The sequence below is a fragment of the Rhodococcus sp. 077-4 genome (genome assembly GCF_047782425.1).
Taxonomy (GTDB): domain Bacteria; phylum Actinomycetota; class Actinomycetes; order Mycobacteriales; family Mycobacteriaceae; genus Rhodococcoides.
On the sequence record NZ_JAJPWC010000001.1, the window covers coordinates 619,306 to 734,648 of the forward strand.

Here is a 115,343-nt window from a genome sequence, read left to right on the forward strand (position 1 = left end):
CCCGGAGTCTTCGACGTGGCGGCCTCGAAACGAGCCTGGACGTCGGCCCAGTTGACGACGTTCCAGAAGGCCTTCACGTAGTCGGCCTTGACGTTCTTGTACTGCAGGTAGAAGGCGTGCTCCCACATGTCGACCTGCAGCAGCGGGATGATGCCGAGCGGCACGTTGGCCTGCTGATCGTAGAGCTGGAAGGTGAGGAGCTTCTTGCCCAGCGAGTCGTAGCCGAGTACTGCCCAGCCGGAGCCCTGCAGACCGTTGGCCGCAGCGGTGAACTGTGCGCGGAACTTGTCGAACGAACCGAACTGGTCGTCGATCGCGGCACCGAGCTCACCCTCGGGCTTGTCGCCACCGTTGGGCGAGAGGTTCTTCCACCAGATGGAGTGGTTGACGTGGCCACCGAGGTGGAACGCAAGGTTCTTCTCGAGCAGGAAGATGCTGCCGTGATCCTCGGCGTCGCGTGCTGCAGCCAACTTCTCGAGCGCGGTGTTGGCACCGGCGACGTAGGTGGCGTGATGCTTGGAGTGGTGGAGCTCGTTGATCTCGCCCGAGATATGCGGCTCGAGGGCGGAGTAATCGAAATCAAGGTCGGGCAAGGTGTACTCGGACACGTGGTTCCCTTCTCTAACGACGCCGTACCCATCGCGTGATGCGGGCACGTTCGTCCTACTGCGGATCTTTCGTAGGGTTCAACCCAATCTCATTCCTACCCCTTGTGCAACCGTTGTAACCGAGATGCTTTTCTCGGAATAAATTTGCGTGAACGTCGCAGTCGAATTCTTGCGCTGTGAATTCACTACGAAACTGACTAAACAGCTGCGGGGCGGCTCCGGATTGGTCCGGAAGATGAACGGAACCTAAACTCGCGGTGTGGAAGGGGACCGATCGAGCCGAAATTCGGTCGACGAGTCCGTCATCGCGAAGCCGGTCGCCGCGCCCCGAGTCCAGATGAACGGTGCCGACCTCGTCAGAGCCATCGCAGTTCTCGCAGTCCTGTACTCACACATCTCGTTCTACCTGCTCGACGACATCGGCGGCGGTTGGTGGCTCATCGACGTCGTCAACATCGTTCTCATCGACGACGCAGGCCTCAATCTGCACCTGTCCTTCGTCGGCGTCAGCATCTTCATGCTGCTCACCGGCCTGCTCATCACCCGATCCGCCATGCGGCAATCGCGTCGGGACTTCATGGTCGCGCGCCTCGCCCGCCTGGTCCCTGCCCTCTGGTTCGCCATCGCACTGGCCGTCGTCCTCGTCAAACTGGGCATCAACGGCATGTTCAGCGGCCAGCCCGGCATCACCAACGGCGAAGCGTTGCTGAGCTTCTTCCTCGGCGGCTTCTTCCTGCGCCCCGAGGTCGCCGTCCTCGGTGTCACCTGGACCCTGGTGGTGCAGATCGTCTTCTACCTCTACTGCAGCTCCATGCGCCCGGCGCTGCGCACCAGGCCGATCGTCGTGCCGCTCCTCGGAGCCGGACTGTGCGCGCTGGTGATCTTCTACAACCTGTACCTGCCGCAGCCCTACACCGTCCCATTCCTGACCAAGGTCGCCGGCGTGCTCCCGACCCTGTTCATCGGGCAGATCGCCTACCTCGGATGGGCAAAACTGGTCAACTGGCGATGGGTCGTGGTCGGCGTCCTCGCACAGATCGAAGTGATCCGACTGGCCATCGACGTCCACACCTTCTGGATGGGCGACACCTACCTCTGGACACTGCTCGTCGTCACCGGAACCGTCCTGATACTCGCCCGACACAACGGCCCCATCACCCGCTGGCCCCTCATCCGATGGATCGGCACCCGCAGCTACGCGATCTACCTGATCCACACCCTCGTGCTCTACCGCATCTACGCAGCAGTCGAACCCCACTTCGGGCCCAGCGCCGCCGTGCTGACATTCCTGGCCTGCACCGCCGCACTCGCCGAAATCATGTACCGATGGATCGAACTGCCCGCGACCCGACGCATCAACGCGACCTACAGACGCCTGCGCGCCCGATCCGCCGCCTGACCCGAGTCCCTGGGTACTCAATGTGACATTCGGTGGCCTTTTCGGGGGTGGATGTCACGTTGAGTGGACTCCGGGTGGGGTGATCGGGTGGGGGTTACAGCTGCGGGAGAACCTCGGATGCGACGAGTTCGAGGTGATCGAGATCGGTGAGGTCCATGGTCTGCAGGTACACGCGGGTCGCGCCGACGGCTCCGAAGTTGCCGATTTTGTCGACGAGTTCGGCTGGGCTTCCTGCGGCACCGTTCTCGCGTAGTTCCGATACCTCGCGGCCGATGGCGGCGGCGCGTCGAGCGATGTCTTCTTCGGTGCGCCCGCAGCACAGGACGAGGGCGTTGGAGTAGACGAGGGAGTCGGGATCGCGGTCGGCGGCAGTGCAGGCTGCGCGGACGCGACCGAACTGCGTTTCGGTGTCGGCCAGCGAGGCGAAGGGAATGTTGAATTCGTCGGCGTATTTCGCGGCGAGAGCAGGGGTGCGCTTCTTGCCGCCACCGCCGATGACGATGGGCGGGTGGGGTGTCTGCACCGGCTTGGGGAGCGCGGGGGAGTTGCTGACGGGGTAGTGCGTGCCTGCGTGCGAGAAGGTCTCGCCTGCGGGTGTGTCCCAGAGTCCGGTGATGACGGCGAGTTGCTCTTCGAGTCGGTCGAAGCGCTCACCGAGCGGTGGGAACGGGATGCCGTAGGCCTTGTGCTCGTCCTCGAACCAGCCGGCTCCGAGGCCGAGGTCCACGCGACCACCGCTCATGGCGTCCACTTGCGCGACGCTGATGGCAAGCGGGCCGGGGTATCGGAAGGTGGCAGAGGTGACCAACGTGCCCAGCCGAATGGTCGAGGTGTCGCGGGCCAGCCCGGCCAGGGTGATCCATGCGTCGGTGGGTCCGGGGCCGCCGTCGCCGCTCATCGCGAGGTAGTGGTCGGATCGGAAGAATGCGCCGTAGCCGAACTCCTCGGCCGCTTTCGCGACGCGGAGAAGGTCGTCGTAGGTGGCACCCTGTTGCGGCTCGGTGAAGATGCGTAGCTCGATCGAAGTCATGGTTTTCAGCGTAAACAGGGGATGGACGGGACTGCAGACGGCGGCTGTGTCAAATCACCATCGATCCACAACCGAGGTTGGGATTCGGTACACCGCAAGACCGACTCGGAGCTTTGACCTGTGGATAGAAACCGGCACGAGGCCCGATTCTGTGGATCGACCTGTGGATAGTGTGGATAACTTCTGTGACTGAAGTGACGTAGGTCATAGGCGGGTGGCGCTTCGGCCGTCGGGACACGGGTGGCAGCCCCGCGCGAAGCCGTGACAAGATCGAGGTGTGTCTCACCCCGAGCAGTCGCCCGCTGTCACCGTCGACCGCCTTCCGGTGCCGTTCCCGGAATCGGCTGTGCTGCTCGACGTGCGCGAAGACGACGAGTGGCAGGCCGGACACGCACCCGACGCCGTCCACATCCCGATGGGCGACATCCCGTCCCGCGCCGGTGAGATCGACAACCAATCCGAGGTGTACGTCGTCTGCAAGGCCGGTGGTCGTTCGGCTCGCGTAGTCGAGTACCTGAACCGCGTGGGCTACGACGCTGTCAACGTCGACGGCGGAATGCTGGCCTGGCAGGCGGCGGGTCGACAGATTCAGCGTGACGACGACTCCCACGAAGCGAGAATCATCTAGATGTCGGCACCGCAGGGACGCACGCAGGCGTTCCAGGTCTGCGCCCGCTGCAGCACCCGCTGGGCAGTCGGCGCACGGCCGGGCACCTGGTGCCCGCGCTGCCACGGCGTCCTGCTCTCGCCGGTGTCCTCCCGGGCGCCCGCGCAGGGCCGCCGAAACTTCCGCTGGGTCGCACGCCCGGCAACCCCGTCGACGAAGGTGCCGCGCCGCGGTCGATCCGCAACCCCGACGCCGCACTACGACTCGACGCCGACGTGGGGGTTGCGCGACATCCCACGCGATCCCCGAGCGAGTCGCCCCGTCGGCCGCGTCGAGCAGTACGCTGCACACGCTCAGACGCTGGTCATCGCCACCGCACTGCTGCTGGGGCTCGCCGCGTTCGCCGAAGTGTTCCGCTACGGCATCCTGCTGTACAACCGCACCCGACTGGTCTCGCCGATCACCCTGGCCGTGTCCGACGCGTTGGTGTATTTCGCCCAGGTCGGCGCGCTCATCGTCGGCCTGTCGGCGCTGATCACCACGTCCTGCTGGCTGATCAGGCAACGCAGACTGGTCTTCACCGCGGCCGGCTCCACCGATCCGCGTTCGGTGCGCGCGATGCTGCTGCTGTCGATGTTGCCCGTGGTGCGCATCGTCATGCCCGGGGTGTACCTCACCGAGGTGGTCCGCCTACGCGGCGGTGACGATGCCGACGTGCACCGCGAGCTGAGGCTGGTCCGTATCTGGTGGGGCGTGTGGGCGGCGAGCAACGCGCTGGTCGTCGTGCAACTGCTGTGGAGTTTTCGAAATACCCTCCAGGCCCGCGCCGACGGAGTTCTGCTGGCAGCAGTCGTGGCACTGGTGGCCGCGGGCTCGGCGGTGCTGACCCTGGCCGTGATGCGCCGACTCGAAGGCCGCACGTTGCGCGGCTCCGCCGTGTCGCGTCCGACCCGCTGGGTGATCGCCGCCGGCACCGAACAGAAATCCGCGCCGACACAGCCCGAACAGACACAGCCCGAACAGTCCCAGCCCGAACGCGAATCCGAGGCGGTGACGGTCTCATGAGTCCCGATCGCCGTGGCCCGCTGGTCGTTGCGCATCGAGGTGCGTCGGCGGCCAAGAAGGAACACACCCTCGCGGCCTACGACCTCGCGTTGCGCGAGGGTGCGGACGGCGTCGAATGCGATGTGAGGTTGACCAAGGACGGTCACATCGTGTGCGTGCACGATCGTCGCGTCGACCGAACCTCCGACGGCACCGGCATCGTCAGCGAGATGAACTTCGCCGAACTCGCCGAGCTGAACTACGGAGATGCCGACGAAGCTGCCGAACTCCTGACGCTGCACGACCTCATCTCCCTGGTCCTGGACTGGAGCAGCAAGCCGGTCAAGCTCTTCATCGAAACCAAGCATCCCGTGCGGTACGGCTCGCTGATCGAGTCCACAGTGCTCGCCGAACTGCACAAGTTCGGCATCGGCGCTCCCGCCTCGGCCGACCACTCGCGCGCGGTCATCATGTCGTTCGCGCCGTCGGCCGTCTGGCGCATCCGGCGGTCGGCTCCGATGCTTCCGACCGTGCTCCTGGGGGACAGCTCGCACTACCTGGGCGGCGGAGCGGCGACGACCGTCGGTGCCACCGCCGTCGGCCCGTCCATTCGGGCGCTGCGTGAGCACCCGGCCATCATCGATCGCGCCGCCGCGTCGGGCCGGGCGAGTTACGTGTGGACCGTCGACGAGAAAGAGGACGTGGACCTGTGCCGCGAGCTCGGCGTCGGGTGGATTGCCACCAATCACCCCGGCCGAACGCGCGCCTGGCTCGAATCGAAGAACGTGTAGGTTTTCGGGCGTGGGTAAGAGCAAAAGAAACAGTGGACCGAAGCAGGACAGCAACCGAGCAGCGAAGCTGGCGCAGCGTGAGGCAGAGCGCGCGAGTATCGAATCGGCACCGACTCGACCGTTCGAGGGCCTGGCCGCCGAATGCGATCTGGTAGCGCTGCGCGAGTTCGTCCCGTCGGCAACGGCAACCGCGCCGATCACCGTGGATGGTCGCACCATCACGTTGGCAACGGTGCTGCCCGGAGCCGTCGCGGCTCTGGTGCGCGAGGATGCGGGTACCATCGAGGGATTCGTCGGCCTGCAGGTGCAGACGCAGTCGAAAGATGTTGCAGCAGATATCAGTAGCGCGCTCGGCTGGGTGTCCACAGCCCCCGCGGGCGAGTCGCTCGAGGCCGCGAAAATCACCGACGGCATCCCCGCGTTGACCGATGTGCTCGACGCCTCCGCGCTGCTCGAGATCACCGTCCATCAGGACTTCAACTGGTGGATTCCCGAAAGTGCTACTCCCGCAGCGGATGTGACTGCCACCGTGGAGCGTGCCAACCAGGCGATCATGCCCTCGGCGCGGATCGAGGCCGACGGCGTCGTCGCGGCGTGGTGGGTCGATGCCGGCGACAAAGCGCACATCCGGTGGGTTCGCCCGGAGAGCGAAGACGACGTGATGCTCGCACTCGCGCGCCTGCACGCCGCGGGTGATCTGCACCTGGGTGAGGGATCTCGCTACGCGGGCTCGTTCCGCACGCACGGTCTGCTGGTGCCGGTGTTCGATCTCGATCCCGAGATGCATCCTACCGAATGGGCAGCGCCCACAAAGGAATTCGGAGCGAAGCTGAACGAGGCACTGGCGGTCGACGCTCCCCTGACCGCGGCGCAGCTGCGCTCGCGCGACGGCCTTCGCGGACGCCAGGTCACGCTGCGCTAGAACGCGAGCCGGGTGGCCGTCGGGCAAGGGCTGCTTGTCCGACGACCACCCGTATGAGCGCGAGGTTTCGCGCGTTACTCGTGGAGTGTTGCGATGCGGATCAGAGCGATCCGCCGGCAACGGTGGGTGCGCCCGCGTCTGCGGTCACGCTGGTGTTCATCTCGCGGGCGACGAACTGCTCGAGATCGAACAGGTTGTGGCCTGCGCGGTCTGCGATGTTGAGCAGCGTCTTCATGCTGGCAACTTCCTCGACCTGCTCCTTGAGGAACCACTGCATGAACTGCTCGCCGAGGTAGTCGCCCTCTTCACGTGCGGTGCTCGCGAGAGCGATGATCTGCTCGGTGACGGTCTCCTCCTGTGCCAGGGCCAGGGCAATGGCTTCACGAGGATCGGTGAAGACGGACTTCGACGCGTCGACGCCGGTCAGCTCGACCGTGATGTCGCGATCGAGGAAGTACTGCACGATCATCATCGCGTGGTTGCGCTCTTCGACGGACTGCGCGTAGAAGTGCTTCGCCAGCTGCGGCAGGTCGACATTCGCGAAGTAGACGGCGGTGGCGATGTACTGCTGCGAGGCGGTGAACTCGTTGCGGATCTGGTCACGAAGAAGTGCGTGGAACTTGGTGTGGCTGGTTTCCTTGATGTCTGCGCTCATGCAGTGGACGATATGCCTGGTCAGAGGGCATTGTCATCCAAGTCGAGCCTTATTGAGGCGAACGTAGCCTAATACAGTGGATCCTAAATGTCCGCTCTGAGCTGGGCGCAAACTACGCGCTCCCGGCTTCTTTCGGGGCATTGGTGGCGCGGATCACCGTGGAGCCGATCTCGCGGGCGACGTACTGCTCGATGTCGAACAGATCGGTGCCGGCCCGGCGAACGATGTTGAGCAGAGTCTGCATTGCCGCTACCTCCTCGACCTGCTCGGTGAGGAACCAGTGGGTGAACTGCTCGCCGATGTAGTCGCCCTCGGCCCGGGCGGCACGTGCAAGCGCAGTGATCTGTTCGGTCACCGTCGATTCCTGTGCGAGCGCCAATTCCACCGGTTCGACAACCGACCGGAACGTCGTCACCACGTCGTCGATGCCCGACGCGTCGACCTCGAGGCGGTTGTCGATGAGGAAGCGAATCATCATCATGGCGCGGCGACGCTCTTCGGCGGACTGAGCGTAGAAGCGCCTGGCCAACTGCGGCAGATCGTTGCGGTCGAACCACACCGCGATCGCGACGTACTGCTGCGAGGCAGTGAACTCGTGGCGCACCTGGGCGCGCAGAAGATCGTGGAACGTCGTACCGGGTGTTGCGGCGGGCTGGGCAGACGTCGATGTCATGGTCCACAACGTACAACCCTGGGTCGTTCCGCAGGCTCCTCTCCCGCCTACCGGTGTTGCTTGCTGCTCAGGGGCCGCCGGTCAGCAGGTCCGGTGGGATCTCGCGATCCTGCGCGATGGCGTCGAAGAACGCCGGAGCACGAGTGTCGTCCCACAGCAGAACGTTGCCGACGTCGGAATCCTGGAAACCGCCGACCGGCACCGTCGTGGTGACCGGACCTCCGCGCATCGCCCAGGCCAGTGCGGCGAGGTTCCAGATGTGATCTCCCTCGTCGACGCTCAACGAGGACGCGGTATCGGACACCAACGGCCACAACCGCAGCGGGTTGAGGAACGTCGAAGCGCTGGTTGCCTTTTCGAGCAGAGCGGACATGAATGCGCGCTGATTGTTCATCCGGTCGAGGTCGGCCAACGCCGTCGCGCGGGACCGCACGAAACCGAGCGCCTCGGATCCGGTGAGATCCTGACACCCGGCGGGAATGTTGATGCCCGCCAACGGATCGTCGATCGCATTCTGCACGCACACGTTGACCCCGCCGACCGCGTCGACGATCCCGGCGAACCCGCCGAAACCGATCTCCGCGTAGTGATCGATGTGCACCCCGGTTGCGCCCTCGACCGTCTGCACCAACAATGGCGGCCCGCCGAGAGCGAAGGCCGCGTTGAGTTTGTCCTCGCCCTCGCCCGGAATCGATACGTACGAATCGCGCGGCAGGCTGACCATCGTCGTCGCGCCATCGCCCTCGGGGATGTGGATCAGAATGACCGTGTCGGTGCGGCTCGGGCCCACCTCGCCGCCCGTAGCCAACGCGGCTTCCTGCTCCGGCGTCAGGCCGGCCCGCGAATCCGACCCGACCAGTAGCCAATTGGTGCCAGGAGTGTCGCCGACGCGACCCGGGTAGGAGGTGAGAGCGTCGACTCGCGTCAACGAGCTGTCGACGTAGTAGACGATGCCGCCGATCCCCAGGACGAGGACGAGCAGCACGATCAGGAAGCGTCGCCCCCAACGCCTGCGCTTGCGTGGCTTCGCGGCCTTCGGTGGACGCGAATCACGTTGTGGCCGTGAGGGTTCCGGTCGACGTGAAGCGCGTTGCGCAGGTTGCCTGCTCTCCTCCGAGAACGGTTCCGGCTGTTGACGCGGCGCATACCCGGTGCGGCCCTGAGGATCACCGGGCGGGGTGTCCTCGGCGCGCGAGTACTGACGCGTCGAGTTCGGGGGAGGTGATTGCGCCGATTGCGGTTCGGGTGCCTGCGACCATGCCTGCTGAGGGCTGTGGCGCGGGGGTGGAGCCTGGCGAGCCGACCCCTCCTGACCCGAGGTCGGGCGGCCGTCGCGTCGGATGTACTCGGTGCCCTCCGGTGGTGGCCCCGGACGCCGCGGCGGCTGGCCCGGGCGATACCCACGTGGGGGCGGCTGTTGGCCGGGCGGTTGCCGGCGGGGTCGTGGTGAACCCGGTGGCTGCTGCGGAGGTGGGCCTCCGGCGCGACCGGGTTGGGGTGCTGGACCGGGCCTGCTGGGCATGGATCGGCCCGGTGGCATTTGGTTCGGTGGTGTGCGGTTCGGCGGTGTGCGATTCGGTGGGGTGCCGTCTGCTGGTGTGCGGCCCGGGGGCGGCGTTCGACCGGGAGGCGGCGTTCGCCGGTCTGGCGCGCCGTGCCGTCCGTAGCGATCGTCGTCGTTCACGGGTCGACTGTAACTGTCGCCGCGCGCGGAACCCGGTCGATGGACGTCGGATTCACGGGAGCCACGACAGATGTTCGCGCAGGAGGGCGTACCCGACGAAGGCGACGATGTCGATCAGAGCGTGCGCAACGAGCAGCGGCCACAGTCTGCCGGTGCGCTGCCAGTAGCGGCCGAAGACCAGGCCCATGAGGAAGTTTCCGACCCCGCCGCCCACGCCCTGATAGAAGTGATAGCTGCCGCGCAACAGCGACGAGCACAGCAGGGACGTGTTCTCGCTCAGTCCGAGTCTCCGCAGGCGGGAGATCAGGTACGCCACGACGATGATCTCCTCGGCACCGGAATTGGCCAGCGCGTACAGAATCAGCGCGGGGACGCGCCACCAGTGGTCGTCGAGGGCGCTGGGAACGACGTTCAGATTGAACCCGAGGGCATTGCCCACGAGATACAGCCCCAGTCCGGGCACACCGATCAGCGCGGCCAGTCCGACGCCGTGACCGAGGTCGATCTTCAGTCGCGGCCGGGCCAGCCCGATCGCCCGAGGTGCCAGATCGGCTCGCCACAGTAGATACAACCCCAGCGCTCCCCAGGCGCACAGACGCAGAATGCTCAACAGCTGGAACAGCAGATCGATGAGGCTGAAACTCGACCGCGACGAGTTCAGCGCCACGGTCTGATCGGACAGCGCTGCGGTCTGCAATGCGTCCTCGATGAGCGAGAGGATGCTGCTCATACCGCTCAGGCCGAACGTCACCAGCAGGACGATCGCGATCTCGACCTTGATGGTGCTGCGTTCGCGGGCATCGGGCGGGGGAGCCGTGCTCGCGGGCGGCGGTGGCGTCAACCAGCTCTTGAAGTCGATCACCGCACGAGTCTGCCCTGTTTCGTGCGTAAGGGTCAGCCGCGGGCGCGCAGACCGTTGAGAAACGGGCAGCCGGCCAGAACTCGCAGCGCGCGACTGAGCGAGATGACGTCCTCGACGGGAGCGGCGAATCCGAGCCGGACGTCGTTGTCGCCGCATTCGCCCTCGATACGCAGCCGGATTCCGTAGCGATCGATGCCGAGCGGACGGATCCGGCCCTGACGCAGCGACGGCGGGAGGCGTCGGGCCAATTGGGCGAGCAGGTCGGGGTGGTCGGAGTCGAGGTGCTCGAGCCAGCTGGTCTCCATCTCCCAGAAGGGATCTGGTTCGGCTGCGAGCAGCGTGTCGACGTCGACCGGTTCCGCGCCGGTGCTGTCCGCGACCACGGCTGAGGTGACGATCAGCCGCATCAGCGAGGTGGTGTGCCCGACGTCGAGGAGTGCCGGATGCGGATGTTCGGCGGCCACTGCTCCGGCCATGGGACGCATCAGCGAATCCGGAACCGGGCGCAGATCTCCGCGAAGCCATACCAGCGACCGCACCGGCTCACGCAAGGCCAGCGGCGCGTGATCGGTGAGTTCGAGGACTGCGGGAGTTCCGCCGCGAGAGGACTGCCAGGCGACCGCATCCACGGAGTCGGTGGGGACGGCGAGGATCATCTCGCCGTTGGGTCGCAGATGGTGCAGCGAGGTGACCACCGGTTCGCTGCCGTCGATCGCCAAGGCTGCGCCCTCGGCGCGCATGCATGCACTGCGCACGCGTTCGGCAGTGGACGGTCCGGTGGTGGTGGTTGCGCCGAGCATGGGCTCCTCCGATGCGATCGGGTCGTGCGAGTAGGTGAGGCAAACCTAAGTTAGCGTGGTGTGGCGGGGATCGCAAGAGCGTGCCCGAGAGTGGAGCCCGCGGAACCACCCGGACCCGGGAGTGGAGCCCGCGGAACGACCCAGGCACGGGAGTGGAGCCCGCGGAACGACCCAGGCACGGGTCTACCGTGAGGGCGTGCCGATTCCGCTGACCCTCGGTGTGCCACACCGACCCGACCCGAACGCGCTCGTCCACGGACTGCTGCAGCCGATCTGCGCCGACGCAGATGCAGTGGCCTCGGCCCCTCGTGGAGCCGAATACGGACCGCCTGTCGTCCGAGCATCGACCCTGCTCGCCCTGTCCGATGCGGAGAATCTCGGACGCGTCGTGGTGCACCTCGACCTCGATCCCGATGAACTCCGTGCAGGCCGTACCGGCGGTTACGAGGCCGTCAGGTTCGACGTGGACGCTCCCGCCGAACATCTCGCCGACGCGCTCGCGCTGCGGTTGCCCTCGCCGCTCGTCGTCTTCCCCGTGTTCGATGCGATCGACGTGGCAGAGACTGCGGAGGCCGTCGTCCTCGCCCACCGGACCCCCGGCATCCGCGTCGGCGACACCCCGCGGCGCATCGCGGACGTGCTCGCCGTGGTCTCGCACGCCGATGTGGGCCTGGTCGCTCGCGCCGAGTCGGGAGACGAGGTTCTCGCGATCCTCGCTGCGACGGTGGCGTCGCTGCGCGGAGACGACATCGGTGCCGCGCTCGCGTCCCCGAACGTCGCCGCGCTGCGAGCACTCATCCCGGAGGCGGCGGAGGCGGTCCGCGAGGTGTTGCTCGGCATCGAGATCGTCGATGCCGCCGGCGCTCGTGCACGACTGGTCGACGTCGGTTTGATCGCTTCGTGGACGTCGACAACGTAACCTCGAGACGTGCCTCGCATCGCTTACTTCGGTCCATCGGGAACGTTCACGGAGATGGCGCTGGCGCAGTTCGAAAGGCTCGGAACATTCGCTGCGGTCGGTCTGGACGGGGACGTCGAGCGAGTGTCTGCGTCGAACCCGCCTGCGGCACTCGAAGCCGTGCGCTCGGGTGCCGCCGACGCCGCCGTGGTTCCCATCGAAAGCTCCATCGAGGGAGCGGTCCCACCCACGCTCGACGCGTTGTCGGAGGGACGCCGGCTGCAGATCGTCGCCGAGACGGAGATCGAAGTCGCCTTCACCATCCTCGGTGGCGCCGGCGTCACCCTCGACTCGGCCCGCTCGATCAGCGCATACCCCATCGCCCTCAATCAGGTGCGGCAGTGGCTCGAGGTCTCGATGCCGAACGCCGCTGTGCAGTCGGCCTCGTCCAATGCCGGTGCGGCAGAAGATGTTGCGGCCGGCATGGTCGACGCTGCCGTGTCGACGCGGCTGGCCGGTGAGCGTCTGAAATTGCCGCAGTTGGCCGATGGTGTCATCGACGTCGAGGGAGCACGAACTCGATTTCTGTTGGTGACCACGCCGCAACCGGTGCCTGCCCGTACCGGTGCCGACCGCACTTCGGTCGTCCTCGAGCCGCCGAACGACCCCGGTACCCTCCCCGCCGCGTTGGCCGAGTTCGGAATTCGGAACATCGACCTCACGTTCATCGAATCACGGCCCACCCGTTCACGATTCGGAACGTACAGGTTCTTCGTGGACTGCGCCGGGCACATCGACGATCCGCTCGTCGCAGAGATGTTGGCCGCATTCCATCGCAAGATGCCGCTGCGCTTTCTCGGATCCTGGCCCACCGCAACGGGAACGGGTGGATCGGTGCCGCCGCCGATCGACGAGCACGTGCAGTGGCTCGCCGACATTCGCGCCGGACGCGGTGATCTGTGATGGGCAAATTGATCCTCGTTCGTCACGGCCAGACGACATCGAACGTTGCCAAGATGTTGGACACCGCGCCGCCGGGAGCGGAGCTCACCGAGCTGGGGCACCGGCAGGCCGAGAGCTATGCGCAGACGTGGATCGGACACCCTCCGGTGGTGCTGGTGTCCTCGGTTGCGTTGCGCGCCAAGCAAACTGCCGGCTACATCGAGCGTGCGACCGGAGTTCCACTCGTGGTGAAGGAGGGGATCCAGGAGACTTTCGCAGGCGACCTGGAAGATCGTGACGACCCCGACGCGCATCGAGAGTTCACCGAGGTATTTCATCGCTGGCACGCAGGGGATCTCGCGGCGGCCGTACCGGGCGGGGACAGCGGGCACTCGGTGTTGGAGCGCTACGTGCCGGTACTCGACGGACTCCGCGCGCAGTATCTGAGCGACGACACAGCGGGCGATGTCGTCGTCGTCAGCCACGGTGCCGCAATCCGATTGGTCGCGGCGGTACTGGCAGGCGTCGACGGCACGTTCGCGGCCGACAACCACCTCGACAACACTCACACCGTCGAGCTGCTGCCCTTGCCGGGCGGAGGGTGGGAGTGCGCCAGGTGGGGCACGTTCCTGCCGCCGTTCGAGGGTAAGGGCAGCGAGAAGGACGACAATCCGATCAGCTAGCGAGATGCTCCTGAGCCGACGCGATCAGCTCGGTCAGGGCTGCAGTCACCCTGCGATCCGTCGCGCCGGTCACTGAACTCCAGGCCGTGCCGTCGGCGGCCAGGGTGGAGGTGGCGAGGATGCGTCCGGCTCGGGTGTCGAACAGGGCGACGGGCCGACCGGCCACGTGGCGGGTGCCGTGTCTGCGCGCGACGGCCGTGATCTCGGTTCTGCCGGCGCAAGTGGCCATCGCCGACGCCAGGGCCGCAGCTCGGTCGTCCGGTACGCCGATCCCGCGCAGGCGGGATGCGGTGGCTCCGACGTCGGTGGGTGCGGCGTCGAGTGCTTCGGCCAGCAGATCCGTGGGCGCGTTCACGCTGCCCGGGTCGTGTGGTGCGGCCGAGCCGATGGACGTCGTGAGGTCGTGGGCCGGGTCGCCGTGGACGACGCGGATGGTGACGACGTCGTCTCGCCGCAGTGCCGATACCGTTGTTCGGTCGTCGGAGGCGACGCAGATTCGAGTGGTCGGAACGGGCTCGTCGCTCTCGACGTCGAACAGGCGCGCCGAGACGTACCAGTGCGGTTGTTCGAGGACCCGCATCCACTGCTGGAGGTCCTCGTGCACGCGGCCGCCGGCCAGTAGTCCGGCCGAGTCCAGTGCGCTACGGCCACGTTCGAGTGCGGAATCCCGCGCGGCAGCGTGGTCGAAGCGCGGGAACACATCGAGGACGACGGGCAATTCGGCGATAGCCAGCTCGTCGACGAGAAAGTCCATCTCGTCGACACCGAGGGCGACGTTCGGCAATGTGTGGCCCACCGGCACGGTTCCCAAGTCGATCAACGGCCGTTCCCGCTGGTGTCGGGCAGGGTCGGTTCTGCGCCGATGACGGACGGAGCGACGGTGCGCCCGTCCGCGAAGTGCTCGAATTGCTTGAGGTAGTCCGGGGTCTCGTGCTCGTCGTCCTCGGCCTGCCCGCGCGTGCCTGCCGCCGGAGCGCCTGCCGCGCCGGTGCCGCGCTGAGCGAGGCCTCCGTCGCCCGCAGTGGGTGCGCCGAATGCGCTGGGCCCACCCGGGACTGCCCCTGCTGCCAGCGACCCACCACCTGCGGGACCCAAAGCCGAACCGGGCATTCCGATCCCGCCGCCGAGTCCGCCGGTTCCACCCGCACCGCTACCGAAGGACACCGGACGCGTGGACGCCGGGCCGACGGCCGGCGATGCCGAACCGCCGGGTGCGAACCCGTGAGCGCCGCCTGCGCCGGATCCACCCGACAGTGCACTCGACCCGATGTTCGATGCGGCGGTGGCCACGGTGGAGACACCGGTGCCGGCGATGGACGTGGCAGCGCTACCGAGCTGACCTGCCGCTGCGGCCACGCCGGGATTCTGGGTCGCGGCGATCAATCCACCGATTGCGGCTTGCACCGGCGACGTCATCAGCGCGCCGTTGGCGAACTTGCCGAGGCCGCTGCCCGAATCGGAGACGATGGCCGGCGGCTGATCGAAGGTGGTCTTGACGATGCGGTGCGAGGAGACCAGCTCGAATCCCTCCATCACCATGGCGGCGCGGATGTCGAGCAATCGGTCGGCCACCTCGGCTGCCTCGTAGCTGCCGTTCAGTGCGCCGCCCGTCGAGGCAGCGGTGACCTTGGCGGCCTGCACCGCTCCGATTTCGATCAGCGAGGGCATGGTCGCGAGCGCGACCCCGTAGGAGGTGCCTGCGGCAGGGGCCTCGACCGACAGCGCCGCGGCCTTGAGTGCAGTGGCACCGGTCCACGTGGCGAAGCGGGCGAGCGCAGCCTGCGCGAGCAGAGCCGATTCGCCCTCCCAGCCGGCGGTCAGTGCCGCGGTGACGGCGGCAATACTCGCCGATGCCTCGGTGAACGCCGCGGCCACCGAACCCCACGCGCCACCGGCGACGTGCAGCGGCACCGGTCCCGGCCCGAGCAGTCGCGTCGAATTTCCCGTCGCCGTGCGTGGCAGCCACACCACACCTGTCACTCCGAGCGTCATCCTCTAGCCCCCATGATGTTCGAGCCTGCGTTGTCGTCTTGTGGTGCGGTCGCGTCAGATGCCGGGCAGACCGGGCAGGCCCCCGGCAGTGTCGTCGTCGGTGGCCACGTAGTCCGCGGCTTGCTTCCTCAGTTCCTCGGCTGCCCGGTGTAGCTCCGAAATACCCTGCGCTGCAGCGGGTCCGAAGGTGTCGGCCGCGGTGCCGAAAAATCGTTCGGTCAGCAGCGAGACCTCGTCGGTGCCGGGCGGCAGTGGGCGTACCGGTATCGCTGTCGCAGTCACAGCGGCCTGCAGCCGGGCGGCGACCGCATCGAGTTCCGAGGCAGCGAGCTGAAGAGCCACCGGATCCACCTTGATGACGGTCATGAGCCACACTCCTCGATCGAAGATCTTCCCCTGTCGGTAGGTAGGACGCCGCCGTTCCGAGTTTGGTTCCATCGACGCGAGAAAAACTCAGATCGACTTCTCCGCCACCGAGCCGATAGTCCACACGCCGCGTCGACGGCTGACCGATGTGCGAGTCAGTGGGGATACATCGATCCGCCAGAACGCGGACTCGGGAGCCGCCAACACCAGCACCACGACGGCGCGTACGACAGCCGGGGACGTCACCGCCAGCGTCCGGCCGGGCGTCGACCCGTCACCGCTCAACCACACCTCGACGCGAGAGAACAGCGCATCGAGGGATTCACCGCCCGGTGGTACGAACGCCGGATCACTCAGCCAGGCCATCGCGTCGGCGTCGGGCAGATCGGTCATCTCGAGACCGGACCACCGGCCGTAGTCGAGGTCGGCCAACGCGGGTACGACCGAGATGTCCGATCCGAACGCGCGCGCGGTGGAGATCGACCGGTCTTCCGGGCCGGCCAGGATGCGGTCGACGCGCGGGAGGTCGGTCACCGCGCCGAGGTCGCGCAGACCCGCGTCGTCGAGAGGTTCGTTGCCCGGAAACCGGCCGGAGCGCATCGCGGCGGTTCTGCCGTGAGCGACCAGGATCAGTCGGGTCACGGGCGCAGTCATCCGGTCATTCTGGCATCGAGCGGTGGTGGGTCGGGACAGCGATTGACACAGAGCTTCGTGCGGTGCCACAGTTCGCTGGTAATACGCGATGTACGCAGGTAATCCGGTGAGAATCCGGAACGGTTGCGCCACTGTGATCGACGACGGCGACATGCCCGAAATCGAGAGTCAGAAAACTCGTTCATCGCATGGCCGTCCCCGTTTTCGAGCGGGGACTACGGGACGCACAATCCCAGGAGGACACCATGGCAATCATTCACGCACCCAGTAATACGACGGAGTCGGCTGCATTGGCCGTCATCGTCGCCGCAACGATTCTGCTCGCCTTCACCGTGCTCTACCTCGTCGGATTCGATCAGGGCGCAATCTCCCGCAGTGGCATGTACATGCACGAACTGATGCACGACGGCCGCCACCTGCTGGGCCTGCCATGCCACTGACCGACACACACGGCCCGACCCTGCAGGGCACATTCGTCCAATTACTGGTGCGAGGTCTGCTCGCCGGACTCGTTGCAGGATTGCTCGCCGGGGCCGTCGCCTTCGTCGTCGGTGAGCCGCACATCGACTCGGCCATCGCCATCGAAGAGGCAGCAGGCGAGCCACATCACGCCGACGCCGCCCCCGCCGCGCACTCGCACGGTGACGAGGAACCGCTCGTCAGCCGAGACGGGCAACGCGTCGGACTGTTCCTCGCCACCGGACTCGCCGGACTTGCACTCGGCGCGATCTTCGCCTCGGCACTGCATTACGGCCGACGCTTCAGCTCCCTCCCGGGTTCGGTGCTGGCCCTCGTCGGAGCCGGTGCCGGGTGGTTGGCCATCGAAGCCGTGCCGTTCTTCAAATACCCGGCAAACCCGCCTGCCGTCGGCGATCCGGAGACGATCACCCAGCGCACCTGGCTCTGGTTGGCATCGGTGATCCTGGGGCTGCTGGCCGTCGCGGTTGCGGTCTACGTGGCGAAGGCGGTGGCATCGACGTCGTCGGTTGCCGTTCGCGTCGGCGCGCCCCTGCTGGCGTTCCTGGTTCTCGTCGGCATCGGATACACACTGCTGCCCGAGGTGAACGAGGTGGGCTCGGACTTCCCGGCAACCCTACTGTGGGAATTCCGCCTGTCGTCACTGGCTACTCAGGCAACTCTGTGGCTCGGATTGGGATTGGTATTCGCGTTCCTCACCGATCGCGCAGTTCGACCTGCTCGCCGTGAGGCAGTTGCGGCGTAGCCCAACGTCCGCGTGAATGGACCATTGCACCGCCGAGACGTATGCAAAGTGCCATTGACGCGGTGCGGGTGGCCCGGTTCGGTCCGGGTGAATGGACCACTGCATGGCTCAGACGCATGCAATGGTCCATTCACGCGTTCCGGGGGTGTGCGAGCGGGGGTGTGCGATCGAGGTGAGCGCGGGCGGAGTGAGCGAGTGCGCTCAGCCGAATCCGAGTTGATGCAGGCGCTCGTCGTCGATGCCGAAGTGATGTCCGATTTCGTGGGCCACGGTGATCGCGATTTCTCGTCGGGCCTCGTTTTCGTCGTCGACCATCTCGAGGATCGGTTTGCGGTAGATCGTGATGACGTCCGGTAGATGTCCGCTGTATTCGTACCGGTCGGTCAGCGCGATGCCCTCGTACAACCCGAGGATGTCCTCGGTGGGGTGTTCTTCTTCGACGAGCACGACCACGTTGTCCATGAATTCGGTGAGCTCACGCGGCAGGGTGTCGAGGGCGTCGGATACGGCTTCCTCGAAGTCGACGCGGGTCATGTGGGTGGGAATGTCACCCTCCGGTGGTGATCGGGGCGGCGCCGGGCAGCGGTGTCGGCAGTGCGCGGCCGTCGGGAGCAGAGGGCGGCGGGACGGGCGCGGCACCGTTGATGAGGATGTCGCCCTTGGCGGTGCCGACGATGGTCGCGAAGCCGCCGGAATCGAGTTCCTTGCCCACCGAACAGGTCACCTGGCGACTTCCGGCGAGCCAACTCGGGACGTCGATGGTGTCCCAGAACAGGGTGAGTGTCTTGTCTCGCAACGCAGTGTCCGAGCCGAGGTAGCCGTTGACGGCGTCGGTGCACGTCTTCTCCAAGTACGCGTCCTGATCGCCCTCGGACGGGTGCCCGCCAGGGAATTGCTGCGTCAGGTTGATCACCGACGCCACCTCGTACGCATGGGGGGCCGAGCAGTCGACCGGATCGGCTGGAACGTTCTGGCTGATGCCGATACACGTGCCGGTCGGCCACACCTTCGACTGGTCCTGATCGAGAATCGAGCCTGTCATCTCCATCAACGCGCCGGTGTTCGACGGCATCTGCACACCGCAGCGCAGCGTCCGCTCACCCTTGGTCCACCCGGCCTGGCTGGGGAACATCAGCCCGACGCCGAAGCGGCCGCTCGGATCGAATTTCGCACCGACGTAGTTGTCGACGGCGGCCGTGCAGTGCTCGTCGCGCAATTCGCTGAATCGGATCGAGCCGGGATACGGCGAGCCGGGTCCGAATTCGACGCCGGGGTAGACGCTCATGTCGATGTCGCGAGCCACCTCGAAGCGATGGGGATCGGAGCAGGGCACTTCGGCCAAGTCCTGCCGATCGGTTTCCGGATCGTCGGTGGGCGTCCATTGCAGGCACGTGCCCGGATCGGCTGCACCGAATGATGATGCCGACACCGGGCCGTCGGTCGCAGGACCACTGGCCGTCGTGTGGGTCGTGATCTTCTCGGGCGTCGAGAACCCGTCGGCGAGAAAAACCGTCGCCCCCGCAGCCAGCACTGCACCGACCGCAACCATGGCAAGAGCGCGTCGAGCAGTGGTTGCAGACAGTGTTCGTCGAGACTTCTCGCTCGTCGGGGGCTCTGTTTCGATCTCGGACATCACCCCCCATCATGCCCGAGTATGTTCGGACTCCATGAGCGACCCGACAGGTGACGACGACCTCAGCGAGCTGGCCGGTCGACTGTTCGCGATGGCACGTACGGGTGACGCGGCGGCTCTGGCGAGTTACGTCGACGCGGGTGTTCCGGTGAATCTGCACAACGAGTCAGGTGACACGCTGATCATGCTGGCTGCCTATCACGGGCACGCCGACGCTGTCCGGGTGCTGGTCGAGCGCGGTGCCGATGTGAACAAGCCCAACGACAAGGGACAGACTCCGCTCGCAGGCGCAGTGTTCAAAGGTGAGGACGCCGTGGTGCGTCTACTCGTCGACGGCGGAGCCGATCCGCACGGCGGCCACCCGTCGGCGATCGATGCGGCCAGGATGTTCGGACGCGAGGACTACCTGGGGTTGCTCGGCAAGTAAGGTCTCCTCTCGTGATCGACCTGAAATTCCTTCGCGAAAACCCTGACGCAGTGCGCGCCTCGCAGCGCACCCGAGGCGAGGACCCCGCTCTCGTCGACGCTCTTCTCGACGCCGACGCATCCCGCCGGGCGGCTGTTCTGGCCGGCGATCAGCTGCGCGCCGAGCAGAAAGCGCTGGGAAAGCAGGTCGGTAAGGCCTCCGCCGAGGACCGTCCCGCGCTGCTGGCCGGGGCATCGGAGTTGGCCGCCAAGGTCAAGGCCGCCCAGGCCGCCGAAGCCGAGGCCGATGCCGCGCTCGACGCGGCCCACCGCGCGATCTCCAACATCGTGCAGGACGGCACGCCTGCAGGCGGCGAGGACGACTTCGTGCTGCTCGAGACCGTCGGAGAGCTCCCGGAGTTCGATTTCGAGCCGAAGGATCACCTCGAGCTCGGCGAGGCCCTGAACTTGATCGACATGGAACGTGGAGCCAAGGTGTCGGGCTCGCGGTTCTACTTCATGACCGGCTATGGCGCGCTGCTGCAGCAGGGACTGCTCCAGCTCGCCGCGCAGAAGGCCGTCAAGAACGGCTTCACCATGATGATCCCGCCGGTGCTGGTACGGCCGGAGATCATGTCGGGAACCGGATTCCTCGGCGCGCACGCAGACGAGATCTACCGCCTCGAAGCCGACGACCTCTACCTCGTCGGAACCTCGGAAGTTGCCCTCGCGGGCTACCACTCGGGCGAAATCATCGACCTCGCCGACGGCCCGAAGCGCTACGCCGGTTGGTCGTCGTGCTTCCGCCGCGAAGCAGGCAGCTACGGCAAGGACACCCGCGGCATCATTCGAGTCCACCAGTTCGACAAGATCGAAATGTTCTCGTACATCAAGCCCGAGGACGCGGCCGCCGAACACCAGAAGCTGCTGGAGTTCGAGAAGGAAATGCTCGCCGCCGTCGAGCTGCCCTACCGCGTCATCGATACCGCAGGAGGAGACCTCGGCTCCTCGGCCGCCCGCAAATTCGACTGCGAGGCATGGGTTCCCACCCAGAAGGCCTACCGAGAACTGACGTCGACCTCGAACTGCACGACCTTCCAGGCCCGACGCCTCGGCGTGCGATACCGCGACGAGAACGGCAAGCCTCAGACCGCGGCGACACTCAACGGCACCCTCGCGACCACCCGTTGGATCGTCGCGATCCTCGAGAACCACCAGCAGGCCGACGGCACCGTCCGCGTCCCCGAGGCCCTCGTCCCCTTCGTCGGAACGGACGTTCTGCGTTAAATGGGTCGTTCCGCAGGCTGCACTCCTGCGCTGACTGGGTCGTTCCGCAGGCTCCACTCCTGCGCTGATCGGGTCGTTCCGCAGGCTCCACTCCTGAAGTAACTGCTGGGCTGGCTACTTCAGGCGATATCGCCGATGCAGTAGCCCTCGCCGCCGACTGCCAACACGAACGTGCGGTTCCGATACGTCGAGGACGCGTCGACGATATCGGCATTGACCTGCGTGTATATCCCGTTCTGACCGGTGACGAAGACGCTGTCGGGGTCGAACGAAGCGATGCCGGGCAGGATCTCCGGATTTTCCACCAGCGGAGGGGCGGTAGGAGAGCCGGTGCCGAGGGGATCCCAGGTCTGTCGTCCGTCGCAGACGAGCGGGTAGTTCTCTTCCACGTCGTTGCGATTGACCGGAATCCCGGCGAGGCGTCCCAGATAGCGATCGACGGTGTAGGCCGCGTCCACCGCGTCGAACACAGGGGCGGTGCCGGTGGGGTAGACGGTGGGGCACGCATAGCCCGACGCGATCTCACTGCGCTCGACGCTGACCGTGGCACTGGGCCCGGTCCACGTGACGGCGTACTGTCCGTCGACGCCGGGGCCGGCGGCGGCAGCCAGAATGGCGTCGGTGTCGACGTACATTGCGGGAATTTCGGTGGGCGGAACGGTCCAGCACCGCGCCGTGACGACACCGATCCCGCCGCCGGTGAGATCGTTGACGAACGGTCGCAGAGCCATCGCTGCATCGGGATTTCCAGGGACCTCGCCGACGGGTGGGCCCGGCGGAATCGGTGGGGGCGTAGTGGTGGTTTCGGCGACCGCGGTCTGTGTTGTCGTGGGCGCAGTGGTGCTGCTCGGTGCCCCTGACTGCTCGGACGGGAGTCCGACGGCGGAATCGCAGGCTCCGACCAATGCGAGTGTCGCGATCAGCGGCAGCGCGGTTCGGACGACCCGGGTCGGCCGTGGTGGTGCCACACTGTTCTTCACTTGGTCTCTCCCCCGTTGCTTTCTACCGGACCTGTCATCTCCCGGACCTTTTCTCAGGCCTCGCCCACCGACTACGCTAACGGACTGTGGAACCCGTCTACCGATCAGTCATCGGCATCGCTCGTGCAGTGTTCGCGTTCGAGGGCCTGAAGTTCGAGGTCGAGGGCGAGGAACACATCCCTGCTACCGGCGGAGCCGTCATCGCCGTCAACCACACCGGATACATGGACTTCACCTACGCGGGACTGCCGCCGCGACGGGTGAAGCGCTACATCCGTTTCATGGCCAAGAAGGAAGTCTTCGACAACAAGATCTCCGGCCCGATCATGCGCGCGCTGCGACACATCCCCGTCGACCGTGGGGCAGGCGCGGAATCGTACAAGTCGGCCGTACAGAGCCTGCGTGACGGCGAGCTCGTGGGGGTCTACCCAGAAGCGACCATCAGCCGCAGCTTCGAGATCAAGGAATTCAAGTCCGGTGCAGCGCGCATGGCCATCGAGGCAGGCGTGCCGATCATCCCGACTGTCATCTGGGGCGCGCAGCGCGTGTGGACCAAGGGTTTCCCGAAGCGACTGGGCCGCACCAACACTCCCATCTCGATCGCCGTCGGTGAGCCGCTGCCCCCGGTCGGCCCTCCGAACGAATTGACCGACAAACTACGCACGGTGATGCAGAAAATGCTGCTCGAACTGCAGGAGAACTACCACCACGAGCCGGGGGCCTACTGGGTTCCGGCACGATTGGGCGGCAGCGCACCCACTCTCGAAGAGGCAGACAAGCTCGACGCCAAAGATCTCGCGGCGCGCGCTGCCAAGCGGGCCGAGTAGAGCATCGCGATGAACCTCCGCGGTGAACGGGTCGTGTTGCGGCCCGTCACCGCCGAGGACGTGCCGGAGCTACGACGAATACTGCACACCCCCGAGGTGTACGCGCGGTGGGGCGACGAGGACGCCGACCAGAACTGGCCGTTCGACAACCCCGAAGAGAACCGCTCGGTCGTCGAATTGGAGGGCGCAACAGTGGGATTGATTCAATACGGCGAAGAGACCGATCCGATGTACAGGCATGCGTCGATCGACATCTTCTTGGATCCGGCTGTGCACGGCCGCGGCGTCGGAAAGGACGCCGTGGGCACACTGGTGCGGTACCTGACAGTCGATCTGGGGCATCATCGGCTGGTGATCGATCCCGCTGCCGACAATGCGATGGCGATATCCTGTTACCGCGCAGTCGGTTTCGAGCCGGTCGGAATCATGCGCAAGTACGAGAAGGGCCCGGAGGGCTGGCACGACAATCTGTTGATGGATTTGATCGTCGAGTAGCTATGGGCGCTTCGCCGGAGTGGAGCCTGCGGAACGACCCGTAAGGCTGGGAAGTGTCAGTCGGAACCGCGCGCCTGTAGGCCCTGCGGCACAGATGAGTTCGCCGCCGTGTGCACGCGCCAGTGTGCGCGCGATCGACAATCCGAGGCCGACACCACCGGTAGAGCGGTCGCGCGCGGAGTTCAGTCGAACGAGCCGCTCGAAGATGCGCTCACGGTCCGCTTCTGCGACGCCAGGGCCATCGTCGTCGACGGTGACGAAGGCCTGTGAATCGGTGCCGACCGCCACGCGGACGCTCCCGCCGGGCGGCGTGAAGCGAGCCGCGTTGTCGAGGACGTTCGAGAGAATCTGCTCGACGCGGCCCACGTCCACCCTGACCGGCACCGGTTGCGATCCGTCGACCTCGAAACGGATCTGCGGGGACAGCAGGGCCGCGCGATCGACGGTGCGTCGGGCCACGTCTGCGAGGTCCGCGTCGGTCAGCTCCAGATCCGAAGTGTTCTCTGCGCGAACAGAATCGAGCATGTCGCCCACCAGGCGTGATGCTCTCGCCGATTCGCCGACGAGCAGCTCACTCCATCTGCCCACCCGATCGGGGCGATGCTCGGCGTCGCGCTGCAGCGACTGTGCCAGCGCTGAGATTCCGGCGACCGGTGTGCGCAATTCGTGCGCGGCGTCGGCCAGGAACCGGCGCATGTCCTCCTCGGCTCGACGCGCCGTCCGCGCGGCCGCAGCCTCCTTGCGCTCGGCGTGCTCGAGGGCGTCGAGCATTTCGTCGACGGCCGATGCCGTGCGTCCCAGATCGGTGTTCGGCTTGGATGGGAGCAGTCGTCGGCCCCTGTCGCCGTTGGTGATTCGACGCGCAACAGACGTCATGGAGTCCAGCGGTGACAGTGCTCGCCGCACCGCATAGGTCAGTGCAGCCGCGGCCAGTAGCAGAGTGACGGCACCGGCGAACACCATCAGAATGCGCAATTGTTGGCGAACATCGGCGATGGCGGTGGTGTCGCCGAGCAGTGACAGCGTCGACCCGTCGGGTAGCGGTTTCGTGATTTCCAACGAATCCGACGGCGGGGCAGGTGGATCGGGTGGGCCCGGGGGAGCGTTCGAGGGACCGGGAGGCGGTGCGGGAGTTGCCGGCCTGATATCCGGCCCCGGCGGTCCGTTGCCGGGAGCGCCGTAGACCGTGCCGTCCGCACCGGTGACGCGAACTCGGATGGCGTCGCCCTGCAACGCCTGCACGAGGTCCTCGGGACCGATGCCGCTGTTCACCAGCTCGACCGCGCGGTCGGCTCGGTCGGTCAACCGTGCATCGAGATCGCGCCGGAGCTGCTGGCCCAGAACGACATCCACCGATGCGCCTACGACCACCAGCAGTACTGCGAACAGGACGACCACAGTGGCGACCACCCGCGTACGCAACGAGGGGGTGGCTGTGCGGTTCACTGCGGCGCTCGCAAGGCGTAACCGAGTCCGCGAACGGTGTGGATCAACCGCGGACCGTGGGCTTCCATCTTGCGACGCAACGCGCTGATGTGTACTTCCACCAGGTTGCCGTCGTAAGCGCCGTAACCCCAAACCGATTCGAGGATGGCGGTTTTGGAGACGGTGCGTCCGCGCTGAGCTACCAGAAACGTGGTCAGTCTCAGTTCGGTTGCCGTCAGATCGAGGACGTGGCCGGCGCGGGTGACGATTCCGGCAGATTCGTCGACCAGAAGATCGCCCACCTGGATCGCGTCGGACGATCGTCCCCGCCTCCGCAGCACCGATTTCGCGCGCGCGACCACCTCGTCGAGCTGAAACGGTTTGACGACGTAATCGTCTGCGCCGCTGCTCAGTCCGCGCAGGCGATCCGGCAGTTGGTCTTTCGCGGTGACCATAATGATTCCTGCATCGCTGCTCTGGCGGACGACGTCGATCAGCGCGAATCCGTCGCGCGCGCCGGGCAGCATGACATCGAGTATTACGACGTCCGGACGGAATCCGGCCATGACCGATTCGAAGTCATCGCCATCGGGGGACGCGGTGGCGACGAAGCCTGCGTCCTCGAACGACGCCACCAGGGCTTCTCGGATGGGTAGCGAATCCTCCACCACCATCACCCGGGGAGCGGAACTGTATGTCATGCCTCGATTGTCACCCACCAGCTGAAGTGATCCTGAAGATACGCCCGGCTTCAGGATCACTTCAGCTGGCGGCGGCAGGGTTGATGACAGGACCAAACGAACAACACAGATCCGAACGAGGAGTGAATGTGAACGATCAGACCCAGCCGATCCCCGCCGCATCGAACCCGGCCGAGCCTGCTGCTCCCCAGCAGAACAAGCCGAAGCGGTGGAAGGGACGCGTGCCCTTGGTGGCAACGGCAGCAGCGGGACTTGCAGTAGGGGCGCTCGTCGCGTCGGCAGTATTCGCAGCCACCGGCCCCGACGTCTCTCCCGGAGTGTCGACGGTGGCGTCGTCTTCAGCTCTCGGACAGCGAACCGACGGTGGTGGCGGGTCGGATGTGCCTGCCGTACCGGCAGCTCCGGGTACCGACGACGGATCGACGGTTCCCGCGGTACCGACCCCACCGTCACCTGCGGACGGCGCAACGCCGCCGGCGCCGGGTGACGGGGCAACTCCGCCGGCGCCCCCGGCAGGTGGTCCGGGTAAGGGCGGTGGCCCCGGTGGTGCCGCATGTGCTCCAGGTGGCGGCGCGACGCCTCCGGCTCCGCCTACCCCGGGTGCAGAAGGTGACGGTGCGACTCCTCCGACGCCGCCGGCACCCGCCGATGGTGCCACGCCTCCGGCTCCTCCGGTTCCGGCCGATGGTGTCACGCCTCCGGCTCCGCCTGCAGCTCCGTCCGGTTCCTGAACCGACCACTTCCAGCCCCGCACCGTCGTTTCGGTGCGGGGCTGGTGTCGTCTGTGGATGGTGTGGTCGGGCTCAGGCGATGTGGGGGCCTGCTCGCGCGTGGGATTGTCGGGGTTGTCGATAGGGATCCACTGTTGCCGGGGGTACGAACCAGGGGTGGTTGTCGGTGCCGATGAACACTTCCCAGTCACTGTGGTGAAGGAGTCGGTGGTGGAATCGGCAGAGTAGGACGAGGTTGTTCATGTCGGTGGGGCCGCCGTCGGCCCAGTGCCGAATGTGGTGCGCCTCTGTCCAGGATGCGGGTTTGCCGCAGCCGGGGAATGCGCAGGTGTGATCTCTCGCGATGAGGGCTTTGCGTTGTTTGGCGGTGACGGTGCGGGCGGTGCGGGCGAGGTTGATCGGGGAGCCGTTCTCGTCCATGACGATGGCCGTGAGGACACAGTCGCACGCCAACTGCCGAGAGGTGTTGCGAGACAGTGGCCCCATCCAGGGAAGCCAGCCCACGGTGGTGCCGTCACCGAACAGATCCCTGTACGCGCCACGATCGGCTGCGGCACCGCCGTCACCGTCACCGTCACCGTCACCGTCACCGTCATTGTCGGCGCCCGGCTCCGAAGCATCCGATTCGGCAGGGGTTCTCGAGCTGTCGGAGACGGAATGTCCATCCGCCTCGTTGGCCTCGTCGGGGTGGATCGGGTCTCCGGTGTTGATGTCGACCGCGTCCGCGCTGGTGTCGGTTTCTGTTGCAGTGCGCGAGTTTTCGTCGTCCGCGATATCGTCGTCGTCGTCGTCGTCGGCACTGTCGGCGCTGTCGCGGAGGTCGGTGAGGTCACGCAGGGTGATGTGCAGGTTCACATGCGGTCTCTCGCCGCCTTCGATGGGTCGATCACTCGAGGCGAGGTAGTGATCGAGGATGTGTCCGAGGGCGTCGGCGCGGCGTTTGGCGGGGGATCGTTCGTCGTGGGTTCCGTCGGCCGCTGGTTGGGGTTCGGTCAGTGGTGAGAGGGCGGTGAGGAGTTTTTCTCCGGTGACGGCGTCGAAGTCACCTTTCATGACCAGTCGCCCGTTCAGGGTTTTCGAGGCGAAGAGTTCGTTGCGGTCGGTGTCTTCGGCGGGTGGTTTCTTGCTGCCGTAGGTGTCGTGCAGGCGGGTGATCGCCGCGCGGAGTCTGCTGGTACGTGCTTCGGGTCCGGTAGCGGCGTCGATCATGGCTTTACGGGCGATGTCTTGTCCTGCTTGCGGGAGGTTCTTCGGGGGTGTTTCGGCGAAGGTGAGGATGAGGGCGGCGTGGTCGACGGACATGACGCCGGTGTTGACGGCGTCGGCGATGTCGGGGAAGTCCTTCAATCCGCGGGCGAGGGCGACGATCTTGTTGGCTTTGCTGGGGCTGAGCAGGGTGGTGGAGGTCAGCCAGCCTGCAGGGCCGGGGAAGCCGAGCTTCTCTCGGGAGACGCGGGTGTCGATTTCGGCGACGAGAGCAATACGTCGGGCTTCGAGGAGTTGAATCTGGTGGGAGACCGCGGCGGCGTCGGCGAGGAGTTCACTATCGCTCAGTTGCCAGATCGCTGCGGTCATGGGACCTAGTGTATCGAACATGCGTTCGACTGACAACCATAGTTTAACCGAAAACTATTGCCTTGCATAAGGATTCGTGAATTCAATGCTGTCGGTGCCCTGTGGTATCAGCTCGTCGCGCAGTCGTACCCGTACGATCTATCGCCCTTGCGGCTTACCCACACGCCTTCCGGCGGTCGATCACCGAAGCCGGCGTCGTCGTACGGCCTGCTCCAGACCTCGGACTCTGTGGCATGACAGACCGCCCATCCGTGGTCGGGGAGGCGTCGGCAGAAGAAGTCCGCATCGACTCTTCGGTAGGGCGGGAATCCATGGGAGTCGGCATCTCGAACGAACTGGTATGTCAGGCCGTCAGTCCGTCGGACGAACTTCATCAGCCTCTCGCGCAACGGTTTCCAGCTCGGCTCGATACGTGGCCCACCACGCGGCGTCCCCGTCGGCCATGTTTTCGTTGCCCAAGCGCAGTCCGACGGAGTCGTCGATGAGCTCGCGCACAATGTCTGCATGTCCGGCATGTCGACTCGTCTCGATAGCCATGTGGACCAGCACGCGGTGCAGCGTGACTTCCTGCTTCTCGAAGGGCCAGTGCAGTACACGTCCGACGGATTCGAGGTCGTTCGACTCGATGGTCTTGTCGGAATGGATCCAGGCCGTGCGGTACAGGTCGACGATGAACTCGGATGATTCGTCGGCAGCGGCCCACATGTCCGAGTTCAGTCGCGCCTCGGCCGATTTCGTGATGTCGGGGAAGGGTGCCGGGAATTCACGGCCGAAGGTCAGCCCGAAGTAGCCGTATTCGACGATCGCCAGGTGCTTGATCAAGCCCAGCAGGTTCGTGCCCGTGGGCGTAAGGGGGCGACGCTTCTGGTATTCGGTGAGGCCGTCGAGTTTCCACAGCATGGTTCCGCGCGCGAGTCGAAGATACTGCCAGAGCTCGTCTTTCACTGTCGTCAGCTCACCGATGCGTGCCATACGAGAGCGGCAGCCAGTGCGCCGAGTCCATTCAACGACCAGTGCAGGGCGATGGGCGCGATCAGACTGCCGCTACGGCTGCGTAGCCACGTGAAGACGACACCTGCCGCTGCGGTCGCCAGCACGGCGAGCGCGATGCCGACGATCTGACCGAACAGTCCGCCGCCGAGAAATCCGCTGAGCCCCACGTTGCCCGCCGTCAATCCGAGCGAGGACGCGATGTGCCACAGACCGAACAGCAGGGACCCTGCGGCGAACACGCCCCGCGCACCGTAGATGCGGCCCAGTGTTCCGTGCAGTACCCCACGGAACGCGAGTTCTTCCGGGATGACGGTCTGGAGCGGAATGACGACCATCGACGCGACGACGGCGGCGGAGACGGTTGCGTATCGATCGGCCATGAAGAAGGGGCGGGTGAGGGGGAGCAGTGCACCGATCGCGACCACGGTGAGGACGATTCCGACGGCTCCCAGCGCGTAGAGCGAACCCGTCTTCCAATGCTTGGGTGAGAGTCCCAGTTCGGCCCACCCCAAACCGCGGCGGTTCGACAGGACGACCAGCAGAACGGCGGCGATCGGCACTGTCGCGATGCTGGCCCATGCCGTCGTGAAGTGGGCGATGAGGTTGGTCCCGACGAGCACGAGGACGACGATGGCGACGTCGAGGTAAGCGTGGAATGTACGTCTTATTGCCACGCTCCCGGCCGGATTCACAGCAAGCATTGGATCGAGTGTACCGGCGTCAGCTGTGAGCGACGGGTGAATCGAGGCCTCGATCGAGGCCCTTGCGGTCGTAGATGCTGGTGAAGACCACACCGAACACGAGCCCGATGAGCAACCCGAGGGACGTCATACCCACCGAGTGGAGCAGGCCCGCGTCGGGTGAGGCGTTGAAATAGAGGATCGAGCGAGTGCCGAGAAAGATCTGGTGCATCGGCTCGAACTGTGCGAGCCAGGTGAAGACCGGCGGGCTGGCTTCGAGGGGAATGGTGCCGCCCGAGGACGGCAACGCCAGGATGATGAACACGATCAGATTGATCAGCAAACCGGCCGTGCCGAACGCCGACATCACCGCCAGCGCCGTGACACCGACCGCGGTGATCGCGAACGCGCCGTACATCCACAGCGTCCAGGCGTGGGTGATGGGCATGTCGAGCAGATGACTGATCAGCAGGTAGAGGCCCGACACCAGCAGGGCCAGAACGAACATCACGAGCCATTTCACGAGCAGGGTCTGGAAGCGGCTGATCAGCGTGGGTCCGCGATGGATGTACTTGGGGCCGATTTCGGTCGGTGTGAATCCGAGTAGTCCGTCGACGAGTGCGCTGACGATGGTCGCGCCGGTGAATCCGGCCAGCACGAGCAACAGCGCGTAGTAGAACGCAGACAGGCCACCGCCGGTGCCGTCGGGCAATGGATCATGTTGAGCAACAATGACATCGATCGGCTGCGCGAGAGTGAGTGCGCTCGCACCGGCGATCGGGGTATCGCCGAGCTGCTGGCGCACCTGTTCGGTGATCTGTTGTCCGACAGTCTGGTTGACCGACTCGAATGCCGGTGTGGCCACTCCCGTTACCAGTGACATCCCGAAGCTGCCCGCCCGAGGGTTGGTGTAGACGGTGATGATCGGCCTCTCCACGTCACCGGGAATCACACTCGCCTGCGCCAGGATTCCCATTCTTTTGGTGAAATCGCTGGGGATGACGATGGAGCCGTATACCTCCGCCGTCGACAGCAGCGATTCGGCCTGCGCCGGGCCGACTTCCCGGAAATCGACCTTCTCGGAATCGACGTTCTGCAGCAGACCCGCCACGATGTCGTTGCCGATGTTGCGTTGCTCGCCGGCGAGGGTGTCGCCCTCGTCCTGGTTGACGATCGCGATGGGCAGGTCGTGCAAATTGCCCCGGGGGTCGAGAACGCCGCCGAGATACAGCGCCGCGAGAAACGACATCAACGCCGAGACCACCAGGATGGGCGCGAGCCAGAAACGCGGCGAACGAAGGACGTCGGCCATCGACCGGGGGGTTCTGTCGGAGGTCACCGGATCAGTGTCGCAAGTTCGGCTCCCATGTGCGCGGTAGTTCGACCCCTGCTACGAGACCGGAGTGGAGCCTGCGGAACGACCGCAGGCCCCGCCGCTCACATGCGAGACCGGCAGAACGCCCGCCCGACGGTGGCAGCGAGGGCGGCTTTCCTTCGGTCGTGGTCGATGTCTGGTTCATTGCGGTCGGCGGTATGAATGATCGCCGCCTGCGCCCACGTCCCGGCCAATGCGATGAGCATCGACCAGATGTCGGCGGCCTCCACATCGTCCACCAGCAGGCCGGTGCGTTGGGCGTCGGCGATCATCTCGAATTTCTCGTCGTCGTGCCCGGGTCTGCGGTCGAAGAGCGGCCCGGACGGGGTTCGCTCGAGTCGCGCCCATGTCAGCAGTCGTACCAACGTGGGGTCGCCGAGATACATGTCGTAGAGCTTGACGGCGTAGCCGGGAAGGTCCTCGGGGGTGAAGACGATGTTCTCGATATCGGTGTCGACTCGGGTGTCGAAAGCGATGTCGAACAGGGCGTCCTTGTTGCCGAAGTAGCTGTAGATCAGTGATTTGTTCGACTTCGCCTGGGCCGCGATGCGATCCACTCGGGCACCGGCGACGCCGTACGTCGCGAATTCCTCGGTGGCTGCCGCCAGCAGCCGGGCGCGCGTGGCGGTCGAATCTCCCATGCGCCGACCCTACATTTCCAACTGGTTGGTTGAAAAGCTCGGGGTCAGCGGTTAGCATTTCCAACCAGTTGGTTAATTTCTGAGGAGATGCGCATGCGAGCAACAATCGGTTACCGAGCCGTCGACGAGACGTCGCCCCTCGAGCCGTGGAACTTCGAGCGGAGGGAACTCCGGGACGACGACGTGGCGGTGCGGGTGACGTATTGCGGGGTGTGCCACACCGATCTGCATTCGACGCGGACTCCGGGCGACTTCCCGATCGTTCCCGGCCACGAGTTCGTGGGTGAAGTGACCGACATGGGATCTCGGGTCACCGACTTTGCCGTCGGCGACGCGGTGGCGGTGGGAAACATCGTCGATTCGTGCGGCAGCTGCGATATGTGCGCAGCCGGGCAGGAGAACTTCTGTCGCGAATTCCCGACGCTCACCTACGGCGGTCACGATCGACACGATGGATCCATTACTCGCGGAGCGTATTCCGACGAATACGTGGTCCGCGACAGGTTCGTCTACCACCGCCCGGAGAACCTGGATCCGGCCGGGGTCGCGCCGCTGATGTGCGCAGGGATCACCGTGTGGGAGCCCTTGCGGCGATGGAACGTCGGCCCTGGCGTCAGGCTGGGTGTCGCGGGAATCGGCGGACTCGGCCACCTGGCCGTCAAGCTGGGGCGCGCACTCGGAGCCGAGGTCACCGTATTCACCACCAGTGCAACGAAAGCCGCCGACGCGACAGAGTTGGGCGCTCATCACGTTGTCGTCTCGACCGATACCGAAGACTTGGAATCGCGGGCGGGAACGCTGGACCTGATCATCGACTGCATTCCCGTCGACCACGACCTCGCGCCGTATCTGCGCAGCCTCGCACTCGACGGAACACTGTGCACCGTCGGCTATCTCGGCTCGACGACGGTGGATTTCCTCGACTTGCTCGTCGGCCGAAAGAGCCTGGCATCGGCGGGCAGTGGTGGACGCCGGTACACCCAGGAGCTATTGGACTTCTGCGGCGAGAACGGCATCGTCGCCGACGTGGAGACGATGCCGTCCGCTCAGGTGAACGAGGCGTTGAATCGGTTGGCGATCAACGACGTTCGGTACAGATTCGTGCTCGATATGTCAGATCTGGACACCCGGACCATGTGAGCGGAAGTTCGTAGCAGGGGTCGAAGTTTCGTGCACCTGCGGCGCAGCCGCTCAGGCGTTGGCCCGACGCGGCAGCTTCCACTCCGGACGTACCCAGTGGCAGGTGTAGCCCTCGGGGTACTTCTGCAGGTAGTCCTGGTGCTCGGGCTCGGCCTCCCAGAAATCGCCGGCCGGGGTCACCTCGGTGACGACCTTGCCGGGCCACAGGCCGGACGCGTCGACGTCGGCAATCGTGTCCTCGGCAACGCGCTTCTGCTCGTCGTCGAGGTAGAAGATCGCCGAGCGGTAGCTGGCTCCGATGTCGTTGCCCTGGCGGTTCTTGGTGGTGGGGTCGTGGATCTGGAAGAAGAACTCGAGCAGATCCCGGTAGGTGGTCTTGGTGGGGTCGTAGACGACCTCGAGGCCCTCGGCGTGATTGCCGTGATTGCGATACGTCGCGTTGGGAACCTCGCCGCCGGTGTACCCGACGCGGGTGGAGACCACTCCAGGGAGCTTGCGGACGAGCTCCTCGGCTCCCCAGAAGCACCCTCCGGCGAGAATGGCGGTTTCGGTGGCTGCAGACATCGTTACTCCTAGTGCTCTATCGATCGATACACGAGTTCCAACGAACGAGGCGTCCTCATAATTCCGAATCGTGGGTGCGTTCGCCGACCTCGAGAACCAGCTTGCCTGTGTTGGCACCGTCGAACAGCAGGTTCAGTGTCGATCCGAAGGCGGTGACGCCGCCGATCTCGATCTGCTCACGAGCCGTCATCTTGCCGCTGGTGAGAAGTTCGGACAGTGCGTCGATGCCCTCCTGGTAACGGTCGAGGTAGTCGAAGATGATGAACCCGGTCATCGACGCGCGATTGATCAGTAGCGACAGGTAATGCGCCGGTCCGGGCTGTGGGTCCGTGGCGTTGTAGCCGGAGATGGCCCCGCACAACACCACGCGCGCTCCCTTGCGTAGGCGTGAGAGGGCTGCATCGAGAATTTCGCCGCCGACGTTGTCGAAATACACGTCGATGCCCTGCGGCGCAGCCGCCTTCAGGCCCTTGTACACCGACTCGTTCCTACCGGGTCGTTCCGCAGGCTCCACTCCTGCCTTGTAGTCGATCGCCGCGTCGAAGCCCAGTTCCTCGGTGAGCCACGCACACTTCTCGGGCCCGCCGGCAATGCCGATCACCGTGGCCCCCTTGGCTTTCGCGATCTGGCCGGCGATGCTGCCCACGGCTCCGGCGGCTCCCGAGATGACGACGGTATCGCCTTCGGTGAGCTTGCCGACGTCCATCAGGCCGAAGTACGCCGTCAGCCCGGGAAAACCGAGCGCTCCGAGCCAGGTGGGTGCGGGTGCGATGGATTCGTCGACCTTCTGCACTCCCGTGCCGTCCGAGAGCGCGTGTTCGCTGACCCCGAAAGAGCCCGAAACAATCTCTCCGACAGCATAATCGGGATGCTTCGACTCCAGCACCCGTCCCACCGCGTGCGCGCGCATCACTTCACCGATGCCGACGGGCGGCACGTACGAGCGCGCGTCGTTGAGCCAACCGCGCATCGCCGGGTCCAGTGAAACGTAGTCGACGGTGACGACGAACTCGCCGTCGCCAGGAGTGGGGATCGGTTCCTCGGTGAGGTTCCACGTCGATTGGTCGGGGCGTCCCACCGGGCGTCGAGCCAATCGGATCTGACGGTTCACTGATGTCATCTACCGTTCCTTCCACATCGAAGACGTGCATGTCGAAAACAGTTCACTTCGACACTAGGGCAGAATGACGTCACGATGACCAACGCGCCGAACACCACCCGCCTCGCCCCTCGCCTCGTCGCAAGCGATGTCGACGGCACCTTGCTCGACCAGCACGAACGCGTCACCGAGCGCACTCGGCGTGCCGTCTCCGCCGTCGTGGCCGACGGAACGCCGTTCGTGCTCTCGACCGGACGGCCGCCGCGGTGGATCCACCCCGTCGTCGATCAGCTCGGATACGCGCCGATGTCGGTGTGCGCCAACGGTGCGGTGATCTACGACGCCGCCAACGATCGCGTGCTCAGCGCCGAGACCCTGTCGGTCGAGACGCTGCAGTGGTTGGCCGACGTCGCCTACCGCGCGCTGCCTGGCTGTGGCCTGGCCGCCGAGAGAGTGGGCCGGACGGCACACGACTCGGCCACACCGCAGTTCGTCAGCTCCCCGGGTTACGAGCACGCCTGGCTCAACCCCGACAACGTGGAGATGACCGAGGACGACGTGGTCGACGTTCCAGCCGTCAAGCTGCTGATCCGGTTGTCCGGTGCGACCAGTGGACACATGGCCGACGTGCTGTCCCCACTGATCTCGGGCCGCGCCGATCTCACGTTCTCCACCGACAACGGACTCGTCGAGTTGTCTTCCCCTGGTGTCACCAAGGCATCGGGCCTGGCCAAGGTTGCCGAGACCCTGTCGGTGGACGTGCAGGACATCGTGGCCTTCGGCGACATGCCCAACGACGTCCCGATGCTCTCCATGGTCGGTCTCGGCGTCGCGATGGGCAATGCGCACCCTGCTGCCGTCGCCGCGGCGAACGAACAGACCGTCACCAATGCAGAAGACGGAGTGGCGCAGGTTCTCGAACGCTGGTGGTGACTTCTCGCCCGTGGTCCCCTTCGGAAACGACAAAGGCCGAGTCACGTATGTGACTCGGCCTTGTGCCTACGAACTTCAGCCAGCGGGTGCTGGTACCGGTTCAGCGGGTGCCGGAGCAGGTGCCGGTTCCACCGGAGCCGCAACAGGGTTCTGCATTTCTGCGTTGTAGGTGTCGTTGTACGTCTTGATCACCGTGGTGACGATTCCGGTGAGTTCGTTGAAGATCAACGAACCGTTCTCGAAATCGGTCCGGAAGCCCTCGGGCACCTGGAACTCGTCGGTGATCGGCAGGCCGAGGACGCCGTCGACGCCACCCTGCTGCAGGTACTGCTGGAAGATCTTGCCGATGACGGCGACAGCCTGACCGGCCATGTTGGTGATGATCTCGCCGTTCTGGAACTGCGCCTTCTCACGGCCGCCGGCCACCTGAACCAGACCGCTCACCGGTACCCCGAGCGAGCCGGTTTCGCCGCCCGTGGCCAACCACTTCTGTGCAACAGGACTGGTCGAGGCCAAGCGCTGCAGCTCGGCGACGAGCGCCGGGATGTTCTCGCCCAGAGTCGAACTGGCGTCTGTGCCCGGACTCGACGGGGTCGCGTCGGTCACCGCGGTGTCGGGAGCGGTGTCGGTGACGTCCGGCGTTGCCGGAGTGGCATCTCCGCCGCCGCCGAGATTCGCTGCCGCGATGTCGCGGATCTCCCCGAGCCGGGCGTAGCCGGCGTCACCGGGGCACTCGGTGTTACCGACGTCGCGGTGACCGAAGATCACCGGCAGGTCGACGCTCTTGCCCTTGCCGATGAACGTGAAATCCGTTCCCTCGGAGGTCATCGTCGTGGTTCCCTCGGGGTCGAGGCCGGCCTTGCCGAGTCGCCATCCCAGGAACTTGCCCACGGAATCGATGGTCTCCTGCGAGGGATCCTCGGTGGAGTAATCGCCCATCATGGCGACACCGACGGTGTTCTCGTTGAACCCGCCCGCGTGGGCACCCTGAACCGGTTTGTCCAGCCCGCCTGCGCGGCCCTCGAAGATCTGACCGTACTTGTCGACGAGCGCGTTGTAGCCGATGTCGCACCAGCCGAGCGTCTGCGCGTGGTACGCGTAGATGGCGCGGACGATCTCGGCCGACTCGGACTTGGAGTAGTCGTTGCTGCCCGCGGTGTGGTGCACGGTGGCACCGCCGATGAAGTCGTCGATTGTCGGTGTGGCGCAACGAATCGACTCGTCGGCACCCCACTGAGCGCGAGTGATGACCTTGGGGCCTGCGTCACCGGCGACGGGAGTGGCGATGTCGCTCAGTGCAGAGTCGACCGGAGACGTGCCGGGGGTGATGAGCACGGCACTGATGTCGTTGACCGCCGAAGCCAACTGCTCCGCCGAACTCTCCGGCGCGGCCTCGGGCTGGGCCGGTGCTGCCTCGACCGGTGCGGACTCGACCGGTGCTGCCTCTATGGGGGCCGGATCCTGCTGACGCAGAGGCTTGCTCGACGAAGCCGGGGTATAGCCCAAAGGCTGTTCCGAGACGGCCGGAGCGGGTACCTCTACAGCAGGCACCTCGGCAGTAGGCAGTTCGGCGGTCGGCAGTTCGACGACCGGAACCTCGGGAACCGGTGCGGTCGCGAAACTTTCGGGAGCTGCACTACTCGTCAGAGGCGTCAGCAACACCTGCACGGCCTTGGTCAGTCCGACGAAGATCGGTTCGGTGCCCTGCTTGGCAGGAGCGGGGGCCGCGTCGTCCGCCGTGCTGTCGACAGGCGCAGTCTGCAGCCACGGGCCCCAGGATCCGTCCTCGAGCTGGCGGCGAACCTGAGCGGTCGCACCGTTCAGCTGCTCGGAGGTCAGTGCCACCATGCTGAACGGGGTGTCCTGCTTGATTTCCTTGACGGCGGCACCGAGCGGCGGCCCGGTGGGGTCGGCGGCTTCGGGGTTGATCGGCGCGGACGCGTCGACCCTGGGAACAGGAGCCTGCGCGGTCGCGTTGCCCGGCGCCGGCGTGGTCAGGCCAGGGATGTCGGGGATTTCGATCGGCGGGATGGTGATGGAATCCGGCAGCGGGAGGTACTTCAGATCGGAGAGCCGCAGATCGGGCAGCGGCAGTCCGGTGAGCTCCTGCACCGGAATCACGATGTCCGGTGCTGCGCTCAGCGCGGTCTCGACGATCTTGGTCGGCACAGTGACCGGGGTTGTCTCGTTGGCCGGTCGAACTCCGGTTGTCGTGCTGTCGGTGAGGCCTGCGACCGCAAAAGGGGTCGCGACGGCCAGCAGTGCGACAGCACCGAGAACGATCGACGGCTTCGTTCGACGGTTCGGCAAGGCGGTACTCCCTGGTTGTTGGTAGGTACGCGTCGTAAGATCTTCAGCTGCTGAACAACATGAATCACATCAGCAACATGAGTCCCATCAGACACAAGGCTAAACCTTAGCTTGACAGTTAGCCATCGGCGGGAAGTTCCGGTGGCGCGGCGCGTCGGGCATGCCGGATACGCTTTCCAGCTGTGACTGTGCACTTCATCGGAGCCGGACCGGGCGCTGCCGACCTGCTCACGCTCCGAGCCGTCGAGTTTCTGCGATCGAGCCCGGTCTGCGTCTACGCCGGTACCTACATCGACCACGCGATCCTCGAACACTGCTCTGCAGGCACCCGCCTGGTCGACACCGCGAAGCTCGACCTCGACGCCATCACCGCCCAATTGGTCTCGGCCCACCAGCGCGGCGAGGACGTCGCTCGCCTGTGCTCGGGGGATCCGTCCCTCTACTCGGCGCTGGCGGAACAGTCCGCTCGACTCGATGCCGCAGGTGTGCCCTGGGACGTCACCCCCGGCGTTCCGGCCTACGCGGCCGCTGCCGCCGCACTGGGCGTCGAGCTGACGGTTCCCGAGGTGACGCAGTCGGTGGTGCTCACCCGCGCGCAGGCCCGCTCGACGGCAATGCCCGATACCGAGGCGCTGAAGAACTTCGCCGCCACCCGTGCGACGCTCGCGCTGCACTTGGCCATCACCCGCGCGCGCATCATCGCCGACGAACTCACCGAGTTCTACGGCTCCGAGTGCCCCGCAACGGTCGTCTTCCACGCCAGCAAGCCGGACGAGCTGATTCTGCGCGGCACCCTCGCCGACATCGCCGATCAGGTCGAGGCCGCCGACCTGCGTCAGGCCGCGGTGATTCTGGTGGGGCCCGCCCTGGCCCGACGCGTCGTCACCGAGTCCCACCTGTACGACGCGTGCCGGGACCGCTCGTGAAAATCCATCTGATCGGTATCGGCGGTGGCCATCCGGATCAGGTGACCGTCCAGGCCATCGAGAAACTGCGGGCCGTCGACGTGTTCGTCGTGGCAGACAAGGGCGCGTCCGTCGGCGATCTCGGTGCAGCTCGACGCCATATCCTCGAGCGTCATCACGGTGGTGGCTACCGGGTGATCGAGGTGCCCGACCCGCCGCGCGACCGATCGCCCCGGCAGTACGAGGCCGCGGTCCTGGACTGGCACGACGCCCGCGCCCGCGCCTACCTCGATGTGCTCGACGGCCTCGCGGAGGGCACCGTCGTCGGATTCCTCGTCTGGGGAGACCCCGCGCTCTACGACAGCACCATCCGCGTCGTCGAGCGGCTGGTCGCGATGCGCGGCGACATCGAGTTCGATGTCACACCCGGCATCTCGAGCGTGTCGATGCTGGCGGCGAGTCATCGGCTCGTCCTCAATCGCATCGGCGGTCCCATCGTCATCACCACCGGCCGCAACCTGGCAGGCGACGTCGCCGAGGGACTCGACAACCTCGTGGTCATGCTCGACGGCAACCTGGCCTGCAGTGCGCTGACCGGCGCGGGGTGGGGCATCCACTGGGGTGCCAACCTGGGGACGGCCGACGAGAAACTGGTGGCGGGCCCACTCGACGACGTGCTGGACGAGATTCGGCGCGCCCGCGAAGAGGTCAAGAACCGGCACGGCTGGGTGATGGACACGTACCTGCTCCGACGCCTGACCGAATGACACCGGGCGCGTCGCCGGGCACCTGGCGGGGTCGATCCGTCGTGATCGTCGGATACCCTGGTTGCCCGTGACTGCTGTAAGCCCCGAGACCACCTCTTCCGACGCCTCCGTGACCGGCCGATACGACCTCATCGTCGTCGGATCCGGGTTCTTCGGACTGACCGTGGCGGAGCGGGCGGCGTCCCAGCTGGGCAAGCGTGTTCTCGTGCTCGACCGCCGCCACCACCTGGGTGGCAACGCGTACTCCGAGGCCGAGCCCGAGACGGGTATCGAGATCCACAAGTACGGCGCGCACCTGTTCCATACCTCGAACAAGCGGGTCTGGGACTACGTCAACCAGTTCACCGACTTCACCAGTTACCAGCACCGCGTCTTCGCGTTGCACAAGGGCCAGTCGTACCAGTTCCCGATGGGCCTGGGGCTGATCTCGCAGTTCTTCGGCAAGTACTTCTCGCCTGCCGAGGCGCGGGCGCTCATCGAAGAGCAGTCCAGTGAGTTCGACTCGAAGGATGCGCAGAACTTCGAGGAGAAGGCGATCTCGCTGATCGGACGCCCCCTCTACGAGGCGTTCATCAAGGACTACACCGCCAAGCAGTGGCAGACCGATCCGAAGAATCTGCCCGCGGGCAACATCACTCGCCTGCCGGTGCGGTACACGTTCGACAACCGCTACTTCAACGACACCTACGAGGGACTGCCGGTCGACGGCTACACCGCGTGGCTGGAGAAGATGGCGGCCGACGAGAAGATCGAGGTCCGGTTGAACACGGACTGGTTCGACGTCAAGGCCGAGCTCGTCGCCGAAAGTCCCGACGCTCCCATCGTCTACACCGGCCCGCTGGATCGCTACTTCGACTACTCCGAGGGCGAACTGGGTTGGCGCACAATCGACTTCGAGACCGAGGTGCTTCCGACGGGTGACTTCCAGGGCACTCCGGTGATGAACTACAACGACGGTGACGTGCCGTTCATCCGTATCCACGAGTTCCGTCACTTCCATCCCGAGCGCGAATACCCGACCGACAAGACGGTCATCATGCGTGAGTTCTCGCGGTTCGCCAAGAGCGGCGACGAGCCGTACTACCCGATCAACACCCCCGACGACCGGCAGAAGCTCGAGGCGTACCGCGACCGCGCCAAGGCCGAAACCGCCTCGAGCGGAGTGCTTTTCGGTGGACGGCTCGGTACCTACCAGTACCTGGACATGCACATGGCCATCGCGAGCGCACTGAACATGTACGAGAACACCCTCGCTCCGCACTTCGAGACCGGCGCCGGCTTGGCAGGCGACAAGTGACCGCCAAGCACCTGCTCGAGGACGGTATCGCCGACGCCATGCCGGTCCTGGGGAAGTCGCTGCTGCAGCGGGTGCTGCTGCCGCGCTCGGGTGAACCGCTCGACGTGCGCACGCTGTACCTCGAAGAAGCGCTCACCAATGCCAAACGGGCGCACTCGCTCTCGCGTACCTCGGTCACGATCGGCTCCGAGTCCGAGGTGTCGTTCTGCACCTACTTCAACGCGTTTCCCGCGAGTTACTGGCGGCGCTACAGCATTCTGAAGTCCGTGGTGCTGCGCGTCGAGGTCTCCGGACACTGCCGAATCGACGTCTACCGGTCCAAGGCCGACGCGTCGCGCATCCACGTCGAGGGCCGAGAGGCCGTGGACGGCGATGCTGCGCAAGAGTTTCTGATCGACCTCGGTCCGTTCGAGGACGGCGGCTGGATCTGGTTCGACATCACCTCCGACTCCGAGGTCGTCCTCGAGAGCGCAGGTTGGTACGCACCGATCGAAGCACCGGGTGAAGCGACGGTCGCGGTCGGTATCCCCACCTTCAATCGCCCCACCGACGCCGTCAAAGCCCTTGTGGCCCTTGGGTCGGACCCGCTGGTGCTGGACGTGATCCAGGCCGTCATCATGCCGGATCAGGGCACTCGCAAGGCCAAGGACGAGCCGGGATTCGACGAGGCCGCAGCGGCGCTCGGCGGCCGGCTCGCCATCCACGATCAGGCCAATCTCGGTGGGTCCGGTGGATACAGCCGCATCATGTACGAGGCGCTGAACAACACCACGTGCCAGCACATCCTGTTCATGGACGACGACATCGAGATCGAACCCGACTCGATCCTGCGGGCCCTGGCGATGTCCAGGTTCGCCAAGGTCCCCACGCTCGTCGGCGGCCAGATGCTCAACCTGCAGGCGCGCAGTCACTTGCACGTCATGGGCGAAGTGATCGACCGCAGCAACTTCATGTGGACCGGCGCGCAGAACGTCGAGTACGACCACGACTTCTCCGAGGATCCGCTGCGCACCAGCAAACTCCTGCACCGTCGTATCGACGTCGACTACAACGGCTGGTGGATGTGCATGATCCCGCGCGTCGTCGCCGAGGAGCTGGGGCAGCCGCTGCCGCTGTTCATCAAGTGGGACGACGCCGAATACGGTTTGCGCGCAAGGGAAGCCGGCTACCCGACGGTGACACTGCCGGGCGCGGCGATCTGGCACATGGCGTGGAGCGACAAGGACGACGCCATCGACTGGCAGGCGTACTTCCATCTGCGTAACCGCCTCGTGGTCGCGTCGCTGCACATGCCCGGTGACGGCAAGGGCCTGGTGCTCGACACGATCAAGGCCACGGTCAAGCACCTGCTGTGCCTCGAATACTCCACGGTCGCCATCCAGAACCTCGCAATCCGCGACTTCCTGGCCGGACCCGAGCACATCCTCGAGATCCTGCCGACCGCACTTCCGACGGTGCACGCACTCCGGAAGGAATTTCCCGACGCCGTCGTCGTCGGCAGTTCCACCGAACTGCCGTTGGCATCCGGAGAAGAGGTGGGAGCCGTCGGTCTGCCGACGAATCCACTCGCCAAGATCGGCCGATTGGCAAAAGGGCTGCTGCACAACGTCAAGCCTGCGCATACCCAGCATCACGACCGCCCGCAGCTCAACGTCCCCACCCTCGACGCGCGCTGGTTCCTGCTGTCCCAGGTCGACGGAGTCACCGTCACCACCGCGGACGGCCGGGGCGTCGTCTACCGCAAGCGAGACCGTCAGCAGGCCGCTGCGCTGCTCAAGGAAGCTCTGTCGTTGCGTAAGCAGCTGGCGGCCGAATTCCCCGCACTCAAGGCTCGCTACCGCGATGCCGTGCCGCACCTGACCAGTAAGGAAACGTGGGAACGTGTCTTTCGTTACCAGGCGTAAGGGCCAGAGCGAGTCCCCGACGGAAGTTCGCATCCTCGAGAAGGTGCAGAGCACCGTCGGTAGTGCTCCCGGCGCGATCACCGTCGCCCGTGGCATGTCGCACTTCGGTGAACACGCGCTCGGCTGGGTCGCCATCGCCGTAGTCGGTGCCGCGCTCGACGCACCTCGTCGGCGTCAGTGGGCCGGGGTGGCCGTCGGTGCCGTCGGCTCGCACGCGGCGTCGATCGTCATCAAGCGGATCGTGCGGCGACCGCGTCCGAACGACCCGGCGGTCCGCATCAACGTCTCGACCCCGAGCAAGCTGAGCTTCCCGTCCTCGCACGCCACGTCGACGACAGCGGCGGCAGTTCTGCTCGGACGCCTGACGGGGCTACCGTTACCGGCGGTCCTCGTCCCACCCATGTTGCTCTCGCGCCTGGTGCTCGGAGTCCATTACCCCACAGATGTGCTGGCAGGATCGGCGCTCGGCGCGTTGACGGCCGCGGCCGTCGTGAAGTTCGAAGGAGACAAATGAGCGAGGATGCCGCACCCGTAGGCGCACCGCCGAAGAACTTGGCGGACGGCATCGTCAAGGCGCTTCGTCCGCGTCAGTGGGTCAAGAACGTACTGGTACTGGCCGCGCCGCTGGCGGCAGGCTCGGCCACCGACCCCGACGTCCTGTTGTCCGTCGCGCTCGCGTTCGTCGTGTTCTGCTTCGCCGCGTCCGGGGTCTACCTCGTCAACGACGCCATGGATGTCGAGGCCGATCGCGCACACCCCACCAAGCGATTCCGGCCGATCGCCGCGGGAGTGCTGCCCGTCAAGCTCGCGTATGCGATGGCCGTCGTGGCTCTCGGTCTCGCCATCGGCCTCTCGTTCTTCGCGAACTGGAAGCTGGCGCTGGTCATCGGCGTCTACATCGCGATCCAGCTCGCGTACTGCTTCGGCCTCAAGCATCAGGCCGTGCTGGACATCTGCATCGTCTCGTCGGGCTTCCTGCTCCGCGCGATCGCAGGCGGGGTCGCCGCGTCGATCCCGCTCTCGCAGTGGTTCCTGCTGATCATGGCGTTCGGATCGCTGTTCATGGCGGCCGGCAAGCGCTACGCGGAGCTGCAGCTGGCCGAACGCACCGGCGCAAAGATCCGCAAGTCGCTCGAGAACTACACCACGACGTACCTGCGATTCGTCTGGACGCTGTCCGCCACGGCCGTCGTCCTCTGTTACGGCCTGTGGGCGTTCCAGGAAGATGCCGGCACCGACGCCAACTGGTTCGCGATCTCGATGATTCCGTTTACTATCGCAATCCTGCGATACGCAGTGGATGTCGATGGCGGCGAGGCAGGCGAACCCGAAGAGATCGCGTTGGGAGACAGGGTTCTTCAGCTACTCGCCATAGCGTGGATCGGAGTGGTTGGTGTCGCTGTCTACCTCGCCTGACCAGCGAGACACGCGAGTAGAGGACTCCGCTTCTGCAGCGATCACCAGGCCTGTCTTCTGGATCGGGGCCGTGGTCACCGGGGCGTTGTTCCTCTGGGGCGCGTGGGAGCGCCGCTGGATCGCCGACGACGGCCTGATCGTTCTGCGTACCGTCCGCAACTTGCTGGCAGGCAACGGGCCGGTGTTCAACGCGGGCGAACGGGTGGAAACCAACACCAGCACCATCTGGACCTACCTCGTCTACGCGGGCAGTTGGCTCAGCGACGGACGACTCGAGTACGTGGTTCTGACCATCGCGCTCGTCCTGTCCACGGCTGCGGTCGTCCTGGCGATGATGGGTACGTTCGCGCTTCGTGGTCGCACCGCATCGCGGACCCTGTTCCTCCCCGCAGGCGTTCTGGTCTACATCGCGGTCCCGCCCGCTCGCGATTTCGCGACCTCCGGACTCGAGACCTGCCTGGTCATCTTCTGGCTGGCGATGCTGTGGCTCCTGATGGTGCGGTGGGGTCAGCGCCGCGGAGGTGGCGTCGAACTGCTGTTTCTGGCCTTCTTCGCCGGTCTCGGACCGCTCGTCCGTCCGGAACTGTCCATCGTGTCGGTGTTGGCACTGGCCATGATCTTCCTGGCCCCGCAGACGTGGTTGTCGAGGCTGCGCGTGTTCGTGTTCGCGGGCGCAGTTCCGGTGCTGTATCAAATCTGGCGCATGGGCTACTACGGTCTGCCGTACCCCAACACTGCCGTATCGAAGGACGCGGGCGGTGCCAAGTGGTCGCAGGGATTCCAGTACCTATCCAACCTGGTGGGGCCGTACCTGCTGTGGTTGCCTCTCGCGCTTCTCGTCGTCGGTGCCGTCCTGTCGGCGTCCCGCGTTCGGTTGTCCCTGCCTCGTACGGTCGGCGGGTGGTTCGCCGCGCTACGTACGCCGACCGCCGTCGTCTTCTTCGTACTGATCAGTGGATTCCTGCTGGCTCTGTATGCGATTCGTGTGGGCGGCGACTTCATGCACGGTCGGACTTTGTTGCCGGCATTGTTCACGCTTTTGTTGCCCATTTCGGTGCTACCCGTTGCTCTCCCGAAACGCTGGTCTGCAGACCGAGCCACAGCGGTTGTCATCGCCGATGTTCTCGTGTGGGGAGCCATCGTCGTCTGGGCCGTCCTGGCCGCGAATACGACGGGAATGCCGCAGGGATCCATCGTCGGCAGAAGTGGGATCGTCGACGAGCGAGCCTTCTACGCGCTCAACACCGGGCACGCCCATCCCATTCTGGCCTCGGACTACCTCGACTACCCGCGCATGCGAGGGATGGTCGAGGCGATAGAGGCCACTCCGGACGGCGGCCTCCTGCTGCCGTCGGCTCAGTTCACGTACTGGGACGTCGTTCCGCCGCCGCTACCCATCCCCGAGGGTGGCTTCGGTCACACCGTCTACTTCCTCAACCTGGGAATGACCAGCATGAACGTCGGCCTCGACGTGCGAGTCATCGATCAGATGGGTCTGGCGTACCCGTTGGCCTCGCATACCGAGCGACTCGAGAACGGCCGGATCGGACACGACAAGAACCTGTATCCGGACTGGGTGGTGGCCGATCTCGGACTCGTTTCCGTCCATCCTTTCCTGCCCTGGTACATGGACGAGGACTGGGTGACCGAAGCGCAGGTGGCGTTGACCTGCCCCGATACCGAGGAATTGCTGACCTCGTATCGCGCGCCGTTGACGAAGGAACTGTTCGTCCGAAATGTGAAACGTTCGCTGTTCTATGCCGGATATCGATTCGATCGAGTGCCGAAGTACGAAATACAACGATGTGATCTTCCGGCCCCGATATTGAAGGCCGACAATTAGGTGTCCGAACACGAAAGAGTCACCGGGTTGCGCCGAAATGGTCTCGACGCCAAGATGAGCTATCTCGATCATGTAACGGGGGTCGTACTTCGCGCGATATGTGCGGAGGATGTGTATGCATCCGACCTGTGTGGTCGGACGGCAAACATGATGAACTTGCGAGATCGAACGTTGATTGCGTCAACCGATGTGACGATGAAGCAGCTGAGAGGTCGAGTGCATGCTGGGTAGAAGGAAGAGCCGGTCCGAGGACAAGCGTGGGGGGGCCGAGCGTACGAGGGACGCCCGACGCGGGTCCTGGGGACGCCGCGCCGCCACGTCCATGCTGATGGCGGTAGTCCTGCCACTGGGATTGGCCGTAGCCGGCGGTGGCGCGACTGCGAACGCTGCCTTCGACGCCAAGGCCATCGACGTGTGGACGGACTCGAGCATGGGTCCGATCAAGAGTCGCGTCTGGCGCGCCGCGGACGGTAACACCAACCGCGTCGTCTACCTCCTCGACGGGCTGCGGGCCACCACCGACATCTCCGGATGGGAGCACGAGACCGACGCCGGTGCCGTGTTGGCCTCCTGGAACATCAACGTCGTCGAGCCGGTCGGCGGACAGTCGAGCTTCTACTCCGACTGGTACGCACCCTCGAACTTCAACGGTCAGAAGACCACCTACAAGTGGGAAACCTTCCTGACGCAGAACCTCCGTGAGAACCTGCGCGCCAACTGGGGCTTCAACCCCAACCGCAACGGTGTCATCGGCATCTCCATGGGCGGCTCGGCTGCCCTGACCCTCGCTGCGTACCACCCGGATCAGTTCAGCTACGCGGGCTCGTTGTCCGGCTACCTGAACATCTCGGCACCCGGCATGCGTGAGGCGATGCGTCTGGCCCTGCTGGACTCCGGTCGGTACAACATCGACGCCATGTGGGGACCGCCGTGGGATCCGGCGTGGCTGCGCAACGACCCGTTCGTCTTCGCACCTCGTCTGCGCGACAACGGCACCCGGGTGTGGGTCTTCGCAGGTAGCGGTCTGCCCGGCGGACTCGATCGCCCGCGCAGTTTCGTCGACTACTACAACACGGCCAACGGCATGGGACTCGAGGCGATCGCGCTGGCGAACAGCCGGGCCTTCCAGATCCGCATGGCCAGCATCGGTGCCAACAACGTCACCTACGCGTTCCCTGCCGTCGGAACCCACCAGTGGGGTTACTGGGGCGAGCAGATTCGCGTCATGGCACCTGACCTGAGCGCCAACATCGGTAACTGATCCGGTCCAGGAGGACTTCGGGCGCGATACCCGTTTCTCGGCCCTTCGTGATACTTCACGATCTTTCAGGGCTGTTCAGCGGGGACCGTGCAGGATAGTCTCCTGTTTCAAGGATTCGTCGGGGCGAAACTGGGACGCTGCTCACAGTTTTGCCTTGGAACCGCTCGATGGAATAACCTCCATCGAGCGGTTCCCCTGTTTCACAGCAGAACCACAGCTTCGTCAGAACCACAGCTTCATCGTTTTTCCCCTCGGCCTCACGGGGCCACCAGGAAAGCCCTGTTCGATTGCCGGGGGCCGCATGTCGCGGAGACCGCGTAGATGAGAGAGAGCACGATTCATGCGATTTGCCGGCCTCAGCAGAACTCCGAAGGCATCGTCACGGTGGCGTCAGCGCCTGCTCGGCGTCGGTGCCGCAGCGCTCGTCCTGCCCATCGCGGCCGGTGTCGTCGGTGGAGCAGTCGCTGTCGCAGCGCCCGCGTCCATTGCGCACCAGACCCCGGCCGGTGGTCGTGAAGACCTCATCGTTCCGTCGGAGATGGGCCCCATCAAGGTTCAGGTCCAGTGGGCCGCTCGCGGCGGAAATGCTGCTCTCTACTTGCTCGACGGCCTGCGTGCCCGCAACGATCGCAACGCCTGGACGTTCGAGACCAACGCGCAGGATCAGTTCGCCAACGACAACGTGACCCTGGTCATGCCCGTCGGCGGTCAGTCCAGCTTCTACAGCGACTGGTACACCTCGTCGAACTTCAACGGCCAGGAAGTCACCTACAAGTGGGAGACCTTCCTGACCCAGGAGCTGCCGGCATTCCTCGAGAACTACGGCGTCTCGCGCAGCAACAACGGCGTCCTCGGCCTCTCGATGGGTGGCTCTGCCGCTCTGACCCTGGCTGCGTACCACCGCGATCAGTTCAAGTTCGCCGGTTCGCTCTCGGGTTACCTGAACATCTCGGCACCCGGCATGCGTGAAGCCATCCGCGTCGCGATGCTCGATGCAGGTCGCTTCAATGTCGACTCCATGTGGGGACCGCCGTGGAACCCGGCGTGGCTGCGCAACGACCCGTTCGTCTTCGCACCGAGGCTGCAGGGTCTGTCGCTGTACATCTCGGCAGCCAGTGGCCTGCCCGGCCAGTTCGATCGCCCGGCAGCGCCGATCGACTTCTACAACACGGCCAACGGCATGGCACTCGAGGCACTCTCGCTCGCCAACACCCGTGCGTTCCAGATCCGGATGGGCACGCTCGGCATCCCGGCCACCTACAGCTTCCCCGCCAACGGCATCCACGCATGGCCGTACTGGGGAGCCGAGCTGTGGAAGGCACGCACCCAGATCCTGGACGCGCTGGACGCCTGACACCGATCGAAAACCTGCTCTACGAGAAATGCCGCCCCGCGCCTGCGCCGGGCGGCATTTCTCGGTCCAGTCGCCGATCGTCATCGTCGCCTCAGTTCACAATTGCACCACCAGTCACAGCGCGTCTGCTGTTCGTCGGCATCGCACACGTGTAGAAAGACATACGAAGCATGTCTCGATACGAGACCTTCGAAGAGTCACGTCGAAAGAGAGTCACCATCATGCGCACTGGGCTTGTTCGGTTCGGTCGGACTACATCGGCCGGCACACGGGCTCGGCGAGCGGCAGCAGCACTGACCGTCGCTTCCGCGCTGATGATTCCCTTCGCGACGACAACCGTCGCCGCCGCGACCCCGGTCTCCCGGACCGCTCCGGTCGCCCTGGCGGGACCCGCCTACACCCAGACGTCCGGTGCCACAGTCACCTCGGTGGACTGGCTCTCCGACCGCCGCGTCGCGCTCTGGGTCCAGTCGCCGTCGATGGGAACGCCCATCCAGGTTCAACTGCTGCTCGCTCGTGACTGGAACATCAACCCGCAGGCCACGTTCCCGCAGGTGTACATGCTCGACGGTCTGCGCGCCACCGATCAGGAGAACGGCTGGACGTCCGAGACCGACGCCGAGTCCTACTTCGCAGACAAGAACGTCAACGTCGTCCTGCCGATCGGCGGCCAGTCGAGCTTCTACTCGGACTGGGTCGATCAGGACAACGGCAAGAACTACCAGTGGGAGACGTTCCTGACCAAGGAGCTGCCGCCGATCCTGGCCAAGGACTGGCGCAGCACGGATACCCGCGGAGTCGTCGGCTTGTCGATGGGTGGCACGTCGGCCATGTTCCTCGCCGCGCGTAATCCCGGCTTCTTCAAGTTCGCCGGCTCGCTCTCGGGCATCCTGACCACCACCTCGCTCGGCATGCCGCAGGCCATCCAATACGCGATGACCGACGCCGGCGGATACAACTCCAGCGCCATGTGGGGCGCACCGTCCAATTCGCTGTGGGCGCAACATGATCCGTACCTGTTGGCCGACAAACTGAAGGGCGTCAGCCTCTACATTTCGAGCGGCAACGGGTCCACCGGGCCGTACGATCAGCCGTCGGGCATCCCGGGTGTGAGTACCAACTACGCCGGTATGGGCCTCGAGATTCTTTCGCGCCTGACCTCGCAGACGTTCGCGACCAAGCTCAACCAGCTCGGCATTCCCGCGCAGGTCAACTACCGCCCCTCGGGCACGCACTCGTGGCCGTACTGGCAGTTCGAGTTGCACCAGCTGTGGCCGCAGCTCGCCACCGCTCTCGGCGTCGAGGTCGACAAGCCCGCCTGCAGCGCTGCCGGAATGATCGGCAATGCGAGCGGTGCCAATTCGTGGCTCGGGCCGTGCCTGACTGCCGAATACAACGTTGCCGGTGGTCGCGCCCAGGACTTCACGTTCGGCCGGGTCTTCTTCACGCCTGATACCGGAGCGCAGGTTGTCGCCGGTGCCATCGGTGGCATCTATCAGGGCAACGGCGGCCCCGCGGGTGCGCTCGGTTTCCCGAAGACCGGCGAAATCGGTACCCCCGACGGTCGCGGACGGTTCAACGCCTTCCAGAACGGCATGGTCTACTTCACGCCGCAGACGGGCGCGCACGTGGTCAAGGGCGCAGTGCTCGACGAGTGGGCTGCGCAAGGCTACGAGGGCGGACCTCTGGGCTACCCGGTGCTCGACGAGGTCGTGACGCCCAACAAGCCCGGGTCGGTACAGGGCTTCGAGATCGGTGCGATCTACACCTCGCCGGTCGGAGTGCACTCGGTGCAGGGCATGATTCTGGGCAAGTACGGTGAATTGGGTTGGGAGAGTGGAGCTCTCGGGTTCCCCAAGTCCAACGAACTCGGCCCGATCAGGGACGGCGGACGCTTCAACCAGTTCGAGACGGGCAACATCTACTGGAGTCCGATCAGCGGTGCCTGGTCCACCCCGTACGGTCCGATCTTCGACGCCTGGGGATCGGTCGGCTACGAGGGCGGCCGACTGGGCTACCCCACCAGCGATCAGTTCGACATCGACGGTGGCGGTAAGCAGCAGAACTTCCAGTTCGGCATCATCACCGTCAAGGACGGCGTGGCCACGATCGCGCCGTGACCTCGAGGGCCTTCGGGAGCCGATCATGGCTTTCAGAGTTCTCTCAGAGCGTGGCTGTACTGTCGCCTCGAACCCCACGACCGAAGGATTTCGATCGATGACGCGTAATTCTCTGGCCAGAACTCTGTCGCTCGGCGTGTTGGCCGTTGCGGCGAGCTCGATGCTGGTGGCCTGCGGAAGTGACGACTCGACGGCTACCGGTGCTCCGACGAGCACCACCACCTCGGCGGCGGCAACGACGACGACCGAGGCGAGCTCGACGACGTCGGCGACCGAAACCACCACCGCCGCGCCGACGACGAGTCCGGGTGAGGCGGCCACAGCGCCGCCCGAGCAGCCGCAGCCCGTTCCGGACGATTTCCCGGGGCCGACGGAGAGTCAGATCGACAACCGCGGTCAGAGCTTTCTGGACGAGTTGAAGAAGAAGGGCATCACCCCGGCGGGCAACGGAGACATCGCGGTGTCGACGGCCAATTACATCTGTGCCGCGCAGGCGCAGGGAGTCACGGCGGACGAGATCTCGACTTTCGTCACCGCGAATGTCGGCGTCGAGGCCAGTGCCGCCGGGACGCAGATGAACGAGACGCAGGCCCAGCAGGCAGCCCAGACCTACATCGCCGCCGCGCAGGCGACGTACTGCAAGCCGTAGGTTCACGGTGATGGCCAAACGCAAGCGCAGAATTCTCCCGGTGATCGCCGTCGCGGTCATCGTCGGTCTGATCATCGTCGCGCTGTGGTACCTGCTCGCCGGGCGCTTGGGTCCGGGACCGGGCCCGGTGCCCGGGCCGGGGCCCGAGGAGCCGACGACGCAGCCGGCGGACTGCCCCGACGTCCAGGTCATCGCCATCCCCGGCACCTGGGAATCGTCGTCCACCGACGATCCGTACAACCCGACGGCCAACCCGGTGTCATTGATGCTCAACGTCACTCGCCCGTTGCAGGAGCAGTTTCCGGGCGCGCGCGCCGATGTCTACACGGTGCCGTACGTGGCGCAGTTCTCGAATCCGATCGCCTTGCCGCCGGACGGTCAGCAGTCCTACAACAACAGCCGCACCGAGGGCAAAGCCGTCGCGGTGCAGAAGATGACCGATGTCAGCGCGCGCTGCCCACTGACCAATTTCGTCCTCGCCGGCTTCTCGCAGGGTGCCGTCATCTCCGGCGACATCGCGGCCGACATCGGAGCGGGTAACGGCCCCGTCTCCGCCGATCGCATTCTCGGGGTCACCCTCATCGCCGACGGTCGTCGCGACGGCGTCTCCGGTACCGATGTTCCGGCTCCGCTCGACGGCGTCGGTGCGGAGGTGGCACTCGGCGGGCTCGACCTACCCGGCATCACCATGACGGGACGTCGGGAAGGCGGCTTCGGTGCTCTCGACGACAGGGTCAACCAGATCTGCGCTCCCGGCGACCTGATCTGCTCGTCACCGTCGGATGGACTGTCGCTCCGCAACATTCCGCAGAGCATCCAGATTCTGATCGGTGCTGCAGGCAACCCCGTCCATGCGTCGTACAACAGTTTCGTCGTGGACGGATCCGGTACGACGGCAACTCAGTGGACGGCAGGATGGGCGGCCGGACTGATCGAGAATGCCCCGACGCCCGCCCATTCGTGAGCGGTCGCGATAGGTAACGGAAACATCACAACGCGGCGTGTTGTGATCTGGTGCGGGCCACAAACCTGGGCCGCGAAACCCCCAGCCGGTGTGATCGATTCCGGCCAGCGGCTAGAGTGACGCCTTGGACCTGCGCAGATCGGCCTCGGCCGACTGCTGCCGTCACCCGTCAATCGACCGCTCCAGACTCCGAGGAGAGCAATAGATGAGTTCCGCCGAGGCCGCGACCGCAGGGCCGCGCAAATTTCGCTTCGCTGCGGGCGGAGAGGGAAATGCGGAGGAGGGTGGGGCTCGGAAGTTCATCAAACTGGCGCAACAGGCCGAGGAACTGGGCTACGACAGCTTCATGATTCCCGACCACCTGGGCAATCAGGTCGGTCCCATCGCTGCACTCGGTGCGCTCGCCGTCGCCACCGACAAGATCCGGCTCGGCACTGCTGTACTGGCCAACGGCTTTCGGCATCCCGCGGTGTTGGCCAAGGATGCGGCCACGATCGACGTGCTCTCGGGCGGGCGACTCGAGCTCGGTCTCGGTGCCGGTTGGATGCGCGAGGAGTACGACAAGGCGGGCATCACGTACGACCGCCCCGGTGTGCGCATCGAGAAGCTGGAAGAAACCCTCGAAATTCTCGACGTGCTGCTGCGCGGGCAGGAATGCAACTTCGAGGGCAAGCACTACACCATTTCCGGACTCAAGGGCAGTCCTCGGCCGCGCCAGGGACCGCGTCCTCCCATCTGCATCGGTGGCGGCGGTCCGAAGATGCTCGCGTTGGCGGCCAAGCACGCCGACATCATCTCGGTGGTGCCGAGCACCTCGAAGGAGGGCAAGCTGCTGCTCTCGGGCATGACCATCGAGAAGACCCTCGAGCGCGTCGAGCTCATCCGCGCTGCTGCAGGCGACCGGTTCGACGACATCGAACTGAACTGGGCCATCACCACCATCGTCGTCACCGACGACCGTGAGCAGATGGCCGAGATGGCGCTGGCGGCACTCGACAACGGGTACCCGCCGAACGTGGACGTCGACGTCAAGCTCACCGTCGAGGACATCCTGTCGTCTCCGTACCTCGCATTCGGGACGTACGAGGAGATCGCCGATCAAATCCGTAACGTTCGCGCGCGGACGACGATGTCTTATGTCGGGGTTTTCCCTACTCAAATGGAAGCATTCGCGCCGGTTGTCGACTTGCTGAAAGGCGAGTGACGCAGGCGCGTGTCGGTACCATGGAGCTGGCCTGAAAACCAGGTGCCAAACCGACACCGCCAGAGCTACTAGTCAGTAACATAAAACGCTGTTCGGTGTCCGCATGCACGTAGCCGGTCGTGTGGACCCAGGTCACGCAGGCTGTGTGGCAGCGGATTCGTGTCGGAGGAGATTGAAGTAAATGAGCCACACGTTCGATGATTTCATCGATGAGAACGGCCACATCACCATCGGCGAAGGGCAGACGCTCGTCCGCCACGTCCAGGTGAACGTGGACGAGAATGCCGACACGCTGGCGTACCGGTTCGTCGACTACTCCAGGGAACGTGACGGCGAGGCTCACGAACTGACCTGGGCCGAGTTCGGTACCCGTCTCAAAGCCGTCGCCGCTCGGCTGCAGCAGGTCACCCAGCCGGGCGATCGAGTGGCCATCCTGGCACCGCAGGGCCTCGAGTACGTCATCGCCTTCTTCGGTGCGATCTACGCGGGCACCATCGCGGTGCCGCTGTTCGATCCCGACGAGCCGGGCCACACCGACCGCCTGCATGCCGTCCTCGGTGACTGCAAGCCCAGCGCAATCCTCACCGCCAGCAACTCGGCCGCCGGTGTGCGCGCGTTCTTCCGTGCGCTGCCCGCCGCGGAGCGTCCCAGGATCATCGCCGTCGACGCCGTCCCGGACAGCGTCGGCGAGACGTGGGTCGAGCCGACGGCATCGTTGGACGACATCGCCTACCTGCAGTACACCTCCGGTTCGACGCGGACCCCGGCCGGCGTCGAGATCACGCACCGCGCGGTCGGCGTCAACGCGTTGCAGATGGTCGACAGCATGGAGATCAACCACGATTCCCGCGGCGTCACCTGGCTGCCGATGTTCCACGACATGGGCCTGCTCACCGTCATCCTTCCGGCGCTCGGCGGCAAATACATCACCATCATGAGCCCGCGTGCTTTCGTGCAGCGGCCGTGGCGCTGGATCAAGGAACTCGCCGCGGTTTCCGACGGCGCGGGCACCTTCGCTGCGGCACCGAACTTCGCGTTCGAGCACGCAGCTCAGCGTGGCCTGCCGAAGAACGGCGAGAGCCTCGACCTCTCCAACGTCATCGGCCTGATCAACGGCAGTGAGCCCGTCACCACGTCGTCGATGAAGAAGTTCAACGACGCGTTCGGCCCGTACGGACTGCCGAAGTCCGCCATCAAGCCGTCCTACGGCATGGCCGAGGCCACACTGTTCGTCTCGACCAGCAAGCACGCCGACGAGGCCAAAGTCGTCTACGTCGACCGCGTGGAACTCAACGCAGGCAACTTCGTCGTCGTCGCCCCCGACGCGCCGGGTGCCATCCCGCAGGTCTCCACCGGAACCGTCGCCCGTAGCCAGTGGGCCGCCATCGTCGATTCCGAGACCGCCACCGAGGTTCCCGACGAGCACGTCGGCGAGATCTGGTTGCACGGCGAGAACATCGGCAAGGGCTACTGGGGCCGCGACACCGAGACCTCCGAGACCTTCCACAACAAGCTCGTCCACCGCGTGGCCGAGGGCTCGCATGCAGAAGGTGCGCCCGAGGGTGGCAATTGGATGCGTACCGGCGACTTCGGCGTCTACCACGACGGCGAGCTCTACATCACCGGTCGCGTCAAGGATCTCGTCATCGTCGACGGCCGCAATCACTACCCGCAGGACCTCGAGTTCTCGGCGCAGGAAGCCAGCAAGGCGCTGCGTCCCGGCTTCGTTGCAGCGTTCGCGGTGCCGCTCAACCAGCTGCCCGACGTCGTGTTCGAGTTCAGTGGTGCAGCGTTGACCAAGGACTCCGACGACAGCTCCGAGCAGCTCGTCATCGTCGCCGAGCGCGCTCCCGGCTCCGGCAAGGCCGACCCGGCTCCGATCGCCGACGAGGTGCGTACCGCAGTATCGGCACGGCACGGTGTCACCGTCCGCGACGTCCTCCTCGTTCCGGCCGGTTCCATTCCGCGTACGTCCAGCGGCAAGATCGCCCGACGCGCATGCAAGGCCGCCTACATCGAGGGCACGCTGCGTGGCGGCTACCAGCAGACGGCCTTCCCGGACGCGGAACTGCCCGACTGACGAACGCATCCTCCGTTTTTCCTCCGACACGACTTGGTGAGTAATGGCTGAACTAGAGACAGACAAGATCGAGCAGGTCGGAGGCGGAGACCTCACCGTCGCCCAGCTGCGTCACTGGTTGCGCAGCTGGGTTGCCGACGCGACCGGGCAACCGGCCTCGGCCATCTCCGACGACCGCCCGATGGAGGAGTTCGGTCTGTCCTCTCGCGATGCCGTCGCACTGAGCGGCGAGATCGAAGAGCTGGTGGGGGTCACGCTGACCGCCACCGTCGTCTACCAGCACCCCACCATCGCGTCGCTGGCCAAGATCATCATCGAGGGCGAACCCGACGAGCCGGTCGGCACCGTCGACGACGCGTTCTACACCAGCGGCGGTCCGTCGGGCGATGCGCACGACGTCGCGATCGTCGGCCTGTCGTCTCGCTTCCCCGGCACCGGTCACACGCCGGACGAGATGTGGTCGCTGCTCATCGAGGGCCGCGACGGCATCACCGATCTGCCCGAGGGCCGTTGGCAGGAGTTCACCTCCGATCCTGTGATCGCGGCTGCCGTCGATGCGACGGTGACCAAGGGTGGCTACCTCGACGACGTCAAGACCTTCGACGCCGAGTTCTTCGCGATGTCACCCAACGAGGTCGTCAACGTCGATCCGCAGCAGCGGCTCGCGCTGGAACTGACGTGGGAAGCGTTGGAGCACGCGCACATTCCGGCCAGCTCGATCAAGGGCAGCCAGGTCGGCGTCTTCATCGGCAGCTCGTCCAACGACTACCAGCTGATCGCCGTCAGTGACCCGGCCGTGCACCCGTACGCACTCACCGGTACCTCGACCGCCATCGTCGCCAACCGAGTGTCGTACTTCTACGACTTCCGCGGGCCGTCGATCGCCGTCGACACCGCCTGCTCGTCGTCGCTGGTGGCCGTGCACCAGGCCGTGCGCAGCCTGCGTACCGGCGAATCCGACCTGGCTGTGGCCGGTGGCGTCAACATGCTGCTCGCGCCGCCGATCACCGTCGGATTCGGTCAGACGGGCGTGCTCGCACCCGACGGCAAGATCAAGGCCTTCTCCTCCGACGCCAACGGCATGATCCGCTCCGAAGGCGGCGGACTCGTCGTGCTCAAGCGTCTCGAAGACGCCGAGCGCGACGGCGATCAAGTACTTGCCGTCATCGCCGGATCTGCGATCAACCAGGACGGCCGCTCCAACGGTCTGCTGGCACCGAACCCGGACGCGCAGGCCGACGCACTGCGCTTCGCCTACCGCGACGCCGGCATCAACCCGTCGGGCGTGGATTACATCGAAGCGCACGGCACCGGAACCATCCTGGGCGATCCCATCGAGGCCGATGCTCTCGGTCGCGTCGTCGGCCGAGGCCGCGACGCCGACAAGCCGGCCCTGTTGGGATCGGCGAAGACCAACTTCGGTCACCTCGAATCTGCCGCGGGCGCAGCAGGTTTGATCAAGGTCGTCCTCGCGATGCAGCAGAACAAGCTCCCCGCCTCGCTGAACTACGTGGGCCCCAACCCGTACATCGACTTCGACAAGGCGCACCTGAAGGTGATCCCGGAGGCCACCGACTGGCCGCGCTACACCGGCAAGGCCGTCGCGGGAGTGTCCGGCTTCGGATTCGGTGGTACCAACGCGCACGTGGTCGTGCGCGAGTACGTTCCGGGTGAGACCGACGACGCCTTCGATCCGGCTGCCGTGGATCCCGAAGCCGTTCTGGTGGAGGGCGTTACCGACATCTCCGGTGCCGAGCTGCCGATCGTGGCCGAGCCCATCGTCTCCGAGGTGGAGACCATCGATCCGGTTGCCGAAGCCGAGACCATCCTGGCCGAGTCCGAAACAGCTTCGGAGACAGTCATTCTCGCGGTGTCCGCAGCCCTGCCGTCGCGTCGTAAGCGGGCTGCGGCCGAGCTGGCCGATTGGCTCGAGACCGAAGAGGGCAGCACGACGCCGCTCGTCGACGTGGGCCGCACATTGGCTCGCCGCAACCACGGCCGTTCGCGCGCCGTGGTTCTCGCCTCCACCACGGCCGAGGCCATCGCCGGTCTGCGCGCCATCGCCGCAGGCAAGCCGGGACCCGGTGTGTTCTCTGCGGATTCACCCGCGTCCAACGGCGCAGTGTGGGTGTTCTCCGGGTTCGGTTCGCAGCACCGCAAGATGGCCTCGCGGCTCTACCGCACCAACGCCGTGTTCGCCGCAGAGGTGGACAAGGTGGACGAACTTCTGCTCGACGAGGCGGGTTACTCCATCCGGGAGATCATTCTCGACGACTCGCAGACCTACGAGTTCGAGAACTCCCAGGTAGCCATCTTCGTCATCCAGATCGCCTTGGCAGCAACGCTTCGCGCGCACGGTGCCGAGCCGGCAGCCGTCATCGGCCACTCGATGGGTGAGGTCGCGGCCGGATACGTGGCAGGCGGGCTCAACCTCGAAGACGCCGTCCGCATCATCTACGCCCGCTCGCGGCTGCTGGCCGAGGGTCAGGACGGTCTCGGTGCCGCTTCGCAGGGTGCCATGGCGCTGGTGGAGTACACCCCGGATGAGGTCAAGACCCTTACCGATCAGTTCCCGCACGTGGAGCCCTGCGTCTACGCCGCGCCGACGCACACCACCGTCGGCGGACCACGCGCAGAGGTCGAGGCCCTCGTCGAAATGGCCGAGGCCGCAGGCAAAATGGCCCGACTGCTCGACGTCAAGGGAGCCGGACACACCGCCGCCGTCGACGTCCTGCTCGGTGAGCTGGCCGCCGAACTCGCCGGAATCGAACCCGGAACGCTCACCGCCGGGGTCTACTCGTCGGTCGATCGCGAGGCGCACTATCGCGTCGGGCATGCGGCGATCCACGGTGTCGACTACTGGACCAAGGGAATGCGGCACCCGGTCTGGTTCACGCAGGCCGTCAATGTGGCTGTGGGAGACGGGCATACGACCTTCATCGAGCTCGCTCCCAACCCCGTTGCGCTAATGTCCGTTGCCGCCACGGCATGGGCAGCAGGCGTCGCAGACTCGACGCTGATCCCGACGCTCAAGCGCAAGGAAGACGAGTCCGAGACGTTCCTCGCCGCGCTGGCGCAGCTCTACGTCCACGGCCACGCGCTGGAACTCGCGACGCTGTTCGAGTCCGGTCCGTACGCGGCGATCCCACGAACCGCGTACCTGCGCAAGGAGTTCTGGCTCAACTCGCAGGTCAGCTCGAGCGGCAACACTCGGGTGCCCGGCGCTCGCGTCGCATTGCCGGACGGTCGCCACGTCTGGGAGGTACAGGCCTCGGCCGTCACCGGTTTCGATGCGTTGGTCACTGCCGCCGCATCGCAGGTGTTCGCCGATGTGGCACTGGGTGTTTCGGTCTCCCACGCGTCGGTGCCGAAGGTGGGCACGGTCGTCACCACGTTGACCTCGCACCTCGGTGGCGCGTCGATCCAGGTGCATGCGCACGAGGGCTCGGCGTTCACGTTGTTGCACGAGGCTGTCGTCACGTCGGGCGATGTTCGTCCGGAACCCGTTGTGGCCGTTGAACAGCAGAGCTCGTCACCGATGGAGGAGTTGCCGGAGGTCGTCGAGACGTTCGGTGATCGCTGGGATCCCAACGGCAATCAGAAGCTCGAAGACCGATTGGCCATCATCGTCGCGGAGTCCATGGGTTATGCGCCCGAGGATCTGCCGCCCGAGGTTCCGTTGATCGAACTGGGTCTCGATTCGCTCAGTGCGGTGCGCATCAAGAACCGGGTGGAGTACGAATTCGACATTCCCACAGTGCAATTGCAGGCCGTGCGCGACGCGAACCTGCGCGAGGTGGAGAAGTACCTGCGTTACGCGATCGAGAACCGCGACGAGGTGCAGGCGCTGGCCGACAAGCAGGCAGCGGAGAAGGCGGCCGAGCAGGCTGCCGAGGCCGGCGGTCAGGCCCGTGAAGAAGCTCTGGACACTGCCATAGCGACGCCCGAGGCCGCGGTACCGAGTGCCGAGTACCAGCCTGCGCCGGCCACTGCGGCCGCTGCGCAGACCGACCTGGGTGGCAAGGAAGCGTTCGCCGAAGCCGCCGGATCCGACGTGCCTCCGCGCGACAACGCCGAGCGGATGACGTTCGCAACGTGGGCTGTGGTGACGAAGGAATCGGCCAAGGGTATCTTCAACACCCTGCCGATTCTCGACGACGAGACGGCCGAGAAGTTGGCTGCTCGTCTGACCGAGCGGGCAGGCGGCGAGATCACCTTCGACGACGTCCTGGACTCGGAGACCATCGAGCAGCTGGCCGACAAGGTTCGCCCACACCTCGAAGACGGTGAGATCGACGGCGTCGTGCGCAACCTGCGTGTCCGCCCCGAAGGTTCCACCGCCACACCGGTATTCGCGTTCCACTCGGCCGGTAGCTCCACCGTCGCCTACGAGCCGCTGCTCCGGAAGTTGCCCGCAGGCACTCCGATGTACGGACTCGAGCGCGTCGAAGGACCCATCGCCGTGCGCGCCGCGGAGTACGTACCGCTGATCAAAGCGATCCAGCCCGAGGGGCCGTACGTGTTCGTCGGCTGGTCGCTCGGCGGCATTCTCGCCTACGAGGTGGCGCGCCAGATGGAGGAAGAAGGTATCGAGGTGGCCTACGTCGGGCTGCTCGACACCGTCATGCCCGGCACGCGGATCCCGGACACCAAGGACGAGGTGCGCAAGCGCTGGGAGCGGTACGCCGAATTCGCGAAGAAGACGTACAACGTCGACTACCCGATTCCCTACGACAAGCTGGTCGACTCGGACGACGAGGGCCAGATCCGCATCATCACCGATCTGGTCAAGCTCAGCGGTGCAAAGATCCCCGGCGGCATCATCGAGCACCAGCGCACGTCGTGGCTCGACAACCGCGCGATCCAGACGGCCGAACTCAAGCCGTACGGCGGGCACGTGACGCTGTATCTGGCCGACAAGTATCACGACGACGCCATCGCCCTCGAGCCCGCGTACGCCACCCGCGAAGAGCATGGCGGCTGGGGTCCGGTGGTGGAAGACCTCGAGATCGTCTACGTCGGAGGCGATCACCTCGCCGTAGTCGACGAGCCGTACATTGGAAAAATTGCGGCCCATTTGTCGAAGACGCTCGAGAACATCGAGTCTGCAAGAACCGGAGCGTAGATCTTGAGTGGCACCACTGCGGAGAAGCTGGCCGAACTACGGGCGAGGCTCGAACTCGCCAAGGAACCGGCAGGCGATATCGGCATAGCGAAGCGTGCGAAGAAGGGCATCCCCAGTGCCCGCGATCGCGTCAACTCTCTGCTCGATCCCGGTAGCTTCGTCGAGATCGGCGCACTGGTGAAGGCCCCGAACGATCCGGCCGCCCTCTACAGCGACGGCGTCGTCACCGGCCACGGAACCGTCGACGGCCGTCCGATCGCGGTGTTCTCGCACGATCAGACCGTGTTCGGCGGAACCGTCGGCGAGATGTTCGGCCGCAAGGTCGCGGGCATCATGGACTTCGCGATCAAGATGGGCTGCCCGGTCGTCGGTATCAACGACTCCGGTGGAGCTCGTGTGCAGGACGCGGTCACGTCGCTGGCCTGGTACGCCGAGCTGGGTCGACGCCACGAGGCGTTGTCCGGTCTGTGCCCGCAGATCTCGCTGATCCTCGGCAAGTGTGCCGGTGGTGCCGTGTACGCGCCCATCAACACCGACATCGTCGTCGCCACCGAAGAGGCGTACATGTTCGTCACCGGACCGGACGTCATCAAGTCCGTGACCGGCGAGGATGTCAGCCTCGACGAACTCGGCAGTGCCCGTGTCCAGGCGCTCAACGGCAACGTGCACCACGTCGCGGCCGACGAGAAGGCCGCCTTCGAGTGGATTCGGAACTACCTGAGCTACATGCCGTCGAGCTGTCAGGAAGAGTCGCCGGTGATCAACCCGGGGCTCGAACCCGAGATCACCGAGTCCGATCTCAAGCTCGACTCGTTCATGCCCGACGCCGACAATGCCGGTTACGACATGCACGACATCATCCTGCGCATCTTCGACGACGGCGAATTCCACGAACTCTCGGGGCAGACGGCTCCGAACGTCATCACCGGATTCGCCCGCGTCGACGGTCGGCCGGTCGGCATCGTCGCCAACCAGCCGATGCATCTGTCCGGTGCACTCAACGCAGCCGGTGCCGACAAGGCCGCACGCTTCATTCGCATCAGCGACGCCTACAACATCCCGATCATCTTCCTGGTCGACACACCCGGATTCCTGCCGGGCGTCGACCAGGAAACACTGGGCGTCATCCACCGCGGTGGTCGCTTCATCTTCTCCTTCGTCGAAGCGACCGTCCCCAAGGTGACCGTGGTGATCCGCAAGTCCTACGGCGGTGGATACGCGGTGATGGGCTCGAAGCAGCTCGGGTCCGACATCAACTTCGCCTGGCCGACCGCTCGCATCGCAGTCATGGGTGCCGAGGGTGCCATCAACATCATGAGCCGCAAGCAACTCGCAGAGGCCGGCGAGAACGCACCGGCTCTGCGCAAGCAACTCATCAACTTCTACAACGAGCACGTGGCAACGCCATGGATCGCCGCCGAGCGTGGCTACATCGACGCCGTCATCGAGCCGTCGAATACGCGCCTCGAAATTCGCAAGGCCCTGCAGATCCTGAGGGACAAGGAAGTGCACAAGAGTCCGCGTAAGCACTCGTTGCTCCCGATCTAGCCAGACTGAAGTCACGCGGCCGCTCGTTCTTGGGGGGTCGCTCCGCTCCCGTTCGCGTCAATGGACCACTGCACTGGTCAGACGTATGCAAGGGTCCATTCACGCGTCAGCTGGATCTGTGTCAATGGACCACTGCACCGGTCAGACGTGTTCGATGGTCCATTCACGCGGTCGATTGGCGCGGAGTCATCACCACATCCGGTCGGGGTCTGGCGAGGGCAAGTTGATAGTTCTTCCGTAGGTCGTCGAGCACCTGATTCGGTCGTTCCCGGATGTCCTGGGGTGAATGGGAGACGACGATCAGTCCGTGGGCCTGCATTCGGTTGCGTCGGGCTTGTGTCCGCTGGTAGTCGGCAGGCGACAGATGATGGGCAACGGAGTCGATTTCACGTGCCAGTGCCACAGCGTCGATCCACCCGTCCGTGTTGGCAATGAACTCTCCACTTCGGGTGTGGATGTCGCAGTTGTGTGTCATCGCAGGCAGTCCGCTGGTTCGGTACAGACGTTGGTCCTCGAGTTCTGCAACCGAGTGCGCGTTGTCTCGCAACTCTTCGAGGATCCGGCGGGTGAGCGCGCTGTGACGACGCGGACCCTCGGCCAATTCGGTGGCGACCTCGTCGATGGTCGCGCCGCCCCTCTGGAAGACCTCGGTCAGCAGGGCGACGCATCGTGCCTCGGATTTCGCGGCCCGCGTGGCGTCGACCAATGAACGCACCAGCGGGGCAACTCGGATGCTGCCCTTGATGATCGGTTTGGGAAGCCGCCACGTCCGCTCTGCTCGGACGAAAGACACCGATGCCCGACGCATCTCCGCGGGTAGCAGCAGATGAACCTCCCCGGCGGATCCGTTGGTCCCGTATCCGAACGAATCGAGTCCGACGCAGCCGGTGATCATGCTCGTCGGTCCGCCGTATGCGAGCGCCGCGGCTGAGCGCTCGAGGGTGGACGGATGACCGTTACGCAGCAGTACGACACCCGGCAGCAATCGCTGCCACGGACCGCCGGCCGCGCATCTGCTGTCGATTGCTGCGTCGCTCACGCCCGCCCCGCGAAGCTGCCGGCGCGTAACCACGCCCGTCGAGCTCAGGTCGAACAATGAACCTGCGTCCCACAATCGTCTTTTCATGCCCGAAGCGTGGAATTCGGCACCGACACATTAGTGCCGTTTCGGCGCTATCGAAGGATGTCTGTGGATGGATTGCGAGCCTGTGGATGGATTGGATGTTGCCATTCGTGAGCGGGACGGCGCTGTCGGACTCGGATGCTAGGGCCGGCCTGCGAAGTAGTCCTGGGCGTCAGCAGTCTTTACCCATCGGAAGGTGAATGGACCATTGACGCGCCCAGACGTATGCGATGGCACATTGACGCACGGCGGGCCGAAACGTGAATGGACCATTGCACGGCCGAGACGTATGCAATGGTCCATTGACGCGGAGCGGGGGTGGGCAGGGGGCGGGGCGGGGGCGGGGGCGGGCGAGCGATCAGTCCTTGAAAACTCGCAGTTGTCCGTCTTCGTAGAATCCCGATCGAGTGACGTCGGCGGTCTCGAGTTCAGCGGGTACCGCGCTCGGGTAGTACTGCTCGTAGCGTTCGAGTGATCCCCAGTCCCTGGCCCAGTCGTTTTCGAGGTAGGTGGGGACGGTGACGGGCTTGGCGAGCAGCTCGGACCAGCCGAGGGGGCCACCGTTTTCGCCGGATTGCCAGGTGTCGGTGGAGCTGACGGCGAGTGGGCGGTCGGGGAGGATGCGGTATCCGGGTACCTCGGCGACGCCGTTGAGGTGGTCGAAGGGGCGTTGGCACGGGAATTGCAGTCCGACGGCCCAGTCGAGCAGCACGGGCTGCTCGCTGCCGATGAGGGTGTTGAGGTTTTCCATCACCGGTACTCGCGGCGGGGTGAACGCGAGCCATTGGTCGCCGGTGAGGTTGGGGTCGTTGGCGACGATGCGGACGGCGTCGGCGTCGGGCGCGATGTCCGACAACGGAACTCGAAGGTTGCGCCACGAGGGTGCGGGTCCGATGTCACGTGGCAGGTAGGTGCCCTGTGCTTGGACGCTTCCGTCGGGCTGGCGTTTGCCGTATTCGAGCAGCAGTGACTGTCCGTAGGTGAGGGCTCCGGTGTCGTCGTAGGACCAGATGCGTCCGGCGGCGGAGAAGACGACCAGGGGCGCGTTGTCGCTGCGGGCGGGTAGTTGGTACCAGCTCGAGGTGGCCGACGCGGGCTCCTGGATGCCTTCTTGGTACGAGCCGAGGACGGGGGTGGTGGTTGGGTTCAGGCCGAAGGGCAGGGCGGCGGATGAGCCGTTGACGCCCACTTCGCCTGTGCCACCTGCGGTGCCGGAGCTCTGGCCTTCCTCGAAGGCGGGTCCGACGGCTTGTTGGTCGGTATTGCCTTGTCCCGGTTTGACTTCCACGGCGTCAGCGCTGAGGTCGCTGGGAATTCCGTTGGCGGTGAAGTTGCGTAGGGTGCTGCTCGATCCGCCGAGCGGTCCTGCGACGGGGTCGAAATCGCCCGGCAGTGCGCTCAGTACCCCGGCGTTGGGGTCGGATTCGACAAGTACGTCGTTGGCCAGTCCGCACGAATTACCGAGCACGGATTGAACATTCGAGCGGGCAAGCGAGTAGGCGGGGTACTGGGAGACGGCTCCCTTGACGAGCGAGAGCACCTCGAAGAGCACCATGATTCCGGCGATGACGGTCAGCGGTGCCGCCGCGAACTTACGGATGCGCTTGCCGCGTGGTGACGACGCTTTCGGTTGTGCGGGAGCGTATCCCTCGCGCAGGTACTGGAATGCCGCGATTGCGAGGACCAGTCCGAAGAGGATGAGGAACAGGGTGCCCGATTCGTTGCCACCCAGCGACACCGTCTTGTCGAACCACGGCACGCCGTAGCTCGAGACGTACCAGTAGCCGTTGATGCCCGAGAACGACAGTGCGAGAACGAACATCAACCCGGCTGCGAAGAGCGATCGGTTGCGACGCGAGCGCAGTGCGCTGGCCGAGACGGCCACTGCGGTCAGCGCGGCCAGGCCACCGGCAATTCCGGCGTAGGAACCGAAGTGGTGAGTCCACTTGGTGGGGTTGAACATCATGAAGAAGATGGTGCCGAGGACGACGCCCAGCAGACGCCATGCCGGGCCGTTCGAGATGCCGGGGATGCGTCGGCGCCGCAGCAGTACGAACAGTGTGGTGAACAGGCACAGGATCATCGTCAGGAACGCGAAGCGGCGCGCGACGGAGCCGTCGACGGTCTGGACGAAAAGATAGTAGTAACGCAGGAAGTCTTGGTACCAGGCCTCGTTGGGGCCGATGATGGTGCGCACTCGGGTGGACTCGATGACCGTCGCGTACGTCTGGTCTGCGAACACCACGACGAGGACCAGCACGCCTGCGGCCGCCAACGGTGCCAGCAGTGCGAGGGTTCCGACCTGACGGTGGCGCCGGACGACGATCCGCGCGATGGGACGTGCACCGGCGAGAAGTGCTGCCACACACATCAATCCGGTCGGGGCCGCAGCGAGGGTGAAGGCTCCGATGAGACACGCTGCAGCGGCGGGTAGCAGTCGTCCGGTGGCGATGGAACGTTCCACCGAGCACCACGTGAGCAGTGCGCCGAGGGCGACGATGGGCTCGGGGCGCAGTCCGTTGTTGTACGGCAGCCAGAAGGCGAGGAACACCAGTCCGCCGGTCCACAGAGCAACGTTGGATTTGCGTACGGCGCGGCCGAGGCGCGGCACCACCTCACGGCTGATCACCATCCAGCACAGGACTCCGGCGATGAGGGCGGGCAGTCGCATCCACGGGCTGGCGGTCGAGATCTTCGCGAACACGGCGAGTACGTCGTAGTACCAGCCGAACGGGGCCTCGGGGACGCCGAACCAGCGGAAGTAGTTGGCCATGTAGCCGGAGTGATCGGCGGCGCGGGCCATCGTGAGCAGGTAGCCATCGTCGGAGGTGTTCGCGCCGACGAAGTGCCATCCGACCAGGACACCGAGGACGGTGACGTCGACGCCGGTGAACTTCCACCAGTGAGAGGGGAAGAAGCGGCGGTGCGCGCGGCCGTCGGTGCCGTCGAGGCGTCCTAGGGCTCCGATCGCCAACAGGGTGCAGGCGATCGCAAGAATCATGATCAGCGACTTGAGCAACGTCGGTGAGGACGAGAACCGGGAGTCGACGTCGATGGTGACGGACATGTCGGCCGGGGCAGCGCCACTGAGATCGCTGAAGATGCCGACGACCTGGGGACGCAGGTCACCGTCGAGGCGGCCCTCGAGAGGCCGGCCGTCGTCGTCGGTCAGTCCGGTGAAGGCCGCGGAGGTGTACTGGTCGTTCGAGGTGATCTCGATGGATGCGCAGCGGGTGCTCTGGACGTCGGCGCGTGGTGCCGTCGCGACGACGACGTTGCGGTCGAGAACGTCGACGTTCGACTCGCCGACGCGAACGAACAAACTGTTCAGTGCCGCGCCCTCACCCTGCGGCGGTGCGGTGGCAAGCAACAGCCCGCCCGACGCGGGGAGTGCTGCGACAGCAGAGCACGGCAGGGTCGCCGTGAGGCTCAGTGGTGCCTGCGACACCAGCGGGGCGTCCACGTCCTGCAGGAGCCCGTTCTGCGGCCACGCGATGGTCGCCGTGGTCTGAGTGACAGGTGCGAACGGAGTGATCAGCGCGAACAGCACGCCGAGTATGCCGGCCACCATCGCGATCATCCGGGGAATTCGTACCTGGGCACGAAGTTCGTCCGAGGCTCGCAGTGGAGCGGGGACGGGAGGACCAGCGGATGAATCTGTCACGACGTCGGGCACGAGAGTCGATGTTATGCGAGCGTGACGTAGAGGTCACACAGGCACCGTCCCCGGAATCTTTACAAAACCAGGGAGTCAGTTCGTTTTCATCGGTCCGTCGCTGGCCAATCCCGACCGAGACCGCTGCTCGACGGTGACGTCGGCAGGTTGCGCATCCGGGTCGAGTGGCATGTATCTCTCGATCGATCCCCAGTCTCGGGCGTAGTCGTCCGCGAGGTACGACGGCAATGTCTGAGCGCCGAGAAGCAGTTCGGTCCAGCCGAGTGGACCGCCGCCGATCGAATCCTGCCAGGCGTTGGTGGATTCGGCACCGGTGCGGTCGGGCAGGATGCGGAACTTCGGCACCTCGGCGACGCCGTCACGGTGATCGAACGGGCGCTGGCACGGAAACGCCAGTCCGACGGCCCAGTCCAGCAGCACCGGATCGGTGGATCCGACGAGGGAGTTCAGCGTCTGCGTCTTCGGGACGCGCGGCGGGGTGACGGCGAGCCACTGGTCGCCGGCCAGGTCGTTGTCCTCGGCGACGATGCGCACCGCGTCGGCGTCGGCAGGGAGGTCGTTCATCGGGACTCGCAGGTTGCGCCACGACGGTGACGGCCCGATGTCGAGCGGGGTGACGCGACCGAGTGCGCGCACGTCACCGCCGTCGCGGCGTCCGTATTCCAGTTCGACGCGTTGGCCTTCGGTGACGATGCCGTCCTCGTTCACCGATCGGATGCGGCCGGCGGCGGCGATGGCGATGAGATCTCCGCGGTCGGTGTCGGAGAGCTGGTACCAACCGGAGGTCAGCGATGCGGGTTCGGTGGCTCCGAAGCTGCCGAGTACCGGGGTGGTTGCTGGATCGAGTCCGAACGGCAGAGCGACTGTGCTGCCGTTGATTCCGGTGTTCTCGTTGGTTCCGCCCGAGGTGCCCGCGGAGTTGGAGGAGGTGGCCGCGGCGCTTTCTTCGGAGTCCTCGGGGCGGATGGAGTTGGCGCTGCCCTGGGCGGTGTCCTCGGAGTCGGCGGTCAGGTCTTCTGCGACGCCGTCGGGGGTGAATCCGGTACTCCCACCGGCACCCAGCGGATCTACGGCTGCATCGATCGGTTGCAGGACCGAGCCGTTGACGTCGGTTTCCACCTGTACGTCACCGGCGAGGCCGCATGAGTTTCCGGCGAGGGCAGCGACATTCGAGCGCGCGATGGAGTACGCCGGATATTGCGCCACAGCGCCTTTGACGAACGAGAGCACCTCGAAGGCGACGACTCCACCGGCGACGATGGTCAGTGCCGACGGCGCGAAGCGTCGAGGGGTGGTGGGTTCTGCTCTGCGATAAGGCAATCGAACGTGTTGGTAGGCGGCGTACAGCAGCGTCAGGGCCGTCAGGCCGAGCAGGATGGTCGCAAAGCCTTTCCCCGCGATCGACGGCGGCTTGTCGAACCACGGAATGCCGTAGCTCGAGACGTACCACCAACCGTTGGAACTGGTGAACGCAACCGCAGTCATGAACAGGACGGCGGCGGTGAACAGTGTTCTGTTGCGCGGAGATCGAACGGTCGCGGCACTGACGGCGACGGCGGCCAGTGCGGCCAACGATGCCGCGAGACCGGCGTAGACACCGAAGTGGTGGGTCCACTTGGTGGGGGTGAACATCATCAAAGCCAGTGCGCCCAGGATGATTCCGAGAATTCGACGCGACGGTCCGGTGGCCGTGCCAGGGATCCGTCCGTTCTTGCGGAGCATCACCGCGATGCACACGACGATGCAGAGCAGCATCGCGAACATGCCGAACCTTCGAGCCAACGAACCGTCGGGCGCGATGGTCATCAACGCGTCCCAGCGCACTCGTTCTTCGAACCACGGCACGTTCGGTCCGATGGCCGAGCGCACCCGCGTCGCCTCGAGGACGGTGCTCAAAGTTTGGTCGGCGAAGATCGCGATCACCACCGCCAGTCCCGACGCGACCAGCGGCGCGAGAACCGCGAGCAGGCCCACCTGGCGAGCTCGCTTGATCACGATCATCACCAGTGGGCGCAGGCCGGCGAGCAGTGCTGCGACGGCGATCAGCCCGGTGGGTCCGGCGGCGAGCGAGAACGCGGCGATCAGGGTGCCGATCGCGGCGGGGAGCAGTCGCCCGGTGGCTATGGCGCGTTCGACCGAGCACCACGTGAGCAACGCGCCGAGGGCGATGATCGGCTCGGGGCGTAGGCCGTTGTCGTAGGGCAACCAGAAGGCGAGAAACACGAAGCCCGCGGTCCACAGTGCAACCCGGTTGGCGAGCACTGCGCGACCGAGTCGCGGAATGACCTCGCGGCTGATCACCAGCCAGCACAGCAGCGCAGCGATGGTGGCGGGCAGGCGCATCCAGATGCTCGCGGTGCTGACTTTGGCCAGGGCGGCGAGCATGTCGTAGTACGGCATGCCGAACGGCGCTTCGGGGACGCCGAACCAGCGGAAGTAGTTGGCCATGTAGCCGGCGTGTTCGGAGACGCGGGCCATGTTGAGCAGGTAGCCGTCGTCGGAGGTGTTCGCGCCGATGAAGTGCCACAGCACCAGCACGCCCACCACGACGGCGTCGACGCCCGTGACGGACCTCCAGCGCGAGGGGAGGAATCGGCGGTGGCGTCGACAGTCCACGCTGTCGAGGCGATGGAGTGCGAACAGGGATGCAATCACAGCGAGTGCGCCCACGATCATGGCCAGCAACTTGAACGTCGTGGGGCTCGAGGAGTAGCGCGAGTCGATGTCCACACGCACGTTGAGTCCCTCGACCGGTGCGGTGAGGTCGGTGAAGATTCCGACCACCTGCGGCCGGATGTCTCCGTCCACGGTGTTCGCCTGGCCGTCCAGGTCGACGATCGTGCTGGTGGCGTTCGAGGAAACCGTCAGTGCGCAGGTCTCGGACAGCTCGGAAACTGGAGCCTCGGCGAGGACACGATCACGCAGCAGCACCTGCAGCCGGCCGTCGTCGACTCGCACGATCAGTGCCTTCTGCTCGGTCTTCGCAGCGGCGACAGGTGCGGTCGAGATCAGGGTGCCGCCGTCGGCGAGACCGGCGGCAGCACTGCACGGAACGGATGCCTCGAGGTCGACGGGCGAATAGCTCACCAATGGCGCGTTCACGCTGCCGAACGAGCTCTGCGGCCACGAGAGCGTGGCGACGTCCTGCTGAACCGGCAACAGGGGAGTCGCGATGGCCAGGACGGCACCGATGATGCCGGTGACGATCGCTATCAGCCGGGCGGTCTTGATGTTCGGAACGGTCTCGGGCACACCGGCGATGCTAGGGGACGAGCGTCCGCACGTCCCACACCCACACGCCGCCGGTGTATTGCGGCTCGACCCCGAGAAGTTCGGTGACGGTGGTACGCAGGGCAATGGCGTTCTTGCCCGGCGGCAGAACGACGGCGTCGGCCTCCCAGAAGCTCATGTCCTCCGCGGCCTGGCTGCGCTGATCGGCGGTGATCTCGGGAACGGTGCCCGAGTCGTAGACCGAGCCGAGCAGCAACGCCGTCGGCCGGTCGACGGCTCCGTACTTGGCGACCTTCTCTTCTTGGTCGCTCGGTCCGACGAAGTAGCCGGCGGCGAGCGTGAAGCCCATGTCGGCGTCCATCTGCCAGCGCAGCGGCCGGGCATCCTCGGGTCGTGGCAGGGGAACGGTGACGACGGAACCGTCGTCGACGTAGTTCTCCCACTCACCGTCGGCGAAGAACCGAGGCGTCGGGGATTTGTCGACGGCAGTCAGGGGGGTCGGGATGAGGGGAACGAGCGCGAGGGCGAGTCCGGCGATCCAGAACGCAGGGAGCGGGCGGAGTCCGTTTCGGAACGTGCGATCGGTGGCCAGCACGAGCAACAGGGCCAGGGCAGGTACCGCGCCCAACGCGAAGCGGGTTTCGAGGACCGATTCGACGAGGGGGTACTCGGCGAGCTTCGTCCACGGCAGGGTGATGCCGGTGTCGTTCTTGCCGATCACCAGCGTCGCGCCCAAAGAGAGCACGCTCATGACGATCGCGGTCGCCGCGGCCGCTCGTGCGCACGCGACGCGCCACATCCACACTGCCGCCACGAGGCACAGCACCAGCAGCGGCCAGCCGAAGTACGCGTTCTCTTCGGTCGCGTTGATGCGGACGTTCTGGCCCGGCGTCGCCTCGCCGCCGATGGATTGCGTCGGGAACTGGAACAGGGCCTTGGCGTCGTTGCCCATCGCGCCGTGTTCGAGGAAGGAGTACGACTGCGGCCCGAAGAACTGCCACCACAGCGGCAACGCGACCAGCGTCAGCGCGATGGCCGCCGATACTGCCAGCCGGGGAACGGCATTGCGAACAGCAGGCCAGAGTGAACGTGGACGAGACAGGTAGTAGACGACGGCGAAGATGGCGAACGACATCGCGAAGATAAGCAGCGGCTCTTCCCCGAGCAGGATCTGCAGCGCGACGATCAAACCGAGTCCGACGGTGTTCTTGGTGGTCCCGCCGCCATGCGCGATGCGAGTGACCAGCATCGCGATGACGGGAAGCAGGAACAACACCACGAAGTTGGGGTGACCGTTGGCGTGGGAGATCGCGCCGGGCGCGAATCCACACAGTGCACCGCCGATTGCGGCGGCGCCCTTGGACGCGTTGAGCTGACGCGAGAACAGCCAGAACCACGCGAACGAGGTGCCGGCCAGGCCGGCGGTGAGGGCAATGGCCCACGTCACGGTCGGTCCGAAGAGCAACGTGATCGGTGCAAGCGGGATGGAGATGCCGAACATTGCCGTGTTCGCCATCAGATTCACCCCGAGTGGGTAATTCTGCAGGTCACTCGACAGGGGGTTGTCCAGATTGGCAACGGCATGGGCGGCGACGGAGAAGAACCACTCCCACATCGTCTGATCCTGGCCGCTGTTGTAGAGGTAGCCGCCGTTGAGGTTTCGCCACTGACCCCGCAGGACGTACACCGCGGCAACGAGAAATCCGACCGCCGCTACGACGTCACCGCGCCCGACGCCGGAGTGCCGAGCCGGTGCCGTAGTCGGCTGCTGCTCGAGAACTCTCTGGTCGTGGGTGGTCATCGCGTCGAGGTTACAGAAAGATCACGATGGGCGAAAACCCGAACGACTTGGGTCACACGGTCATGTCGTGCGTACAACCAGCGCGAAGGGTCCGATGTCGGTCACCGTGAAGCGTGGATCGTCGAACAGCGATTCCGGGAAAGTGACGGTGTAGCGGCGCACGTTGGGGTCGTTCGGGTAGACGTCCTCGGCCAAGCGCAGGGTGTAGCCGTCGGCACCGCGGCGGAAGAGGAACGCATCCGGCGCACGCCACTGGCTGGTGTCCAGTGCGTCGATCAACTGATCGGGAGTCTCGAGCTCGGTCCACTGCTCGATGGCCTGGGCCCGCTGATCGAACTGCGCCAGCGGGTTGGCGTAGTGCGACGTCAATCCCTGGAAGCCGAAGTACGGGTAGTAGCTGAGGAACGAGGTGTCTGCGGTCAGTACGACGGTCTCGTCCCGCGGACGCTGAGTCTGCTCGGCCAGCGCGGTGTCGACTTCGCGGTAGTACGAGACGGCGCTCGGAGGGCGCATGTCTGCGCGAGTTCCGTCACCGTCGGTGTCGGAGTACGCGACGGTGATCTCCGTCTGCAACACCTGAGGGATGTTCTGCGCGTAGGCCATGGCACCGATGGCGGCCACGACGACGGCAGCGATGCGGAACTTCGGCGGCTCGTTGATGGCCTGGTAGATTGCGTGGCTACCTTCGAGGAAGCCGAAAACGCCTGCGCTGCCGAGCAATACGATCAGCACGGCTTCGAGGCGGAACGAGAGCAGCGTGGTGCCTGCAGCCGTTGCGGCCATGGACAGCAGAGTCCACAGATAGATGGATACGACACCGATACCGAGGGCCTGTGCCCGTCGTGAGGACGAGAATCGCACCGCGACCCACACCGTGCCGATCAGGCAGAGTGCACCACTCAGGGAGAACTCGAACATCGGGAAGGGAAGTGTCGCACCGGCTTCGGGAAGATAGTGCAGCGCCGTGCCCGATGTCGACGGTGCGCCGCGCAAGAAGTCGATCAGGTACGGCAGCCACACGGTGGCGGCAATGACGCCCGAGATCACGGCAATTGCAGCGACCTTGATGACGATGGGAACCAGTACGTTCCAGGACTTCCGCTCGCGATAGGCGAGAACCGCGGCGAACAGTGCCATCAGTACGACGGTGAATGCGGCCAGACCCAGATACAGGGTGTAGAACGTCGCAGCCAGGCCGAGGAACAAACCGGTGCCGAGTACCGCTCCCCAGCCGCCCGCGCGCCCCCCAGTGGGGATGAATGTCCCATTCTTGCCGTCTGAGCGACTGAATGTCGCATTCATCCCGGCGGGGGTGGTCGCTCCAGCCCCTTCGGAATCAGGGGTAACGGGCCGATGCAACGCGCCCCAGGCAAGGATCAGCGCTGGCGCAAAGAGCAGCACGATCACAGCGCTGTAGGCCTCAGGGGAGGCATGGGCGACGACGAGAGCGGTGGTGACGGCACTGACGGCGACGGCCCAATCGCTGCGAATCAGCGCCTTCCACAGCACGAAGGACACGACCGAGGTGACGGCGAGAAGCCCGATTGCGTAGGGCTTGAACACTTCCCAGCCGTCCATGCCCAGGATGTTGCCGACGCGGCCGCCGAGCCAGAACCAACCTGCGGGGTAGAACGGGGGAATGTCGGCGTACGTCATGTCGCGCAGCGACGCCGAATCCGTCAGTCGCGTCAGGTATTCGGTACGAAATTCCTGGTCGACGGAGATGCCGAACAGGTAGAGCTTGGTTGCCGCCAGTGGCATTCCGAGGGTGACGGTGACGAAGCCCGACAATCCGATCCAAGCGGACAGTCGAGCGATCCACGGCCACTTGTGAACTCGGTACAGGTAGATCGACGCGGCGAACAGTGCCGCGGCGACCACCTGGCCGAGCGTCGTGATGGCCCGAGTGACGTTGGAGGAGTTGAACGCCGGCCACTGAACCAGTGAGAAGGCGTACAACCCGACCGTTGCCACCACGACGGCAACGAGAACACCGGCAACGATCTCGCCGACGGCAGAGGCGGTTCTGCGCGCCGGTGCAACCCCGATTGTCATCGAATTCAGATGGGCAGCTTGCGGAAGATCGGCCGCGGTACGTGCCGCAGCACCATCATCACCAGACGCCACGGAGCGGGAGTCCAGATGAGCTCCTTGCCCTTTTGCGACGCGTTGACCGCAAGCTTCGCGATGACCTCTTTGTCGACGGTCATCGGTGCTTCCTTGACGTGCGCGCTGAACTTGGTGCGCACCATGCCCGGGCGAACGACGGTGACCCGAGGTCCGAACTCGCGCAACGCTTCTCCGAGTCCGAGGTAGAACCCGTCGAGTCCGGCCTTGGTGGAGCCGTAGACGAAGTTGGAGCGACGAACTCGCTCGCCAGCCACCGACGACATGACGATGATGCGGCCGTAGGCCTGCGCCTTCATCTTCTCGCCCAGCAGAACGCCGACCGAGACCGAAGCGGTGTAGTTGATGTTCGCAGCGAGGACGGCCTTGCGCTGATCCTGCCAGAGCTGCTCGGCGTCGAAGTCGACGGCGAACGCGACGATGGCGACGTCGACGTCACCCTTGGCCCACGCCGCGTCGATCACCTTGGGATGCGCGGCGGTGTCGAGTGCGTCGAAGTCGATGACGTCGACGGCCTTCGCGCCCTTGGCGGTCAGCTGTGCGACGGCCTTGTCGCGAAGCGGATCGTTCGGCAGCGCAGCGAGGATGACGCGTGCCGGGGACTTCGACAGGTACTCCTCGGTGATCGCGAGACCGATCTCGCTGGTGCCACCCAGTACCAGGATCGTCTGGGGATTACCTACGGCATCTATCGTCACAGCAGTTCCAGCCTTCTTGCCATATCGGAGGCGAAAACGCCTGTGGGGTCCACGGATCGACGGACCTTGATCCATTCGTCGATTCGCGGGTACATCGAGTGGAACGTTTCGGCGTCGGTGCGCGAATCCTTCGCGGTGTACAGACGACCACCGAATTCGAGAACGCGCTTGTCGAGTTCGCGCACCATCTCGTTCAGGCCCGCCTTGATCGGGAAGTCCATCGCGACGTTCCAGCCGGCCATCGGAAAGCTCAATGGTGCTTTGTTTCCCGGGCCGAACAGCTTGAAGACGTTCAGTGCCGAGTACTGGCCCGAGCGCTGAATGAACCGGATGATGTCCTTGAACTCCTCCAGTGCTTCGGTGGGAACGAGGAACTGGTACTGCAGAAATCCCTTAGGGCCATAGCCTCTGTTCCACTCACCGACGAGGTCGAGTGGGTGGTAGAACTGCGTCAGGTTCTGCACCTTGCCGGTGTAGTTCCCGCCCATTCGGTAGTACGCCTCGCCGATCATGCTCATCGACAGCTTGTTCAAGCCGCTGATCGGAAAGACGTCCGGCACTGTCAACAGTTGGGGCGCGTCGAACTTCAGCGGATCCTTCTGCAGCTTCGCGGGAAGTTCGTCGAACTTGGCCAGCGAGCCACGAGTGATCGTCGCGCGGCCGAGCTTGGGCGGTCCGCTCATGACGTCGAACCACGCACTCGAGTACGTGTAGTTGTCCTCGGTGCCGTCCTGGTGGGCGGCGACGGTCTCGTCGAGGCTATCGGTGCGGATGCCGTCGTTGATGAAGTAGGCCGTTTCCGTCGGCGTCATCTCGATGGTCGCGCGCAGGATGATGCCGGTCAGGCCGTTGCCGCCGACCGTTGCCCAGAAGAGCTTCGCGTTCTTGCCCGTCGGCGTCAGGTGGCGGATCTGACCGTCCGCGGTGAGCAGTTCCATCGAGCGAACGTGGTTGCCGAAGCTGCCCGCGCTGTGGTGGTTCTTGCCGTGGATGTCGCAGCCGATGGCCCCACCGATGGTGACCTGGCGCGTGCCCGGCAGCACCGGTACCCACAGGCCGAACGGCAGCGCGGCACGCATCAGCTGGTCGAGGCTGACGCCACCGTCGAGGTCGACGATGCGCGTCGACGTGTCGATGCTGTAGATGCGATTGAGTGCCGTCATGTCGATGACGAGGCCGCCGGAGTTCTGCGCGTTGTCACCGTAGGAGCGGCCGAGACCGCGGGGGATGACACCTCGTCGCAGGTACGACGGCTTGGAGTCGTTCTGCTCGGCGACCTGTTTGACCGCGTTCGCGATGAGCTCTGGGTCGGAGGTCGAGAGCACCTCTCCGGTCGAGCGCGCGGTGCGGCCGAATCCTGAGATTGTGCGGGTCTGCGTGGGTAGCGGCGCAGTGTTCCCGGCCTGTGGTTCCAGGGGGAAGAGTGCGTCGTCGGCTGTCGTGGACATCGCTCAAGAGGGTACCCGCACCGCAGCAGCGGCTAGTGTCAGTCCTCGTGTCCACCCCTGATCGCTCCATCGACGATGGCTCCGGGAACGACGACTGGTCGCCCCAGGACGAAGAGCTCCAGCATCACGTCCCGCTGCCCGTCGAGCTGCCGCTGACCGAGAACATCGCCGACGCGGCCCTCGACCTCAAGACGCAGGTACTGCGCTTCTTGGCGACGGGCGTGTTGTCGGCGATCGTGGATCAGGGCGTGAACCTGATCCTGCATTTCGTGTTCGGTGTGGGCGTGACCTTGGCCAAGGCCATCGGATTCGTCCTCGGAACGACGACGGCCTATCTGATCAACCGACGCTGGACCTTCAACGCGGCACCGTCACGGGCTCGATTCTTCGCCGTCGTCGCGCTGTACGGAGTGACCTTCGCCGTCCAGGTGGGCATCTATACCTACCTCTACCAGGCCCTTCCCGACGGTTTCTGGTACGCCAACGTGGCTTTCGTCATCGCGCAGGGCACAGCGACGGTCATCAACTTCCTCGTTCAGCGGTTCGTGATCTTCAAGATCCGCTAGCTATCCCCCTCGTGCGCGTTTTGCGTAGGCAGAGATACGCAAAACGCTCACGACGGCAGGGCACCTGCTTCGAGGGCTTCGGCGAGGGTGGGGGCGGCCTTGTCTTTGTCGGAGAGCTCGTAGGCCAGGGGTGAGCCGTCGCGTCCGGTGGTGGGCCAGTCGATGCCGAGGGCGGGGTCGAGGGGGTTGATGTCGCGGTCCAGGGCCGGGGTGTACTCCAGTGAGCACAGGTACATGACCGTCGAATTGTCTTCCAGCGAGAGGATGGCGTGCCCGAGCCCTTCGGAAAGGAACACCGCCTTGCGGTCGATGTCGTCGATCAGCACGCTGTCCCACTGCCCGAACGTCGGCGACCCGACCCGCAGATCGACGATCACATCGAGGAACGCCCCGCGGGCACAGGTGACGTACTTCGCCTGCCCAGGCGGGTTGGTGGTGAAGTGGATACCGCGTAGGACGCCGGCGGCGGAGACCGAGCAGTTCGCCTGCAACAGATCCAACGACCGCCCTGTCGTCTCCTCGAACGCCGACGCCTTGAACCATTCGAAGAACACGCCACGATCGTCACCGAACTGACGTGGGGTGTACTCGTAGGCACCGGCAATGCTCAACTCACGAAAGGTCATCGGTTCCCTCGGTCGATCAGATCCAGCAGGTAGCGGCCGTACCCGGACTTGACGAGTGTTTCGGCGCGAACACGTAATTCGTCGTCGGTGATGAACCCGCGCCTCCACGCGACTTCTTCGGGCGACCCGATCTTGAGTCCTTGGCGTTGTTCGATGGTGCGCACGTAGTTCGAGGCATCGAGCAACGAGTCGAAGGTGCCGGTATCGAGCCACGCGGTACCGCGGGGCAGGACTTCGACCTGCAGGCACCCGGCCTCCAAGTAGTGGCGGTTGACGTCGGTGATCTCGTACTCCCCACGCGCGGACGGCTCGAGGTCGCGGGCGATGGCGATGACGTCGTTGTCGTAGAAGTACAGGCCGGGGACGGCGTAGTTCGATTTCGGGGCGGCCGGCTTCTCCTCCAACGAGATCGCTTTTCGGTCCGCATCGAATTCGATGACGCCGTAGGCGGTCGGGTCGGAGACTTCGTACGCGAACACCGCTCCGCCGTCGATGTGATCGAAGCGAGACAGTTGAGTACCCAGGCCGGGGCCGTAGAAGATGTTGTCGCCGAGCACCAATGCCGCGGAGTCGGTGCCGATGTGCTCGGCACCCAACACGAAGGCTTGGGCGAGGCCGTTCGGTTCGTGCTGGACTTGGTAGGTCAGGGAAATGCCGAATTGGGAGCCGTCACCGAGCAGGCGGGTGAACTGGTCCGCGTCCTGAGGGGTGGTGATGATGAGGATCTCGCGGATCCCGGCCAGGATCAACGTCGAGAGCGGGTAGTAGATCATCGGTTTGTCGTAGACGGGGACCAGCTGCTTGCTGACGCCCATCGTGATCGGATGAAGACGCGAGCCCGTGCCGCCCGCCAGAATGATTCCCCGCATGACCGCGAAGTCTTCCAGACCCTCCTATCACCCGCTCGATTGTGTCGTCACTCACTCCCAGGGAATTCGATACGGCTGTGAGCTGACGTCGGACTCGGCGGTCGGCGTCGGCCAGTGGTCCGGCCACTCGACCTGCGGGTCGGCTTTGAGTTCGTCCACCTCCTGAGGCAGCGGATCGGCGTCGACCTCGATGCGTTCCCAGCTGCATTCACCTGACGCAACCCGGCCCGCATAGTGGGTGAGGGCAATCGATGCCCGCGGTGACGACGCGAGGCGCGCCAGCAACTCTGCGGTGACGCGGTGGGGTTCTGCGGCCCTCAGGTCGGTGTCGAGGGCGCGCAGGCGCGCGGCCTCGAGTTCTCGGCAGGATCCCATCAGCCTGTCGTACGCGGCCAGGGCGTGCGCAGGGAGAGGCTCGATCATGCGTCCCGCCACGGTGCGTCGCCCGATCCGACGGAGAAGTCCTCGTCCGGTGTGTCCAATACTGGGCGCAGATCTGCGGTTTTCCCGGCTTCCACGGTCTGCTTGCCGTAGTCGAGGAGGTCGTTCAGCGGGCGCAGTGTGTCGTCGATCTTCTTGCCCACCTGACCTTCGGGATCACCGAGCGCGTCGAGGAACGCGCCGAAATCATCCACCACCTGCTGAATCTTCTCGATGAGTTCCATCGTCAATTCCATTGCTGTCCAGCATATTTCGATGATGCTCTCGATCTGCCACGCGGTGCCGACCACCGGCACCTTCTTGAGCATGACCTTCACGGCGCCTCGGCCGTTCTCGATGGCGACCTCCGATTCGAGCAGTTCGACGATCTTCTTCACCACTGCCAGCGCCGCGTCACGAAGTTGTTCGGAAATCACTACACACACCGCAGAGATCGTTCGGCCGGCAGGCCCTTCCCATCGCATCGCGTTGGTCTGCCGATCGGCGTATTCGGTGAATGCCTGCGCGGCAGCGCCGTTCCAGTAGCCGTCGACGCGCCGCACGCCGGCTTCGAACGACCCTGCTGCGGCCTCCATTGCGTCGCCCGCGATCTGGTAGGCCTGGCCGATTCGACGGATCTCGTTCCAGTTTCCGGTGATAGGAATGGCCGCTTCGTCTAGCGGACTCCAACCCGAGAGTTCGACGATCGTTCGATCGACCTCCCCGAGCCAGCCGGCGGCATCGGCGAGCACGTCGCGCAGGTCGTCGACCGCAGGATTCGTTGGTGGATAGTCGATCCCGTGAGGGCGGCCGTAATCAGCGGCACCGTCGAATTCGTCCACCTGCCCGGTGGCGGCACGATCCGAACTGCCGCGGTCGACGCCGGGTAGCGGGGGTAGCGTCGTGTGGGCGTTGAGTAGGTCGTAGTTCTTCTGATCCTGATCGGCATACAACCAGGCAGCTTTGTTGAGCTCGGCACCCATTTCGCCGCAATTCGCCGACAGATGAACCTGCCGGGTGCGCGTGATTTCCTGAAAGCGTGCGATATACGGTCGGAGTCGCTGCAGAATTTCCCCAACCACGTTCTCGCCCAGTCCCGCGTTGTCGAGCAGATAGCGATGACTGGCCATGGTGTCGACGCTGATGCGATCGAGCAGATTCCCGAGACCGGAGATTTCGGCAGGGTCGCCCTCGAAGGACTCTTCGGTCATCGCGGCTGCTCTGTTTCCGAATTGGATCTCCGCAGAGTAGAGATCAGGTTGTCCACCGTCGAGTGCTCCAGCGAGCCCTCGATGTTCTGATCGAGTTGGACCATGAACACCGCCACTGTTGCGGTGGCGAATCCGGGCATGGCCACAACGTCGAATGTGGCTTCGGTCGGGCTGCATTCGGCGCTCGCGTGTATACCCGAGGACCGAACGGTGTAACGCACAGCAGACTGTCCGTCGACCTCGATGTCCCGAGGCCCCGAATATTCGATGCGTGGCGGGGTAGAGGCGTCATCACCGAAGACGACTTCCGCACCGCGGGCGGCGTCGAGTGCTGCGGCGTGCAAGTCCATCCCATTACGCCCCGTCATACCGGACTCGGCGAGCGAAGATCCGTCCACCTCCGGGCAGTAGCCGTACCCGTAGTCTGCGCTCGCACCGTAGGCGACCGACCGATCGCCGTTCGACCAACCCGCGGTACCGGTCGAAAAGTTTCGCCAGTCCGGCGGTATTTCGTATGTCCATCCGAATTTGGTGGCGATGGGCTGCGGCTGGCCGTCGGGCACGTCGATTTTCGGTGGCGGACGGTTCATCGACGGGAATCCCGGCGGTAAGGGTGGCGGCGCGGTGGTAGACCCGGTCGCCGAGGGCGACGCCGGTGGCAGAGCCTGCACGCCCTCGTATGGTTCGGGCACCTGCGGTGCCAGCTGCGGGATTGCCCACACGATTCCGACCAGCAGCGCGATCGACGCTGCGAGACGAATCGAAATTTTGCCGAGACCCATTGACGTACTCCCCCCGAAGTCGAACAGAAGCTAGCACGCGCGCCCGACAAGGTCGGCCGACGCCGGACGGGGTGCAACCTTTGCTCCACTCGAAGGTCTCATCGCCGGGTTCCCCGCAGCTGAAGCGTCGTGTGGAGCATTCCGTGCAGCGGCATGCCCGGCCGTCGCCGACAACCCCCGGTAAAGTGCCGGTACATGAGAATTCTCGTCACGGGTGGGGCCGGGTTCATCGGCGCGAACTTCGTACATCAGACGCTCGCGCAACGCCCCGACTCCCAGGTCACTGTGCTCGACAAGCTCACCTACGCAGGAAACAGGGCCTCCCTCGACCCGGTTGCGGACCGCATCGAATTCGTGCACGGCGACATCGCCGACGCCGACCTCGTCGACCGTCTCGTCCGCGAGACCGACCTCGTCGTCCACTTCGCCGCAGAATCCCACAACGACAACTCGCTGACCGATCCGTGGCCGTTCGTGCACACCAACGTCATCGGCACCACCACCCTGCTCAACGCGGTCCGCGAACACGACGTCCGCTACCACCACATCTCCACCGACGAGGTCTACGGCGACCTCGAACTCGACGACCCGGCGAAGTTCACCGAATCGACCCCCTACAACCCGTCGAGTCCGTACTCCTCCACCAAGGCCTCGAGCGACCTGCTGGTGCGCGCCTGGACCCGCTCGTTCGGCGTCCGCTCCACCATCTCCAACTGCTCCAACAACTACGGCCCGTACCAGCACGTGGAGAAGTTCATCCCACGCCAGATCACCAACATCCTCAGCGGCTCACGCCCCAAGCTCTACGGCGCAGGCCAGAACGTCCGCGACTGGATCCACGTGGACGACCACAACAGCGCCGTCTGGGCGATCATCGACGGCGGCCGCATCGGCGAGACCTACCTCATCGGCGCCGATGGTGAAGCGAACAACCGCACCGTCCTCGAAGCAATCCTCGAAGAGACCGGCAACGCATCCGACGCCTTCGACTTCGTCACCGACCGCCCCGGCCACGACCTCCGCTACGCCATCGACTCCACCAAACTCCGCACCGAATTGGGTTGGACACCAACCTACGTCGACTTCCGCGCCGGACTGAAGGCCACCATCGACTGGTACCGCGAGAACGAACAGTGGTGGCGACCGCAGAAGGACGCGACCGAGGCCGTCTACGCGACGAAAGAATCCGTACTGCCCTGAAACAGGTCCTAGCTGCTGCGTGACATCCGATGGCGCAGCAGCAGATACACTGCGCGACGCATGAACGACGTCATCAGCGCCTTGGCGTTGCCGATGCGTACGTCGTTGTCGGACAACAGGGTCGGGTCGCCGGCTTGCAGTGAGCGGTGGAAGTCAGCGGCCTGACGTGCCTGCTGCGTCGCCAGCTCCACGCTCCACTGCCCCGAGTTGATGCGGAACGACGCCAGTGGCTGCGGGATCGCCACGATGTCGCCGCGTAGGGCGACTGCGATGAAGGTGGCCTGGTCGATCAGGTAGGGATGGCTGTTGTCCCACAGCCCGATGTCGCGAAGCTCCGACAGTTTCATCATGACGCCGCCGGGCTCGCCGAAGATGTTGGCACCGGCGCGAACTGCAGTTCGGGCGGCGACGCGACCCGAGACCTTGCCCCGTAGTCCGCCCAGTCCGCGGGCTGCGATCACGGTCTTGCCGTAGGCGTCGATCAACGAGCGCTGCGAGGCGACGAGTACTGCGGACGGGTTGTCGTCGAATGCCTGCACCTGGGTGGCCAACGCGGTGGGCGCGATGGTGTCGTCCCCGCAGACGAGTTTGATCAACTCACCCGTGGCCTCCGCCGTCACGCGGTTCCAGTTGGCCTGAGCGCCGCCACCGGTCGGAGTGGTCAGCACGCGAATGCGCGGGTCGTCGTACTTCTGCGCGACGGCGAGGGTGGCGTCGGTCGACGAGTGGTCGGCGATCACCAGTTCGAAGTCCGTGAACGTCTGGGCGAGAATCGAATCGATGGTCTCGGCCAGGTATTCGGCGTTGTTGTATGCCGGGACGACTACGGAAACACGGGGCGTCATGATGTGGGGTCCTGGTTCTTTCTGCGGAACGAGAAGTCGCGGTAGCCGAAGAAGCTGACGACCGCCATCACCGCTGTGACGACCAATTGTGAAGGGATGGGCGGGAAGTGAAAGACGGATACGGCGATCGTCATCAGTGAGATGTTGGCGACGAAGGCGCCGAAGTTGACGACGAAGAACCGCAGCAGATCGCGGAGGAAGTGTCCACGTACCCGGAACACCAGGTAGCGGTACATCGCGAAGGCGCACAGCACGTTGCAGAGATAGCCGAGGACGATGGCGGCGTGATAGCCGTACCGCTCACCGATCAGCAACTGCCACAGAATGAACCACGCAGTACCCAACGCAGTGTTGACGCCGCCGACGAGCAGGAATGCGATCTTCTGATTCTTGACTACGCGCATCAGCGGTCCTGGCGCGCCGTCCATGCCTGCCGGTGGAGCGGGAGTGTGCGGTTCGGTCATCGACCCACACCCAATGCCTGACGCGTCGCGAACAGGGTGGAGGCGATGCCTGCGGGCAACGTTCGGTGCGTTCGGCGATCGATCTGCGGCCACACCGTCGACCGCAGCCGTAGATCGCGGCCTTGGAACACCGCGAGAGGGGACGCCGCGAGAACGACGTTCGGACGACGGCGGAAGACCGTCCGACACGCTCCGAGGATCGATCCGATGGTGACGGCCTCCCCGGAGGCGAAGATCTTGATCGTGGGCGAAAGTCGTTGTGTGGCCGACATCGCGAGGGTATCGGCGACCATCTCGGCCGCGTCGGACACGTAGAGATAATCACGCAAGGTGTCCATCGGTACGTAGATGGACACGGGCGAGGCCATGAGGTAGCCGCGGCACAGGTGCGAGATGAGGCCCTGCGGTTTCGCGAGATTCTGCCCCGGCCCGTAGAGGTTCGCGAACCGGCCGATGGCCACATTGATCCCGGTGCGCTCGCCGAACTCGGTCGCGATGGCCTCGGACTGCAGCTTCGCAAAGCCGTAGTCGCCCAACGGAACAGGCGTCGTTCCTTCGTGATGCGGGGCACCGGTTGCCCCGGCGTAGACGCCGCCGGCGGACGAGGCGAGGAAAACGGTGCCGGTGCCTGCGCGGCTTCCGGCGACAGCCTCCACGCGCGCCAGGACGGTACTGATCAGGGCGTTCTCCTCGGCGAATTGCGCTGCGCTGGTTCCGTTCACCCCTGCGCCTGCGGCCCAGACCACGTTCCAGGCACCGTCGGCGAACGAATCGAAGAATGCTGAACAGCGTTGCAGCAGAGCTTTTTCGGCCGAGGCCCTGTCGGCCCACGGGATGGTGCTGGTGTGCACGTGATGCCCGCGCCGACCGGCCTCCCGGGTCACTGCCGCGCCGAGGAGTCCGCCGCTGCCGACGATCCAGGTGTGCGTCTGGGTCACGCCGGCGGTGCAGGTTCGGTCGATGTCGCGGTACGGCCGAGTGGCCCGTTTCCTGGGTCGGTGACGATCAGGTACGGCGGTTTGCCCATCGCGGTCTTGACGTTGACGCCCACGTACTCGGCCACCACACCGAGGGAGAACAGTGTTGCTCCGAAGCCGAACAACAGAATGACCATCGTCGACGCCCAGCCACGGACCTCGGCGCCGGAATCGAAGACGAAGTACGACACGAGCACGTATGCGACCAGTATCAGGCCCAGCAACGCGAATGCGATTCCGATGAAGCTGACGAGCCTCAATCCCTTGGTGCCGCTCGAGAGCACCATCCGCCAGAAGTGCGAGAGCAGTGTCCGCAGTCGGTAGCCCGATCGACGGTCCACCTCCTCGCGCAAGGCCACCGGACTCGTCGTGACGTCCCCGGCGATCCAGCCGAGTGCGATGTCGAGGTACGCCTCGGAGCCTGCGTACGCGGCGACGGAGCGGCCGACCTCGCCGAGCACCAGTCGGTAGCTCTGATAGTCGACGGTGTTGTCTCCGGCCAGGGCCTTGGCGATCAGCCACTTCGCTCCTCGGGAGGCGGCATTGCGCCACAGTCCGTGCGGTGCGACGTTGGTCGGTTTGGCGTAGACGACGGTGGACTGCTGGTCGAGGGCTGTGTCGAGCATGCCGCCGATGGCCGCCGGGTCGTGCTGCCCGTCCTCGTCCATCGTGACGATCCATTCGCCGCCGCTCGACGCCATGCCGGCGAGAGTGGCGGGATGCTGACCGAAGTTGCGGCTGAGCCACACACCACGAACGAACGTATGCGCGGAGGTCAACCGGCGAATCACTGCAGCGGAGTTGTCGGGTCCGTGATCGAAGACGAGAAGAACTTCCTCGACGATCATCGGACGCCCGAGCGGAGTGTGTGTCACCTGCGTCAACGGAATGATCTCGTCGATCAGCGCGCTGAGGGTCCGCTCACCTTGATAGACCGGTACCACGATCGAGATGCGGTGCGGATCAGCAGCGGCGTCGGACATCACGAGGTCTGACCTTATCTGCTCGACGTCGTGAGGCCGAACTCCGGAGAACTCGACGTTCGGCGGCGTCGCACATCGAGCACCACCAGACCAACCAGCAGCATCGACCCGCCCGCCATCGCTGCCAGGCCGAGACGTTCGCCGGGCGGCCGGAACGTGATGTGCAGGTCTGCGTTCTCGGTGCCGGGCGGCAGGTCGACGTAGAGGAAGATGTCTGCCAGGCCCTTGGTCTGCAGCTCTTCACCGTTGAGCGTCGCGGTGTATCCGGGCCAGGCCAGCCGCGAAAAAACGACGCTTCCGCCGTTCGGAGCGCTGACGTCGACGTGCTCGGAGTCGGCGTCGAAAGATCGGGGTTCGGCCGTGGCGTTCACGGTCGCGACGACGCGTCCCGACGATGCAGGAATCAACCCGTCGGCGCGCTCGAGAACGAAGATCTGGCGAGCCGATTCGGGGGTGGGTGCCTTCACCCAGGTCCAGCCGGCGGGAGCGGGTTTCGAGTCTGCGAACGGATATTGCAACTTCTGCAGCACGATGCGGTCGAGTTGCATCAGGTCGGCGTACGTCTTCCCGGTGTACGGCTCGATCTCGAAGACTCGCGCGTAGGCGTCCTTGCAGGTCGATCCTTCGTGCTGGAAGCACAGTAGGTTCGCGAAATCGAGATAGCCGACAGGGGTGTAGGCATTGACGTAGTCCAGGCCCATGACCTTGGCGGAGTTGCCGTACACCTGGGAGTGCCAGGGCAGCTGGGGGTCGTCGGGACCGTCGGCTGCGGTCTCGGTCAGCGCGCGGCTGCCGAGTTGCAGAGTCGCGCCCTGCCACTGCGGGAATTCGGCCTTGGCCTCGGATTGGGATGTGGGCAGCCACCACTTGGCGAACGGCGGATCGTAGCTGGCTACCTGGTACATCGCGACCGGCGCGATGGTCACCAGTAGCAGTGCCGCGGTGGCGCGAGTGGAGAATCGGTGGGCCAGCAGCAGGGCGAGCGCGCCGACGAGCAGGATCACCAGTGCAGCCAGGGCGTGGCGGCCGAACAACTCCGGGCCCGATGAACCTGCGCGCAGCAGTAGCACCAGTGTCAGCAGGCCGGCCGCGAGCAGCCGTGGTCGCAGTTTGTCGAGAGTTCCGTACCGGCTGATCAGGGTGAGAACGAGGATCAGCGCGACGATCGCGACGAACGGCAGAATGCGGGCAGGCCAACGGATCGGCCCGATATCGCTTGGACCTGCGGTGAAGATCAAGGCGAACGCCAACATGATCAGCGGTGCTGCCAGCTCGCGCAGAGCTGCGGGCACACGACGCCATGCGATGAACGCCAGCGCAGGCACCACGAACCAGGCGATGTAGGTGACCGGGGATTCGGTGGTCTCACCCGCCCAGGATTCGATACTCGTCACCGCGGTCGGGATGCTCGCGGTCAGCGATTCCGACCATGGTGCCGTCAGGAAGTTGTCGTTGAACGTGCCCTCGTCGCCGCTGCGCCAGGTCACCGCTGATGTGAGCACTCCGGGCAGGAACGTGACGGCTCCGCAGGCTGCTGCGGCGATGCCTACTGCGCACACCTTCAGCGCGGGACGCCACAGGCGCTGGAACAGTCGTTCACCGATCGCGACGGATCCGATCATGACGCCGGCCATCACAGCTGCATGGACGTATCCCACGCTGATGGCGAGGTAGAGGAAGGCGAACGGCACGATCGGGCCACTGCGGCCGCGGGCGTAGGACACCGAGCTCGCCCACGCATTCATGATCCAGGCGGTGCCCATCAGTGCGGTCACCCACGAGGTGTTCTCGAAGAACAGCGTGAAACCTACGAACGGCGCGCTCGCGCCCGCCACCGCAGCCCAGTTGGCGCGTGCTCCGTAGACGAGAGCGACCCGATAGACGCCCCAGGCCAGCAGGATCGAGAAGCCGAGTTTGACCACCGTTGCGAGCAGTACCAGGTTGTCGACGGACGGCGAGATGTAGTTGATCGCCATCTGCACCGGGTTCCACAGGCCGCCCTGGCCTTCGACGGGATAGTTGCCCGCCATCCACTGATCGAGCACCAGGGACGGAAAGTGGCCGTCGCGCATGATGCGCCCGAGCTGGAGCCAGTTGGGGATGGCTCCGGATTCGGTGTCGTCGATGTAGAAGAAGCGGGGATCGACGCTGAGCACCAGGAGATAGCCGAGGACGACGACTGCGGCGATCGCTGCTCCCCACGCGAGGCGCTCTCTCCTGCTCTCGGGCAGGGCGACGCGCGCGATCTGTGTATCCGTGGGGGTCACTGTCAACTCCGTGAGTGCGGGCAAAGACACCCGACTGTAGCTCCCGAGGTGCCTCGGAGCCGAAACGCCGATCGGTTCGGGGCGCGTGCGTCGGACCGATCGGTCGGGGGCTGTGCAACCATGGTCAGTGGTCTTCTTCTCGTTACGGCCGCACAGTCACCACTGGAACTGTCATTACTCGAACTGGATGGGGTACTTCTCGGTATGGACGGCACTGCGCTCGATCGTCTCGGTTCCGCGTCGGATGTGTCGGCTGCTGCCGGCGGCGACGGTGAGCCCGAACTGACAGTGCAGAGATTGCTGTTCGACGGACCGTCGCCCCTGGTCAGTGCCGATATGTACAGCTCTGTCGGCAAGGGCAATGTCGAGCGCACTCGGACGGGCGCTCGCATCGCCAAGCGCAGCGTGCTGCACACCAACAGTTACTTCGGACGGTTCCCGGCCAGCTACTGGCAGCGGTGGACCACCGTCACCGAGGTGGTGTTCCGGGCAACGGTCGCCGGTGCCGGCCGGGTCGATCTGGTGGCCACGGATTACAAGGGCCACGAGCGCACGATGGCCAGTACAACTGTCGATTCCGCGAACGCGTCGACTCAGTTGGCCGTTCCCGTCGCCACGACGCAGTTCCTCGACGGCGGCGCGCTGTACGTCCGCTTCACCACCACGTCGAGCGAGTTGTCGGTGCAGGACGCGGAATGGACCGTCGCCGCGCCCGACAAGCTGCGTCCTACATCGGTGGTGATCTGCACGTTCAACCGCGCCGACGATTGCGCCAACACCGTCGCCGCCATGGCCGACGATCCCATCGCGCTGCTCGGTGTCGACAACGTCTACGTCGTCGATCAGGGCACCGATCAGGTGCAGACGCGCGAGAAGTTCCAGCGCGTCGCGGCCGAGCTCGGCAGCAAGCTCGTCTACATCACCCAGCCCAACCTCGGCGGCGCAGGCGGATTCACACGCGGGCTCTACGAGGTGCAGGGCAAGGGCGGCGATCCGGCCAACGTGATCTTCATGGACGACGACGTGCTGTGCGAGCCCGAGGCGATCGTGCGGATGAACTCGTTCGCCAACATGACCGTCGAGCCGGCGATCATCGGCGCGCAGATGCTGTACCTACTGCACCCCGACCGCGTGCACGTCGGTGCCGAGGTGGCGAACCTGCAGAAGCTCGAAGCCGGCGTACACGTCAAGAACGCGATCTCCGACAAGAGTGCGTTCAAGCGCAAGCGGCAGCAGGACGTCCGCGTGGACGCCGGCTACAACGGTTGGTGGTCGTGCCTCATCCCGTCCGAGATCGTCGGGCAGGTCGGTTACCCGCTACCGCTGTTCTTCCAATGGGACGACATCGAGTACGGATACCGTTCGCGCGCAAACGGATTCGCCACCGTCACGCTTCCGGGGGCAGCTGTGTGGCATGCCGACTTCGCGTGGAAGGACTGGGACGAGTGGCACCGCTACTTCAACCTGCGCAACGGCATGATCACCGCGGCGCTGCACATCGAACTCGACGGGCGCACGCTCGCCAAGCAGTTGTTCACCGATCTGCTGCGATACCTGGTGTCGATGCAATACGGCATGGCGTACACGTTGATCAAAGCCGTCGAGGACTTCCTGGCAGGCCCCGAACATCTGCTCGACGGCGGAATGGACGCCGCCGGCTCCATTCGGCGTGAACGTGCCGCCTACGGAGAAACCAAGCGCCACAACGCGAACGATGTTCCCGGTGTGCGTCCGGCCGACATGTTCATCACCCCGGCAGGCCCTACTCCCAAGAAGAGCATGGAGTTCGCAGTACTGGCCAAGCGTGTGCTCAACCAGTGGCGCGGCACCGTGAACCCAGGCCCGGTCGCAATCTCGGCGGACGACGCGCACTGGTGGCACGTCTCGCTCTTCTCCCATGCAATCGTCACCGATCGGTCCCAGGAAGGCGTGCGAGTTCGCAAGCGCAACAAGGCGCATGCGGTCGAACTGCTCAAGCGTGGAGTGACCGCACTCAAGCGTCTGCGCACAGAAACGCCGACCGTCGCCGCGTCGTACCGCGCTGCGGTGCCGCAGCTGACCAGCAGAGAGAATTGGGCGCGCTTGTACTCGACCGACGCATGACGGCGCGGGGCGAGCACACTCCCACAGTGCTTGCGCCCGTCGTAGCGGTCTTTGCCTTCGCAATCGGCGTCACCGCTGCGTGGGTTCCGTCGTTCTGGTACGACGAGGCCGCTACGGTCTACTCGAGCCGTCGCTCGTTCGCGGAGTTGCTCGATCTCTTGCGGAGCACCGATATCGTTCACGGTGCCTATTACGTCGGAATGCACTTGTGGGGACGAGTATTCGGCTTCTCCGAGTTCTCGATGCGTCTTCCGAGTGCGTTGGCGGTGGGAGTAGCTGCAGCGGGAGTGGTGGTGCTGGCCTCGCGGCTGTCCACCCCGCGAGTCGCACTGCTCTCCGGTGTTGCGTTCGCGCTGCTGCCGAGAGTGTTGTGGGCTGCGGTCGAGGCGCGCAGCTACGCTTCGACGGCCGCCGCCGCAGTGTGGTTGACAATCGTGTTTCTCGTTGCGCTGCACTCCCGTTCGCGTTGGTGGTGGGCGCTCTACGCCGCGATGCTCGCGGTATCGATCGTGCTGTTCGTGTACCTGGCGACGGTCGTCGCCGCGCATCTCCTGATCATGGTGGCGCGCCGTCGGTTTCGCGCGTCATTTCTGCCGTGGGCGGCGGCCGTGGTCACGGCGCTGGTCGTCACAGCCATGTTCCTGAGAGTCGTGCTGAGACAGGCGGCCCAGGTCGGATGGATACCGCCCATCGACGGCAACTTTCCCCGAGTTGTGCTGGAGTACCAGTGGTTCCTCGGTGCGCCTGTTTTCGGGATCCTCGTCGCAGTTGTTCTCGTTGCTGCACTGGTCGTTTCGAGTAAGGACCGAACAGGTGAAGCGGACTGGCGCAATGGGCTCTTGCCGGTCGCGCTCCCGTGGATCGTCGTACCGATGGCCGTGATGGTGATCTACTCGATCGTTCGATCACCGATCTACCTGGACCGGTACTTCACCTTCACTACGCCCGCCGTAGCCCTGTTGCTCGGAGTCGCCCTCGATCGCGTGAGTCGGCCGCGATGGCTTTCGGTGCTGCTCATCGGAGCCTTGGCCTCGGCCGCGCTGCCGGCGTATCTACAGCAGAGGTCGGCGTGGGCGAAGCCCTTGCAGATGGATTTCAGTGCTGCCAACGATTTCGCTTCGGAGAATGTCGCTCCGGGAGACTGCGTTCTTTTCGGGCGTGCAGCCTGGAACCCGTCCTCGCAACGACTGATCGAGGACGTCGATCCGTCCTCGTTCGCCCAAACGCGCAGCATCGGTCTCGCAAAGGACGCAGCAAGTTCGGGCCAGCTATGGGACGAGGAGCGCCCGCTGGCAGAGCTGACGTCCGAACTCGCTGAGTGCCAGGTGATCTGGTATTTCACCGATCGAGACCGTAGCGAGGCCGAGACTGTGCGATTGACCTCGAACGACATCTGGGTGTTGCCGCCCTCGGACTTCGAGACTTCTTCCGACTATTCGGAGCTCCGAAAGGTGGGGTTCCATATCGACGAACGGCACACGGTGCACGTCACCCAGGTCGTGCGATTGGTGCAGTAGCTAGTTCGAGCGAGTCATGGGTGCCGTGCGAATTCGTACGACGACCTGTTCGTTGTCGGCGGTGTAGCCGAGGTAGTCGAACTCGGTACCGGTGCGTGCGACGAATTCCGTCCACGCCCGGTACTCGTGGTTACGCCAGCCGGGGAAGTTGAAGTATTCGTCGAACACGATAACGGTGCCCACCGCGAGTCGCTCGGCCACCAGATCCAGCACGGTGACCGTCGACGAGTACAGGTCTGCGTCCAGGTGCAGGAACGCCAGTTTCTCGTGGTGCCCCTTCAAGAATCCCGGAAGGGAGTCCTCGAACAGTCCGGGGACGATCTGCGCACCGGGCACCTCGGGGATGGTGTCCTGCTCGAAGAGTCCCTTCGGAAATCCGGTGCGCCAGGTTTCGGGCAGGCCCGAGAAGACGTCGAATCCGGCGACGACGGTGATGTCCTTGCGCGATGCCAATTCCTCGGCGATGATCTCGAGCGTCGTGCCGCTGGCGACGCCGAATTCCAGTGCCATGCCGCGGATGGAGACCTCGCCGAGCGCGAATCGCAGTGTCGCGTGCGGACGCAGGAACGTCGGAGCCAGCGGCATCATCTCCTCGGCGAATTCGGCGCTCTGCGCGGCTGCTTCGACGTCGGAGGCGTACGGAATGTCGCGACGCATCCGCATCTCCAGGCCGCGGATGAACGCGTGTAGGTCGTCGATTTCCCGCCGTTGGCGCTCGAGGACGTCGAGCAACTTCGCCTGTTGGTCGTTGGTCTGCTCGGCGAGCTGGGCGGTCTGCTGAGCCAGAACCTCGCCGATCGCTCGTTGAAGCTTCTCCCGTGCCGAGATCTTGATGCGATCGGTGAGCTTCCGAGGTTCCGTCATGCGCACACGGTAGCGGTTTCACGCGGGTCGGCGCACCCCATGGCGGACGGCGCTGTGTAGTTGTTTGCTGGGGCTAGGGCCTGCGAAAGTGTTCCCGACGCCCCAGCCCGCGCAGCCGGAACCACTCGGCCAGTCCCTTCGGGTTGCGGGTGGTGATCAGGAAGAACCAGGTGAACCGAATCCACTCCTGCGGCAACAGCTTTCGCATTCCGGGCTGCGACATCAGGTAGCCCCGATTGCGATACGTGAAGTAGCGCTTGGTCGCGTCCTCCGGGTACTGCGTGTGCATCCGGCCACCGAGGATCGGCTTGAACTCCTCGGCCCCGTTGGGGTGAACGTAGGCGGTGGTGAGGCAGGTACCGAACTTCAGTCCCGAGCGCTGCAGTCGACGGTGCACTTCCACCTCGTCGCCGCGGACGAACAGGCGCAGATCCGGCACGCCCACCGCGTCGATGGTCGACGCCTTGAACAATGCTCCGTTGAACAGTGACGCGATGCCTTCGAGGAGATCGTCGTCCGGGTTCTCCGGGTCGATCAACTCCGACCGCAGTCGACGCCACTCGACGCCGCGGCGCAGCGGAAACGCCAACCGGTCCGGATCGTCGATGTCGCAGACGACGGGGGAGACCTCGTCGAGTCCATGGGTGAGGGCGCAGTCGTACAGGGTCTCGAGCACCTTCGGGCCCTCGGGGCGGCCGTCGTCGTCGGCGAGAAACACCCAATCCGCACCGAGCGAGAGCGCGTACAGAATTCCGAGCGCGAAACCGCCCGCACCGCCCAGATTGTGCTGCGAACCGAGATACGTCGTCGGCAGTGCATTGGACTCGACCAGTTCGCGGACGGCGGGCTCGTCGGCATTGTCGACGACGACCAGATGATCGAGTGGACGTGTCTGCGCACCGATCACCTCCAGCGACAGAGCCAACAACTCACGACGCTTGTGCGTGACGATGACCCCGACGATCTTGTCGGTCACTGCTGGTCTTCCCGCTCGATTTCCTTCAAGATCTGCGCGACGTGATCGCCCGCGTCGTCGCCGTCGTACGCCCGCACCACGTCCTCGATGCCGCCCTGCTGCCGAATCTGGCCGTGATCGATCCACATCGCGGTGTCACACAGCTGAGCCAGGAATTCGTTGGAGTGACTGGCGAACACCAGGATGCCCGAACGTTTCACCAATTCCTGCAGTCGATGACGGGCCTTCTTCATGAACTCCGCGTCGACGGCCCCGATGCCCTCGTCGAGCAGCAGGATCTCGGGGTCGATGCTGGTGACCACGCCCATCGCGACGCGCACGCGCATGCCCGTGGAGTAGGTACGCAGTGGCATGTCCAGGTAGTCGCCGAGTTCGGTGAAGTCGGCGATCTCGTCCATCTTCTCGAGCATCTGCTTGCGGGTCTGGCCGAGGAACAGCCCGCGAATGATGATGTTCTCGTAGCCGGAGATCTCGGGGTCCATACCGACGCCCAGATCGAACACCGGCGCGACGCGGCCGCGGATGATCGCGCTGCCTCGCGTCGGCTCGTAGATGCCCGAGAGCAGGCGCAGCAGCGTCGACTTGCCTGCACCGTTGTGCCCCACCAGTCCGACGCGATCGCCGTCCTTCAGGTTCATCGTGATGTTCTTGAGAGCTTCGACGACGACGACGTCGGAGGAGTTGCGGTCGATGGCGCCGCCGGCCTTACCGAGGAATGCCTTCTTCAGTGACCGCGTCTTGGCGTCGAAGATCGGGAAGTCGACGCACGCGTCATGGGTGCTGATGCTGATGGACAACTGCTGACCCCTAAACCCAGTAGGGCACGCGGGCCCGGTATTTCTTGAGAGCGAAGATGGCCAGCGCCCATCCGACAACGGTGAATCCGAGCACGATGTACCAGTGGTACGCCTGCTGGTTCTCGCCGATCAGAGGAGCGCGAATGATGTCGAGGTAGTGGAACAGCGGGTTGATCTCGACGAGCTTGGCGCGGTTCGCGGCCTCACCGCCCATCGACTGCAGGCCCGAGGTGGTCCACACGATCGGCGTCATGAAGAACATCAGCGTAACGAAGCTGCCGAGGATCGGCGCGATATCGCGGTAGCGAGTAGCGATGATCCCGAAGAGGATCGACACCCACACCGCGTTCAGCAGAATCAACACCAGAGCCGGAATCGCGAAGATCGCCGTCCAGTGCAGGCCGCCGGGAGGCCAGAAGATCGCGATGATGATCACGTAGATCAGCATGTTGTGGCCGAGCAGCAGCAGTTGACGCCACACCAGGCGATAGACGTGCACGCTCAGCGCACTCGGTAGCTGCTTGATCAGGCCTTCGTTGGCGACGAAGACGTCGCCGCCTTCGAGGATCGCCGCACTGATCAGTCCCCAGACGATCAGACCGACCGTCACGTGCGGCAGGAAGGTGCGCAGGTCGATGTTGAGCAGCACCGAATACAGCAGACCCATGGCGATGGCCTGGACGCCGGTGGCGATGGTGATCCAGAACGGACCGATCACCGACCGGCGGTACCGCTGCTTGATGTCCTGCCAGCCCAGATGCAGCCAGAGCTCGCGCTGCTCGAAACCGGTCCGCAGATCGCCGAACGCGCGCCGATAAGTCTGTGAGTCCGAAACCGGAGCAGGCATCTGCTCTCCTGCCTCGCTCTCGGGATCCTTCGCTGGTGCCGACACGACGGTCGACACTACCTCTTCACCGGTGCCGACTCCTTACAAGTACTGGCCGGTACCGCTGCCACCCTGGCCGCCGCCACCCGGTGCGTCCATCACGCCGGGAGGCAACGCGCCCTGACGCATCTGTTCGAGTTGCGCCCGGGCGGCCATCTGCTGCGCGAACAGAGCCGTCTGAATGCCGTGGAACAGACCTTCGAGCCAGCCGACGAGCTGAGCTTGCGCGATGCGCAGTTCCGCGTCGGTGGGGACGACATCGTCGCCGAAGGGCAGCACCAGACGCTCGAGCTCGTCGCGCAGTTCCGGCGCGAGGCCCTGCTCGAGTTCGTGGATGGACGACTTGTGAATTTCTTTCAGACGCGTCCGGCTGGCGTCGTCGAGCGGTGCGGCGCGAACTTCTTCGAGGAGCTGCTTGATCATCGTGCCGATGCGCATCACCTTCGCGGGCTGTTCGACCATCTCCGACAGACCTGATCCGTCGCCCGATTCGTCGTTCGCGGAGGATCCCGCGGCGCGGGCCGCAGCGGCGGTGGCCTCCTCGCGGCTGAGGGCGAGTGGTTCTCCGTTGGGGCCGATCACGACGACGTGATCCCCGGGTGCACTGTTCGGCTCGGATTGAGTCATACATCCATCTTTACCCGTCGGCCGACATTGCGCGATCGTCCGGGGCGATTATCCTGGTTCGGTCGTCGGGAACTGTGGAGACAGGGAGGAATCGAGCGTGCGAGTTGGGCAACGGTTCCCTGGGGAAACAGGACGTGGAACACATGCTCGACCGGTCGGCGCTTAGAGTGTCCGGCATGGGTTACGACGTCGCACGAGTGAGAGGTTCCATCCCCTCGCTCGGTGACGGGTGGATTCATCTCGACCCTCAGCAGGGGATGTTGATTCCGGATCGCGTGTCGACCGCCGTGTCCACCGCATTCCGCGGCAGTGCCTCCAACCATTCGGCCGGCAACACCTCGGCCAAACGAAGCGCAGCTCTACTCGAATCTGCCCGCGTCGCCATCGCCGATCTGGTCGGTGGGTACCCGTCCGGGGTCGTGATCGGACCGGACCGTGCGACGCTGCTGTCCTGGCTCGCGGATTCGATGAGCTCGCGGCTCGGGTTGGGTACCGGTCTCGTTCTCTCGCGTCTGGACGAGGAAGCGAACGTCGCGCCGTGGCTGCGGGTCGCCAGCCGGTCCGGTGCTCACGTGCGATGGGCCGAGGTCGAAATCGATACGTGTGAGTTGCCCACGTGGCAGTTCGACGAACTCATCACCTCCACCACGCGGCTCGTCGCGGTCACCGCGGCGTCGCCGATCGTCGGCAGTGCTCCCGACGTTCGGGTAGCGGCGGATCTGGTTCACGGGGTCGGTGGACTCATCGTCGTCGACGCGGCCGGAGCTGCCCCGTACGCCCACGTCGACATCAAGGAGCTCGGGGCCGATGTCGTCGCGATCGACGCGGCCGCGTGGGGTGGGCCGTCGGTCGGTGCGCTGATCTTCCGGGATCCGACGCTGTTGGAACAGTTGCCGTCGATGTCGCTGAACCCGTCGGCCAAGGGACCCGAGCGGCTCGAGGTCAGTGCGCACCAGTACGCGTTGTTGGCCGGTGTGGTGGCGTCCATCGATTACCTGGCCAATCTCGACGACGCGGCAACGGGGACGCGTCGCGAGCGCCTCGAGCTGTCGATCGGATCGTTGCAGCACTACCACGACGGTCTCTTCGACTACCTGATGAAAGCCCTGAACTCGCTGAACCACGTCATGGTGCTCGGGAACGCGCCGACGCGCATTCCCACCCTGAGCTTCACGGTCGAGGGCATGCCTGCGGTGAAGGTCTCCGAGCAGCTCGCGCAGGCCAGAATCGGCAGCGTCAGCGGAGTCCACGGGGGCAGTCGATTGCTCGACGCATTGGGCGTCAACGACGAGGGTGGTGCCGTCACCATCGGTCTGGCTCCGTACACCACCCGCTACGAGATCGATCAGCTGATCACCGCGCTCGCCGCGCTCGCGCTCTAGCGGAGCGGCTTCGCCGCACGTGCACGAGGTGCCTCCGGGTCGTTCCGCAGGCTCCACTCCGGCCTCGTAGCCCACTACGAATTTCCGGGCACGACCGATGACCGGCGCTACTGGACCCGCAGGATGACTTTCCCGATGGTCTCGGCCTCGTCGAGCATTCGATGTCCTTGTGCTGCTTCGGTTATCGGAATTTCGGCGTGCACGACGGCGGTGACGCGGCCCTCGGAGATCATCGGCCACAGGTGTGCGGTCATGTCGGCGACGATGTTCGCTTTGCTCGACGGTCCGGTTTCGGGACGGCCGCGCAACCCGGCTGCGTGTACCGAGCCGCGCTTGGCGAGGAGTTTGCCGAAGTTCAGCTCGCCCTTCACTCCGCCCTGCATGCCGATGGTGACGACGGTGCCGTCCATCGCCAAGGCGTCGATGTTGCGGTCGAGGTACTTCGCACCCATGTTGTCCAGGATCAGGTCAGCTCCGTGATCCTTTGTCTGTGAACGAATCTCGGCGACGAAGTCCTGCTTCTTGTAGTCGATCAGGATGTCAGCTCCCAGGTCTGCGCACATATCCAGCTTGTACTTCGATCCGGCGGTGACGGCGACGGTGACGCCCATCTGCTTGGCCAATTGGATTGCGTGCGTGCCGATTCCACTACCTCCGCCGTGGATGAGCAGCACCTGACCCGAACGCATGTGCGCGTCCATCACCAGGTTGGACCACACGGTGGAGGCAACCTCCGGAAGTGCCGCTGCCACATGCAGATCGAGGCCCTGCGGGATGGGGAACAGTTGAGTCGCGGGCACGGCGACCTGCTCGGCATAGCCGCCGCCGGCCAACAGCGCGCACACCTTGTCGCCGACGTTCCAACCGCTGACACCTTCACCGAGTTCGGAGATGATGCCCGAGCATTCGAGTCCGAGAATGTCGCTGGCACCGGGCGGCGGCGGGTAGAAGCCCTGTCGCTGCATCAGGTCGGCCCGATTGACGGCGGTGGCCGAGACGTCGACGATGACCTGGCCGCGACCGGGACGGGGGTCGGGAACCTCGGTCCATTCCATGACGTCGGGATCGCCGAACTCTTTCAGTGTGATGGCACGCATGTCTCCATAGTGCGCCTCCGGCGCAGTGGTGCGAATAAGTGCCCCAGGCGGCACGTAGGAGTGGAGCCTGCGGAACGACCCGTGGGCCCCGTCGCACCACTGCCGTAGGCACTCACAAGTCCCAGAGATTGATCCCGAAATCGCCCGCGTGACTGTCGATCTGCTCGAGTTCGGCGTCGGAGAAGTCGAGGTTGTTCAGCGCCGCCACGTTGTTCTCGAGCTGCTCGACGCTCGATGCGCCGATCAGTACCGAGGTCACTCGCGAATCTCGCAGGGCCCAGCTCAGGGCAAGTTGCGCGAGGGATTGGCCGCGAGTCGAGGCGATGTCGTTCAGTGCCCGAAGGTGCCCGATGTGGTCCTCGGTGAGCCAGTCCGGGTTCAACGACTTGCCCTGCGCTGCGCGCGAATTCGCCGGGACGCCGTCGAGGTACTTGTCGGTGAGCATGCCCTGCGCCAGGGGAGAGAACGCGATGACACCTGCGCCGATCGCATCGAGGGTACCGAGCAGTTCGGGTTCGATCCAGCGATTGACCATCGAGTAGCTCGGCTGGTGGATCAACAGGGGAACGCCGGCGTCGGCGAGAAGGTCCGCCATTTTCTGCGTCCCCTCCGGCTTGTAAGAACTGATGCCCGCGTACAGAGCTTTGCCCTGCTGCACAGCGCTGATCAAAGCGCCCGCGGTTTCTTCGATGGGGGTGTCGTGATCGGGGCGGTGGCTGTAGAAGATGTCGACGTGGTCGAGGCGCATGCGCGTCAACGATTGATCCAACGAGGACAGCAGATACTTGCGCGAGCCGCCGAAGCCGTAAGGGCCGGGCCACATGTCCCAACCTGCCTTGCTCGAAATGATCAGCTCGTCACGGTATCCGGCGAAATCCTCCGAGAAGATCCGGCCGAAATTCTTTTCCGCACTGCCGTAGGGCGGACCGTAATTGTTGGCCAGGTCGAAATGCGTGATGCCCAGATCGAATGCCCGACGCAGGATCGCGCGCTGGTTCATCAGCGGTACGTCGTCGCCGAAGTTGTGCCACAGCCCCAAGGAAATTGCCGGCAGCACTGGGCCACGTGAGCCCACCCGTCGGAACGACATGGACTCGTAGCGATCGGCTGCGGCAACGTACGGTGGGTCGATGTTGGGATCTGTCATACCTCGACCATAGGGCGCTGCGCCGATTCGGGCCTGGAACCGAGCCAAGCTACTCGTGGGTAGATCTACTGCCTAAGATGGCACGGGTGACGGCCGAATTAGCAATTGGTCCCGGGGGGGACCCGCAGTGGCTCGACACTGCGGAAATGAGAGCATGGCGCGCCTATGTCGACGGCGGGCAACGATTGATGGGGGTACTGAACAAGGATTTGCAGGACGGTCACAATCTGTCGATGGCGGAATATCGCATTCTGGTGATGTTGTCGGAGTCGATCGACGGCTCCATCAGAATGAGCGAGCTGGCCGACGGTGTCCTGTCCTCGAGAAGTCGCCTGACGCATCAGATCAGGCGAATGGAAGTCCAGGACATGGTCACCCGCAGCACCTGCGTCAAGGACGGTAGGGGCGTGCTCGCGGTGATCACCGAGGAAGGCCGTCGCCGATTGGCGGAAGCGGCACCCACCCACGTCCGCAGCGTTCGACAGCACCTTGTCGACATCCTCTCCCCGCAGGAACTCGACGTGTTGGGCGACATCTTCGAGAAGGTCGACGCCGCGATGGACGCATCCGGCTCCACGCCGCGACGATGAGGGCCGATTGGGCTCCGGCCCGCTCGGCCGTTTAAGATCGCACACGGAAGCGTGGCAGAGCGGCCCAATGCACTCGCCTTGAAAGCGAGAGACGTGTAAAAGCGTCCGGGGGTTCAAATCCCTCCGCTTCCGCCACGAGGCCCCCGAGAGATCGGGGGCCTTTTCAGTGGGTGCTCGACGCCCAGCGCTCCAAGCTCAACTCCGTCTCGAAGCGTCGTGTCGTTTTCGAGACGGGGTCCGTGAATTCGATTGCACTGGCGAGTAGTTGGAGTGGCGCTGTGAAATCGTCGACGGCTCGGTCGGTTGCTGTCGGGTAGAGGTCGTCGCCGAGAATCGGCACTCCGAGCGAATTCATGTGCAGTCGCAGTTGATGGGTTCGGCCGGTCGACGGTGTCAGTCGATACCGACCGAGCCCGTTTCGATGCTCAACGAGTTCGACGGTGGTGTGCGCGTTGGGTTCTCCGGCCACCTCACGGGCAGTGAAGTCACCCTTCTGCGTGACGATTCGACTGCGGACGACGGTGGGCAGGGTCAGCGTGGGGTCGTACGAAGCGATGGCCTCGTACTCCTTGCGCACCTTCCGATCCTGGAACAGTGTTTGATACGCGCCGCGCAGGGTCGGTTCGATGACGAACAGGACCAGGCCTGCGGTGACGCGATCGAGTCGGTGCGCGGGCACCAGTTGCGGCAGGTCGAGTTCGCGACGCAATCGTACGAGCGCGGTCTGCAGAATGTGTCCGCCGCGGGGGATGGTCGGCAAGAAGTGTGGCTTGTCGATCACCAGTAGTGCGTCGTCTCGGTACACGATCGAGATATTGAATGGCACAACGGTTTCCGACGGCAGGTCGCGGTGGAACCAGACTGCCTCACCGGGAACGAACGGGGCGTCCGGGGCAATGGGTCCGTCCATGTCGACGATGTCACCGGCAACGAGCATGGCGTCGAGCCGCTCGGGCGCAATCCGTTGTTCGGTCGCGACGAGAAATTCACGGACGGTGCGCCACGTTCCGTCCTCGGGCATCCGGATTCGAGCGGGATCGAGGCCGTGCCGCTTCGCCAGGGGCGGTTGCTGGCGTCGTCTCACCGAACGAGCGTATCCGCCCGCCGAGATCGCACTTGTGCGGACATTTTACGGTCATCCGTCTGCACAAGTGCGAATTCGTTACTCGCAGCCGACGCCGTCGTTGTCGCGGTCGAGGTGAGGCCGCGGAAATCTCCGTAGCGAAACGTGTTTGGAACTCGATGATTCGGCGTATTTACGAACGTATGAGCGAAAACGAGCAGGTCAACCAGAACCCCGAGAAGGATCCCGACGATTGGGTCACCGGCGACGAGCCGATGACCGGACCGCAGAAGAGCTACCTGAGCACACTCGCGCAGGAAGCGGGCGAAGAGGTTCCCGACGGTCTCAACAAGGCACAGGCGTCGGAAATGATCGACAAGCTGCAGGGCGAAACCGGCCGCGGCTGATACTGCCCGCACAAGGTCCACTCGATGTGCCATTGACCCCCGGAAAGTCCACCGAATGTCACATCGAGTGCCCTTGGGTGATTGTGTCAGCGACTGCATCCGACCAGGTAGACCGTTATTTCAGTACATGTAACAAAGGATCACGCAGACTTTTGTACCGGCTCTCTCGCGGCTATTGTGAGCGGACCCACAGCTTCGGCGTGCGCGTGTGTCGGTGGGTACGTTGAGTAACGGATGTTGTTGGTGATGCGCCCCGCAAGGGAGCGCCGGGGGAGGATGGGCAATCAGATGCACCGTCGTGTGTTGGCAGTAGCGGGAACTGCTTTGGCAGTTTCGCTGCTGGGGTCGGGTATCGCCGGGGCGCAGCCGCTTCCCGGTACCGGCAGCGCCGATGGTGGCGGTGTGGCACCTGGTATCACAGCGCAGGCCTTGCCTCTGTCGTCTGCGCGCATCGATCGAGTCGACATGCTCACCGACCGCCGCGCTGCGGTGTGGGTGGAGTCGCCGGCGATGGGTCGCACCATTCAGGTTCAGGTTCTGCTTCCGGCCGCGCAGGCCGTGTCGCGTCCGACGCTCTACATGCTCGACGGTGTGAGTGCGGGCAAGGAGTCCGAGTACAAGGAAAGTACCTGGACTCAGAAGACCGACATCGTCGATTTCTTTGCGAACAAGCAGGTCAACCTCGTACTCCCGGTGGGCGGATCGAGCAGTTACTACACGGACTGGAACGTGCCGGACCCGGTGCTCGGCGTCAACAAGTGGGAGACGTTCCTGACGTCCGAGTTGCCGCCGCTGATCGATGCGCGCTTCTCCGGCAACGGCACCAATGCGATCTCGGGTGTGTCGATGGGTGCCCAGGCGGCGATGGATCTGATCACGCGTCACCCCGATCTCTACACCGGTGTTGCCGGTCTGAGTGGTTGCTATGACAACTCGCAGACCAACTTCAAGGATGCGGTGCGCGCGACCGTCGCGACCAACGGCGGCAACGCCACGAACATGTGGGGCGAGAACTCCGACCCCAAGTGGGTCGAGCACGACCCGTCACGTAACGCAGAGGCCCTGCGCGGGAAGGATGTCTACCTCTCCGTCGGCACCGGCCTGCCCGGTCCGCACGAACTCGGTCCTGGCGGCGGCGGAATTCAGGAAGCCGCGATGGGTGGCCCGCTCGAGGCCGCTGCGCTGTACTGCACCACCGTGTTCGATACTCGACTGCGTTCGCTCGACATCCCCGCGACAGTCGTCTACCGCCCGTACGGAATCCATCAGTGGCCGTACTGGCAGGACGATCTGCGCGAATCCTGGCCGACGCTCGAGCGCGCGCTAGGTCTGTAGAGCGAACTTCAGAAACGCGTCGTTCTCGTGCGGGTCACCGATGGTGACCCGCACGCCGTCGTTTCCGTAGGCACGCAGCAGCACGCCCTCTTCGGCTGCGGCTGCAGCGAATTCACCCGAACGTTCGGCCAGCGGCAGCCACACGAAATTGGACTGCGACGTGCCGACGTCGTAGCCGCCCGCGACGAGAGCGTCGCGTACCCGCTCGCGTTCTGCGATCAGAGCTTCGGTGCGGGCCAGCAGTTCGATCGATGCCTCCAGTGACGACACCGCGGCCTGTTGCGCAATCGTGCTGACGGCAAATGCAATTCGCACCTTCGACAATGCCGTGATCACTTCGGGATCGGCCACCGCGTAGCCCACTCGCAAGCCTGCGAGACCGTACGCCTTCGAGAACGTCCGCAGCACGATCACATTGCGTCGTCCGCGTGCGAGCTCCACTCCGTCGGTGTGGTTGCCTGCGGCGTCGGGGCGGGTGTACTCGAAGTACGCCTCGTCGAGGACAACGAGAATGTTCGACGGCACCGCGTCGAGGAAGGCCTCGAGCTTGTCACGCTGGACGACGGTTCCGCTGGGGTTGTTCGGATTGCAGACGAAGATCAGGCGGGTGCGGTCGGTGATCGCGGCGAGCATCGCGTCGAGATCGTGCACGTGCTCGGCCGTCAGAGGAACCTGTATCGGTGTCGCGCCTGCTACGCGAGTGATGATGGGGTACGCCTCGAAGGAGCGCCAGGCGAACAGCACTTCGTCGCCGGGACCGCACGCGATCTGCACCACCTCCTGGCACAGAGCCACCGAACCGTTGCCTGCCGCTACGTTCTCCGTGGCCACCCCGAGCTTCTTCGCGAGTGACTCCACGAGCGCGGTCGCCCGAATATCGGGGTAGCGGTTGACACCGGCAGCGGCCTGGGCAATCGCCTCGCGAACGCTGGGTAGCGGCCCCTGCGTCGTTTCGTTGCTCGCCAGCTTGATCGCGCCCGGGAAGGTGCGGCCGGGAACGTAGGCGGGGATGGCGTCGAGGTCGGGACGGATGTGCGCGGTCACGGCTGCCATTATGCGCTCGAGTTCGGGGTTGACTTCTACGCGTCCGTGATATTGCTGTGCACGACCGGACCGATCGTCCTATCTTCGGTAAGTATGTCGGGAATCTTCAGCGACGCCGCAGTCCTTCGTTCCGCCTCAGCGCCCACAGTCGGCGCGGACGACGAGGTGGATACGTCCGCCCACGAGTCTCCACCGCAGGAGAAGGTGCCGTTGACGGCCGTCGAACCCGATGGTCCACCTCGCGGCGGAATCGTCGTTCTGCACGAGGCGCGAGAGGTTCCCGAGTCTCTGCTCGACCTGCTGCGCGCACTCGCGCTGGAAGGGTGGCTCGCCGTCGCTCCGAACTTGTTCCACCGAGGGCACGGCGACGACAAGGAGGTGTTCGGAGACGACCTCTTCGCGGACTTCGACGCCACCTCCGACTGGCTCGTGGGGCGCGGTGTCTACCCCGATTGTGTCGGGGTCATCGGATTCGACGACGCAGGTACCGCAGCGTTCATCGTGGCCACCAGTCGTCCGGTCGGGGCGGCGGTCAGTGTTGCTGCAGCGGGCATCGTCGAACCGCTCAACTCCGACGCGGTGGCGTTGGTCGAGGCCGCACCCAAGCTGCAGGCCCCCTGGCTCGGTCTCTACGGCGAGGACGACCCTCACACCCCACCCGATCACATCGAAGCCCTTCGCGACGCCGCCACGCGTGCCTCAGTGGCCACGAACGTCGTCAGCTATTCGGGGCTGAAGCACCGAGCCGACCATCCTCGCGAACAACCCGGCAGTTCCGATCACAGCGAGCCCGCAGCGGCCGCGCTCGTCGACGCACAGACCCGAATCTTCGATTGGTTCGACAGCTTCATGCGCTGAAGAGCAACAAGCATCTTTTACGCGAACGCCGCGCGAACCAGAGGCGTCGACCAGCCGTTTTGCCTTCTGGCCTTTGCCGTGTGTAATCTCTTTCCTCGGCGGTCCGAGAGGGCCGGCAGCCTAGGAGGCGTGCCAGAGCGGCCGAATGGGAGTCACTGCTAATGACTTGTCCTTTCACCGGGACCGGAGGTTCAAATCCTCTCGCCTCCGCCACGAACGGTAGAGTTTTACCGTTCTGCTAGACCAGTTGGATAACTGAACATGCGCCCGTAGCTCAACGGATAGAGCACTTGACTACGGATCAAGAGGTTAGGGGTTCGAATCCCTTCGGGCGCACAGAAGAATTGCCCCGAACCGCAGCGATGCGGTTCGGGGCAATCTCCTTTGTCGGATCTGCCTCCAACTCAACACGTACGATCTGTTCCGCATCGACACTGTTGAGCGATTCGGACGCGTGCGGGTGTTGGTGACCGATCGTGGGTACCTTCCTCACGGGATTGCACTTGTTCGCAATATCGGAGCTGAATGTCCGAAGGCGCTCGCACGACCTACGCCGCCGCATGGAGGCGCTTCACCAACTGGTGCGAGACGAACGGTCCCGTGACGCCTCAGTCGCGTCCGATCGCCATGGCCGCGTACCTCATCGACGCCGTCGACAACCCGCACCGAAACAGGGGAGCGGGCCTACGCCGTCGCCACTCTCTCAACTCGGATCGCCGCAATCATCCACCAGCACCGCACTACCGGCCAGTTGTCCCCATTCGCACACGGACTGGTCACCGCAACCTGGTCCGGGATCAGACAGGCGACACGACGCGGCGGGCCCCAGACCAACCCGTTGCGCCGCACCAGCTGAGGAGGAGGCGATGACCTATTGCCGAGATCGGAACGGGCCCCGTCGCGGTTGTCGGGTTGCAGAAAAACGGGCTGTTGGTGAGAGCCGTTCGGGGCAGCCTGAGTTGCGTCCGCCGTCGTCGCAAGCTGTGTATGCCGATGGTTCGATTGTAGGTGCGCGCGTGTCAGCATCTCTCTATAACAATCGCGCTCCAGGTGAACCCGGCCCCTGCACTCAGCAGAACGTACAGTCCGCTGGAATCGTCGATGGTCCGGTCGGCGATCGCGTCGGCGAGGTTGCCGATGACGTCCCCGGCCCCGAGGTGTCCGGTGACCGCACCGTATTCGACTACCGGCGCGCGGAACCAGTGCTGAAGTAGCGGGCGGTACGTCGATTCGAGAATGTCGGCGTTCAGTCGAGGCGTGAACACTGCACGAATTCGCGAATCGACACCGTCGATTCCGACCTCGTCGAGCACGCTCCGCACCACAGTGTCGATGGCGCGACGTTCTCGGTCTGCGTACACGCCAGGCTCGGCTGTACGCAGATGGCGCTTCTTCGCATCGCGCACATCGACTGTGCTGCGGTACCACCGAGAAGCCGGCGCGAAGGGGTCCACACCGCGGTTCATCACCTCCAGCTCCGGTGCGGCATCGGTTGCCGTTGCCCGAATACGCAGTCCACCAATCATTTCAGGGCTACCGCGGCCGAGTAGTACTGCGGTGCCTCCATCTCCGTAGACGCACCCGTAATCGCTGGACTGCCGATCGAAACCGGGTGACTTGAACGAGTCTCCGGTGGTGATGAGGCAGAGCCCATCTCTACTGCCCCTGCGAGGTCCCGCCAGCCGATCCTGCGCAATTTCGATTGCGGCAGCCGCGCCGTTACACATCTGATTGATGCCGATCGGTGTCGCCGCCAGCGCCCCGACGCGATGAGCGACGTAGTGCGCCGGTGACCAGAAGTCATGACCTTGATAGTGACTCCAGGCGTGCAGCACCAGTGAGATGTCGTCGGGGTCGACCCCTGCTGATTCGATGACGGCGATTGCGGCGTCGACGGCCAGTTCTGGTCCGGATGCCGTTGTGACAGAGGCTGTCCGGCCTGGCTCGGTCACGACTCGTCCTTCCGGTATCGAGCTGGATGCCCCCAGAATTGTCGGATAGTGCTGCGAAGAAACAGTTTTCGTCGACTCATTGGTCACGACCATCGCAAACCCCCGTTTACCTCGAGTACGTGACCGTTGATGTAGTTGCCTCGATGTGAGGCGAGGAATCTGACGCTGTCACCGATTTCGTGTCCTGCTCCCTTTCTGTTCGAAAGCAAGCGTGGGCCGACCTCGTCCCAGGCGATGTCGTTCGAAGTCAAGCGCTGTCCCATCCCGGTATCGATGAATCCCGGTGCCACCGCATTGACGGTGATCCCGCGCTCCGCGGTCTCTTCTGCGCATACTTTCGTCATCATGTCGAGCGCAGCCTTGGAGACGCAGTACGCACTTGCGCCCACCGAGGGCCGGGTGGACAGAGCAGAGGAGACGATAATGATGCGTCCGGTGCCGTTCGGCAGATGCGGTAGGGCCGATTGAATGCAGTTGAATGTTCCGGTCACATTGGTGTCGATTACAGCTCGCCAATCGTCCGGATCTATTGTCTCGATGAGTCCGTCATTGGTGATGCCGGCATTGGCTACCACGATGTCCACCCGGTCGAACTCGGCGACGACTCCAGCGAATAGATCGTCGATCGAGTGCCGGTCGAGGATGTCGACCGGCGCGTAGCGAGCCCGAGCCGGGCTCAGTTGTGCGATAGACGTGAAGTTGTGCTCGCGGCGTGCGGCGCACGTGACATGTGCTCCGGCGATCAGTAACGACTCGGCGATGCTTGCTCCCAAACCGCTGGTTCCCCCGGTGACCACTGCCACCTTGTCGCGCAGGTCCATGTCTATTCCTGTCTGCTCGGTCTCGGAGATCAGATGATGCCGACCATCGGCGCGTTCTCCTGCACCCGATCCCAGGCTGCGGAATCCCGGTCTCCGGCCCGGAGCACGTTGGCCAGGCGTTCACGCATGATGATGTTGGTCCCATCCGAGTGCAGCCAGATGGAGGCGTCGCGCAGAAGCTTCTCGATTCCGTTCTCGCGCATCACGCCCGCACCGCCCCACAACTCCATCGCCTTGCGTGCGGATTCGAAGACTCGCTCGGATGCAACGAGCTTGGGCGTGATGGCGAGGATGGGGTCGAATGTCTCGGGAGATCGTGCCTGCCACGCCGCTCGCCAGATGTAGTTGCGGGTGAGGTCGACGTTGACATACATGTCGGCGAGGTATGACCCGACAGCTTGATGTTCGACAATTGGCTTGCCGCCCTGTACTCGGTGTCGACACCAATCGAGCGTGCGGTCGAAACATTCACGGGCAATGCCGAGTGCACACGCGGCCGCGTACGAATTGCTGGCGCGCAGAAGCCGTCCGACGCTCTGCAGGGCAAGACCTGGCTCGCCCAGCGTTGCCCCGTCGGGGACGAACACACCCTCGTAGAAGATCTCGGAGTTGTTCGCGATTCTCTCCCCGCTCTTGTCGTGCACTTTCCCGATCCGCAGTCCCGGTGAGTCTGTTGGGACGACGAATGCTGTCACCGACTCCGTGATGGGCCCTTCGCGATCGGTTCGCGCGAAACACAGAATGGTGTCCGATCGGTTCGCATTGGAGATGTAGTGCTTGAACCCGTTGATGACGTGTCCGCCGTCTACCTTCTGCGCGAAGGTCTGCATCCCCGCGCCCGGAGCTCGGTACGGCAGCAGATTGTCCGATGCAGCGTTGGGCTCGGTGAACGATGCCGCGAACAGGCCTCTAGGGTTGGCAGCGTTACGAGCCAGGTAGCGCGCGTGCTGGTCCGTTGTGCCCAGTTCGTGCAACATCTGTCCGAACTTCCAGTGTTGCGCCAGCACGACCGCGCTGCCCAAGTCTGCCGCGGCAATCTCCTCGAGAATGACCGTGTTGGTGACATAGTCGGTGGACGAGCCGCCGAACTCCGGTGGTAGGGGAGCCTGTCGAAGGCCACGGGCATCGGCTTCTTCGATGATGGCCCACGACCATGCGGCCTCCGGGTCGGGTTGTGCATCGAGTTCCGCCGCAACGGGTCTGATGACCTCGGTCGCGAAATCTCTTGCTACGTCACGCCAATGAATCATCTCGGGGGTGGGTGTGAAATCCATCATTTTCGACTTTCTATCCGATGTGGGTGGAAGTGCGCTGGGGGGATGGCAGGGCGCAGGACAGCAGCGCACCGATGAAGGCGAGCCCGGCTCCTGCCCACCACGCGGCTCGGAGACCGTCGATGAGGTCGCCTCCGGTGCCGCCCGATTGCAGAACTGTCGAACTGGCGGCGGCGACGCTCAGGATGGCTGCGAGTCCGATGGCCCCGCCGAGACGGTATGTGGTGGAGATCAATCCGGATACGGTGCCCGATTCGGCACTCGATGTCCCTTGTGCGCCGGCGATGAACGAGGTTGCCTGCGCAACGCCCCACCCCAGCGACCACAGAATGGACGGTCCGAGGAACGCCGACGCAAAACTGTCGTCGGGCCCGATCCGAGTGCTCCAGAGCAGGCCCACGGCGGAGAGCGTCAAACCCGCACCGAGCGAACGCCGTAGGCCCACCTTTGCGATCAGCATCTGAACGCGGGTGGACGCGGCGAACAGGATGATGCTGATGGGGAGGAACGCAAAGCCTGCTGCTATGGGGTCGAATCCGTGTTCGCGCTGCAGATAGATCGTGTAGGTGAAGTAGGTGACCTGTCCCAGGGCACCGGTGATCGCAACGATGACGATCCCTGTCGAGACCGAGCGGTTGCGAAAGATCTGGAGGTCGATCAACGGGGCCTCGGCCCTACGCTGCCACAGCGTGAACAGAGCCACGACCACCGCTCCCGATCCGAGGGAGAGGAGCGTGGAGAACGACGTCCATCCGCTGTCCCCGGCGATCGCGACCCCGTAGGCGATTGTCGACAGTCCCACGGCCGCGAGCATGGCACCGATTACGTCGGGCCGACCGACAGTACGAGAACGGCCTGCGGGCAGTAGGGCGGATCCTGCCATAACGGCAACGCCCACAGGGACGTTGACCAAGAAGTTCCACCGCCACGATGCGGACGTGAGCAGTCCACCCGCCACCATCCCGACGCCTCCTGCGAGTCCGGACATGGCTCCCCACAGTCCGAGTACCCAATTTCGTTGCGCACCCTCGAATTCTGCCACCAGGATCGCCATGGCAACCGGAGACATCGCCGCGGCACCGACGCCTTGAACACAGCGAGCTGCAATCAATTCGGTTGGGGTGGAGGCCAATCCGCATACGAGCGAGGCGAGCGTGAACAGCAACGTGCCGGCGATGAACACCCGCCTGCGGCCGATGTAGTCCCCCAAACGTGCGCCGAGTAGGAGCAGTCCGCCGAAGGGTAGGGCGTACGCGTTGACGACCCAGGGGAGGGCGGATCCGGAGAGTCCCAGGGAGTCCTGCATGGACGGCAGGGCGACGTTGACGATCGTGGCGTCCATCGAGACCATGAACTGCGATCCGACGAGCACCAAGGTCACGAGCGCAGTTGCCTGCTTCGATTTGCCGAAACGCCGTGGATGGTGGATCTGGTCGGTCATTGTCGGAGCTCACGGGAATCTCGCAGCGCGGCAATGGTGTCGGCCGCATCGCGCAGAGACGGTGCCTGCAGCAGCAGTTTCGCCGGAATGTCGACGGTGAGGTCGGATTGCAGCCGTGTCTTCACCTCGAGCGACATGATCGAGTCGAGTCCGATGTCGCGTGCGCGCGAATCGGCCGACAGCTTTGCCTTGGGCTTGCGCAGGGTGCTCGCCACTGTGGTCATCAACAGGTCGAGTACGTCCACGTCCGTGGCAGTGTCCGCACTGTTCTGTTGGGCAGCGGGCGTTTTCGCAGCCGGGGCCGACGAAGCAGCGGGAGCTGCCGGGGGCAGAGTCGAGCGGGCAGGCTCGGCGGAACGAGGGGCGGCAGTCTGGGGTGCTGAGGGCCGCGCGGGGGCGGTGGCGGGACGTGCAGGGGTCGACGCCGGAAGTCGCGTGTCGGCAGTGCCGGCGGGGTTCACCTCGATACGCCCGGACAACCGAATGTGTAGTCCGGAGGTGGGCTCGACTATGTCGAGGTCGCCGGACAACACGATCGAGGACCCGGCGGAGGGAGCCGGTGCGACGGTCGCCTCCGGTGCGAGTGGATCGTCGACCTCGGTGGCGACTTCGTTGGGACGCCACCGACTGTCGATCGGTGCGGATGTTCGGACGTTCACGCCGGTGAGTTCGGCCATCGTTTCATTCCTTTCGTCAACTACTACGACGTCGGCTCGGGTGGTTCCGGCGACACCGTTGTCGCGAAGGGTGATGTGACTGGTCATCGTGGTGGCCGATCCGAGGATGCGTATTCGATCGATGTGTTCGGCCACCAGCCAGCCCGGTCGCTCGAGCAATGCGAGCAGCGGAGTCAGGCATGCTTCGATCAACGCGGGGTGCAACGGCGATTCGTCGTCCTCGAGAACATCCGGGCGAACGACGTTGGCAGACAGGGCACCACGTGTCCGGTGCACCGCCTGCACACCGCGGAGTCGAGGGCCCCAATCGAAGCCTCCGGCCTGTGCTGCGGAGTAGAAGTCGGATCCGAGCACCGTCGATCCGTGCACGGGTGTCATCGTCACCGGCGTTGCGTCCACCGAGTCGTCGACAGTGCACTCGAAGTATCGAACTCCACGGTCGTCGGTCAGTTCGCATCGAACTTCGTTCTCGGACTGCACGTGTGCATCGATGAACAGTGCAGAATCGGCGGTGAACAGCGGCTCGAAGAAGTGCGCATCTCGGATCGTCACGTGGTCCGTGCCCAGAATCGACACCGCCACTCGTCGAGCATGTTCGATCATGGTGGCACCGGAGATCATGGGCGATCCGAGTAGCACGTGTTCGTCCAGATACGGCGACTGTGCTGCATCCAGGATGATCGGGTGGGTCTGCTTCGGGGTGCCCGCCGTCGGTGTCGAGTTCGTGTCGAACGCATCGTCGAGCCAGAAGCGTTCTCGTTGCCATGCGTAGCGGGGCATGGGCACGCATCGCCCGTCTTCGTACAGGGCGGAGAAGTCGATGTCGATGCCGGCCGAGTACAGCGCGGCCACATTCTGCAGGATTTCGGCACGTTCCGGTTGGTTGCGGGTGGTGGTGGATACCGTCACGCTGTCGGTGGCCGAGCCGTTGTCACGAATTGCGCTGCTCAGTAACGGATGCGGTGAAATCTCGACGAAGACGGTGGGTCGGTCTTCGGCAATGTTGGAAATAGCCTCCTCGAAGCGAACTCGGTTGCGCAGGTTCGACGCCCAGTAGTCCGCATCCAGTTGAGCGCCGTCGATTCGTGCGGCCGCAACCGTGGAGAAGAAGTCGATCTCGGTGCTGCGCGGCGAGAGATCGGCGAGATCGGCAGCGAGCGGCCGCGTCAATGGGTCCATCTGCGGACTGTGGCTGGCCACGTCCACCGCAACGCGTCGGACGAAGTAGCCGGCCGCGTCGAGGTTCTTCTCGGCATCGTCGATGTGCGTAGTCGGGCCCGAGATCACCGTCGAGGTCGAGCTGTTGAGGACCGCGACCACCACGTCGGTGTCGTTGTCCGCTATCCACTGTTCCATGACGGTGGCCGGAGCGCTGACCACGAGCATTGCTCCTTCGCCGGCCACCGTGCTCATCGCGGACGACCGAAGACACATGATACGTGCACCGTCAGCGACGCTCAGAGCACCCGAAATACATGCTGCCGCAACTTCTCCCATGCTATGGCCGACGACCATACTTGGATCGACCCCGAAACGCTGCCACGTTCGCGCCAGCGCCACCTGCATGGCCCACAGGCTTGGTTGCACGACGTCGATGCGGTCCCACTGCTGTGTTTCGTCGGTCAACGCGTCGATCAAGGACCACCCGGCGGCGTCGAAAATCGCTTGCTCGCATTCGAGTACGGCAGATCGGAACGCAGGCGAGGTCTCCAGGAGATCGCGTCCCATGCCGAACCATTGAGATCCCTGCCCGGGAAAGACGAAGACGACTCGACGCGGAGTGCGTCGAAGCTGTTCCGGTGGATCGTGCAGGATTGCCCTCAATGCGTCGCTGATCTCGTCGTGGGTGTCGCCCACGACCGCGGCGCGGGCGACGTGATGTGTGCGGCGCATGGCCGCCGTGTGACAGATATCTGCCAGCGCGACATCGGCACCCGATCCACCCGCTCCGAAGTAGGCGAGGTGGAAGCGAATGGTGTCGCGCAGTGCTTCGTCGGTGCCGGCAGACAGGGTCAGCAAGTGGGCGGTGCCGGACTCGCTGCGTGCGGCGTCGGTGCGAGGCGTCGGGTTCGGTGCCGGTGCAGGGGCGAGGACGATGTGGACGTTGGTGCCCGAGACGCCGAATGCGTTGACGCCGATGACAGCGTGGTCGCCGAGTGGTGTGGCTTCCGTCGGAATTCGTATTGACATTGCTTCCCAGTCGATCTCGGGATTGGGGCGGACGAAGTTGAGGTTGGCGGGGATCACTCGGTGTTTGCTCGCCAGCACCGCTTTGATCGTTCCCAGGATTCCGGCGGCTGCTTCGGCGTGTCCGATGTTGGTCTTGACGGATCCGACGTACAGCGGGTTCGACGTCGACCTGTCGCGGCCCAGCACATCGTGGAGGGCACCGAGTTCGACGGGGTCGCCGGCTTGGGTCCCCGTTCCGTGGGCCTCGACGAACGCGACGGTGCGTGGGTCGATCCGGGCATCGGCGTACGCACGTTCGAGCATCAGTCGTTGACCCGAACGAGCCGGTGCCATGAACAGGTCACTGCCGGATCCGTCGTTGCTGCTTCCACTGCCTGCGATCACGGCATGGATCGGGTCGCCGTCTGCGAGAGCGTCGGCAAGAGGCCGCAGAAGCAGGACGCCGATTCCTTCGCTTCGGACGAATCCGTCGGCGTCGGCATCACCGAATTTGCAGCGGTTGTCGGGGGAGAGCATGCCCGCGTCGGAGAACGCCCGGCTCTCCCATGGCCCGAGGATCAGGTGCACACCGGCTGCGATCGCGGCAGTACACTCGCCGTCCCTGAGGCTGCGACTGGCCAGGTGGACCGCGCTGAGCGACGAAGCGCATGCCGAATCTATGGACAGTGCAGGGCCATTGAGGTCGAAGACGTACGACACGCGACCTGCCATGGACGAACGCGCACCGCCGCCCATGACGCCATACACGTTGGGATCGGAGCGATGCCGGCGCTCCCAGTAGTTCGAGGTATCGGTACCGACGAATACCCCGGTATTCGTTCCCTGCCACTTCTGTCGTGGGTGGCCCGCGTCCTCGAATGCCTCCCATACGCATTCGAGAAGAAGACGTTGCTGCGGGTCCATCGACTCGGCTTCACGGGGTGAAATGGAGAAGAACTCCGCGTCGAAACCGGCTACGTTGTCGACGAATCCACCGCGACGCATCCGCGGGTCGTCAGTGTCATCGACTCGAAACCTGTTGGCAGGAACGTCGCAGATCGCGTCGACGCCTTCCATCAGGAGGTTCCAGTACTCGTCCACTCCGTGAACTCCTGGTGCTCTGCAGGCCATACCTACGATTGCTATGCCGCCCTCGATATTGCTATCGCTATCTGTCGGTCGTTCGCGCATCGCGCACCGTTCCTGTTCGTCAGCACCGAGTGTGCAGGTCAGTGGGAGATCGTGAGTACAGCTTTTCCGCCGGGCAATTCACGTCGTTTCATCAGTTCGATGACACGAGTGAGTTCCGACCAATCGACGCAGTAACCGGGTGTCGGATCGAGGCGGCCGTCGGCGGCCAAGCTCACGAGCAATTCGAGGTCCTCGCGTTCGGGGTACGCGACTGCATACGACATGTAGTTGGTGATCGTCGCGCCTTCGTGACCCATGAACGAAAAGACATCGAGCTCGGCTTTGGTGCCGGAACTGTTGCCGATCATCACCAGCTTGCCCCGGGGTGCCAGCACCGACAGTGCCGCTTCGAGTACTGCGCCGCCGACGGATTCGATGATCAGATCGAAGGGACCTGATGCATCCGGCGGGGAAGTCGAGACCTCGGTTGCCCCGAGTTCGATCAGTTCACTGGCTTCGTTCTCGCCGGCTGTCGTGATCGCCGTGACCGACGCACCTGCGGCACTGGCCAATTGGATTTGAAACCGACCCACGCCGCCGTTGGCACCGGTGATCAGGACCTTGCGTCCCAACAGGTCGCCACCCAAGCGCACGGTTCGCAGCGCGGTCAGTCCTGCCATCGGCAGAGCGGCAGCGATGTTGGTGCCCAATGTATCCGGCAGGACTGCCATTCGATCGGTGCGCACGGCCGCGAGTTCGGACCATCCGGCTCCATCGACCATTCCGACAACGGGTGTGCCTGCTTTGGGTCCGCTCCCGTCTGCGGCAGCCTCGATCACGACGCCACTGATGTCCTGGCCGGGTCGCCAGCCGTGGCCTCTCGCGGCCATGAGGGACAGTTCCCCGCGGTTGACAGAGAACGAATGGATCTGCACGAGAGCCTCATCGGAGGCCGGCTTTGGATCTTCGGCTTCGAGACGTTGGACCGGAATATCAGAGTCAGGGGTGTTGATCGTCGTGTACATCGGCGTATCCGATCTCGTCGTATGGTCACACCGAGACGGTGTGAATCTGTACGACGACGAGTCAACGCCGATCCGTCGGCGTGAACCAGAAGCAATTCGTGCACTCAGGGTTCACGAAAAACAATCAGAAGTCAGATGTGAGCGCACGCTTCGGCCAGGGCGTCGACAAGCGCCGTCCTTTCGCGCACCGCCAGCCACATCTGCACGACCATGCCAGGATCGGTCACGGGCCGGAAGGTGACGCGTTCGGTCGACAGTGCCTGCACGGAGCCCTCGTACATCGCAGTCCACGACGGTGGTCCCGAGCCGAGTTCGAGCACCGTAGTCTGCAGGTCCCGGAATGGAATTCCCGCGGGCGGCTCGAACCCGGCGTCGGAACAGGCACGGAGCACCGTAGCGGCGAAGGCGGGATTCTGCTCGGACGGAATCAGGCGCAGCGGAAGGTCCGCCAGATCCGATAGCGCTAGGTGGGGTTTGGAAGCCAGTGGGTGGTATGCGGGAATGGCGACGACGATACGGTCGACCCATGCCGGAATCAGGTTCAGATCCTGGTCGTTTCTGGGCAGTCGAACAAGTGCGGCGTCGAGTGCACCCGAACGGACGGCGTCGAGTTGTTCCCATACCTGCCCGATTTCCAGCGTGACGAGCAGATCGGGAAACTGAGCTCCGAGGTGATCCAGAAGTCGGTCGATGCGTTTGCCTGAACCGCCTGCTATTCCCAATCGAAGATGCGGTGGTGCGTCGGACTCGTCGGAGCGAGATCGCACAGCCGCAGCGGCGTGT

General features: G+C 64.8%; 99 protein-coding genes, 3 tRNA genes, 1 pseudogene and 1 riboswitch (2 of these 104 only partly in view). Of the genes and pseudogenes, 45 read left to right on the plus strand and 58 right to left on the minus strand.

Annotation, left to right across the window (positions count from 1 at the left end; translation table 11 throughout):
* Positions 1-608, minus strand: partial view of a superoxide dismutase gene (locus ACNEOT_RS03100; protein ID WP_415972036.1) — the 5' portion only. 16 nt of this gene lie to the left of the window's left edge; only the first 608 of its 624 coding nucleotides appear in the window; its start codon is at positions 606-608; the stop codon falls past the left edge of the window.
* Positions 609-867: 259 nt separating this feature from the next.
* On the opposite strand from ACNEOT_RS03100, the gene ACNEOT_RS03105 reads away from it, so the two are divergent.
* Positions 868-2,007, plus strand: a complete 1,140-nt coding sequence (locus ACNEOT_RS03105) for an acyltransferase family protein (protein WP_415972037.1) — start codon at positions 868-870, stop codon at positions 2,005-2,007.
* 94 nt (positions 2,008-2,101) lie between these two features.
* Here the strand turns inward: ACNEOT_RS03105 and ACNEOT_RS03110 are convergent, their stop codons facing one another.
* Entirely contained in the window at positions 2,102-3,028 is a 927-nt protein-coding gene (locus ACNEOT_RS03110) for an LLM class F420-dependent oxidoreductase (protein ID WP_415973634.1), read from the minus strand.
* Between the two features lie 286 nt (positions 3,029-3,314).
* Here ACNEOT_RS03110 and ACNEOT_RS03115 point away from each other — a divergent pair, with 286 nt between their 5' ends.
* The 4 genes from ACNEOT_RS03115 to ACNEOT_RS03130 are packed head-to-tail and all read left to right on the plus strand — an operon-like array spanning position 3,315 to position 6,401.
* Complete coding sequence (locus ACNEOT_RS03115) at positions 3,315-3,665, plus strand: rhodanese-like domain-containing protein (protein ID WP_415972039.1); 351 nt, start codon at positions 3,315-3,317, stop codon at positions 3,663-3,665.
* A complete protein-coding gene (locus ACNEOT_RS03120; RefSeq protein ID WP_415972041.1) occupies positions 3,666-4,709 on the plus strand; it encodes a DUF4328 domain-containing protein in 1,044 nt (347 codons plus the stop codon).
* Positions 4,706-5,479 (plus strand): glycerophosphodiester phosphodiesterase, encoded by a 774-nt coding sequence (locus tag ACNEOT_RS03125; protein WP_415972042.1) that lies wholly within the window; start codon positions 4,706-4,708, stop codon positions 5,477-5,479. Before ACNEOT_RS03120 ends, ACNEOT_RS03125 begins: the two co-directional genes overlap by 4 nt.
* A 10-nt stretch (positions 5,480-5,489) precedes the next feature.
* A complete protein-coding gene (locus tag ACNEOT_RS03130; protein ID WP_415972043.1) occupies positions 5,490-6,401 on the plus strand; it encodes a DUF5926 family protein in 912 nt (303 codons plus the stop codon).
* Between the two features lie 100 nt (positions 6,402-6,501).
* On the opposite strand, the gene ACNEOT_RS03135 is transcribed toward ACNEOT_RS03130, so the two are convergent.
* From ACNEOT_RS03135 to ACNEOT_RS03155, 5 genes are all read right to left on the minus strand, one after another.
* Positions 6,502-7,056: a ferritin gene (locus tag ACNEOT_RS03135; protein ID WP_415972044.1), complete on the minus strand. Its 555-nt coding sequence runs from the start codon at positions 7,054-7,056 to the stop codon at positions 6,502-6,504.
* Between the two features lie 112 nt (positions 7,057-7,168).
* Positions 7,169-7,729: a ferritin gene (locus ACNEOT_RS03140; RefSeq protein ID WP_415972046.1), complete on the minus strand. Its 561-nt coding sequence runs from the start codon at positions 7,727-7,729 to the stop codon at positions 7,169-7,171.
* Between the two features lie 67 nt (positions 7,730-7,796).
* Positions 7,797-9,071: an LCP family protein gene (locus tag ACNEOT_RS03145; protein WP_415973635.1), complete on the minus strand. Its 1,275-nt coding sequence runs from the start codon at positions 9,069-9,071 to the stop codon at positions 7,797-7,799.
* 394 nt (positions 9,072-9,465) lie between these two features.
* Positions 9,466-10,275: a CPBP family intramembrane glutamic endopeptidase gene (locus ACNEOT_RS03150; RefSeq protein ID WP_415972048.1), complete on the minus strand. Its 810-nt coding sequence runs from the start codon at positions 10,273-10,275 to the stop codon at positions 9,466-9,468.
* 32 nt (positions 10,276-10,307) lie between these two features.
* A complete protein-coding gene (locus tag ACNEOT_RS03155; protein ID WP_415972049.1) occupies positions 10,308-11,075 on the minus strand; it encodes a DUF2470 domain-containing protein in 768 nt (255 codons plus the stop codon).
* Positions 11,076-11,271: 196 nt separating this feature from the next.
* On the opposite strand from ACNEOT_RS03155, the gene ACNEOT_RS03160 reads away from it, so the two are divergent.
* The 3 genes from ACNEOT_RS03160 to ACNEOT_RS03170 are packed head-to-tail and all read left to right on the plus strand — an operon-like array spanning position 11,272 to position 13,598.
* The gene (locus ACNEOT_RS03160) at positions 11,272-11,994 is read left to right on the plus strand and encodes a hypothetical protein (protein WP_415972051.1); all 723 of its coding nucleotides are present in this window, start codon (positions 11,272-11,274) and stop codon (positions 11,992-11,994) included.
* A gap of 9 nt (positions 11,995-12,003) precedes the next feature.
* Positions 12,004-12,936 (plus strand): prephenate dehydratase, encoded by a 933-nt coding sequence (gene pheA / locus ACNEOT_RS03165; protein WP_415972053.1) that lies wholly within the window; start codon positions 12,004-12,006, stop codon positions 12,934-12,936.
* Positions 12,933-13,598 carry a histidine phosphatase family protein gene (locus tag ACNEOT_RS03170; RefSeq protein WP_415972055.1) on the plus strand — a complete coding sequence of 222 codons (666 nt, stop codon included), beginning with the start codon at positions 12,933-12,935 and terminating at the stop codon, positions 13,596-13,598. Before pheA ends, ACNEOT_RS03170 begins: the two co-directional genes overlap by 4 nt.
* Here the strand turns inward: ACNEOT_RS03170 and ACNEOT_RS03175 are convergent.
* The 4 genes from ACNEOT_RS03175 to ACNEOT_RS03190 form a co-directional block, all read right to left on the minus strand.
* Positions 13,591-14,418 (minus strand): ESX secretion-associated protein EspG, encoded by an 828-nt coding sequence (locus ACNEOT_RS03175; protein ID WP_415972057.1) that lies wholly within the window; start codon positions 14,416-14,418, stop codon positions 13,591-13,593. The genes ACNEOT_RS03170 and ACNEOT_RS03175 overlap by 8 nt on opposite strands.
* A complete protein-coding gene (locus ACNEOT_RS03180; protein WP_415972059.1) occupies positions 14,415-15,590 on the minus strand; it encodes a PPE domain-containing protein in 1,176 nt (391 codons plus the stop codon). Before ACNEOT_RS03180 ends, ACNEOT_RS03175 begins: the two co-directional genes overlap by 4 nt.
* Positions 15,591-15,644: 54 nt before the next feature.
* Positions 15,645-15,956: a PE family protein gene (locus tag ACNEOT_RS03185; RefSeq protein ID WP_032381057.1), complete on the minus strand. Its 312-nt coding sequence runs from the start codon at positions 15,954-15,956 to the stop codon at positions 15,645-15,647.
* A gap of 87 nt (positions 15,957-16,043) precedes the next feature.
* The gene (locus tag ACNEOT_RS03190; RefSeq protein ID WP_415972060.1) at positions 16,044-16,610 is read right to left on the minus strand and encodes a histidine phosphatase family protein; all 567 of its coding nucleotides are present in this window, start codon (positions 16,608-16,610) and stop codon (positions 16,044-16,046) included.
* Positions 16,611-16,710: 100 nt separating this feature from the next.
* A riboswitch (cobalamin riboswitch) is annotated at positions 16,711-16,786 on the plus strand.
* 69 nt (positions 16,787-16,855) lie between these two features.
* Here ACNEOT_RS03190 and ACNEOT_RS03195 point away from each other — a divergent pair.
* Positions 16,856-17,050 (plus strand): CbtB domain-containing protein, encoded by a 195-nt coding sequence (locus ACNEOT_RS03195; protein WP_415972061.1) that lies wholly within the window; start codon positions 16,856-16,858, stop codon positions 17,048-17,050.
* Positions 17,041-17,832, plus strand: coding sequence for a CbtA family protein (locus ACNEOT_RS03200; protein ID WP_415972063.1), 792 nt, complete (start codon positions 17,041-17,043; stop codon positions 17,830-17,832). The genes ACNEOT_RS03195 and ACNEOT_RS03200 overlap by 10 nt, the downstream gene beginning before the upstream one ends.
* A 201-nt stretch (positions 17,833-18,033) precedes the next feature.
* On the opposite strand, the gene ACNEOT_RS03205 is transcribed toward ACNEOT_RS03200, so the two are convergent.
* Together ACNEOT_RS03205 and ACNEOT_RS03210 are read right to left on the minus strand one after the other, a co-directional pair.
* A complete protein-coding gene (locus ACNEOT_RS03205; protein ID WP_415972065.1) occupies positions 18,034-18,366 on the minus strand; it encodes a metallopeptidase family protein in 333 nt (110 codons plus the stop codon).
* 13 nt (positions 18,367-18,379) lie between these two features.
* On the minus strand, positions 18,380-19,465 hold the full coding sequence (locus ACNEOT_RS03210; RefSeq protein ID WP_415972067.1) for a septum formation family protein: 1,086 nt from the start codon (positions 19,463-19,465) through the stop codon (positions 18,380-18,382).
* A 34-nt stretch (positions 19,466-19,499) separates the two neighbouring features.
* On the opposite strand from ACNEOT_RS03210, the gene ACNEOT_RS03215 reads away from it, so the two are divergent.
* Both ACNEOT_RS03215 and serS read left to right on the plus strand, forming a co-directional pair.
* Positions 19,500-19,892, plus strand: a complete 393-nt coding sequence (locus ACNEOT_RS03215; RefSeq protein WP_415972068.1) for an ankyrin repeat domain-containing protein — start codon at positions 19,500-19,502, stop codon at positions 19,890-19,892.
* A gap of 11 nt (positions 19,893-19,903) precedes the next feature.
* Positions 19,904-21,157 (plus strand): serine--tRNA ligase, encoded by a 1,254-nt coding sequence (gene serS / locus ACNEOT_RS03220; RefSeq protein WP_415972069.1) that lies wholly within the window; start codon positions 19,904-19,906, stop codon positions 21,155-21,157.
* A 119-nt stretch (positions 21,158-21,276) separates the two neighbouring features.
* Here serS and ACNEOT_RS03225 read toward each other — a convergent pair whose 3' ends face one another.
* Complete coding sequence (locus ACNEOT_RS03225) at positions 21,277-22,137, minus strand: hypothetical protein (RefSeq protein WP_415972070.1); 861 nt, start codon at positions 22,135-22,137, stop codon at positions 21,277-21,279.
* Positions 22,138-22,223: 86 nt separating this feature from the next.
* Here ACNEOT_RS03225 and ACNEOT_RS03230 point away from each other — a divergent pair, with 86 nt between their 5' ends.
* Both ACNEOT_RS03230 and ACNEOT_RS03235 read left to right on the plus strand, forming a co-directional pair.
* On the plus strand, positions 22,224-22,964 hold the full coding sequence (locus ACNEOT_RS03230; protein WP_415972072.1) for a lysophospholipid acyltransferase family protein: 741 nt from the start codon (positions 22,224-22,226) through the stop codon (positions 22,962-22,964).
* Positions 22,965-22,973: 9 nt separating this feature from the next.
* A complete protein-coding gene (locus ACNEOT_RS03235; protein ID WP_415972074.1) occupies positions 22,974-23,459 on the plus strand; it encodes a GNAT family N-acetyltransferase in 486 nt (161 codons plus the stop codon).
* On the opposite strand, the gene ACNEOT_RS03240 is transcribed toward ACNEOT_RS03235, so the two are convergent.
* Both ACNEOT_RS03240 and ACNEOT_RS03245 read right to left on the minus strand, forming a co-directional pair.
* Positions 23,460-24,905: an ATP-binding protein gene (locus ACNEOT_RS03240; RefSeq protein WP_415972076.1), complete on the minus strand. Its 1,446-nt coding sequence runs from the start codon at positions 24,903-24,905 to the stop codon at positions 23,460-23,462.
* Positions 24,902-25,585: a response regulator transcription factor gene (locus ACNEOT_RS03245; protein WP_415972078.1), complete on the minus strand. Its 684-nt coding sequence runs from the start codon at positions 25,583-25,585 to the stop codon at positions 24,902-24,904. The genes ACNEOT_RS03240 and ACNEOT_RS03245 overlap by 4 nt, the downstream gene beginning before the upstream one ends.
* Positions 25,586-25,713: 128 nt before the next feature.
* On the opposite strand from ACNEOT_RS03245, the gene ACNEOT_RS03250 reads away from it, so the two are divergent.
* Positions 25,714-26,316 (plus strand): hypothetical protein, encoded by a 603-nt coding sequence (locus ACNEOT_RS03250; protein WP_415972080.1) that lies wholly within the window; start codon positions 25,714-25,716, stop codon positions 26,314-26,316.
* Positions 26,317-26,388: 72 nt separating this feature from the next.
* On the opposite strand, the gene ACNEOT_RS03255 is transcribed toward ACNEOT_RS03250, so the two are convergent.
* The 5 genes from ACNEOT_RS03255 to ACNEOT_RS03275 all read right to left on the minus strand — a co-directional run bounded on the left by ACNEOT_RS03255 (position 26,389) and on the right by ACNEOT_RS03275 (position 31,580).
* The gene (locus ACNEOT_RS03255) at positions 26,389-27,891 is read right to left on the minus strand and encodes a DUF222 domain-containing protein (protein WP_415972082.1); all 1,503 of its coding nucleotides are present in this window, start codon (positions 27,889-27,891) and stop codon (positions 26,389-26,391) included.
* Positions 27,892-28,242: 351 nt separating this feature from the next.
* Positions 28,243-28,863, minus strand: coding sequence for a DinB family protein (locus tag ACNEOT_RS03260; RefSeq protein WP_415972083.1), 621 nt, complete (start codon positions 28,861-28,863; stop codon positions 28,243-28,245).
* A complete protein-coding gene (locus tag ACNEOT_RS03265; RefSeq protein ID WP_415972085.1) occupies positions 28,842-29,585 on the minus strand; it encodes a type II CAAX prenyl endopeptidase Rce1 family protein in 744 nt (247 codons plus the stop codon). Before ACNEOT_RS03265 ends, ACNEOT_RS03260 begins: the two co-directional genes overlap by 22 nt.
* A 19-nt stretch (positions 29,586-29,604) precedes the next feature.
* Complete coding sequence (locus ACNEOT_RS03270) at positions 29,605-30,903, minus strand: YhgE/Pip domain-containing protein (RefSeq protein WP_415972086.1); 1,299 nt, start codon at positions 30,901-30,903, stop codon at positions 29,605-29,607.
* Positions 30,904-31,001: 98 nt separating this feature from the next.
* Entirely contained in the window at positions 31,002-31,580 is a 579-nt protein-coding gene (locus tag ACNEOT_RS03275) for a TetR family transcriptional regulator (RefSeq protein ID WP_415972087.1), read from the minus strand.
* A gap of 93 nt (positions 31,581-31,673) precedes the next feature.
* Here ACNEOT_RS03275 and ACNEOT_RS03280 point away from each other — a divergent pair, with 93 nt between their 5' ends.
* A complete protein-coding gene (locus tag ACNEOT_RS03280; RefSeq protein ID WP_415972089.1) occupies positions 31,674-32,720 on the plus strand; it encodes an NAD(P)-dependent alcohol dehydrogenase in 1,047 nt (348 codons plus the stop codon).
* 51 nt (positions 32,721-32,771) lie between these two features.
* Here ACNEOT_RS03280 and msrA read toward each other — a convergent pair whose 3' ends face one another.
* Both msrA and ACNEOT_RS03290 read right to left on the minus strand, forming a co-directional pair.
* On the minus strand, positions 32,772-33,284 hold the full coding sequence (msrA, locus tag ACNEOT_RS03285) for a peptide-methionine (S)-S-oxide reductase MsrA (protein WP_415972091.1): 513 nt from the start codon (positions 33,282-33,284) through the stop codon (positions 32,772-32,774).
* Positions 33,285-33,339: 55 nt separating this feature from the next.
* Complete coding sequence (locus ACNEOT_RS03290) at positions 33,340-34,404, minus strand: NADP-dependent oxidoreductase (RefSeq protein ID WP_415972093.1); 1,065 nt, start codon at positions 34,402-34,404, stop codon at positions 33,340-33,342.
* Positions 34,405-34,479: 75 nt separating this feature from the next.
* Between ACNEOT_RS03290 and ACNEOT_RS03295 the strand changes: the two genes are divergently transcribed.
* On the plus strand, positions 34,480-35,316 hold the full coding sequence (locus tag ACNEOT_RS03295; RefSeq protein WP_415972095.1) for an HAD family hydrolase: 837 nt from the start codon (positions 34,480-34,482) through the stop codon (positions 35,314-35,316).
* A 75-nt stretch (positions 35,317-35,391) separates the two neighbouring features.
* Here ACNEOT_RS03295 and ACNEOT_RS03300 read toward each other — a convergent pair whose 3' ends face one another.
* Positions 35,392-37,626, minus strand: coding sequence for an N-acetylmuramoyl-L-alanine amidase (locus tag ACNEOT_RS03300; protein WP_415972096.1), 2,235 nt, complete (start codon positions 37,624-37,626; stop codon positions 35,392-35,394).
* Positions 37,627-37,808: 182 nt separating this feature from the next.
* Between ACNEOT_RS03300 and cobM the strand changes: the two genes are divergently transcribed.
* The 16 genes from cobM to ACNEOT_RS03380 all read left to right on the plus strand — a co-directional run bounded on the left by cobM (position 37,809) and on the right by ACNEOT_RS03380 (position 62,063).
* Positions 37,809-38,552 (plus strand): precorrin-4 C(11)-methyltransferase, encoded by a 744-nt coding sequence (cobM, locus tag ACNEOT_RS03305; protein ID WP_415972097.1) that lies wholly within the window; start codon positions 37,809-37,811, stop codon positions 38,550-38,552.
* A complete protein-coding gene (gene cobF / locus ACNEOT_RS03310; RefSeq protein WP_415972098.1) occupies positions 38,549-39,298 on the plus strand; it encodes a precorrin-6A synthase (deacetylating) in 750 nt (249 codons plus the stop codon). The genes cobM and cobF overlap by 4 nt, the downstream gene beginning before the upstream one ends.
* Before the next feature lie 67 nt (positions 39,299-39,365).
* A complete protein-coding gene (gene glf / locus ACNEOT_RS03315; RefSeq protein WP_415972099.1) occupies positions 39,366-40,595 on the plus strand; it encodes a UDP-galactopyranose mutase in 1,230 nt (409 codons plus the stop codon).
* The gene (locus ACNEOT_RS03320; protein WP_415972101.1) at positions 40,592-42,499 is read left to right on the plus strand and encodes a glycosyltransferase; all 1,908 of its coding nucleotides are present in this window, start codon (positions 40,592-40,594) and stop codon (positions 42,497-42,499) included. Before glf ends, ACNEOT_RS03320 begins: the two co-directional genes overlap by 4 nt.
* Positions 42,477-43,013 (plus strand): phosphatase PAP2 family protein, encoded by a 537-nt coding sequence (locus ACNEOT_RS03325; protein WP_415972102.1) that lies wholly within the window; start codon positions 42,477-42,479, stop codon positions 43,011-43,013. The genes ACNEOT_RS03320 and ACNEOT_RS03325 overlap by 23 nt, the downstream gene beginning before the upstream one ends.
* Positions 43,010-43,915 (plus strand): decaprenyl-phosphate phosphoribosyltransferase, encoded by a 906-nt coding sequence (locus ACNEOT_RS03330; protein ID WP_415972104.1) that lies wholly within the window; start codon positions 43,010-43,012, stop codon positions 43,913-43,915. Before ACNEOT_RS03325 ends, ACNEOT_RS03330 begins: the two co-directional genes overlap by 4 nt.
* Positions 43,893-45,758, plus strand: coding sequence for a flagellar motor control protein ZomB (zomB, locus tag ACNEOT_RS03335; RefSeq protein WP_415972106.1), 1,866 nt, complete (start codon positions 43,893-43,895; stop codon positions 45,756-45,758). The genes ACNEOT_RS03330 and zomB overlap by 23 nt, the downstream gene beginning before the upstream one ends.
* Positions 45,759-45,978: 220 nt before the next feature.
* Positions 45,979-47,019 carry an alpha/beta hydrolase gene (locus tag ACNEOT_RS03340; protein ID WP_415972107.1) on the plus strand — a complete coding sequence of 347 codons (1,041 nt, stop codon included), beginning with the start codon at positions 45,979-45,981 and terminating at the stop codon, positions 47,017-47,019.
* Positions 47,020-47,359: 340 nt separating this feature from the next.
* Positions 47,360-48,373: an alpha/beta hydrolase gene (locus ACNEOT_RS03345; RefSeq protein ID WP_415972109.1), complete on the plus strand. Its 1,014-nt coding sequence runs from the start codon at positions 47,360-47,362 to the stop codon at positions 48,371-48,373.
* Positions 48,374-48,594: 221 nt separating this feature from the next.
* The gene (locus ACNEOT_RS03350; RefSeq protein ID WP_415972110.1) at positions 48,595-50,493 is read left to right on the plus strand and encodes an alpha/beta hydrolase-fold protein; all 1,899 of its coding nucleotides are present in this window, start codon (positions 48,595-48,597) and stop codon (positions 50,491-50,493) included.
* Positions 50,494-50,590: 97 nt separating this feature from the next.
* On the plus strand, positions 50,591-51,142 hold the full coding sequence (locus ACNEOT_RS03355; RefSeq protein WP_415972112.1) for a DUF732 domain-containing protein: 552 nt from the start codon (positions 50,591-50,593) through the stop codon (positions 51,140-51,142).
* 10 nt (positions 51,143-51,152) lie between these two features.
* Positions 51,153-52,106 (plus strand): cutinase family protein, encoded by a 954-nt coding sequence (locus tag ACNEOT_RS03360; RefSeq protein WP_415972113.1) that lies wholly within the window; start codon positions 51,153-51,155, stop codon positions 52,104-52,106.
* A gap of 205 nt (positions 52,107-52,311) precedes the next feature.
* Positions 52,312-53,310 carry an LLM class F420-dependent oxidoreductase gene (locus ACNEOT_RS03365; RefSeq protein ID WP_032381083.1) on the plus strand — a complete coding sequence of 333 codons (999 nt, stop codon included), beginning with the start codon at positions 52,312-52,314 and terminating at the stop codon, positions 53,308-53,310.
* A gap of 181 nt (positions 53,311-53,491) precedes the next feature.
* Positions 53,492-55,390 (plus strand): long-chain-fatty-acid--AMP ligase FadD32, encoded by a 1,899-nt coding sequence (gene fadD32 / locus ACNEOT_RS03370; RefSeq protein WP_415972116.1) that lies wholly within the window; start codon positions 53,492-53,494, stop codon positions 55,388-55,390.
* A 43-nt stretch (positions 55,391-55,433) separates the two neighbouring features.
* Positions 55,434-60,515, plus strand: a complete 5,082-nt coding sequence (gene pks13, locus ACNEOT_RS03375; RefSeq protein WP_415972118.1) for a polyketide synthase Pks13 — start codon at positions 55,434-55,436, stop codon at positions 60,513-60,515.
* 3 nt (positions 60,516-60,518) lie between these two features.
* Entirely contained in the window at positions 60,519-62,063 is a 1,545-nt protein-coding gene (locus tag ACNEOT_RS03380) for an acyl-CoA carboxylase subunit beta (RefSeq protein ID WP_415972120.1), read from the plus strand.
* A gap of 163 nt (positions 62,064-62,226) precedes the next feature.
* On the opposite strand, the gene ACNEOT_RS03385 is transcribed toward ACNEOT_RS03380, so the two are convergent.
* The 7 genes from ACNEOT_RS03385 to ACNEOT_RS03415 all read right to left on the minus strand — a co-directional run bounded on the left by ACNEOT_RS03385 (position 62,227) and on the right by ACNEOT_RS03415 (position 76,167).
* Positions 62,227-63,189 (minus strand): hypothetical protein, encoded by a 963-nt coding sequence (locus tag ACNEOT_RS03385; RefSeq protein ID WP_415972121.1) that lies wholly within the window; start codon positions 63,187-63,189, stop codon positions 62,227-62,229.
* Positions 63,190-63,544: 355 nt separating this feature from the next.
* A complete protein-coding gene (locus ACNEOT_RS03390; RefSeq protein ID WP_415972123.1) occupies positions 63,545-66,862 on the minus strand; it encodes an arabinosyltransferase domain-containing protein in 3,318 nt (1,105 codons plus the stop codon).
* A gap of 75 nt (positions 66,863-66,937) precedes the next feature.
* A complete protein-coding gene (locus ACNEOT_RS03395; RefSeq protein WP_415972125.1) occupies positions 66,938-70,114 on the minus strand; it encodes an arabinosyltransferase domain-containing protein in 3,177 nt (1,058 codons plus the stop codon).
* Between the two features lie 10 nt (positions 70,115-70,124).
* A complete protein-coding gene (locus ACNEOT_RS03400) occupies positions 70,125-71,894 on the minus strand; it encodes a glycosyl transferase (RefSeq protein WP_415972126.1) in 1,770 nt (589 codons plus the stop codon).
* Positions 71,895-71,954: 60 nt separating this feature from the next.
* Entirely contained in the window at positions 71,955-73,949 is a 1,995-nt protein-coding gene (locus ACNEOT_RS03405; RefSeq protein WP_415972128.1) for a galactan 5-O-arabinofuranosyltransferase, read from the minus strand.
* Between the two features lie 5 nt (positions 73,950-73,954).
* Positions 73,955-74,719 (minus strand): decaprenylphospho-beta-D-erythro-pentofuranosid-2-ulose 2-reductase, encoded by a 765-nt coding sequence (locus tag ACNEOT_RS03410; RefSeq protein ID WP_415972130.1) that lies wholly within the window; start codon positions 74,717-74,719, stop codon positions 73,955-73,957.
* Positions 74,716-76,167: an FAD-binding protein gene (locus tag ACNEOT_RS03415; RefSeq protein ID WP_415972132.1), complete on the minus strand. Its 1,452-nt coding sequence runs from the start codon at positions 76,165-76,167 to the stop codon at positions 74,716-74,718. The genes ACNEOT_RS03410 and ACNEOT_RS03415 overlap by 4 nt, the downstream gene beginning before the upstream one ends.
* A 47-nt stretch (positions 76,168-76,214) precedes the next feature.
* On the opposite strand from ACNEOT_RS03415, the gene ACNEOT_RS03420 reads away from it, so the two are divergent.
* Complete coding sequence (locus tag ACNEOT_RS03420; RefSeq protein WP_415972134.1) at positions 76,215-76,733, plus strand: GtrA family protein; 519 nt, start codon at positions 76,215-76,217, stop codon at positions 76,731-76,733.
* 47 nt (positions 76,734-76,780) lie between these two features.
* Here the strand turns inward: ACNEOT_RS03420 and ACNEOT_RS03425 are convergent, their stop codons facing one another.
* Genes ACNEOT_RS03425 through ACNEOT_RS03445 form a run of 5 tightly spaced genes read right to left on the minus strand, consistent with a single transcriptional unit; the run spans position 76,781 to position 80,641 of the window.
* Positions 76,781-77,359: a dTDP-4-dehydrorhamnose 3,5-epimerase family protein gene (locus ACNEOT_RS03425; protein WP_415972136.1), complete on the minus strand. Its 579-nt coding sequence runs from the start codon at positions 77,357-77,359 to the stop codon at positions 76,781-76,783.
* Positions 77,356-78,228, minus strand: a complete 873-nt coding sequence (rfbA, locus tag ACNEOT_RS03430; RefSeq protein ID WP_415972137.1) for a glucose-1-phosphate thymidylyltransferase RfbA — start codon at positions 78,226-78,228, stop codon at positions 77,356-77,358. Before rfbA ends, ACNEOT_RS03425 begins: the two co-directional genes overlap by 4 nt.
* Positions 78,229-78,279: 51 nt before the next feature.
* Entirely contained in the window at positions 78,280-78,651 is a 372-nt protein-coding gene (locus ACNEOT_RS03435) for a hypothetical protein (RefSeq protein WP_415972138.1), read from the minus strand.
* Positions 78,648-79,859, minus strand: a complete 1,212-nt coding sequence (locus tag ACNEOT_RS03440) for a hypothetical protein (protein WP_415972140.1) — start codon at positions 79,857-79,859, stop codon at positions 78,648-78,650. Before ACNEOT_RS03440 ends, ACNEOT_RS03435 begins: the two co-directional genes overlap by 4 nt.
* Positions 79,856-80,641 carry a hypothetical protein gene (locus tag ACNEOT_RS03445; protein WP_415972142.1) on the minus strand — a complete coding sequence of 262 codons (786 nt, stop codon included), beginning with the start codon at positions 80,639-80,641 and terminating at the stop codon, positions 79,856-79,858. Before ACNEOT_RS03445 ends, ACNEOT_RS03440 begins: the two co-directional genes overlap by 4 nt.
* Positions 80,642-80,836: 195 nt before the next feature.
* On the opposite strand from ACNEOT_RS03445, the gene rfbB reads away from it, so the two are divergent.
* Positions 80,837-81,841 (plus strand): dTDP-glucose 4,6-dehydratase, encoded by a 1,005-nt coding sequence (rfbB, locus tag ACNEOT_RS03450; protein WP_415972144.1) that lies wholly within the window; start codon positions 80,837-80,839, stop codon positions 81,839-81,841.
* Between the two features lie 8 nt (positions 81,842-81,849).
* On the opposite strand, the gene ACNEOT_RS03455 is transcribed toward rfbB, so the two are convergent.
* From ACNEOT_RS03455 to ACNEOT_RS03475, 5 genes are read right to left on the minus strand one after another with little or no spacing between them, the layout of a single operon-like run.
* Positions 81,850-82,686, minus strand: a complete 837-nt coding sequence (locus ACNEOT_RS03455) for a glycosyltransferase family 2 protein (protein WP_415972146.1) — start codon at positions 82,684-82,686, stop codon at positions 81,850-81,852.
* The gene (locus tag ACNEOT_RS03460) at positions 82,683-83,150 is read right to left on the minus strand and encodes a GtrA family protein (protein WP_415972148.1); all 468 of its coding nucleotides are present in this window, start codon (positions 83,148-83,150) and stop codon (positions 82,683-82,685) included. Before ACNEOT_RS03460 ends, ACNEOT_RS03455 begins: the two co-directional genes overlap by 4 nt.
* The gene (locus tag ACNEOT_RS03465) at positions 83,147-84,088 is read right to left on the minus strand and encodes an NAD-dependent epimerase/dehydratase family protein (RefSeq protein ID WP_415972150.1); all 942 of its coding nucleotides are present in this window, start codon (positions 84,086-84,088) and stop codon (positions 83,147-83,149) included. The genes ACNEOT_RS03460 and ACNEOT_RS03465 overlap by 4 nt, the downstream gene beginning before the upstream one ends.
* Positions 84,085-85,110, minus strand: coding sequence for a glycosyltransferase (locus ACNEOT_RS03470; protein ID WP_415972152.1), 1,026 nt, complete (start codon positions 85,108-85,110; stop codon positions 84,085-84,087). The genes ACNEOT_RS03465 and ACNEOT_RS03470 overlap by 4 nt, the downstream gene beginning before the upstream one ends.
* Before the next feature lie 14 nt (positions 85,111-85,124).
* Positions 85,125-87,377: a hypothetical protein gene (locus tag ACNEOT_RS03475; RefSeq protein WP_415972154.1), complete on the minus strand. Its 2,253-nt coding sequence runs from the start codon at positions 87,375-87,377 to the stop codon at positions 85,125-85,127.
* Between the two features lie 204 nt (positions 87,378-87,581).
* Between ACNEOT_RS03475 and ACNEOT_RS03480 the strand changes: the two genes are divergently transcribed.
* Together ACNEOT_RS03480 and ACNEOT_RS03485 are read left to right on the plus strand one after the other, a co-directional pair.
* Positions 87,582-89,480 carry a glycosyltransferase gene (locus ACNEOT_RS03480; protein WP_415973636.1) on the plus strand — a complete coding sequence of 633 codons (1,899 nt, stop codon included), beginning with the start codon at positions 87,582-87,584 and terminating at the stop codon, positions 89,478-89,480.
* 26 nt (positions 89,481-89,506) lie between these two features.
* The gene (locus ACNEOT_RS03485) at positions 89,507-90,997 is read left to right on the plus strand and encodes a glycosyltransferase family 39 protein (protein ID WP_415972156.1); all 1,491 of its coding nucleotides are present in this window, start codon (positions 89,507-89,509) and stop codon (positions 90,995-90,997) included.
* Here the strand turns inward: ACNEOT_RS03485 and ACNEOT_RS03490 are convergent, their stop codons facing one another.
* The 5 genes from ACNEOT_RS03490 to ACNEOT_RS03510 form a co-directional block, all read right to left on the minus strand.
* Positions 90,998-91,861 carry a TylF/MycF/NovP-related O-methyltransferase gene (locus ACNEOT_RS03490; protein ID WP_415972157.1) on the minus strand — a complete coding sequence of 288 codons (864 nt, stop codon included), beginning with the start codon at positions 91,859-91,861 and terminating at the stop codon, positions 90,998-91,000.
* A gap of 73 nt (positions 91,862-91,934) precedes the next feature.
* Positions 91,935-92,837: a glycosyltransferase gene (locus tag ACNEOT_RS03495; RefSeq protein WP_415972159.1), complete on the minus strand. Its 903-nt coding sequence runs from the start codon at positions 92,835-92,837 to the stop codon at positions 91,935-91,937.
* Positions 92,834-93,634, minus strand: a complete 801-nt coding sequence (locus tag ACNEOT_RS03500; RefSeq protein ID WP_415972161.1) for an ABC transporter ATP-binding protein — start codon at positions 93,632-93,634, stop codon at positions 92,834-92,836. Before ACNEOT_RS03500 ends, ACNEOT_RS03495 begins: the two co-directional genes overlap by 4 nt.
* Before the next feature lie 10 nt (positions 93,635-93,644).
* Complete coding sequence (locus ACNEOT_RS03505) at positions 93,645-94,526, minus strand: ABC transporter permease (protein ID WP_415972163.1); 882 nt, start codon at positions 94,524-94,526, stop codon at positions 93,645-93,647.
* Between the two features lie 36 nt (positions 94,527-94,562).
* Positions 94,563-95,147, minus strand: a complete 585-nt coding sequence (locus tag ACNEOT_RS03510) for a bacterial proteasome activator family protein (protein ID WP_415972165.1) — start codon at positions 95,145-95,147, stop codon at positions 94,563-94,565.
* Positions 95,148-95,323: 176 nt separating this feature from the next.
* Between ACNEOT_RS03510 and ACNEOT_RS03515 the strand changes: the two genes are divergently transcribed.
* The gene (locus ACNEOT_RS03515; RefSeq protein WP_415972166.1) at positions 95,324-96,529 is read left to right on the plus strand and encodes a cysteine desulfurase-like protein; all 1,206 of its coding nucleotides are present in this window, start codon (positions 95,324-95,326) and stop codon (positions 96,527-96,529) included.
* Between the two features lie 107 nt (positions 96,530-96,636).
* Here ACNEOT_RS03515 and ACNEOT_RS03520 read toward each other — a convergent pair whose 3' ends face one another.
* Together ACNEOT_RS03520 and mgrA are read right to left on the minus strand one after the other, a co-directional pair.
* On the minus strand, positions 96,637-97,626 hold the full coding sequence (locus tag ACNEOT_RS03520) for an NAD(P)H-quinone oxidoreductase (protein ID WP_415972168.1): 990 nt from the start codon (positions 97,624-97,626) through the stop codon (positions 96,637-96,639).
* A gap of 112 nt (positions 97,627-97,738) precedes the next feature.
* Entirely contained in the window at positions 97,739-98,773 is a 1,035-nt protein-coding gene (mgrA, locus tag ACNEOT_RS03525; protein ID WP_415972170.1) for an L-glyceraldehyde 3-phosphate reductase, read from the minus strand.
* A 77-nt stretch (positions 98,774-98,850) separates the two neighbouring features.
* Between mgrA and ACNEOT_RS03530 the strand changes: the two genes are divergently transcribed.
* Both ACNEOT_RS03530 and ACNEOT_RS03535 read left to right on the plus strand, forming a co-directional pair.
* Positions 98,851-99,363, plus strand: a complete 513-nt coding sequence (locus ACNEOT_RS03530) for a MarR family winged helix-turn-helix transcriptional regulator (protein WP_415972172.1) — start codon at positions 98,851-98,853, stop codon at positions 99,361-99,363.
* 45 nt (positions 99,364-99,408) lie between these two features.
* Positions 99,409-99,498, plus strand: a tRNA-Ser gene (locus ACNEOT_RS03535).
* Positions 99,499-99,526: 28 nt separating this feature from the next.
* Here the strand turns inward: ACNEOT_RS03535 and ACNEOT_RS03540 are convergent.
* Both ACNEOT_RS03540 and ACNEOT_RS03545 read right to left on the minus strand, forming a co-directional pair.
* Positions 99,527-100,447 (minus strand): pseudouridine synthase, encoded by a 921-nt coding sequence (locus ACNEOT_RS03540; protein ID WP_415972173.1) that lies wholly within the window; start codon positions 100,445-100,447, stop codon positions 99,527-99,529.
* 78 nt (positions 100,448-100,525) lie between these two features.
* Positions 100,526-100,576: pseudogene (locus tag ACNEOT_RS03545) on the minus strand (excalibur calcium-binding domain-containing protein); the annotation flags it as partial.
* 53 nt (positions 100,577-100,629) lie between these two features.
* On the opposite strand from ACNEOT_RS03545, the gene ACNEOT_RS03550 reads away from it, so the two are divergent.
* Both ACNEOT_RS03550 and ACNEOT_RS03555 read left to right on the plus strand, forming a co-directional pair.
* The gene (locus tag ACNEOT_RS03550) at positions 100,630-100,833 is read left to right on the plus strand and encodes a DUF3072 domain-containing protein (protein ID WP_032368910.1); all 204 of its coding nucleotides are present in this window, start codon (positions 100,630-100,632) and stop codon (positions 100,831-100,833) included.
* A 288-nt stretch (positions 100,834-101,121) separates the two neighbouring features.
* Positions 101,122-102,168, plus strand: a complete 1,047-nt coding sequence (locus tag ACNEOT_RS03555) for an alpha/beta hydrolase (protein WP_415972175.1) — start codon at positions 101,122-101,124, stop codon at positions 102,166-102,168.
* Here the strand turns inward: ACNEOT_RS03555 and hisC are convergent.
* Positions 102,157-103,212 carry a histidinol-phosphate transaminase gene (gene hisC, locus ACNEOT_RS03560; RefSeq protein WP_415972177.1) on the minus strand — a complete coding sequence of 352 codons (1,056 nt, stop codon included), beginning with the start codon at positions 103,210-103,212 and terminating at the stop codon, positions 102,157-102,159. The two genes, ACNEOT_RS03555 and hisC, sit on opposite strands and share 12 nt — an antisense overlap.
* 93 nt (positions 103,213-103,305) lie before the next feature.
* Here hisC and ACNEOT_RS03565 point away from each other — a divergent pair, with 93 nt between their 5' ends.
* The 3 genes from ACNEOT_RS03565 to ACNEOT_RS03575 all read left to right on the plus strand — a co-directional run bounded on the left by ACNEOT_RS03565 (position 103,306) and on the right by ACNEOT_RS03575 (position 104,406).
* A complete protein-coding gene (locus ACNEOT_RS03565; protein WP_415972178.1) occupies positions 103,306-104,070 on the plus strand; it encodes a dienelactone hydrolase family protein in 765 nt (254 codons plus the stop codon).
* 123 nt (positions 104,071-104,193) lie between these two features.
* A tRNA-Ser gene (locus ACNEOT_RS03570) sits at positions 104,194-104,283 on the plus strand.
* Positions 104,284-104,333: 50 nt separating this feature from the next.
* Positions 104,334-104,406: transfer RNA gene (locus ACNEOT_RS03575), tRNA-Arg, on the plus strand.
* A 683-nt stretch (positions 104,407-105,089) separates the two neighbouring features.
* Here ACNEOT_RS03575 and ACNEOT_RS03580 read toward each other — a convergent pair.
* From ACNEOT_RS03580 to ACNEOT_RS03610, 7 genes are all read right to left on the minus strand, one after another.
* Positions 105,090-106,022, minus strand: a complete 933-nt coding sequence (locus ACNEOT_RS03580) for a ketoacyl-ACP synthase III family protein (RefSeq protein WP_415972180.1) — start codon at positions 106,020-106,022, stop codon at positions 105,090-105,092.
* Positions 106,023-106,105: 83 nt separating this feature from the next.
* On the minus strand, positions 106,106-106,843 hold the full coding sequence (locus tag ACNEOT_RS03585; protein WP_415972182.1) for an SDR family NAD(P)-dependent oxidoreductase: 738 nt from the start codon (positions 106,841-106,843) through the stop codon (positions 106,106-106,108).
* Positions 106,844-106,872: 29 nt separating this feature from the next.
* Entirely contained in the window at positions 106,873-108,120 is a 1,248-nt protein-coding gene (locus ACNEOT_RS03590) for an acyl-CoA dehydrogenase family protein (RefSeq protein WP_415972183.1), read from the minus strand.
* A 10-nt stretch (positions 108,121-108,130) separates the two neighbouring features.
* Positions 108,131-109,558: an MFS transporter gene (locus ACNEOT_RS03595; RefSeq protein WP_415972185.1), complete on the minus strand. Its 1,428-nt coding sequence runs from the start codon at positions 109,556-109,558 to the stop codon at positions 108,131-108,133.
* The gene (locus ACNEOT_RS03600; protein ID WP_415972187.1) at positions 109,555-113,595 is read right to left on the minus strand and encodes a type I polyketide synthase; all 4,041 of its coding nucleotides are present in this window, start codon (positions 113,593-113,595) and stop codon (positions 109,555-109,557) included. The genes ACNEOT_RS03595 and ACNEOT_RS03600 overlap by 4 nt, the downstream gene beginning before the upstream one ends.
* Before the next feature lie 38 nt (positions 113,596-113,633).
* Positions 113,634-114,425, minus strand: coding sequence for a zinc-binding dehydrogenase (locus ACNEOT_RS03605; RefSeq protein ID WP_415972189.1), 792 nt, complete (start codon positions 114,423-114,425; stop codon positions 113,634-113,636).
* Positions 114,426-114,691: 266 nt separating this feature from the next.
* On the minus strand, positions 114,692-115,343 hold the 3' portion of the coding sequence (locus tag ACNEOT_RS03610; RefSeq protein WP_415972190.1) for a LysR family transcriptional regulator. The gene runs 227 nt beyond the window's last position; only the last 652 of its 879 coding nucleotides appear in the window; its start codon lies beyond the right edge, outside the window; its stop codon occupies positions 114,692-114,694.

What these genes read in the sequence shown, in the direction of transcription:
- ACNEOT_RS03120 (WP_415972041.1), top strand. Translation starts at nt 3,666, where the DNA reads ATGTCGGCACCGCAGGGACGCACGCAGGCGTTCCAGGTCTGCGCCCGC.
- ACNEOT_RS03125 (WP_415972042.1), top strand. Translation starts at nt 4,706, where the DNA reads ATGAGTCCCGATCGCCGTGGCCCGCTGGTCGTTGCGCATCGAGGTGCG.
- ACNEOT_RS03135 (WP_415972044.1), bottom strand. Translation starts at nt 7,056, where the DNA reads ATGAGCGCAGACATCAAGGAAACCAGCCACACCAAGTTCCACGCACTT.
- ACNEOT_RS03140 (WP_415972046.1), bottom strand. Translation starts at nt 7,729, where the DNA reads ATGACATCGACGTCTGCCCAGCCCGCCGCAACACCCGGTACGACGTTC.
- ACNEOT_RS03155 (WP_415972049.1), bottom strand. Translation starts at nt 11,075, where the DNA reads ATGCTCGGCGCAACCACCACCACCGGACCGTCCACTGCCGAACGCGTG.
- ACNEOT_RS03180 (WP_415972059.1), bottom strand. Translation starts at nt 15,590, where the DNA reads ATGACGCTCGGAGTGACAGGTGTGGTGTGGCTGCCACGCACGGCGACG.
- ACNEOT_RS03185 (WP_032381057.1), bottom strand. Translation starts at nt 15,956, where the DNA reads ATGACCGTCATCAAGGTGGATCCGGTGGCTCTTCAGCTCGCTGCCTCG.
- ACNEOT_RS03190 (WP_415972060.1), bottom strand. Translation starts at nt 16,610, where the DNA reads ATGACTGCGCCCGTGACCCGACTGATCCTGGTCGCTCACGGCAGAACC.
- ACNEOT_RS03195 (WP_415972061.1), top strand. Translation starts at nt 16,856, where the DNA reads ATGGCAATCATTCACGCACCCAGTAATACGACGGAGTCGGCTGCATTG.
- ACNEOT_RS03200 (WP_415972063.1), top strand. Translation starts at nt 17,041, where the DNA reads ATGCCACTGACCGACACACACGGCCCGACCCTGCAGGGCACATTCGTC.
- ACNEOT_RS03205 (WP_415972065.1), bottom strand. Translation starts at nt 18,366, where the DNA reads ATGACCCGCGTCGACTTCGAGGAAGCCGTATCCGACGCCCTCGACACC.
- ACNEOT_RS03210 (WP_415972067.1), bottom strand. Translation starts at nt 19,465, where the DNA reads ATGTCCGAGATCGAAACAGAGCCCCCGACGAGCGAGAAGTCTCGACGA.
- ACNEOT_RS03215 (WP_415972068.1), top strand. Translation starts at nt 19,500, where the DNA reads ATGAGCGACCCGACAGGTGACGACGACCTCAGCGAGCTGGCCGGTCGA.
- ACNEOT_RS03235 (WP_415972074.1), top strand. Translation starts at nt 22,974, where the DNA reads ATGAACCTCCGCGGTGAACGGGTCGTGTTGCGGCCCGTCACCGCCGAG.
- ACNEOT_RS03245 (WP_415972078.1), bottom strand. Translation starts at nt 25,585, where the DNA reads ATGACATACAGTTCCGCTCCCCGGGTGATGGTGGTGGAGGATTCGCTA.
- ACNEOT_RS03255 (WP_415972082.1), bottom strand. Translation starts at nt 27,891, where the DNA reads ATGACCGCAGCGATCTGGCAACTGAGCGATAGTGAACTCCTCGCCGAC.
- ACNEOT_RS03260 (WP_415972083.1), bottom strand. Translation starts at nt 28,863, where the DNA reads ATGGCACGCATCGGTGAGCTGACGACAGTGAAAGACGAGCTCTGGCAG.
- ACNEOT_RS03265 (WP_415972085.1), bottom strand. Translation starts at nt 29,585, where the DNA reads ATGCTTGCTGTGAATCCGGCCGGGAGCGTGGCAATAAGACGTACATTC.
- ACNEOT_RS03275 (WP_415972087.1), bottom strand. Translation starts at nt 31,580, where the DNA reads ATGGGAGATTCGACCGCCACGCGCGCCCGGCTGCTGGCGGCAGCCACC.
- ACNEOT_RS03280 (WP_415972089.1), top strand. Translation starts at nt 31,674, where the DNA reads ATGCGAGCAACAATCGGTTACCGAGCCGTCGACGAGACGTCGCCCCTC.
- msrA (WP_415972091.1), bottom strand. Translation starts at nt 33,284, where the DNA reads ATGTCTGCAGCCACCGAAACCGCCATTCTCGCCGGAGGGTGCTTCTGG.
- ACNEOT_RS03290 (WP_415972093.1), bottom strand. Translation starts at nt 34,404, where the DNA reads ATGACATCAGTGAACCGTCAGATCCGATTGGCTCGACGCCCGGTGGGA.
- ACNEOT_RS03295 (WP_415972095.1), top strand. Translation starts at nt 34,480, where the DNA reads ATGACCAACGCGCCGAACACCACCCGCCTCGCCCCTCGCCTCGTCGCA.
- ACNEOT_RS03330 (WP_415972104.1), top strand. Translation starts at nt 43,010, where the DNA reads ATGAGCGAGGATGCCGCACCCGTAGGCGCACCGCCGAAGAACTTGGCG.
- ACNEOT_RS03340 (WP_415972107.1), top strand. Translation starts at nt 45,979, where the DNA reads ATGCTGGGTAGAAGGAAGAGCCGGTCCGAGGACAAGCGTGGGGGGGCC.
- ACNEOT_RS03345 (WP_415972109.1), top strand. Translation starts at nt 47,360, where the DNA reads ATGCGATTTGCCGGCCTCAGCAGAACTCCGAAGGCATCGTCACGGTGG.
- ACNEOT_RS03350 (WP_415972110.1), top strand. Translation starts at nt 48,595, where the DNA reads ATGCGCACTGGGCTTGTTCGGTTCGGTCGGACTACATCGGCCGGCACA.
- ACNEOT_RS03355 (WP_415972112.1), top strand. Translation starts at nt 50,591, where the DNA reads ATGACGCGTAATTCTCTGGCCAGAACTCTGTCGCTCGGCGTGTTGGCC.
- ACNEOT_RS03360 (WP_415972113.1), top strand. Translation starts at nt 51,153, where the DNA reads ATGGCCAAACGCAAGCGCAGAATTCTCCCGGTGATCGCCGTCGCGGTC.
- ACNEOT_RS03365 (WP_032381083.1), top strand. Translation starts at nt 52,312, where the DNA reads ATGAGTTCCGCCGAGGCCGCGACCGCAGGGCCGCGCAAATTTCGCTTC.
- fadD32 (WP_415972116.1), top strand. Translation starts at nt 53,492, where the DNA reads ATGAGCCACACGTTCGATGATTTCATCGATGAGAACGGCCACATCACC.
- pks13 (WP_415972118.1), top strand. Translation starts at nt 55,434, where the DNA reads ATGGCTGAACTAGAGACAGACAAGATCGAGCAGGTCGGAGGCGGAGAC.
- ACNEOT_RS03385 (WP_415972121.1), bottom strand. Translation starts at nt 63,189, where the DNA reads ATGAAAAGACGATTGTGGGACGCAGGTTCATTGTTCGACCTGAGCTCG.
- ACNEOT_RS03400 (WP_415972126.1), bottom strand. Translation starts at nt 71,894, where the DNA reads ATGACCACCCACGACCAGAGAGTTCTCGAGCAGCAGCCGACTACGGCA.
- ACNEOT_RS03405 (WP_415972128.1), bottom strand. Translation starts at nt 73,949, where the DNA reads ATGACAATCGGGGTTGCACCGGCGCGCAGAACCGCCTCTGCCGTCGGC.
- ACNEOT_RS03415 (WP_415972132.1), bottom strand. Translation starts at nt 76,167, where the DNA reads ATGTCCACGACAGCCGACGACGCACTCTTCCCCCTGGAACCACAGGCC.
- ACNEOT_RS03425 (WP_415972136.1), bottom strand. Translation starts at nt 77,359, where the DNA reads ATGACCTTTCGTGAGTTGAGCATTGCCGGTGCCTACGAGTACACCCCA.
- rfbA (WP_415972137.1), bottom strand. Translation starts at nt 78,228, where the DNA reads ATGCGGGGAATCATTCTGGCGGGCGGCACGGGCTCGCGTCTTCATCCG.
- ACNEOT_RS03435 (WP_415972138.1), bottom strand. Translation starts at nt 78,651, where the DNA reads ATGATCGAGCCTCTCCCTGCGCACGCCCTGGCCGCGTACGACAGGCTG.
- ACNEOT_RS03440 (WP_415972140.1), bottom strand. Translation starts at nt 79,859, where the DNA reads ATGACCGAAGAGTCCTTCGAGGGCGACCCTGCCGAAATCTCCGGTCTC.
- ACNEOT_RS03445 (WP_415972142.1), bottom strand. Translation starts at nt 80,641, where the DNA reads ATGGGTCTCGGCAAAATTTCGATTCGTCTCGCAGCGTCGATCGCGCTG.
- rfbB (WP_415972144.1), top strand. Translation starts at nt 80,837, where the DNA reads ATGAGAATTCTCGTCACGGGTGGGGCCGGGTTCATCGGCGCGAACTTC.
- ACNEOT_RS03455 (WP_415972146.1), bottom strand. Translation starts at nt 82,686, where the DNA reads ATGACGCCCCGTGTTTCCGTAGTCGTCCCGGCATACAACAACGCCGAA.
- ACNEOT_RS03460 (WP_415972148.1), bottom strand. Translation starts at nt 83,150, where the DNA reads ATGACCGAACCGCACACTCCCGCTCCACCGGCAGGCATGGACGGCGCG.
- ACNEOT_RS03470 (WP_415972152.1), bottom strand. Translation starts at nt 85,110, where the DNA reads ATGTCCGACGCCGCTGCTGATCCGCACCGCATCTCGATCGTGGTACCG.
- ACNEOT_RS03480 (WP_415973636.1), top strand. Translation starts at nt 87,582, where the DNA reads ATGGACGGCACTGCGCTCGATCGTCTCGGTTCCGCGTCGGATGTGTCG.
- ACNEOT_RS03490 (WP_415972157.1), bottom strand. Translation starts at nt 91,861, where the DNA reads ATGACGGAACCTCGGAAGCTCACCGATCGCATCAAGATCTCGGCACGG.
- ACNEOT_RS03510 (WP_415972165.1), bottom strand. Translation starts at nt 95,147, where the DNA reads ATGACTCAATCCGAGCCGAACAGTGCACCCGGGGATCACGTCGTCGTG.
- ACNEOT_RS03515 (WP_415972166.1), top strand. Translation starts at nt 95,324, where the DNA reads ATGGGTTACGACGTCGCACGAGTGAGAGGTTCCATCCCCTCGCTCGGT.
- ACNEOT_RS03520 (WP_415972168.1), bottom strand. Translation starts at nt 97,626, where the DNA reads ATGCGTGCCATCACACTGAAAGAGTTCGGCGATCCCGACGTCATGGAA.
- mgrA (WP_415972170.1), bottom strand. Translation starts at nt 98,773, where the DNA reads ATGACAGATCCCAACATCGACCCACCGTACGTTGCCGCAGCCGATCGC.
- ACNEOT_RS03530 (WP_415972172.1), top strand. Translation starts at nt 98,851, where the DNA reads ATGGCACGGGTGACGGCCGAATTAGCAATTGGTCCCGGGGGGGACCCG.
- ACNEOT_RS03550 (WP_032368910.1), top strand. Translation starts at nt 100,630, where the DNA reads ATGAGCGAAAACGAGCAGGTCAACCAGAACCCCGAGAAGGATCCCGAC.
- ACNEOT_RS03555 (WP_415972175.1), top strand. Translation starts at nt 101,122, where the DNA reads ATGCACCGTCGTGTGTTGGCAGTAGCGGGAACTGCTTTGGCAGTTTCG.
- ACNEOT_RS03565 (WP_415972178.1), top strand. Translation starts at nt 103,306, where the DNA reads ATGTCGGGAATCTTCAGCGACGCCGCAGTCCTTCGTTCCGCCTCAGCG.
- ACNEOT_RS03585 (WP_415972182.1), bottom strand. Translation starts at nt 106,843, where the DNA reads ATGGACCTGCGCGACAAGGTGGCAGTGGTCACCGGGGGAACCAGCGGT.
- ACNEOT_RS03590 (WP_415972183.1), bottom strand. Translation starts at nt 108,120, where the DNA reads ATGATGGATTTCACACCCACCCCCGAGATGATTCATTGGCGTGACGTA.
- ACNEOT_RS03595 (WP_415972185.1), bottom strand. Translation starts at nt 109,558, where the DNA reads ATGACCGACCAGATCCACCATCCACGGCGTTTCGGCAAATCGAAGCAG.
- ACNEOT_RS03600 (WP_415972187.1), bottom strand. Translation starts at nt 113,595, where the DNA reads ATGCGCGAACGACCGACAGATAGCGATAGCAATATCGAGGGCGGCATA.
- ACNEOT_RS03605 (WP_415972189.1), bottom strand. Translation starts at nt 114,425, where the DNA reads ATGGCCGCGAGAGGCCACGGCTGGCGACCCGGCCAGGACATCAGTGGC.